Below are 85,110 nucleotides of genomic sequence, written 5' to 3'. Positions count from 1 at the left end.
CGCTTACCGCTCATGGGCACCTCTCTTTAAGCCATCTTAAATGACTCTGAGGTGTCTGTTAAACCCGTGGCGATTCAGATATCAACAATGAGCCCTGATGCGTTGGCAGATACCATTATAAAAAACTGGTCAAGGAATATTGAAAGTATCAAATTGGCTTTCGATAACACAGTTGCTAGAAAAAAGAAAGTCAAAGGATAAAAGCCCGTATTATTAATAGTTGAATTATCAGCACCCATTATGGGTGCTGATAAAGGATTCATCCTACAAGACGTATTCCCCTAACCCCACTATTCACGATGCTGCCGCTATCTGCTGCTTTAACAAAATCAGCCCACCACTGCATCATCGGTCGTCGTTGCTCAAGATAGTCACTTCGATTGTAAGCGCGACGAACCTCATTCTTATCCACATGAGCAAGTGCAGCCTCAATAACATCAGGCGGAAATCCTTCCTCATTGAGTGCCGTACTGGCGATAGAACGTAAACCGTGTGATACGAGTACGCCTCCTAAGCCAGCACGCTTGAGTGCTGCATTCACTGTTTGGCTGTTCATTGGCTGGGTTGGTTTGATGCGACTGGGAAAGATAAATTCTCGACCACCGCTAAAAGACTTTATCATTTCTAGAATAGCGAGAGCCCCATCAGATAATGGAACCGTATGATCCCGGTTCATCTTCATTCGAGCCGCAGGAATTCTCCATTCGTTGGCATCAAAATCGATCTCATCCCATCGAGCTTCAGCGGCTTCGGCAGGGCGAGTGATGGTGAGAAGCTGCCACATAAACAGGCATCGCGTGGGCAAACTTATACTTGCTGTACGCATCGTTTGCATTAATTGTGGTAGCTGATCCGGGCGGATACTTGGCATGTTTTTCTTCTGCGGTTTCTCGAATGCTTTCCCTATGTTCACGCTGGGTACCGCATCAATCAGGCCAGTGTTCTGCGCATAAATCATGACTTCGTTAATACGCTGACAAAGGCGTCGGACAGTCTCTAATGCACCTCTGGCCTGAACCGGTTGAACTGCTTTGACCAGAGTATGAGCCTTAATCTCAGTGACACTGATATCACCGATTGCTGGGAAAACATCCCTCTCAAGCGAGCGCCAGATATCGTCGGCATAGTCTTCTGTTACGCTGGCTTTCTTCACATTCCACCAACGCTCGGCAACTAACCGGAAAGTGTTGGTTTTGGCCTCTTGAGAATTTCTCATCTGTTCTTTCTGATGTTCCTGAGGATCAATGTCTTTTGCCAATAAAACTTTAGATTCGGCTCTGAGTTTACGTGCATCAGAAAGTGAGACGGTAGGGTAGGCACCGAAGCTCTGTTTGGTTCGCTGCTTGGTTAGAGGCCGATAGTAACGAAATTGCCAGAGCTTACTGCCGCTGGACTTGATTAGCAGAGTAAGCCCATCACCATCATACAGCTGGTAATCGGCATCTTTAGGTTTGGCGGCTTTGATTTCCGTATCGGTTAACGGCTTGGTTTTTCTTGCCATGGGAGTCTCCATGCGTTTAGGCCCAACGAAAACAATAGAGCTTTTCGTTGGGCCTATCAATGGGCCTAAAAGGTTCGGATTTAATTAGTTCTCTTCGGACTTCGCGGGACAAATTGAGGGCACAAAAAAGCCCGCAGGGCTTGCGCCGTGCGGGCTCTTAGGACTTCATCGGATGACTCTGGTAATCACCGATGGAGAATTTTGGTGGAGCTGGCGGGAGTTGAACCCGCGTCCGAAATTCCTACATCCTCAGTACTACATGCTTAGTCAGTCTTTACATTCGCCTGGCAGCTGCGGACAGACACGCCACTGACAGACTATCCTGATTAGATTTAACGCTTCAACCCCAGGCAAGGCATCCACGCGATCTCTTTTGGGTTTGACCTCTCTTGATCCCCGTCCTAAGAGCGGAGGCTAGGGAGAGAGGGCTCTAAGCAGGTTATTAAGCTGCTAGTGCGTAGTTTTCGTCGTTTGCGACTATTTTTTTGCGGTTTTTTAGCGAGGCCTACCGCACCTCGGCATGCACCTTGGGTTTCGCAAATCCCGTCGAATCCAGAATCAGCCCCAGGAACCAACTACTCTAGCAAAAAACTTTAAAACTATCCAGCGATTAGCGGTTGCGATTTTTCATGATGCGCGCTTTATCGAGCTTCCACTCGCGCTCTTTGATGTCGTCGCGTTTGTCATGCTCTTTCTTACCGCGCGCCACGCCAATCTTCAGCTTGCACCAGGCGTTTTTCCAGTAAAGCGACAGCGCAACAACGGTATAGCCTTCGCGGTTAACGCGGCCATAAAGCGAGTCGAGTTCGCGCTGGTTCAGCAGCAGCTTACGGTTGCGCGTCGGATCGCAGACGACATGTGTCGAGGCGACCGCCAGCGGCTGGAAGGTGGAGCCGAACAGATAAGCTTCGCCATCGCGCAGCAGGATATAGCTGTCGCTGATGTTGGCTTTACCCGCACGGAGCGATTTGACTTCCCATCCTTGTAGCGACAATCCCGCTTCGAACTCTTCTTCAATGAAGTATTCATGACGGGCGCGTTTGTTAAGGGCAATAGTGGCAGAACCGGGTTTATGTACTTTTTTCTTTGTCATAGTGCGGCGTATTTTACATCACTTAAGCGGCCATCGCACCCCTTGTCCAGCGGGGCACCGGGAAACGGGATATTCTAGCACACCTCTGAAAGCGGGGAATTTTTGTTTGATCGCTGGAAATGCTACAATTCAGCGGTTTTGTGATGAACAGGAACCATTATGGCTCAGATTAGTCGTTCGGCGCTGGTGCCCTTCAGCGCTGAGCAAATGTACCAGCTGGTCAACGATGTGGATGCCTATCCACAGTTTTTGCCAGGATGCACTGGCAGTCGCGTGCTGGAATCGTCTGAAAATCAGATGACGGCCTCCGTAGACGTCTCAAAAGCGGGCATCAGTAAGACATTTACTACGCGTAACACCCTAACCGACAATCAACGTATCCAGATGCAACTGGTGGACGGCCCGTTCCGCAAGCTTACCGGCGGATGGCACTTTATCTCGCTGGGCGATGACGCCTGCAAGGTAGAACTCAGCCTGGATTTTGAGTTCACCAATATGCTGGTAGAGATGGCGTTCGGTCGCATCTTCAAAGAGCTGGCAAACAGCATGGTGCAGGCTTTTACCCAGCGCGCCAAAGAGGTCTACAGTGCCTGAGATCTCCGTTGAGGTGGTTTACGCGCTGCCGGAAAAACAGTATCAGCGCGTGGTCACGCTGGAAGAGGGAAGCACTGTCGAGCAGGCAATCGTCGCATCAGGCCTGCTTGAGCTGCGCCGCGATATCGATCTCAGTCGCAATAAGGTTGGCGTCTTTAGCCGGCCGGTTAAGCTGGGCGACACGCTACAGGAAGGCGACAGGGTAGAAATCTATCGCCCGCTGATTGCCGACCCCAAAGAGCTGCGTCGTCAGCGCGCAGAACGCTCAGCCAGCGGCAAAAAATAGCGGCAGTCAGAACAGACAGGCCAGAAATGCAAAAGGCGCCAGCGGCGCCTTTTTTGTTGCGTGTTCGATCAGTCACTCGACGTTGCTAAATTCGGTTTATTGTCGATATTGGTCAGCACGCCGTTGCTGTCGAAGGTGAGCGTCAGCGTCTGCTGCTTCACGCTTTCATGGCCTGGTTCCTGACGGAACACGTAATACCAGACGTTGCTGCCAAACGGGTCACGCATCATCGGCGTACCGAGCGTATAGGCGACCTGCTGCTGCGTCATGCCGTTGTGGATTTTCGCCACATCGTTGGCAACCAGGTAGTTGCCCTGGTTGATATCTGGGCGGTAAACCACGCGCTCAAGGGTGGAGCATCCGGCGGTCATCATCAACATTACCACTGCCGCGGCAGTCAGCGTTTTACAGCGCATCTCTACATTCCTTTTCTGGGGCCAAACGCCTTTTCTCAGGCTGTTTTTTTGCCATCAAATTCTGAACTCTGCCTGCGGCAGGCTTTATTATTCAGGCGACATAAGTTGCCGATGATAATAAACCTTTTCGCTATTGGAAACCTCTACATCGACAGAGCAAGCATATGACCACGCAGCGGGAAGAAAGTGCGACCCTCACGCCGCTAAAAGTTCTTTCGCGTTCGCGAGGGTATTGCGCGTGACTTCGCTGCCGCCCAGCAGACGCGCCAGCTCCTGTAAGCGCGCACGCTTGTCCAGCGCCTGCATATGAGTTTCGGTCATGGCACCATCGGTCTCTTTGCTGACAAAGAAGTGCTGATGACCACAGCCAGCTACCTGCGGTAGGTGGGTAACGCACATTACCTGGGTCGATTCGCCCAGCTGGCGCAGCAGACGGCCTACCACGGCGGCGGTCGGGCCGCTGATACCGACGTCCACTTCGTCGAAGATCATCGCCGGGGTTTCCATTTTCTTCGCGGTAATCACCTGGATCGCCAGCGCAATACGCGACAGCTCACCGCCGGAGGCCACTTTACCCAGCGGCTGCAAGGGCTGGCCTGGGTTAGTGGTAACCTGGAAGTCGATACGCGTCGCGCCGTCGGCGGTCAGATGATCGGGATTGAACGCGAGCGCAATGGTGAAACGGCCATGCGGCATAGAGAGCTGATGCATGCTCTGAGTAATCAACTGCTCCAGCTCGGCGCCATACTGCTGGCGCTGCTGGTGCAGACGTTCAGCGCTATGCAGCGCAGCCTGATAGTGCTCGCTAACTAACGCCTGCAGACTCTCCTGGTCACTCTCCTGCTGCGAAAGCAGCTCCGCTTCCGCCAGCAGCTGCTGATGCAGCTCCGCCAGGCCTTCCGGCGCAACGTGGTGCTTACGCGCCAGCGCGATATAGCGGGAGATACGCTGTTCCAACTCATACAGACGATTGGGGTCGAGGTCGAGACGATCAACGTAGTGGCGCAGCTCATCGCTCGCTTCGCTGAGCTGAATCGCCGCTTCTTCCAGCATATTTAGCACGCCGCTCAGCTTGTCATCGAGCGTCACCACTTCCGTCACCATCTGGCGCGCGGTGTAAAGCAGGCTGTTGAGGTTGCTGTCGTCGCCGTCGGCGAGCAGCTGCAGCGCCTGCTGGCTGGTGGAGAGCAACTGTCCGCTGTTGGCGAGACGTTTGTACTCTTCATCAATCTGCTCATACTCGTTCGCCTGTGGGGCGAAGTCGTTGAGTTCTTTCAGCTGATACTGCAGCAGTTCGCGGCGCGCCTCGCGCTCCTGCGACAGCTGCTGATGCTGCGCCAGGTTGCGGCAGCTCTGATGCCAGGCCTGATAATCGTTGCGCATCTGCAGCAGCAAATCGTCATGACCAGCGTAGGCGTCAAGCAGGTGTTTCTGATGGTCAGCCTTCAGCAGAAGCTGATGGGCGTGCTGGCCGTGGATCTGAATCAGCAACTGACCCAGATCGCGCAGCTGCGACAGCGGCACCGCGGTGCCGTTGATAAAGCCGCGTGAGCGGCCGTCAGCGCTGATAACGCGGCGCAGCAGACACTCATTGCCGTCATCCAGCTGATTCTCCTCCAGCCAGCGCTGCGCGGAAGGCGAGGACTTGAGGTTGAAGCGGGCGCAGAGGTCGGCGCGCGCGGCACCCTGACGCACCATGTCCGCTTCAGCGCGGCCGCCAAGGCACAGGCCGAGCGCGTCAATAGCAATAGACTTACCCGCGCCGGTCTCACCGGTAATCGCTGTCATACCGCGTTGGAAATCAATGTCGAGCTCACGAACGATAGCGAAATTACTGATGGTCAGCTGTGCCAGCATAGAATCACCTGTATGGAAAAACAGATATGGTTTTTCGTACAGTATAAACTGGTTTTTTATCCAGTAAAGAGGGCGCGCTGAAATTAAAACAATTTTTTCGACCAGCCCAGCTTTGAACTCAGGGTATTGAAATAGCTATAGTTTTTAGGGTGGATAAGATTCAGATGGTTCTCGCTGCGGCGGATCAGAACATCTTCTCCTTCCTGAATCGGCAGGGCGATCTGGCTGTCGCAGCTGATCTCTAAATCGCTGCGGCGCGAGGAAAAACGCAGCCGGATGGTGCTGCTGCTGTTGATTACCAGCGGGCGCGCCGACAGGGTATGGGGGAACATCGGCACCAGCGCGATAGCGTCGAGCGACGGGGTTAAAATCGGTCCGCCCGCCGACAGCGAGTAAGCGGTCGAGCCGGTCGGCGTAGAGATAATCAGGCCATCGGAGCGCTGCGAAAAGGCGAACACCTCGTCGATATAGACTTCGAACTCGATCATGTGCGCCACTTTGCCGGGATGCAGCACCACTTCATTGATCGCCAGGCCCAGACGCGGCGAGCAGTCGTCTTTGCATACGCGCGCTTCCAGCAGAAAGCGGCTTTCAACGAAATAGTTCCCCTGCAGCACCTCATCCAGCTGCTGCTGTGCATTGTCGGGATCAAGGTCGGTAAGAAAACCCAGATTGCCGCGGTTAATGCCGATTACCTTGATGTCGTAGCGCGCCAGCACGCGCGCCGCGCCCAGCATATTGCCGTCGCCGCCGACCACTACCGCCAGGTCCGCCTGCTGTCCAATCTCCGCCAGCGTGCCGGTCTGCGCATCCTGCAGATTGAGTTCCTGCGCGATCTGCTGCTCAATAATCACTTGATAACCTCTGGACGTCAGCCAGCGCCACAGCATCTCATGTGTCGTGAGAGCGGTAGGGTGACGCGGATGGCCTACAATACCAATGCAGTTAAAGTGTTTGTTCATTTGGTGGGTCTTTCCTCATAAGCCAAAACGGCAAGGCAATGTGATGGGTTCCCTTGAAACCGTCAAACCGATCCCCATAATAAGCGGACTGGCGAGATGAATGTGCAAAACGCGGAGAAATTCATGAGTAGTAAAGAACAGAACACCCCAAACGAGCAAGTCTCAGACGAAATTCAACAGGATCAGCAGCAACCTCAGGAAGCGGAGACGGCAGTAGAGGTGGATCCGCGTGATGAGCGTATTGCTCAGCTGGAAGCTGAACTGGCGCAGTCTCAGTCCGGCGTACGCGACGCCCAGCTGCGCGCGCAGGCGGAAATCGAAAACATCCGTCGCCGCACCGAAATCGACGTTGAGAAAGCGCACAAATTCGCGCTGGAAAAATTCGCTAACGAGTTGCTGCCGGTTATCGACAGCCTGGAGCGCGCGCTGGAAGTAGCGGACAAAGAGAATCCTGAGCTGGCTTCGATGATTGAAGGTATCGAGCTGACCCTGAAATCGCTGCTTGGCGCGGTGCGCAAGTTCGGCGTTGAAGTTGTCGGCGACACCAACGTGCCGTTTAACCCGGAAATTCATCAGGCAATGTCGATGATGGAATCGGACGACGTAGCGCCTAACCATGTGATGATGGTGATGCAGCGCGGCTATACCCTGAACGGTCGCCTGCTGCGTCCGGCGATGGTTGCGGTCGCGAAAGCCAAAAGCTAAGCACGAAAGCAAAGAGAATCAGACGGCCGCGCAGTGACGCGGCCGTTTTTATTTGCGGCTCAGCTGGCAGGCAGCTGCGGCATCCAGTCGATGGGCGTTTCGCCCGCCTGCTTCAGCAGCGCATTCGCCTGCGCGAAATGTCCGCAGCCAAAAAAGCCGCGATGCGCGGAAAGCGGCGAGGGATGTGGCGCCTGTAACACATGATGGCGCTGCCGATCGATAATGCTGCCTTTCTTCTGCGCGTGCGATCCCCAGAGCAGGAACACTACGCCTTCGCGATGCTCGTTTATGGCGGCGATCACGTTGTCGGTAAAGGTTTCCCAGCCGAAGCGCGCATGGGAATGCGCCTTGCCCGCCTCGACGGTCAGCACCGTATTCAGCAGCATCACGCCCTGTTTCGCCCAGCTTTCCAGAAAGCCGTGCTGCGGACGTTTAAAGTCAGGAAACTCCTGCTCCAGCTCTTTATACATGTTCTGTAAAGAGGGCGGCACCGGCACGCCGGGCAGGACGGAGAAGGCCAGGCCATGCGCCTGATTCGGGCCGTGGTAGGGATCCTGGCCCAGAATGACGACCTTCACGTCGCCCAGCTCGGTCAGGCGAAACGCATTGAAGACATCTTTCTGCGGCGGATAAACCGTCACGCCAGCCGCCCGTTCGTTAGCCACCAGTTTTAGCGTTTCATTAAAGTAGGGCTTCTCTTTCTCTTCGGCCAGCACGTCGTGCCAGGTCAGTTTATCCGTCATGATTTGCTCCCTTAAAGATCGGTCTCTTAAGCTTAACGTTTCACCGCGTCAGGTTGAAGGTAAAAAATATTTGAAATTTACAAAATATTTTTTAAACAAAAAGATTATCTGAATCAATTAATTGAAATTAGCAGTGAAAATCGCGGCTGTGGAAATTGACTGAGGTCAAAGCCTCTTCAGAGGACGGGTGTTATATCAGGCTATTAAGGTGATTTACCCATTTTTTACTTACCGCGCTGAGCAGAATAGCGCCTTGTTCTGGAGAACTGATTATGATCACAGGCATTCAAATTACCCAAACCAATAATCCCGATTTAATGAACTCCTTCTGGCTGATCGACGACGAAAAAGCGGAAGCGCGCTGCCTGTGCGCTAAAGCGGGCTACGAAGAAGATCAGGTAGTGGCAATCAGCGAACTGGGCGAATTCGCTTACCGCGAAGTGCCAATGGAGATGAAACCGCAGGTGCGTATTGAAGGCGGTCAGCACCTGAACGTTAACGTGCTGCGTCGCGAAACGCTGGAAGATGCGGTTAAGCACCCGGAGAAATATCCGCAGCTGACGATCCGCGTTTCAGGCTACGCGGTGCGTTTTAATGCGCTGACGCCGGAACAGCAGCGTGACGTGATTACCCGTACTTTTACAGAAAGCCTGTAACGGTAGAACTTTAGGCGGATGCAGAAAAAGCACCCACGTCGTTGTTAAATATATGTTGCTGATAAAAAACAAAATCTGCTTTTATTAACGTTAACAGCGTTGCCAGAACTGCATCCTGTAGCTCAGAGCCTTTGGCTAAAGGGGATAACGGCTGTTTTGCCCGCTTAACTAAAAAAAATCGCCTCAGTTGAGGCGATTTTTTTATAGCGGTGCTGATTTATTCCGCATCGCCGCTGGCTGGCGTGGCAGCGCTCGGCTTGCGGCGTTTGCCCACGTTTTTGGCATCGCGGTGACGCTTCTTCACGCGCGGTTTTTCCGCTTCGCTCTCTTTTTTCTCTTTCCGTTTCGCAAGCGCTTTTTTCGACGGTTTTCCGGTGGTTTTGGCGCTCGGCGCACGCGTAACCGGGCGCAGCTCATCAACGACGCGCGGCTTTAGCGGTTCGTTCAGGTAGCGGCTGATTTTACCCAGCAGCAGATGATCGTGCGCTTCTACCAGCGACAGCGCGGTGCCTTTACGACCGGCGCGCGCGGTGCGGCCGATACGGTGCAGATAGGTATCGGCGGTGCGCGGCATATCAAAGTTAAAGACGTGGCTGACATCTTCGATATCAATACCGCGCGCGGCGACGTCGGTCGCCACCAGCACGTTGACGCGGCCGTCGGTGATGCGTTTGATCGCTTCGGTGCGCTTGGCCTGCACCATCTCACCTTCCAGATAACAGCTGCGGATCCCCGCATCGTGCAGCCACTTCACCAGCTCATGCAGACGTTCACGCTTGCGCACAAAGACGATCGAACGTGTCACGTCCGGCTGCTTCAGCAGGTGGATCAGCAGTTTGGTTTTATGTTCCAGATCGTCAGCGCGGTAGTACCACTGCTGGATCTTTTTGCGTTCACGACGGCTCGGATCGGCTTCAACTTCCACCGGATCGTTAAGCAGACGCTCAGCGAAATCTTTGATCGCATTGCCTTCCAGCGTGGCGGAGAAGAGCATGGTCTGCTTACGCCAGCGGGTTTCGCCTGCGATGGTTTCGATATCCTGCGCGAAGCCCAAATCCAGCATGCGGTCGGCCTCGTCAAGAATTAAGGTCTCAACGGCGCGGCAATCGAAGTTCTCTTCTTTGATGTACTGAAGCAGACGACCGGTAGTCGCTACCACCACATCCTGGTTCTCGCTGAACACTTCCGCATGGTTCATATACGCCACGCCGCCGGTGATAGTCGCGATATCCAGGTGAGTATGTTTCGCCAGTTCACGTGCATGGTCGGCGACCTGCATCGCCAGCTCGCGCGTGGGGGTCAGGATCAGGATGCGCGGCGGGCCTGACTTTTTACGCGGAAAGTCGAGCAGATGCTGCAGTACCGGCAGGAGATAAGCGGCGGTTTTCCCGGTTCCGGTAGGCGCCGAACCCAGAACGTCGCGGCCCTCCAGCGCGGGCGGGATCGCCTCGGCCTGAATTGCTGTCGGGCGCGTGAAGCCTTTTTCCTGCAGGGCTTCCAGCAGGCTTTCGTCGAGTTCGAGTTCGGAAAATGTGGTTACGGTCATGGTCTACCTCAGTTTGGGGCGCTGATTATAGACAGATCAAACGCAATCTTCATCTGTTAATCCGCGGCGGCCAGCCCACTACGTGTATTCCTGAGGCTGTCACGTTACACTGAAGCGCTGCCGCACGGCAGGAAAAAAGGTAATGGTTGCAGAGTATGACGCAGGAAAAGCCGCATGTGCGGCCATTGTTAAAAAGAAACGGTTTTACCTTCAAACAATTTTTTGTGGCGCACGACCGCTGCGCCATGAAAGTGGGCACCGACGCTATTTTGCTGGGCGCATGGGCGCCGGTAGCAAACGTGCGCCGCGTGCTGGATATCGGCTGCGGCAGCGGGCTAATCGCCCTGATGCTGGCGCAGCGTACGCCGGATGCCGTGATCATCGACGCGGTAGAGCTGGATGTTGATGCCGCGCAGCAGGCGCAGGAAAATGTCGCACAGTCGCCGTGGCCAGCGCGCGTGCACGTCCATCAGCAGGATATTGCCGCCTTTGCCGACAACTGCGGCCAACGCTATTCGTTAATTGTCAGCAATCCGCCCTATTATCCGCCCGATGTCGCCTGTGCGACGCCGGAGCGCGACGCGGCCCGCTCGACGGCGACGCTGGATCACGCAAGCCTGCTGCGCTGTGCCGCGCGTCTGATCGAGGAGGAGGGGTTTTTCTGCGTCGTGCTGCCGGAAGCGGTAGGGCAAACGATGATCGCGCTGGCGCAGAAAGAGGGCTGGCATCTTCGTTTCCGCATCGACGTGGCGGAATATGCGCATCGGCCGCCGCATCGCGTGCTGCTCGGCTTCTCTCCCAGCGCGGGCGAAACCCTGCTGGAAAGAATGGCGATCCGCAATCAGGATACGCACTATTCAGAAGTCTGGTGCAGCCTGACGCGCGACTTTTATCTCTTTATGTAAGAGGGCGTTAAAATCGTCGGCTTTGCTTCAGGCAGCATATCAGGATAGTCGCGGGTAAAATGGAGCCCGCGGCTCTCTTTACGCGCCATCGCGCAGCGCACCATCAGTTCGGCGACCTGCGTCAGGTTGCGCAGCTCCAGCAGGTCGCTGGAGAGCCGGAAATGCGCGTAATACTCGTCGATCTCCTGCTGTAACAGGCTAATGCGGCGCAGCGCGCGCTCCAGCCGACGCGTGGTGCGCACTATCCCGACGTAATCCCACATAAACAGCCGCAGCTCGTGCCAGTTGTGCTGGATGACGACGCGCTCGTCCGCATCGTCTACGCGACTTTCATCCCAGGACGGCAGTGCGTAAAGCGTTTCCCTTTGCGGCAGCGTCTGAAGCAGATCCTCCGCTGCCGACCAGCCGTACACCAGACACTCCAGCAGCGAGTTGGACGCCATGCGGTTGGCGCCGTGCAGCCCGGTGCAGCTTACTTCGCCGATGGCGTAAAGCGCGTCGACATCGGTGCGTCCGCGCGCGTCCACCATGACGCCGCCGCAGGTGTAGTGCGCGGCGGGCACGATGGGGATGCGATCCCGCGTCAGGTCGAGGCCAAAGCCCAGCAGCTTTTCATAAATGGTCGGGAAATGAGCGCGCACGAATTCCGGCGGCTGGTGGCTGATATCGAGATAAAGGCAGTCGACGCCGAGCCGCTTCATTTCATGGTCAATCGCGCGCGCCACGATATCGCGCGGCGCCAGCTCGGCGCGCTCATCGAAGTCTGGCATAAATCGCGTGCCGTCGGGCCGCAGCAGCCAGGCCCCTTCGCCGCGCAGTGCTTCGGTCAGCAGAAAGCTGTGCGCGTCAGGATGAAACAGCGACGTAGGATGGAACTGGTTAAATTCGAGATTGCCGACGCGGCAGCCGGCGCGCCACGCCATCGCGATACCGTCGCCAGAGGCGACATCGGGATTCGTGGTGTACTGGTAGACTTTTGCCGCGCCGCCGGTTGCCAGCACTACTGCACGCGCGCTGCAGGTTTCGACCTGTTCGCGATTACGGTTCCAGAGCCAGGCGCCGACCACGCGGCGTGAACCCGCAAGGCCCAGCTTGTCTGAAAGGATCAGGTCTACCGCATTGGTGCGCTCGAGAATGCGGATACGGGGATGACTCAACGCCTGGCTCACCAGCGTCGTCTCGACGGCGCGCCCGGTCGCGTCGGCGCTGTGCAGAATACGCCGGTGGCTGTGACCGCCTTCGCGCGTCAGATGATAGGGCATATCGCCCGCCGCCTGCGGATCGCGATCAAAGGCGACGCCGTTGTCAATCAGCCACTGTACGCAGTGACGCGCATTACTGGCGACAAAAGAGACCGCTTCGCGATCGCATAAGCCTGCGCCGGCGATCAGCGTATCTTCCACATGCGACTCGATGCTGTCGGTCTCATCGAACACCGCGGCGATGCCGCCTTGTGCATAAAACGTGGAGCCTTCGCTGACCTGCGCTTTGCTCAGCACCAGCACGTCGTAGTGCGCCGCCAGCCGCAGCGCCAGCGATAAACCCGCCGCGCCGCTGCCGATAATCAAAACATCGCACTGGTAATCCGCAGAGTCTGTATGTGCCATAGTGTTTAATTTACTAAACAAGGGTGGTTCGAGAATAAGCGTTTCCCTTACCCTTGTGAAGTATTTTAAACCAGAAGGGCGCAGCACCAGATTAATTAACAGACAGTTATACGTAAAATCAACAGATTACAAAAACGCGTATTTAAAGCTTGTTTTTTATATAAAACGTAGCGGCCTTTAAGGATTTAAAGATGAAAAAGCCTGCATCATAAGGTACTCTGCCTGCGATTCTGCGTTGATAGCCGCAGTCTGGATTACACTGTCTAGAGAATGAAAAACAAATGACAGCGTATCTGGAATAGTCATCATTAGCGCGTTAAGCGAACTTTTTGCCGCACCACGACTCTAAGCGCATGCTTGCTCAGAACCATGAAGATGTGCTGGCAGTTCCTTTTACGCATTTAAAAGAATTTGGGGAGACATTACCTCGGATGAGCGAGCAGTTAACGGATCAGGTACTCGTAGAGCGGGTGCAGAAGGGAGATCAGAAGTCATTTAACCTACTGGTCATTCGTTACCAGCATAAAGTGGCGAGCCTGGTTTCCCGCTATGTTCCGTCGGGAGACGTGCCTGATGTCGTGCAGGAGTCCTTTATTAAAGCGTATCGCGCGCTGGAATCCTTCCGCGGCGACAGCGCGTTTTATACCTGGCTTTATCGTATTGCGGTCAATACCGCAAAAAATTACCTGGTTGCTCAGGGGCGTCGTCCGCCATCCAGCGATGTGGATGCGATCGATGCAGAAAATTTCGAAAGTGCTGGCGCGCTAAAAGAAATTTCGAACCCTGAGAACTTAATGTTGTCAGATGAACTGAAACAAATCGTCTTTCGTACCATTGAGGCACTCCCTGAAGATTTGCGTATGGCAATCACGCTCAGGGAGCTGGACGGACTGAGCTACGAAGAGATCGCCGCCATTATGGATTGCCCGGTCGGTACAGTGCGTTCACGTATCTTCCGTGCGCGAGAGGCCATTGATAATAAAGTTCAACCGCTTATCCAACGTCAGTGATAACGGCTACTGGAAGGGTACTTAGGCATGCAGAAAGAACAACTTTCCGCTTTGATGGATGGCGAGGCGCTCGATAACGCGCTGCTGTCAGCACTATCTCAGGATGCAGAGCTGCAACAGCGCTGGACAAGCTATCATCTGATCCGCGACACCATGCGCGGCGATGTAGGCGAAGTGCTGCACTTCGATATCTCCGCGCGCGTCGCGGCGGCCCTCGAGCAGGAGCCCGCCCGCAAGGTTACGCCGCTGATTGTCGAATCACAGCCTGAACCGGCCAGCGTTGCGAAGATGCCTTTCTGGCGCAAAATGCGTCCCTGGGCGGCGCAGCTGACGCAGGTCGGCGTAGCGGCGTGTGTATCGCTGGCGGTTATCGTGGGCGTGCAGCACTACAACCAGCCGAGCGGCACCACCGCAGAGCCGTCTGATTCGCCGGTGTTCAATACGCTGCCGATGATGGGCAAAGCTTCGCCGGTTAGCCTGGGTGTGCCGTCTGACGCCTTCGACACCAGCGGCGCCACTCAGCAGGTTCAGGAGCAGCGCCGTCGTGTCAACGCCATGCTGCAGGACTACGAACTGCAGCGTCGTCTGCATTCTGATCGTCTGCAGTTCGAAACCAATGCGCCGCAGCAGGCGCAGGCGAACGTTCCTGGCAACCAGTCTTTAGGTACGCAACAGCAGTAATGAAGCAGCTTTGGTGCGCCGTTAGCCTGCTGGCAGGCAGCCTGCTTTGTTCATCTCCCGCCCCGGCGCAGACCTCTGCGTCCGGGGCGTTGTTACAGCAGATGGAGCAGGCAAGCCAGACCCTCAATTACGAATTCGCTTATATCAACGTCTCGCGTATAGGGATTGAATCGCTGCGTTATCGTCATGCAGTGATCGATAACCGCGTCTATGCGCAGCTGTTGCAGATGGACGGCCCGCGCCGGGAAGTGATTCAGCGTGGGAATGATATTAGCTACTTCGAACCCGGCCTCGATCCTTTCTCTCTGCCTGGTCAACATATCATCGACGCCTTGCCGTCGCTGATCTTCGCCGATTTCTCTCAGCTCGCCAGCGCCTGGGATTTTATTCCGGTAGGTCGCTCGCGTATCGCCGATCAGCTGTGTGAGGTGATTCGCATCGTCTCGCGCGACGGCACGCGCTACAGCTATGTGGTATGGCTGGATGTGGATACCAAACTGCCGCTGCGTATCGACCTGCTGGATCGCGATGGCGAAACGCTGGAGCAGTTCCGCGTGATCAGCTTTGCGGTTGATGAAGGCGTGCGCAATCTTATGCAGGGGCTGCAAAAAGCTAATCTGCCGCCGTCGCTTTCGGTGCCGGAAGGGGAGAAGGTCAAACTTAACTGGCAGCCAGGCTGGGTGCCGGCGGGTATGAAGCTTATTTCGCAGAGCCGCCGCGACATTCCGGCAATGAACAAAACTGTAGAGTCGCAGCTTTACAGCGACGGCCTGTTCAGTTTCGCCATCAATATTACCCCGGCCGATAAAAGCAGCGTTACGCAGACATTGCGCACAGGACGTCGAACGGTACAGACCGAAGTGCGCAATAATAGCGAAATCACCGTGGTGGGCGAACTGCCGCCCGCGACGGCAAAACGCATAGCGGACAGTATTGATTTGGGGTCGCAACGATGATGAGAGAGTGGGCCACGGTAGTGGCATGGCGTGACGGCATCGCCACGCTGCATACAGAGGCGAAAACTTCCTGCAACAGCTGTTCAGCGCGTAAAGGCTGCGGCAGCCATATGCTCAATAAGCTGGGGCCGAAAGACGCTCACGTGATGGAAATCGTCAGCGCGACGCCGTTACAACCCGGTCAGCGCATTGAGCTGGGCATTAAAGAGAGCAGTCTGCTCGGTTCGGCGCTGCTGGTATATATGACGCCGCTGTTTGGACTGTTTCTGCTGGCGGGTCTGTTCCAGGCGCTGTTCCATAGCGATCTGGCGGCAGCCTGCGGCGCGCTGCTCGGCGGCATCGGCGGTTTTATCGTCGCGAAAGGCGTCTCGCTAAAAGTAGGTGATCGCGCCGCTTTCCAGCCCATCATCCTGAACGTAGCGCTTCCGCCCGACGCCCTGCGGGTGGAAAGCGAAGCGTGATCCTCTGCCAGGCCGCGTATATCGCGGCCTTTTAGCGCCTGTTTCTCGCCAAAAAGTGTTGTGATTCCGCAACGTTCCATTCTTTTATGCGCGGCCTTAACAGTGTAATATGCGTCGTCATTAATGAGGCTGACAGGATTGTAGGTAAAGAGCGATCTTCCTGAATGTGTCTGTGCTCAGGTTCTCAACTGTTTTTCTACGTGAAGATATTCATATAAATGAAGCACATAAGAAACTTCTCCATCATCGCGCACATCGACCACGGTAAATCGACGCTCTCTGACCGCCTGATTCAAATCTGTGGCGGCTTAACCGATCGCGAGATGGCGGCACAGGTACTTGACTCTATGGACCTGGAGCGCGAACGCGGCATTACCATCAAAGCGCAGAGCGTAACGCTCGATTACAAAGCGCTGAACGGCGAAACTTACCAGCTCAATTTCATCGATACCCCAGGGCACGTTGACTTCTCCTATGAAGTATCACGCTCGCTGGCGGCCTGCGAAGGCGCGCTGCTGGTGGTGGATGCAGGACAGGGCGTAGAAGCGCAGACCCTGGCGAACTGCTATACCGCGATCGAGATGGATCTGGAAGTTGTGCCGGTACTGAACAAAATCGATCTGCCTGCCGCCGATCCGGAACGCGCGGCGCAGGAAATTGAAGATATCGTCGGCATCGACGCGACCGATGCGGTGCGCTGCTCGGCGAAAACCGGCGTCGGCGTGCCTGAAGTGCTGGAGCGTCTGGTGCGTGATATTCCGCCGCCGGAAGGCGATCCGGAAGGCCCGCTGCAGGCGCTGATTATCGACTCCTGGTTTGATAACTACCTGGGCGTCGTCTCGCTGATCCGCGTGAAAAACGGCACACTGCGCAAAGGCGACAAAGTTAAAGTGATGAGCACCGGTCAGGTGTACAACGCCGACCGCCTCGGCATCTTTACGCCGAAGCAGGTTGACCGTACGCAGCTGAACTGCGGCGAGGTAGGCTGGCTGGTTTGCGCTATCAAAGATATCCTTGGCGCGCCGGTGGGCGATACCCTGACCCTGTCGCGTAACCCGGCGGATAAAGCGCTGCCTGGCTTTAAGAAAGTGAAGCCGCAGGTTTATGCGGGCTTGTTCCCGGTAAGCTCTGACGATTATGAAGCTTTCCGCGACGCGCTCGGCAAGCTGAGCCTGAACGACGCCTCGCTGTTTTATGAGCCGGAAAGCTCTACTGCGCTCGGCTTTGGCTTCCGCTGCGGCTTCCTCGGTCTGCTGCATATGGAGATCATTCAGGAGCGCCTGGAGCGCGAATACGATCTCGATCTGATCACCACGGCGCCGACCGTTGTGTATGAAGTGGAAACCACCGACGGCGAAGTTATCTACGTCGACAGCCCGTCTAAGCTGCCGCCGCTGAATAATATCGAAGAGCTGCGCGAACCGATCGCCGAGTGTCACATGCTGCTGCCGCAGGAGTACCTCGGCAACGTCATCACGCTCTGCGTCGAGAAGCGCGGCGTGCAGACCAACATGGTTTACCACGGCAACCAGGTCGCGCTGACCTATGAAATCCCGATGGCGGAAGTGGTTCTTGACTTCTTCGACCGTCTGAAATCGACCTCGCGCGGCTACGCCTCGCTGGACTACAACTTTAAACGTTTCCAGGCCTCTGACATGGTGCGCGTCGACGTGCTGATCAACGCCGAGCGCGTCGATGCGCTGGCGCTGATTACCCACCGCGACAACTCGCAATATCGCGGCCGCGAGCTGGTGGAGAAGATGAAAGATCTGATCCCGCGTCAGCAGTTCGACATTGCGATTCAGGCGGCGATCGGCAACCACATTATTGCTCGCTCAACCGTGAAGCAGCTGCGTAAAAACGTACTCGCTAAGTGCTATGGCGGCGACGTCAGCCGTAAGAAGAAACTGTTGCAGAAGCAGAAAGAAGGCAAGAAACGCATGAAGCAGGTCGGTAACGTTGAGCTGCCGCAGGAAGCCTTCCTCGCCATTCTGCATGTCGGTAAGGACAGCAAATAAGGATCCCCAATGGCTAATATGTTCGCCCTGGTTCTGGCGATAGCGACGCTGGTTACCGGCGTTATCTGGTGTATCGATCGCGTTAAGTGGGCGCCAGCGCGCCGGGCCAAACGAGCGGAAGCGCAGGCTGCGGCAGGCAACACCCTCGATGACAAAACGCTGGCGAAAGTCAGCGGGCAACCCGGCTGGATTGAGACCGCCGCGTCGGTCTTCCCGGTGCTGCTGGTGGTATTTGTGGTGCGCTCGTTTATTTATGAGCCGTTCCAGATCCCGTCCGGCTCCATGATGCCCACGCTGCTGATCGGCGATTTTATTCTGGTCGAGAAATTTGCCTACGGCATTAAAGATCCTATTACCCAGACGACGCTGATCCCGACCGGTCATCCGCAGCGCGGCGACATCGCGGTATTTAAATACCCGAAAGATCCGAGCCTGGACTATATTAAGCGCGTTATCGGCCTGCCGGGCGACAAAGTGGTCTTTGACCCCTACAGCAAAACGCTGACCGTCAGCCCGAACTGCGCCGCTGGCCAGCGTTGCACCAGCGCGCTGCCGATTACCTATACCAACGTCGAGCCGAGCAACTTTATTCAGACCTTCAGCGGGTTTGACGGCAACGAAACCGGCAACGGTTTCTATCAGGTGCCGCAGGGCGAAACCATGCGCGGCGGGCTGCGTCTCGGCACGCGCAAAGAGACGCTGGGCAACGTAACGCACGATATTCTGCTGGTAAACGAAGCGCAGAGTCAGGCAAGCATGTATTATCAGCAGCCGGGCCAGCCGCAGGCGACCTGGATCGTGCCGCAGGGGCAATATTTCATGATGGGCGATAACCGCGACAACAGCGCCGACAGCCGCTACTGGGGCTTTGTCCCGGAACGTAATCTGGTCGGTAAAGCGGTCGCCATCTGGATGAGCTTCGATAAGCAGGAAGGTCAATGGCCGACAGGCGTTCGCCTGAGCCGTATTGGCGGCATTCATTGATAAATCTGGCCCCGATTAATGGGCAAAACGGTCGGCCTCCTTCGGGGGGCCACTGCACACTAAACAGATTGCGTTGGAAAGCCAGCCCTGTTTCGTATGCAGAGTCACAGACGCACAAAAGAACTGGAATCGCATGAACCCCATCCTCATTAATAAGCTTCAGCGCAAACTGGGCTACACTTTTACTCATCCGGAACTCTTGCAACAGGCGTTAACGCACCGCAGCGCCAGCAGTAAGCACAACGAGCGTCTTGAATTTCTCGGTGATTCCATTCTCAGCTATGTGATCGCCAATGCGCTCTATCATCGCTTTCCTCGCGTCGACGAGGGCGATATGAGCCGCATGCGCGCGACGCTGGTGCGTGGCAACACGCTGGCAGAGATGGCGCGAGAATTTGACCTCGGCGAATGCCTGCGTCTGGGACCGGGCGAACTGAAAAGCGGCGGATTCCGCCGTGAATCGATCCTGGCGGATACGGTGGAAGCGCTGATTGGCGGTATCTTTCTCGACAGTAATATCCAGACGGTGGAGAAGCTGATCCTTGACTGGTATCAGACGCGCCTCGAGCAGATTAGCCCGGGCGACAAGCAAAAAGATCCGAAAACCCGCCTGCAGGAGTATCTGCAGGGGCGTCACCTGCCGCTGCCGTCCTATCTGGTGGTGCAGGTGCGTGGCGAAGCCCACGATCAGGAATTCACCATTCACTGTCAGGTGAGTGGCATGGCTGAACCGGTGGTGGGCGTAGGCTCAAGCCGCCGTAAAGCAGAACAGGCTGCTGCCGAACAGGCGTTAATCAAGCTTGGTCTCGAATAGCAACATCCCGGCGCCTGAACAGGCGCTGAATAAGTCAGGACTCGAATGAGCGAACAGAACACCTATTGCGGCTTTGTCGCGATTGTCGGCCGACCCAACGTCGGCAAATCCACCTTACTGAACCAGCTACTGGGGCAGAAGGTGTCGATCACCTCGCGTAAGCCGCAAACCACGCGTCACCGCATTATGGGCATCCACACCGAAGGCGAATATCAGGCGATCTACGTGGATACGCCCGGGCTGCATATGGAAGAGAAGCGCGCCATCAACCGCCTGATGAACCGCGCGGCCAGCAGTTCTATCGGCGATGTCGAGCTGGTGATCTTCGTGGTCGAAGGCACGCGCTGGACGCCGGACGATGAGATGGTGCTCAACAAGCTGCGCGACAATAAAGTGCCGGTCGTGCTGGCTATCAACAAAGTGGACAATATTCAGGATAAAAGCATCCTGCTGCCGCACCTGCAGTTCCTCAGCCAGCAGATGGACTTCCTCGATATCGTGCCGATTTCCGCAGAGAGCGGGAAAAACGTCGATACCATCGCCGCGATCGTGCGCAAGCGTCTGCCGCAGGCGGAGCACCACTTCCCGGAAGATTACATCACCGATCGCTCGCAGCGCTTTATGGCGTCAGAGATTATCCGTGAGAAGCTGATGCGTTTCCTCGGCGCCGAACTGCCTTACTCGGTAACGGTCGAAATCGAGCAGTTCGTCTCTAACGAGCGCGGCGGCTACGATATCAACGGCCTGATCCTGGTTGAGCGCGAAGGGCAGAAGAAGATGGTGATTGGCAACAAAGGCGCCAAAATCAAGACTATCGGTATCGAAGCGCGCAAAGATATGGAAGAGATGTTTGAAGCGAAAGTGCATCTCGAACTGTGGGTCAAAGTTAAATCGGGCTGGGCCGACGACGAACGTGCGCTGCGCAGCCTGGGCTATGTAGACGACCTCTGATCCTATGGAAGGCTGGCAACGCGCCTTTGTGCTGCATAGTCGCCCCTACAGCGAAACCAGCCTGCTGCTCGATCTCTTCAGCGAAAGCCATGGGCGGGTCAGGGTGCTGGCGAAAGGGGCGCGCGCGCGTCGCTCGCAGCTGAAAGGCACGCTGCAGCCCTTTACGCCGCTGCTGGTGCGCTGGACCGGACGCGGCGAAGTCAAAACCCTGACCAAAGCCGAAGCGGTCTCGCTGGCGCTGCCGCTCAGCGGCATCACGCTCTACTGCGGCCTCTACGTTAACGAACTGCTGTCGCGCGTGCTGGAGCAGGAATTTCCCTTCTCAGAACTCTTTTTCGACTATCTGAACTGCCTGCAGACGCTGGCGTCGGGTGAAAGCTCGCCTGAACCGGCGCTGCGCCGTTTTGAGCTGGCGCTGCTCGGCCATCTCGGTTACGGCGTCGACTTTTTGCACTGCGCCGGCAGCGGCGAACCTGTCGCCGACGCGATGACCTACAGCTACCGCGAAGAGAAAGGCTTTATCGCCAGCCTGGTCGCGAACCAGCGCAGCTTTACCGGCCGCCAGCTACGCGCGCTATGGGAACGCGATTTCCCTGACGCTGACACGCTGCGCGCTGCCAAGCGTTTCACCCGTATCGCGCTGAAGCCCTATCTGGGCGGCAAACCCTTAAAGAGCACCGAACTGTTTCGTCAGTTCGTGCCGAAAAAGCGGCCGGATGCGGCAAGCCCGTAGCGCTGTGCCTGCGCCGCGCGCCGCGGTACACTCTGATTTTACGACATAGTTAAGCTGAGGATTGTCATGGCTGAGTTGCTGTTAGGGGTCAACATCGATCATATCGCCACGGTACGTAACGCCCGCGGCACCCACTATCCCGATCCGGTGCAGGCGGCTTTTGTCGCCGAACAGGCAGGCGCGGAAGGCATTACCGTGCACCTGCGTGAGGATCGCCGCCACATTACCGATCGCGACGTGCGTATTCTGCGCGACACCATCCAGACGCGCATGAACCTGGAGATGGCGGTCACCGATGAGATGGTCGGTATCGCCTGCGATATTAAGCCGCATTTCGTCTGCCTGGTGCCGGAAAAGCGCGAAGAGGTAACGACCGAAGGCGGCCTCGACGTGGCGGGCCAGCAGGACAAAATCAATGCGGCGGTTAAACAGCTGAGCGAGGCGGGCATTCAGGTTTCGCTGTTTATCGACCCCGATCATCGCCAGATTGAGGCGGCGGTCGCCAGCGGCGCGCCCTATATCGAAATTCACACCGGCGCCTACGCCGAGGCGGCGGAAGGTCTGCCGCGCGAGGCCGAGCTGGCGCGCATCCGTCACGCCGCCACCTTTGCCGCCAGCCTGGGACTGCGGGTTAATGCCGGTCATGGGCTGACCTACCACAACGTACAGCCCATCGCCGCGCTGCCGGAGATGCACGAGCTGAATATCGGCCACGCCATTATCGGCCGCGCGCTGTTCAGCGGTCTGGCCGATGCGGTAAAAGAGATGAAGCTGCTGATGCGGGAAGCGCGTCGCTAATGGCTATTCTCGGACTGGGCACCGACATCGTCGAAATCGAGCGCATCGCCGGCGTGATTGAACGTTCCGGCGATCGCCTGGCGCGACGCGTGCTGAGCGAAGCCGAGTGGCAGCAATATCAGCAGCATCAGCAGCCGGTGCGCTTTCTGGCTAAGCGCTTCGCCGTCAAGGAAGCCGCGGCTAAAGCCTTTGGCACCGGCATTCGCGGCGGGCTGGCTTTTAATCAGTTTGAAGTTTACAACGATGCGCTGGGCAAGCCCGGACTGCGCTTTTTCAACCACGCCAGCGAAGTGGCGGAAAAGCTGGGCGTCAGACAGGTACACGTCACGCTGGCGGATGAGCGCCACTACGCCTGCGCAACGGTGATTATCGAAAACTAGTGGTGCAGCACCACGAACTTCTCCCACAGCGCATCGCGCGATTCGATGTGCTGTGGATCGATAATAATGGTGTTGTCGATAGGGCAGACGCTCTGACAGGTCGGCACGTCGTAATGTCCGACGCACTCGGTACAGCGGCTGGCGTCAATCTCATAGATCTCCGCGCCGAGGCTGATCGCCTGGTTGGGACATTCGGGTTCGCACATATCGCAATTTATACAACGCTCGGTAATTAGTAATGCCATATCAGTGGTTTGCTGTTTTAAGTGTTTAAAGTCATGCACTTACAATCTGTCAGTAAAACGAACATTGCAAACTGAAGTGTATATTTATACAGTGTTAATCCTGTTGGGAAACGATGTGTTGTAACACAAAACAACAACACAAGCCGGAAATGGCTCGCCATTTTGTCGCATGTGTGAGCATGACGATTAAGGCGCGAAAACACAGGAATCTCGAATGGCCCGAACAGTAACACAAAGCAACCCCACCAAAAATGATTCAGCGTATATAACTGCTTCTCAGCAGTGGGATGAATGCAAGCCACCTTACACAGTCTCACACATGCGCTCTTGTGTTGCGGCTGCCAAAATCATCCTTCCTCACCTTGGCTTACCCCGGCGGTCGAAGTATGAAAAAGAGAGCTACCTGCGCATAGATTTCAGCAAGGCAGGGAAGGTAACTATCTACGCTGAATTCCCAAAAAAGATGAACATCAAGGGGCAGAAGTTAGGTGAGTGGCCGGAGCTGGCGATCCCCATAGCCAGAGAGAAAGCTGCTGAGCTTGCCGCTGGCGGCTTAAAAGCTGAATCAGTGTTGCAGGTGATCGAAGCCTACGAGGCAGATTTGCAGGCCAAGGTTGACCGCAATAAACTGGGTGCCAGCAGCTATAACACGTACCTATGCCGCACCAATAATGTCCGACTGGCCTTCTCCGATCGCGAGGTATTCAGTGGCATAACCTACAATCGCCTGGTTGAGATTCTGGATGAATGGGTTGCTACCAAGACCAACAATCACGCCCTCGAGCTTTTCGCTGAGCTAAGGCGCATATGGAAGTACGCCTCACCACTATTCAGCAATGGGAGGAATGTGGCCGCCAGCCTGCCGGATGATTACGTGTCTTCTCGTGTCCAGCGCCCAGCGCCAACCCGGTTATTCACCGATATCGAGTCGATTGCCACGTTGTGGATGAATATGGCGGGCGCCACATCCATTCATCAGAAGAACGCGATGCGCTACATGATCCTGACGGGTGTCAGGCCGATTAACGTGTCCAATCTGGAATGGGCTTTTGTTTCAGATGACCTTTCGGTGATCACCTATCCGGCTGGTGTTATTGGCACCCGCGGCGCGATGAAGACACAAAAGGAATTTGCCATCCCGGTTACGCAGGAAATGAAGTCCATTCTTGAGGAGCAAAAGCAGTGGCGCGATTCAGTGCCAGGTTGCAATAAGCAGTTCGTTTTCCTGCAACCACGTAACCCTCTGGAAGCCTTCTCAAAACGCTCTCTTGATAAGCTGATAAAGGATTACAGCCCGGAAAATGCTGTAAAAGGGGTTCGCCATGATGGTACTGTCAAAGGCCGCTCTGGTGCCTTTAACACGATGTGCCGGAAGTTTCTAAAGAGTAACGTCATTGCCCAGATGAGGGCGAGGGGATTCTCTCGCTCAGACACAAGGGAAATCAGCATGCTCTGTATGCATCACTCTGACAGAGACAACGATCCAATGGCAGAGCACTATGATTTTTCAGACGAAATTCTGAAGGAAGAAATGACCCTAAAGCGCCAAGCATTTACTGCCCATGAAGAAAGCATAATGGCTCAGGTAGCTTTATTAAAACGGAAGTTAAAATAATGACTAGACTGGAAATGATTAAATCTTACATGGATGCGTACGTCTTACCCTTCCTGATTTATACCTCTGCCATATTATTCCCGCTTAGTCTACTTCTAACAAAGTCGATAGATGGGGCGAGTTATGTAGCCCTGAATGCCCTGATTTTATTTGGGTATGGTGTTTACAAATTTCATCCGAGAATCGTCGAGTTTTCCGTTGGTGGTAGCTCCATAAAACTTAAAGAGACATTACACGAAGCTGAGAAAATAACGGAAGAGTTAAAAGAATTACGCAGAGTCTCAATGCTGCAGTTCTTCAGCTCAATGTATGCGACGACAGGTAACAACCATGAGGTGATGAAGCGATTTTACGATTTTCTATGTGTCTATAATGTTTCCGCAGAAAGCCCTGCGTTGATTTTAGAATTTAAAACTGAGTTCATTAATAGCTTAAGCTGCCTGCAAAAAAGCATGGTAAGTTTTTTGAAGCCATTTTTTGACTATTACGACGACCCTTCATTGAGTTTTGATGCCAAGGTAAAAGCTATTCTTCAGAAGTTTGGCGGTGAAACAGAAGAACACTACACCAACTTTCCCGGGCACAGAATGGCAAGGGATTTTTCTACTAATTTGATTTTGATAGAAGAAATATATCAAGGCGTGTTCAACAACGACCCTAAGCCAGTAAAAATACCAGAATTCGTAGGGTCGTATAAGGTTGCTGTTTACAGAGGGTGATGCTTAGTAAGTTGCCCCGCACAGCCGGATGAACTCTTTCACATTGCCGTAGCGGTACCGAACGATGCGGTAAGTGATACGGATCGGCGCAAGTGCCTTTTTATGTCGGTGGTGGTTATTCCAGTCTCGCAAAGTCTTTGGAGTAACCCCGCCGATAATCCCGCAAACTTCCTGCGGCGTCAGGAGGTCTTCATCATCATACTGTTTTTTGTTCATTCCCTCACCTCCCGCTCATTATTCACCATCAAATACACTATCATTGCCGCCCTCAGCGGGTTCTTGTGTCGGGCCTTAGCTCCGCTTTCGTGGCTGGCCTCCCATGTCGTTTTCGATGCCGGCGCAATGGCGATCCGGTTACGCACTGCAATCTGAAAGCCATCCGCAGCCTTGCTGACCGGGAAGAAACCAAAGTCATGGCATACCTTTCCGAAGCAGCGTTTGAACTGCGCCCCTTTAGGGTTGTGCGGGTGAACCTGCGCCTCGTATTTTGGATTTTCCAACCTGCAGACCAGCACGCTAATTTCACCATCGGTCAATTTTCCGTAATTCATTTGCCCACCTCCGGCGCTGCTGCCAGCATGGCCTGATAAATCCGGCGAAATTTGCCTCTGTCGGTGCCGCCCAAGGCGAAGTGTCCCTGAGACATCATCTGACGGGTAGGCTCAACCGGTACCAGCCTCCAGCCATTAGGGGCCGAATTAACTGTTGCCTCGCTGATAGCCTTCTCAACCAGATTTCGATAAGCCATTTGCGCCCGCACAGCTTCTGGCGAACGCCATTTCTCAACATCAGGCAGCTCGAAGGGCTTCTGCATCGCTGGCGCTTCATTTATTTTTTCCATCACACTGCTCCTATTGCCTGCTGAACCACACGATATCCACGCTTGGGTGGCTTTTTCTTCGGCTCAATCCTCACTGGCGCTACCTGTGGCGCTGGTGGCCGCGCCGGGCTAATGCCGTTGCGCATATAGCGCTTCTGGTTCATCTGCCACACGATGCGCTGAGAGTGGTCACAGCCATCATCGATTTTGACGCTGGCCTGAACCAGCGCGTCGTTAAGATCTGCCATCAAGTGATTAGCCATTGTTAACCGCCTCTTCCAAAGTTTCCTGCAGCCGCTGTTCTGCTTTTGCCTGGGCCATAATTCGCAGCACCTGCAGGTCTGCTTTGCTGACCTCCGCGCTCAGAAGTTTAAGCAGTTCCTCACTCTCAAACCGGGAGCGCATTCTGTTCAGCTCTTTCTCTTCACGACGCAATACAGCGAGGTTTTCTGTAATCCGGCGCTGGGATTTCCTCCATGCCCTGAGTGCATCATGCGTTCTGCGATAGGGGCCAATATCTGACTCATCAATTCCAGCTAGGCGCGTTTTGATGCTGTCGATATTCTTGTTGGCGATTGCCAGCGCCTTGAGATGGTCAGCAATGCCGCTCAGCCCTTCGTGATTAATGCGACCGTTTTCCAGTTGAATGTTGCTCATTTCGCTGCCTCCCTTGTGGCCGCACGGTATGCACGAAGCCCTCGATTAACCGGTCCGCTGATAACTGTTTTGCGGATGAAGATTCCAGTCGTACTGGCGATCACATCAGCTGAGAGAAGGGCGGCATCTACCGCCCGGTTGTGCCGGCGAAACTCCAGCAGGCTGCTGGTGATGGTCAGCGTTGCTACCGCGCCTTTATCGACAAAATTAAACTTCATGCTCGTGCCCCTCTGATCATCTCTTCAACCTTGTCCTGTCCGCCCAATTCCTCAACCATTTCGGCATACCGGCTAAAGCAGGCGTTCAGCCAGCGAATACCTCGGGGCTTGAGCACCGGCACCGTTCCCCAGTCCACGAAATCTGAGTTTGTGCGATTGGCAAAAGCATCAATATCCAGAAGAGTGATATACCGGGCGCGGCGCTCTTTGAGTCCCATGCCTTTTTCTTCAAGGTGGGTATCGATGAATCCCTGAACTGCATGCTGGCTCAGTGAGATGTTCCCAAGCTGATGACGGAACACAGGGCGGCGGTGCATGCTGACCAGATAAAACAGGTAAGCATCTGCAAGCCACTGGAGCGCCTGCTGGTGGCTCTGCTGCAGAATAGCAATGTCGTCACTCTCTACGGGCTGTGAAATCGAAGAGGGCGCAACAGAAATCAGCTCGTGGTTGGTAGACTGAATCCTGTCATCTTCAAGAGCATCTTCTGCAATGCCGATCGCTGCGGTTGCATTCGTCGCGGTGGTTACAACCTTAACCGGGTGGCGCAGTCCGTCAGGGTGATCGCCCATGAAAACAACTTCGAACTTGGTCAAATTCATCACTTTTTACTCCCGAAAATTGATTTCAGATCGATACCGTAAACGGCCAGCCACGCACCGGCAGGCCATGACTTAACGCTACCCCAGCGCTCGTCCGCCACGTTCCGTGCCTGCTGACCGTGCTCTTTGCACCAGCGACGGAGCGCGACGAAGCTGAATGCACCCTTACGCCCGGTTTCGTTTTCCACTTTGGTGATAGTCGCGTCTTTGGTTGATTCACCCAGGCGCTCTTCCAGCTCGCGGCATCGGCGGGTTGCGGCGCTGAGCTTACCCAGCGCTGACGCTTCACGTTTGCGGCTGATTTGTGACTTGGTGCGGACGGCGTGATCGGCCCGCTGCTTTTCGGCGATGCGACCCTGCTCTGAATCCAGAGCCATCTGAAGAATCTCCAGGCGGCTGAGGTCAGGAAGAGCAGGCGCTGCTTCGCGTCGGGTGAAGTAGAACTCGACCAGATCGTCGTGATAGCCCCATGCCTGTTCTGTTTCGAGCATCTTGGCGTGGTTGGCAGCGCCGCGTTCCGTCCAAAGCATTAAAGCCCGGGTTTTACTTGAGATTTGCAGGTAACTAAAAGTCACTCGCAAATTGTTAAGTTCTTCCCCGGTGACCTTGAAGTAATGTTTGGCTTCAATGAACCGATCCGCATTACGTGAAAAGTTCGCCTTAATGTTTGCGCTGTCTGTGCCATAGCCAGCGGCCAATTGCTCGGTGGTAACGACGCGCTGCCCGCGATATTCGATCACCTGCAGTTCCTGCGGTGCAATCACTGCCAAATCAGTTTTTACCGTCATGTTTTTCCCCTCAGTGCATAACCGGCATGTCGGGCATGCCCTTGGTATTCAGTTGTTCGATAAAGCTGTCGTGTAGCATTTCGAAGGCTTGCTGCCCGAACGCCGAAAGTCTGAATCCCTCTCCCTGTTCTGCGGTGAGCATGTCCTTGTACATGCGCAGGGCCAGCTTTAACCCCTCGTCAGATCCGTATTTTTCAATCGCAATACTCTCGACGTGATTTGCCAAGGCAAAGCGTTCCGGTCCCGGATAAATGCCCATGCCACCATTAGCGCCACGGTAGATCACCGCACGGTCAATCCCGCCCTCATCATTCGGAACGTCAGCGGTACCGTTTTTGTCTTTCTCCTGTGTGATAAAGACAGTCACGACGAGCCATCTCCAGATGATGATTTCTCTGGAAACGCTCAGGCGGTACCAGCCGTTCTCCACTGCTTCCCAGACGCAGGCCAGAAGGCGAAGCCCGTTAACCGTGTTAGCGTCATGTTCGCCATCGTTCAGGGCGCGGATGATGACGGAATAACCGGTCACCTTGCCACCATCTAAAACGCCGTCTGGCGTTGCCTGTGCGTTTTCTGAATAATCCATCTCATGCACCTCAGTAAGGTTTCTGGCTAAGTAGCTGTGCGATGTTGCTGGCTGCTGCTTCGTAGCTTTTCTGCCACTTCTCAATCGCACGGCGGCGGGCCATCAGTTTCTGGATCCGGCGATAGGTGCGGTGGTGCGCATTGAAGTAGCGCTCTGTGAGCGAACCACGGCGCTCAGCTTTAACGCCATTCACAATGGCGGGTGTCGATGGCTCATGCGTCGGAATTCCAGCTTTATCGAAAGTGCCGGTCACCATGAAATGCACCAGGTTATTAAGCGCAGCGCTGCGACTCAGGAAACGGCGGCGGCGTCCGTGACGTGTCACGACATATACCGGTGACTGGAGGGTGCGAAACGAGTCGTCGATTGCGTCTTCGCGGCTAACAGTGAGCTTCTTCATTTTTTGCCGTCCTTACATTTGGAATAGGTTTCGTGTGTCATTAACTGCCAGTCTTTGCCGCAGTTCTGCGAGAGCAGACGCCAGCGCGGGTTAACCTTCAGGCTCAGATAGCCGGTGCCGTGGATGCGGCAGGGAAATATGCGGCGCTTGCGATACTGCGCCAGCTTCCGTGTTGCCTGTCCGATCACCCACTCAGGGGCGCGGAGGGTGGTCAGCGTCATTGCCCACCCCGCTGCTGGAAAGCCTGCTCGACCAGATTGGAAACAAGCGCCTCCATGAAACCTTCACCGATGTGCGACAGCTTGCCGGATTTAATCTTCACACAGTCGCCATACGTCTCTGCTATCTCCCGGTCCGCTGCAGCTGCTGGCGTGACTTTCCGCACCGCAGCCTCGAATAATTTAATCAGCGCCTTATTCAGGATTTCAGCATCAAGCTGCACGGTAGTGATCGAGCCATCCGGTAATTTTGCGGTGGTATGAAAGCTGCCCGTCTTTGCATTTAGTGAGAGCAGGTAGCAGTTGACCAGCCTGTTACGGGATATCTCTAAAGGTGTTTTCATTGAATAAATTCTCCGGCAAGGGTATTTAGCTGACGCTGTTCATACTTACGGGCAGATTTAGAAATAAAGTCCATCAGGTTTCGGCCAATCCAATCAGCCATTTGTGGATTGCTTTCCCGAATGTCATTAATTATTTCGTTAGACTGAAGCTGCATTAGCTTTAACAGGGCAACTTCAGCCAGGGCTGAACCAGTAGTAACTTTATCGGTAACCTTTTTTCCACGATGGAAGCTTGGGAGAATCATTACCAGAATCGAGTTTGCGCACTGGACGAATGTACCCTCTCGGGAAGGTGCTAAATCGTCACACACAAACTGGATGTTATTAGCCAAATAAGCAGCAGCGATGGCAACTTTTTCTTTATTGCTTGCTAATTGCGCTTTCATTATTTAACTCCATAAGCTGCTTTGAGGAAAAGAATAGCCAGATGCCATTGCCCGTTGTCGCGCATCAGTAAAGCCTGACGATACTTTTCTTTATTAATTGAAGGAGACATCAGCGGCCTGCCTCTACGTTTGCCGCAGTGCGTTCAACCATAAATGCCAGCTCATGAATCAGGGAATAGAAGCGTCCAGCCACCTTCACATCGGCCTGCGCCATAGGCTTGTAGAGCACTTCCATGAACTCGCGCTGAAGCTGGTCAGCATAGTTCAGAGCGGCTTTTGAAGTATCATTAGCGCTTGAAATGCAAATGCCTGCTTTTGATTCTGGTGCAGAGACTTTGCTCTTTGGTGACGCTATTAAATTATTCATATTCAGCCTTTAATCACTTTAAAGATGTGTTTAGCCCCAGCGCAGGCGCTGTAAATTAAAAACGATTTGGTTAATTCAGGAGGTAATGCAGCTTTGGATTGCTTTTGATAATCTGCATAGCTTGCTCATTGATTTCATCTTTGTCAGCCCAGCAACAAACTAAATAAGCAAGATTCTCTTTGCGCACGTAAAGTGCGTAGATGAATTCATTTATGCAATTGCACTGGACTTGAAATCTGAAATTCTCTTCTGTTTTAAAAAAGTTAGGGAATAGATCTTTGTTATCCACAATGGGGAACTCAAAATATATTCCGGGGGCAATACGTACTGATGCTGATTCGCAGGTAATGATTTCGTCTGAAGAAGTATTCATCTCAAAGGCTCCGTTGTCTGCCGATGAGTTAACAATACGCAATGTATTATATTGCGTCAATACAAAATGAATTATTTTATTTTCCTTAGTTCAATATGTATGAATTTCAAGGGTATTTAATACAAAAAAACCCGCCTAGGCGGGTTGGGGTGTGATGGTCCTTGCTTAGAGGAGCCGAAGTTTCGTTTCGATAGCAACGCCAAGAATTTTACAGTTGCCGTTGATGGGCATCATCGGCCATTGGGGATTTAAAGCTTTGAGAAACTTTTGATTTCCATCAATAATCAGCTTCTTGAAGGTAGCCTCGTTGTCATCTGTGAGCTTGGCTATGACAAGGTTGCCATTCATGGGCTCACGGCCCGTATCAAACAGCACATAAGTACCATCAGGGATACTAAGACCGGCTGGGGCGGTCATCGATTCGCCTTCGACTTCAAGCCAGAACGCATCCCCATGTGTATGCGCATCTGATTCTAACCAGAGATCTATGTCCTTCATTGAGTATGGTTCGCATGCTTCAGCCCATGCGCCAGCCTGCACTTTACTAAGCACTGGATATTTCCTCCCTGGAGAATGCGGCTGAACAAAGGTCACATTTGCCTCGCTCTTCGGATCCGCGACACTGCCATCAGATGACAGTCGGATTTCGTTCATACCTAAAATCTTCATGATTGCGGCTATGTCCTCAATGCTCGGCTCACGCCTTCCGTTGAGCCAATGGCCAATGGCACCCTGAGTTTTTCCTAGCAGCTCTGCCAGGCGCTCTTGAGTGATACCAATTTCTTTCATTCTGGCCTTGGCCAGGTCGTTCCATTTTAGTTTCATGCTCTGGATGATTACATAATGTATTTTTTCAACAAGATTCATTTTGTATTATTTTGAGCCTGCTGTATAGTACATTATGTATTATTAATTGCAGGACTGAGATATGAACAAGATGAAGCACTTCCGTAGGGAGGTAAACCTTTCTCAAGCGGAGCTTGCGGCAATCGTTAAAAGCACGCAAAGCGCTATCAGTCACTATGAGACTGGTCGTCGTCGTCCAAGCCTTGACCTGTGCCGGAATATTGTGAAAGCGCTAGTGGTATCCGGTGCAAAGGTTTGTGTGGATGACGTTTTCCCGCACCCAACAGGCCCAGACCATGCAGCAGAATAACCCGCGCACATTGAGCCTTCCTGCTGGCATGAGGGTTCAGCCGCTCTATATCAAATGTCCGAGCTGCGGATGCGATTTACAGGAGTTTTATCAATCCGAAAACAATCAGACCGATGCCGATCACGTCAATCAAGATGCCAATGAGCCTGGCTTTTCTAAGATGTCCGCTGACCTTCCCATAGGGCCGGTTGAAATTATCAAGCATGAGGGCTTCTTGGTAGGGATGGTTAATCCACTCTCCAATTCCCCAAAAGAAAAAACCGGCAGAGATGAGAGCCGTTGGTTTCGTCGGGTAGGCAGAGAGCAGGCCGGTCCCATTAACGAGAAAAACGAATGCACCAGCTGCGATAAAGACTTTGTACCACGCATCAAGGGCAAGTTTAGACAGCGGATTTTCCATTTCCTGTTCCGTTTGCTGGGAGGCCGTTATGAGTGATCAGCAGGTTACCACACTAGACAGAACATACCGCGATCCGCGCGGTGTGCTGGTGCATGTCACTGGCTACGACCGTGTAAACGAGCAGGTCATCTTCACCCGCTCCGGCTATGAGCATGAGTGCATGCGTCCGGTGTGGCAGTTTCAGCAGTTTTTCAGGAGGGTTTCAGAATGAGTCAGTTCCTGCATTTACTCGACAGGCCTGTTGCTTTCCAGCGCTCATTCGTTCGCCTTGGTGCCGGTGTGACCGGAGCACTCCTTTTGTCTCAGCTTGTGTACTGGCAGAACCGTATGGATGGAAAGTGGTTCTATAAAACCCAGGTTGAGCTTGAGGAAGAAACCGGACTTAGCCGCTATGAGCAGGAAGGGGCCAGAAAGAAGCTGGTTTCTGTCGGTGTACTTGAGGAGCAGAAAAAGGGCATCCCGGCAAAACTGTATTTCCGGGTGAACGAAATCGCTCTCTCTGAATTTTTACTGCCTAAAAACCAGCAGGCAGGCATGGGGAATTCCTGCAACCAAGGATGCGGAAATTCCGCAAACAGTGATGCGGAAAACCAGCAGGCAGGCATGGGGAATTTTCCCGACCCGGTATGTGGAAATTCCGCATCCATTCATACAGTAGATTACACAGAGACTACTACAGAGATTACTTCAGAGACTACATCTGATGGCACACCGGCTAAAGCCGCTGAGCCGTCACGCAATGCTAAGCAGGATTATTCACCTGAGTTTGAAGAAGCTTGGCAGGCATACCCAAAGCGTTCTGGCGGCAATCCGAAGCCTTCAGCCTGGAAAGCATGGTCTGCCCGTATTCGTGAAGGCGTTAAGCCCTCTGACATGCTGGCTGGCGTACAGCGCTATGCGTCATACGTCACTGCCACTGGCAAGGCCAACAGCGAATACGTGAAACAGGCATCAACGTTCTTCGGTCCGGATCACCACTTTGCAGAGAGCTGGACGGCACCAGCCAGCCAGCAGCGCAGTACTCCGGCACAGAGCCGTCACAGCGGTTTCTCTGAAAGGGATTACGGCACCACCACCACACCATATTGGGCAAAAGGAGCATCAGAATGAGAAATAACCCGACTCAGCGCGGCGCAGATATTCAGTCACTGAAAATCAAAATCTCCGCACTGCAGGAAGAAATGCGGTTTGCTGGTGGAAAGCCCTCCGATCTGGATCGTTGCTTTGACCGACATGAAATAGTGACCGGCACCTGTGAGAAGCATGGCGAATTCACCCAGCAGCGCATCTGGATGGAATACAGCGGGCGCGTGGCAGAGAAGCTTTCCCGCTGCCCGCAATGCATTACCGCAGAATTGGAAGACGCACAGAACAGCCTGAGCGCCATCCAGACTGAAATACTGACTGAGCGTGCGAATATCCCTGAGCGCTTCGCGGGTTGTAGCTTCGATAGCTATCAGGCCGTCAACGCGTCCGCACAGAAGAATCTGGCGATGCTTAAAGCGTATGCGAAGGCATGGCCGCAGATGCTGGACGCCGGAACCAGCCTCATCATGACGGGCAGGCCGGGAACGGGTAAAAATCATCTGGCCGTGGCGCTGGCGAAGAGCATCATCGAAGAGCACCAGGCATCAGTGTTGCTGACCTCTGTCATGCGTATCATTCGCGCAGTCCGCAGCACATGGGATAAGGGCAGTGACCGTACCGAAGAAGATGTGATCGCGCTGTATACCGGCATGGATATGCTGATTATCGATGAGGTAGGCATCCAGTATGGATCTGAGTCAGAGATGATCATCCTGTTCGACATCATGAACACCCGTTATGAACGTATGCTTCCAACCGTGCTCATCAGCAATCTGGCGCTGCCTCAGATTTCACAGGTTATCGGTGACCGCCTGACCGACCGCATGGTTGAGGGCGGCGGAGCAACACTGGTATTCGACTGGCCCAGCTATCGCAGCCAGAAGGGAGCACCAGCAGTATGAGTGATGCACTGTGGCGTGATGAGGACATGGAAGCGGCTGTGCTGGGGGCGATGTTCCTGCGCGGCGCAGAGGCTGAGGTGATGGAAGTCATCGCCTCACTGCCTGACACGGCGTTTAACTTCCCGCAGTATCGGGATATCTACCGGGCTATCACCGCACAGGCCCGCGGCAAAGGCGTAATCGACCCGATCCTGATTGGTGAACAGCTTCCGCAGCACCAGGCTCTTATCGACGCTACAGGCCGGATTGCGTGGGCGAGGTCTTCGCTAAAGTCCTACTCACAGCAGCTGGTTCGGCAGGCGGCGATTCGTGATGCTTTTCATGCCCTGAATGGCGCTCTCAGGAGCCTCACAGAAGCACCTAACAGCGATGCGGGGATTCGTATTCTGGAACAGGTGAAAGCGACCGTGGAGGCGATACAGACAGAATCTGACGCCATCCGCCCGGTTTCTATCGACGAGCTGCTTCCCACCATCATCAATCGCATTGATGAACGCATGGCCTCAGACAGTGCCGGCCGTTCGGTAATGACCGGGATCGAAGAGCTGGATGAGGTGACAGGCGGTTTTGACCAGACAGACCTTATCTTGTTGGCCGCACGGCCTTCAATGGGTAAAACGGAGATGATTCTGGACATTACCGAAAACCTGACCGCCAGCGGTGCAGGGGTGCTGTTCTTCAGTATGGAGATGAGCGACATCCAGATCGCAGAGCGTCACGTTGCAGCGGCGGGCGGTATCTCAGCCTCACGCCTCAAGTCTCCGGACAAGCTGAAAGACGAAGACTGGGCGCGAATCAGCAACGGGATCGGGCAGATGACCGGGCGCAATATCTGGATTGTCGATGCCAACAACCTGACCGTTGACCAGATCCAGCACATCGCGACCCGCCACATTCAGCAGCATCCGGAGACAGCACTGGTTGCTATCGACTACCTGCGCCTGATTAAGCTCCAGAGCGCCAGCCGTCATGATCTGGCCGTGGGTGATGTATCAAAGGGCCTGAAGTCGCTGGCTAAGGCTAACCGGGTGCCGGTAGTGGCACTGAGCCAGCTTTCACGCAGCGTGGAGAGCCGCCCGAATAAGCGCCCGGTGAACGCTGATCTCAAGGACTCAGGCGAGATTGAAGCCGATGCGGACATCATCATGATGCTCTACCGGGATGAGGTGTATAACCCGGAGTCGCCAGCGGCAGGCATCGCAGAAATCAACATCACCAAGAACCGTAACGGGCCGCTGGGTACCGTGTATCGCCGGTTCTGGAACGGGCACTTCCACTATATCGACCAGGCAGAGGCCCGCGCCCGCAGCACGGAACGGGAAGAGGCATATACCAGCAACAAACGTTATTCTAAGGGGAGAGCAGCATAATGCGCGATATTCAACTGGTACTGGAACGCTGGGGTACGTGGGCAGCGTGTGAAGGATCTCAGGTAAGCTGGTCACCAACCAGCCCCATGTTCAGGAGTCTGCTTCCACATGAGGGAAAATCGTCCCGACAGTCCTGCAGCGATAATGATGGAATTATTATCGATAGTGCTGTTGGCATGCTGAAAAAGACAGACCGCCATGACGAACTGGAACTGGTGATGCTGCACTACATGTATGACGTGTCTAAATCTACCATTGCCCGGTGGAGAAGGTGCTCTGAAGGAAAGGTAAGGCAGCAGCTGATGATTGCGGAAACATTTATCGACGCTTGCATCATAATGACCGGCTCGCGGCTTGAAATGGATGAGTGGACCCGCAAAACTATTTTCAAGAAATCTGCATAATCTGCTTTTCGTTACGAATTTTAGGCGCTATTGTGCTAAGAGTCGTAACAACGCAGTGCTACTTATTTATCGCAACCTCGCCAATTGGCGGGGTTTTCTTATATTGAAATCAGCATTATGATTACGGACCACTCAGCCTGTTCCAGGACGTCCAAATGTCAAATGAAGAAGAGTTAGACTGTGTAGTCATTTTTACACCCGAGGAAATGGAATCTTTCAATCAAGACCTTGAGCTTGAATTAAGCAAAGATGAGCATGAGGCGCGTATGGGTATGGAATTGCCCAGCGTACAGGCTTTGTACGAGATTGTTAATGATCCTCCTCCGGGAATACCAGCAGAGCATTATCATGATTATGCAGTTTATGCGGACATAAAAAACCCCATAGCCTTAATCATTGATGGAGAACAAGAAGATAAATATTTCAGGATCCGCCGGCCAAAAGATTACTCAGCCATAGAGGATGTCCTGCAAGGAATTCTAGACGATAGGTTGGAAGCAAAGCGCTTACAGGATGACTGGGCTGAAGAAGACTACAGAAATAGTTTACGAAACTGATTCGTAATTCCAAGGCCGCCTATTGCGGCCTTTTTTACAACAGATAAGCGCATTTCATGACGCCGGAGCCAGCGGATGACATTTACCCCGGTAGGCATGGGATATAGGGGAGTGCGCTTTTCGTTGTGGTGAATGCGCAGGCTGATGCGCGGAAAGAAATGCCCCATTGGTACACGAGGCGAGATCACCAGACGGGTAAAGCCGCTTGCCGCCGGGACCGATAAGCCGGAGATCAGCGCCGGCCATCACACATATTTCATGGGTGAGAAGCACTGCGGTTGTGCGTTTGGCCTTAAACCGATTTTCAATACATTAATCCTGCCTTGTCCGAAAAAAACAAGCCTAAAATTGTATGATAATTGAGATGAAAAGTAGGGCGGTACCATCTCAATGATCCCGCCCAGTTCGTAAAACGCTTGATTGAGCGTTAACCCGAACCTTATCGGCTGGGAGGTCGAGTATTTTTTCGCTTTGGCAATGGATATTTTAGTTTTACAGGCTTGGTTTCAAGTTCGCGTGGCCCTTTTGTCGGGTCATAAAAGTACCAAATGTTGAACTTCCTCTCATAGTTCATTGTATCGTAAAGAAAACCGTCCCAACCTATGTAAGAAGCGATATTTTTTGCCACCTCTAATTTAAGTGGGTTTGATGCCTTATCCTGGAAAGCACTCATAACTGCTCCTAATAGGAAGTCAGCGATTTGAATTTGGTGAGAATGCTTTGAGTCTTTCGTCTTTACATACTTGATAGCTTCTTTTTTACCCGTTGAATTCAGCACGACGTTATTGGCTATTTTGAGCAGTGCTTCATCAGCCTTCTGATAGCTGGAAGGAATGGGATCAACGTCAATTCGAAATTCACACTCCCTATTAGGATGTGTTTTAATTACCTTAGTAATTTTTGACGTAAGAAGTTTTGTAAAATGTTTTCGCATGGCAAGATCGTAATTGCCATTGTGATACTTCTTATCGACATGTGATTTCTGAACAATTATGCAATGAAATGCCAGCCAGGGATGCCTGAAAAACATATCTATGACATCCGCATAAAATTCTTGATTACGTTATGAATGTGCTTTCTGCCATTTCAGTTCATCGTAGCAGTTATGCTTTTCGCGAAGTTGTCGCATAATCTGAGAAAACTGCCCCCGGCGCTGGTAGCGCATCCAAACGCTGCCATATCCATAAAATCGTGCACCACCAGTACCAGACTCATCGCATGAGACATGCCATATAAGTTTGCCCGGGTTATCCAGATCTACATCTTCCTCAAAATCGTCAAGTTCATCCATTGTTTAGCCGGTTAAGATTTATCTGAGATGGTTGACTATTAAACATCAACATATCTGATTGATAAAGATCATTTTGCGCCATTAGCTCAATAGGAAAGAGCAGCGGATTTCTAATCCGCCGGTTGTCTGTTCGAATCAGGCATGGTGCTCCAAAATTTCAAACTGGCTGAGACGGATTGGCGCTTGCTTTAAGAGCTTGAGAGGGTGAATCATTACCACCAGTTTGCGCCAGATTAATCCTGATGCCGACGGGCAATGCAGTTACCGCTGTATAGCGTTAGGAACAATAAAGAAGGCCGCTATGCGCGGCCTGAGACGAAGGAAGATAGGGCTAGCGGTGAGACAGTTCTTTACGTGCTGCCTCTGCAATAAAGTGGCTGCGGCTGGTGTATCGGGAATCCTGACCGACAGCCCTGTCGATCTTTTCGATCAGCAGGTGCGGCATGGTGATGTTGATACGCTCGGACTTGCCGAGATACTTGGTGATATCGATATCAACGCAGATCATCATCACTTTAAGCCCGCTTTCACCGTAATCACCTGAATCGATATCAGGCATATCGTTCTCTCCGGGAATAGTCAGACCCTTTTCAGCCATCAACTCGAAGTGAGCATTCAGGGCCGATTCAGCATCCTGCATTGCTTCCCGCATATTATCGCCTGCGAAAATGCAGCCGGTAATACCAGGAAAGTAACCGCTGGCTGTTTTGTCGTGGTCAATCTCTACGACGCCGTAATACAACATGAATTCACCTCACGCATAAAGAGCGCCCTTACGGGCGGCTCCTGATTATTTAAGTTTCGCATCCTTCATGATTTGGTGAACTGTACCAGTCTTCAAATCTTTCTTAGGGTGCGGAACCGTTACTATGTTAGCGAAATCCGGGTGGCTGAACTGGTGATGACTTCCTTTCACTCTGTCTAGTTGCCAGCCATTTTTCTCCAACAGCTTTATCAGTTCCGAACTTTTCAATCTTCCTCCGTCTCGTTAACTGATGAGATGAGTATACACACCATACACATCCATATCAATGCAATAATGTGTATCGTGTGTATTTATTTGGTGAGCTTTTAACACCCTGGCTTTTTAGTTTCAGCCATGGGGAGGTTTGCCGCATTCTTCTGACTACCGACAGCACCTGCCAATTAACGGAGGTGAGGATGAAACGCATGCCGGACAAAGACGTTGGGTTCTGGGCAAGCCTGATCGCCTGGCTTTACGCCCACAAAAACGAAACCGGCTATGCGGGTCTGGCCGGAGTCATGGCGATCCTGAGGGCCACTTACGTTGGGAAAGATGCATGGTCGCGCCGCCTGCTTGATGCGGCGATGTGCAGCGTCTTCGCATTCTTCCTGCAGCCCAGCCTTCAGGTAATTGGGTCAGTGTTTAACTGGCACTTCAGTGAAGACATTACGCGGGTTGCTGCGGTATTCCTTGGCTTCCTCGGTGTGGACTACGTGTCCACGAAGATACGCCGCCAGATAGATAAGCGACTGGGAGACAGTAATGCTGACAGCCAGTAGTTTTCAGCTCGCGACCGGCGTGAGTAATGCGCTGCGCGATGCCTGGTTTCCTCATATTGCGGCAAGCCTCTCAGCCTTCCAGATAAGCACGCCATTACGGCAGGCCCACTTTCTGGCGCAGACAGGGCATGAGTCTGCCGGGTTCCTGAAGGTGGAAGAGGGGTTGAACTACAGCGAGAACGCGCTGACTGCCATGTTTGGCAAGCGCATTACCGCTGAGCAGGCCCGCGCCTATGGTCGTAATGCGATGCATGCGGCTAACCAGAAGATGATCGCCAGCATCATTTACGCAACCCGTAACGGAAATGGTGATGTTGCTTCAGGTGATGGTTACCGCTATCGCGGTCGGGGTCTGATTCAGATCACTGGCAAGGCCAACTATGCAGCCCTTGTGAAACAGCTTGGCGCTGATGTGGTGGCTAATCCTGATTTATTGCTGGGCTATCGCTTTGCTGCGATGTCTGCGGCGGCATGGTGGAAGAATAACGGCCTGAACGAACTGGCTGACTCTGATGATGTTATCCGCATCACCAGAATCATTAACGGTGGCACCAATGGTCTGGACGACCGGAAATCCCGCTTATCAAAATCTAAGGGGATTCTATGTTCAACGTAATCGGCTTTATCCGAAACAATTCAGGCCTGGTCATCATCGGCCTTATCTGCGTGGCGCTGTGGGGGCTGAACGCCAGTAACTCACAGCTTAAGGCAACGAACGACAGGCTTGAGAAGCTGGCAAACAGCAAAGACGAGCAGATTAACGATCTGCGTTCTAAGAATGATGGCCTGGCATCAAGCGTCACTGAGCTGGTGACAGCCGTTAAGCAGCAAAACGAAGTGATGAGTCAGGTTACAGAGCAACGTGCCGTGACAGCCCAGCAGAACCGGAAACTACAGAATGAAATTAAACGATACTTGGCGGCGGACAAGTGTGCTGTTGCTCCTGTTCCCCCTGATGCTGCTGACCGGCTGCGGGACGCAGCAAAAGCCGCTGGTGGAGTACCGGACAGTAAAGCAGCCTCAGCTAAACCTTCCGGCTGAGCTTACCAGTCAGATTGACGTTCCCGCGCCATCACAGGATATGACGTTCGGTGACAGCGTGAGCCTCAACGCAGAGTTATATAGCTTATTGGGCCAGTGTAATACAGACAGAAATGCCATCCTCAAAATTCAAGGGAAATAAGGAATTCATAATCAATTTAATGATTTAGGCTCCTTAGAAAAATGGCATAACCGTACATAGTTATGCCATTCATATTATTATTAGATTCCTGCAGGGCAAGTGTGTGGTTCGCAGGTCACTCTGCATTGCTTACCTTCCATATCAGTCCAAACGCTACATGTACTTGATTTTGATATATTATCGTTGCACTTGTAATATTCAATGTAAGTCTTAGTTGGCGTGCAACCACCAGAAACATTCATTCCAGTTTTGACAACTTTTACACCCTCACTATTAAAAACCAAAATATCTGTTCTCGGGGATAATAATGGGTCGGCGCTGCTATAACCTGAAGTTGAAGCAGCAAGTAAAATGGAAGCCAATAGAATTATTGCCTTCATGATTATGCTCCTAAGATAGTTAACGAATGGACAGCCCGCGCAACACTTAGTTGCGCTGAGTTATAGTTTACATCAGAAATTAAATATCGCTGTTTTAATTGGGTTTAGTCATGTCAGAACTACGCATTTATAACAGTAGGTGGGACAAAGCCAGGCTGTCTTTCCTAAAGTCACATCCTCTCTGCTTCATGTGTCACCGTCAGGGCAGGGCAGTTGCAGCAGCTGTGGTTGACCACATCAAGCCGCACAGGCTGAAGGAAGCGATCAATGGTGGCAAGCAGGACGAGATAGCGAAGGCTCAGAAGCTCTTCTGGGACAAAGCCAACTGGCAACCTCTTTGCAAGCAGCATCACGACTCGACCAAGCAGCGCGAAGAAAAGCGCGGTCACGTTATAGGGTGCGATGAGAATGGCCTGCCCCTCGATCCGTCATCCCATTGGCACAAATGAGAATGAATATCACTCCCCATCATGAATGAGAGGGGTCTCGACCAGATGAGAGCGATTATCATCATCACCGGGGAGGGCGGGTGCAGAGTTCAGGGGATAGCGACCTCCTGACCGCCCGCCCCCCTTTTTATGCACAACCGCGAAATGAAAAGTTTTTTTCTGGGAGGTTTTTATGGCCGGTAGACGACCAAAACCGACCCACCTTAAGGTCGTTACCGGCAATCCGGGCAAGCGAAAACTCAACGACAAAGAACCTTCACCCGCAAGAGAAATCCCGAGCCCGCCGGCACACCTCACTGACTGGGGAAAGGTAGCGTGGGGAAAGCTGACTGTCCTGCTCGACGGGATGGGCGTGCTGACCGTTGCCGATGTGCTGGCGCTGGAAAGGCTCTGCGATATTTACGCTGACATTCTTCAGCTGCGGATCACAATTGCGGATGAGGGCAGAACCTACACGGTCCAGACCGAAGGTGGATTTCTGATAAAAGCCAACCCGGCTGTTTCAATGCTGGCTGATGCAGACCGGCGATTCAAAAGCTACCTGGTAGAGTTCGGCCTGACACCGGCTGCCCGGTCAAAGGTGAACGTGAATGATGGAGAAAAAGAAGAAGACCCGCTCAACCAGTTCTTCGGTTGATCCGGCGACTCAGTACGCAATGGACGTTACCAGTGGTGCGGTTATTGCCGGTCCGGACATTCGAGCCGCCTGTGCCCGTCACCTTCGCGATCTGGAAGAGGGTCCGAAGCGCGGCCTGTTCTGGGATGTTGAAGCGGTAACGCGCGTCGTTAACTTCTTTGCTCAGGTTCTGAAGCTGAATGGCGGTGAACATGAGGGGAAACCTTTCATCCTGCTGCCGTGGCAGTGTTTCATTGTTGGCTCCCTGTTCGGCTGGAAAGCGGAAGACGGCACGCGCCGCTTTCGCATGAGCTATATCGAGTCCGGTAAGGGCTCGGGTAAATCGCCACTGGCGGGCGGAGTTGGTCTTTATCTGCTGATGGCAGACAAAGAGCCCCGCGCCGAAGTTTACGCGGCGGCCACGAAAAAAGACCAGGCGATGATCCTGTTCCGCGATGCGGTGACGATGGTCGATCAGTCGCCCGCGCTGGCGCAGCGCATTACTAAATCCGGCACCGGTCTGAACGTGTGGAACCTCGCGTTCCTGCAGACGGGTTCTTTCTTCAAGCCGATCAGTTCAGATGATGGTCAGTCAGGGCCGCGCCCGCATGGCGCACTGATTGACGAAGTGCACGAGCACAAAACAAACGCCGTTGTAGAGATGATGCGTGCCGGTACTAAAGGCCGCCGTCAGGCCCTGATGTTTCTGATCACCAACAGCGGCCACGATAAAACCAGCGTCTGCTATGAGTACCATGAGTACGGGCGGAAGGTTGCCGCCGGAGACCTGGAGGATGACAGCTTTTTCAGCTTCATCTGTTCGCTGGATGAAGGCGACGACCCGTTTAAGGACGAATCCTGCTGGGGGAAGGCTAACCCTTCGCTGGGCCAGACCTTCACTGACAAATATCTTCGGGAGCAGGTGACACAGGCGCGTGGCATGCCGTCAAAAGAGAGCATCGTCCGCCGCCTGAACTTCTGCCAGTGGGTGGAGGCGTCCGACCCGTGGATTGACAGCGACACCTGGATGAACTGCGAACAGGACTTTGACCCCGAAGATTTGGCAGGCGAAGAGTGCTATGGCGGTCTGGACCTGTCCGGCTCCCGTGACCTGACGGCGCTGGCGCTTTACTTCCCGAAATCCAAAAAACTGCTGGTTGAGTTCTGGACGCCAAAAGATTCTCTGCTTGAGCGCGCCAAAACGGACCACGTTCCCTATGACGCCTGGCTGCGTAACGGCTTTATTCACGCGCCGCCAGGCAAGGCGGTCAATTATGGCTTCGTGGCGGTGCGCATCGGTGAGCTGGCGGCCAGATACGATATTAAGTGCATCGCGTTTGACCAGTACCGCATTAAGTATCTGGAGCCCGAGCTGGAAAGCGAGTCTGTGAGCGTTGACCTTGTTCCTCACGGTCAGGGCTTTTACAAGGCTCAGGAGTCCGGGCTATGGATGCCGCGCTCTATCGAGCTGTTTGAGGAGCATCTCAATAACCGGGTGCTGACTATCAGGCCCAATCCCTGCCTGCGCTGGAATGCCGCCTGTGCGGTGCTTGAGGCTGATCAGAAGGACAACCGCATATTTGCCAAAAAGAAAAGCACCGGCCGCATCGATGGCGTGGTGGCTTCGGCTATGGCAATCGGCGCAGCGGAGGATGCGGTGCTGGTGGACAGCGGCGATCCTGATGATTTTTTTGATGACCCGATCATGGTAGGTATCTGATGAAGGAAAAAAAACAGCCGGGTCGCATCAAGAGCGCGATTGTGAACTGGCTCGGTGAGTCGATTGGGCTTAATGACGCTGCGTTCTGGCAGGAGTGGTACGGCACAAGCAGCAGCGGTAAGGTTGTGACAGCCGAGAAAGCGCTGGCGCTGGCCTCTGTCTGGGCCTGCGTGCGCCTGCTGAGCGAGTCAGTTTCAACCCTGCCGATGAAGATTTACGAACGTGCTGCTGACGGCTCGCGCAAGCTGGCGCTCAATCATCCGGCCTATCAGCTGCTGTGCCGCCGCCCGAACAGCGAAATGACGCCATCGCGCTTCATGCTGATGGTCGTTGCCAGTATCTGTCTGCGGGGTAATGCCTACGTTGAGAAAAAGATGATCGGCACCAGGCTGGTCTCACTGGTTCCGCTGCTTCCCCAGAGCATGAAGGTGGAGCGGCTGGACAGCGGCGAACTGCAGTACACATACACAGAGAAGGGCGTACCGCGCATCATCCCGGTTAAAAATATGATGCACATCCGGGGTTTTGGACTGGATGGTGTATGCGGAATGATGCCGATGCGCACCGGGCGAGACGTGTTTGGCGCAGCGATGGCGGTCGAAGAATCAGCCGCAAAAATTTTTGAAAATGGTATTCAGACGTCAGGTTTCTTTCTGTCAAAGAACCTGCTGACCAAAGAGCAGCGCCAGAAAAACCGCGAAAACCTCAACCGGTTCGTTGGTTCAAAAAACGCGGGCAAGGTGATGGTCCTTGAGGGTGACATGTCCTATCAGGGCATTACCCTTAACCCTGAAGATGCTCAGATGCTGGAGTCACGATCATTCAGCATTGAGGAAATCTGCCGCTGGTTCCGCGTGCCGCCGTTTATGGTGGGTCACGTTGATAAGCAGAGCAGCTGGGCGTCGAGCGTTGAAGGCATGAACCTGCTGTTCCTGACGAATACGCTGCGCCCGATGCTGGTGAACATTGAGCAGGAGATTTCACGCTGCCTGCTGAACGGTGATGAAGACCTGTTTGCTGAGTTCTCCGTTGAAGGCCTGCTTCGTGCCGACAGCGCCGGACGCTCCGCTTATTACACCACTGCGCTGCAGAACGGCTGGATGTCCCGTAATGACGTGCGCCGTCTGGAGAATCTGCCGCCGATTGAGGGTGGTGATATCTACACCGTGCAGCTGAATCTGACACCGCTTGAAGACTTACGCAAAAACAGCACCACCGCAAGGGCCACACTATTGCGTGAAGTTCACAACGCCGTTTTCCCGGACATTCCTTTCGAACAATCACCGCTTAAACAGGCGGCTTAGGAGCAACCCCAATGACAGTTAAAAGTCTTCCGGCAGCGCCGGAGGGGCGGCCTTTTGCGCGCGAAAATCGCGACCTGCCGTCCTCTGCAATGGAGCGCTGGAACGGCGGTATCAAAGCCGCAAAGAGTGATGAAAACAGCATTTCCGTGTTCGACGTAATTGGCGCTGACTGGTACGGCGACGGCGTTACCGCCAGCCGCATCGCGGCGGCGCTCCGCTCAATCGGCGGTGCTGACGTGACGGTGAATATCAATTCGCCCGGCGGCGACATGTTTGAAGGCCTGGCGATTTACAACCTGCTGCGTGAATACGAAGGGAAAGTCACCGTTAAAGTGCTGGGCCTCGCCGCTTCTGCTGCGTCGATTATCGCGATGGCCGGTGATGAGGTCCAGATTGGTCGGGGTGCTTTCCTGATGATCCATAACTGCTGGGTGTATGCGATGGGCAATCGTCACGACCTGCAGCAGATTGCGGCCGACATGGTGCCTTTTGATAAGGCAATGAACGATATCTATGGCGCGCGTACCGGTCTGGATGCCGCCACCATCGACGCGATGATGAATGCTGAAACCTATATCGGCGGCAGCGATGCGGTTGAAAAAGGTTTTGCGGATCGCCTGCTGGCGGCAGATGAGATTTCTGACGGCGACGATAGTCCGGCGGCTGCGCTGCGCAAGCTGGACGCGATGCTGGCAAAAACCGATGCGCCGCGCTCCGAGCGTCGAAAACTTCTTAAAGCATTAACCGGCGGCAAGCCTGGCGCTGCTGCCACCCCTGAAGGTATGCCGGGCGCTACCGACGAAATCAACCCCGAAAACATTGCTCAACTTCAAAACGCGCTGGCCGCGTTCGGCAAATAAGGAATTACCATGTCAGATGTAAATGAGTTACTGAAAAAAGTATCTGCAAAGCTGGAAGAGGTCTCCGGCACCTTCAGTCAGAAAGCTGAAGATGCGCTTAAAGAAGCAAAAAACTCCGGCCAGCTGTCTGCCCAGACCAAGGAAGCTGTAGACAAAATCGCCACTGAGTTTAACGCGCTGACGGAGGCTAACAAGGCCTTGAAAGCTTCGCTGGGCGATCTGGAACAGCACGTTGCGCAGATGCCACTGGCTAACGCAAAAAAGGTCATCGAAACCGTCGGTCAGACCGTGATCAGCAGCGAAGCGCTCAAGTCTTTCGCCGCCAGCATTGAGGGAAACCGCCGCCTGAGCATTCCGGTTAATGCTGCACTGCTTTCAGCGGACGTTGCCGATGGTGTTGTTGAGCCACAGCGCCTGCCGGGTATTGATACGCAGCCAAAACAGCGCCTGTTTATCCGCGATCTGATTGCCCCCGGTCGCACCTCGTCTCCAGCTATTTTCTGGGTGCAGCAGACAGGCTTTACCAATGCCGCAAAAGTGGTGCCTGAGGGCACGACCAAGCCGTACAGCGGCATCAAGTTTGCCACCAAAATCACGCCGGTAGTCACTATCGCTCACATGTTCAAAGCCGCGAAGCAAATCCTTGACGACATGCCGCAGCTTCAGTCAACCATCGATGCAGAAATGCGCTTCGGCCTGAAGTATGTCGAAGAGCAGGAGATTCTTTTTGGCGACGGCACCGAAGGCGCACATCTGCACGGCATTGTACCTCAGGCCACCGCGTTTGAGGCCGCGTTCGAAGTCGCAAATCAGAGCGGTATTGATGACCTGCGTCTGGCGATGCTTCAGGCACAGTTGGCGCGTTTCCCTGCGTCGGGCCACATTCTGCACTTTATCGACTGGGCCAAAATCGAGCTGACCAAAGACACGCTGGGCCGCTATATCCTGGCAAATCCGGCTGCGCTGACCGGCCCGACACTCTGGGGGCTGCCAGTTGTGGCCACCGAAACTGCCGCATTCCAAGGGAAATTCCTTACCGGTGCGTTCAATGCTGCCGCACAGCTCTTTGATCGTGAAGAGGCCAACGTGGTCATCTCAACTGAGAACGCCGACGACTTTGAGAAAAACATGATCTCAATTCGCTGCGAAGAGCGTCTGGCGCTGGCGGTTAAGCGCCCTGAAGCCTTCATTTATGGCTCGTTCACCGCTCCTGCTCCGGCTGGCGCGTAACCCATCACGGCGGCCTGCGGGCCGCTTCACGGAGAAAGCACGATGAAACTGACTCTTGTCCGGCCCAACTATCACGAAGGTGTTGTCGTTCCTGAAGGCGGCACGATTGAAACCACGGAGCAGCATGGCCGCGAGCTGGTGAAAAAAGGTTACGCGCGGGTAGTGGCTGACGATGACGCCAAAGCGAAAGCGGCAGCTGAAGCGAAGGAAAAAGCTGAAGCTGAAGCCAGAGCAAAAGCCGAAGCCGATGCTAAGGCTCAGGCAGAGGCAGAAGCCAGAGAAAAAGCGGACGCGGAAGCCAAAGCGAAAGCGGCAGCTGAGGCGAAAGAAAAAACTAAAAAATAAGGCGTTACCATGCTGCTGACACTTGAAGAAATCAAACAGCAGTGCCGACTGGAGAGCGACTTCACGGAAGAAGATCGGCTGCTTGAGCTTTTTGCTCTGGCCGCCGAGGCAAAGGCGGTGACCTATCTCAACCGTAATCTGTATAAAACGGTGGCTGATATTGCACCGCTGGATACCGATGGCATGATTATTACTGAAGATATCCGGCTTGCATTGCTGATGCTGGTCAGCCACTGGTATGAGCATCGTAGTTCAGTTTCAGAGCTGGAGATGACGGAGACGCCCCAGGCGTTTGAGTTCCTGCTCTATTCGCGACGTCTGCCGGTATCGGGGTATTAGCATGCAGCGACGCTCATCAAACACCAGTGCCATATTCACGCTGCCCGACCCCGGTGAACTTAATAAGCGCATTCACCTGCGCCAGCGCATCGACCTGGCGGCAGCGGATTACGGCACAGAACCGGTCTATCAGAATGAAAAGGATGTGTGGGCGAAGGTCCGGCAGGTGGGGGCCACCACCTATCATGAATCCGTTCAGGCTGATGAAACCATTACCCACTACATGACCATCCGTTATCGCCGGGGCATCACTTCCGATTTTGAGGTGGTTTACAGCGGGTGCGTGTATCGCGTTAAGCGCCTGCGCGACCTCAACTCTGCGGGTCGCTATCTGCTGCTGGAGTGCGAGGAGCTGGGCGCTGTGGGGCGTGAAGGAGAGATGTATGGCTAAGCCGCTTCTGCACGTCGATTTTCAGCAGCCTAAAGACCTCATTTTTAACCGGGCTAAAATGCGCCGCGCGTTCATTCATATTGGTCAGGTTCACATGCGTGATGCACGGCGTCTGGTCATGCGGCGTGGCCGTTCTGCTCCGGGCGAGTATCCGGGATTCAGAACCGGCAGGCTGGCGCGGTCTATCGGCTATTACGTTCCCCGCGCATCAAAAAGCCGTCCGGGCCTGATGGTACGTATCGCGCCAAACCAGAAGCGGGGCGAAGGCAACCGCCTCATTGAGGGTGACTTCTACCCGGCGTTTCTGTTCTACGGCGTCAAGCGTGGCGCTAAACGCAAAAAGAGTCACCACAAAGGAAAATCCGGCGGTAATGGCTGGCGCGTTGCTCCGCGTAAAAACTACATGACCGAGGTACTGGAGGCGCGCAAAACGTGGACGCGCTACGTCCTTAGTCGTGCGCTGCGAACCTCCCTGCGGCCTGAAAGGAAAAAGAAATGAAACTATCACTGGTGATCGCTGCACTCCGGGCGCGATGTCCGATGTTCGCGGGCAACGTCGCCGGGGCGGCTGAATTTAAAGCCATCCCTGAAACAGGAAAGATGCGTCTGCCGGCGGCGTATGTGGTGCCGACCGAAGACGTCACCGCTGAGCAGAAGTCCCTGACTGACTACTGGCAGAACGTGACTGAAGGTTTTGCGGTAGTCGTGGTGCTGGACAATACGCGCGACGAGCGCGGTCAGGCAGCCGGGTATGACGCCGTGCACGATGTCCGGCAGCAAATCTGGAAGGCGCTTCTAGGCTGGGAGCCTGATTCCGACGCAGGCCCGGTGGCGTATTCCGGCGGTCAGCTGCTGGATATGGACCGGGGCCGCCTTTATTACCAGTTCGAATTCATGCTGACGCGGGAAATCACCGAAGAAGACACGCGCCAGCAGGATGATCTTAACGCTCTGGACGAGCTGAAAACGGTGGAAATCGACGTTGATTACATCGAACCGGGCAACGGTCCTGACGGCATCATTGAGCACCACACCAAAATCAACCTCAGCGAGTAAATCATGCAAATCAGACCCAAGCGCGGGCGGTCAGTTCCTGACCCTGTCCGGGGCGATCTGCTGCCTTCAGAAGGCCGGAACGTCGAAGAAAGCAGCTACTGGCACCGCCGCATTGCGGATGGTGATGTCGAAGAAGTCAGCGCGGAAAAAGAAAAGCCTGCTGCTGACCCCAAGAAAAAGGGCGGTGAATAATGTCAGTCTCGTTCCCCACTATTCCGTCAGACCTCCGCGTACCGCTGTTCTGGGCGGAGATGGACAACAGCGAAGCGAACACCACACAGAGCAGCGGCCCGTCGCTGCTGATTGGCTTCGCCTCAGCCGACAGCACCATCACAAAAAATAAACTCACCATCATGCCGTCTGCCGCGCTGGCGGGCAGGGTTGCAGGCCGTGGCAGCCAGCTGGCCCGTATGGTGGCACGCTATCGCGCTGTCGATCCGTTTGGTGAGCTATGGGTTATCGCAGTGACCGAGCCGGAAGGCGAAGCCGCCACAGGCACCGTGACGCTGACCGGCAATGCTCAGGCTTCAGGTTCGCTCAGCCTGTATATCGGCGCGGTACGGGTCCAGGCCCCCGTGGTGACCGGCGACGCTCCGGCAGCCGTGGCCGCGACGCTGGCCGCTGCCATTAACGCTAATGCTGACCTGCCGGTGACCGCCGCCGCAGCAGCTGGCGTTGTCACGCTCACAGCCCGTCACAAAGGCATTACCGGCAACAGCATTCCGCTGGCGCTGAACTACTACGGCACTGCGGGAAGTGAAACCACCCCTGACGGCGTTAACGTTGCAATTGCCGCGATGTCTGGCGGTACGGGCTCACCGTCACTGGCTGCAACAGTGGCCGCGATGGGTGACGAGCCGTTTGACTTCATTGGCACGCCGTTCAGTGATTCCGCCTCGCTGGCGACGCTGGCACTGGAAATGAACGACTCTTCCGGACGCTGGGGCTATGCACGTCAGCTTTACGGCCACGTCTACACGGCAAAAATCGGCACGCTGTCTGACCTGGTGGCCTTCGGCGACACCATGAACAACCAACACATTACCGTAGCCGGTTATGAGCCTGCTGTTCAGACGGCAGCGGATGAGCTGGTTGCACTGCGCACCGCCCGTAACGCCGTGTTTATCCGCGTTGATCCGGCACGCCCGACGCAGACCGGTGAATTGTCAGGCGCATTACCGGCACCGGCAGGCAGCCGCTTTACCCTGACTGAGCAGCAGTCCCTGCTGAAGCATGGTATCGCCACAGCGTACGCCGAGAGCGGCGTGCTGCGCATTCAGCGCGACATTACCACCTATCAGCGCAACGCCTACGGCGTGGCAGACAACAGCTATCTGGACAGTGAAACACTGCATACCAGCGCCTACGTTATCCGGCAGCTGAAAAGCATCATCACCAGTAAGTACCCGCGCCATAAGCTGGCAAATGACGGAACGCGCTTCGGGCCGGGTCAGGCTATCGTAACGCCTGCCGTGCTGAAAGGTGAAATGTGCGCCAGCTATCGCTCCATGGAGCGGGCAGGCATTGTGGAGAACTTCGATCTCTTCAGGCAGCATCTGGTGGTTGAACGCAACGTAAGCGACCCGACCCGCGTGGATGTCCTGTTCCCTCCGGATTACGTTAACCAGTTGCGCGTCTTTGCGCTGCTTAATCAGTTCCGTCTGCAATACAGCGAGGAGAGCGCGTAATGTCAAAGATTGCGGGTACAGCATACGTCAAGGTGGACGGCCAGCAGCTGTCGCTGACCGGCGGCATTGAGGTGCCGATGAACACCAGGGTGCGTGATGACGTGATCGGCCTGGCCGGTGACGTGGATTACAAAGAGACGCACCGCGCACCTTACGTCAAAGGCACTTTTAAGGTGCCGAAAGCGTTTCCGGTCACCAAGCTGATGGACTCAGACCAGATGACCATCACCGCCGAACTGGCTAACGGCATGGTTTACGTGCTGTCTGAAGCTTTCCAGTTCGGTGAAGCCAACCACAATGCGGAAGAGGGTACGGTTGACCTCGAATTCCACGGCTCAGAAGGATTCTATCAGTGAGTGAACTTCAGCTTTCAAAACCCATTACGGCGCATGGTGAGACTATTCATGTGCTGGAACTGCGTGAGCCATCGTTTGACGAGATCGAACAAATCGGCTTTCCGTTCACCATTGGCAGTGAAGGAAATATCAAAATCGACAGTTCAGTATCACTGCGCTATATCCCGGTGCTGGCCGGGGTCCCTCGATCGTCTGCCAGCCAGATGGCGAAGATTGATATTTTCAAAGCCTCAATGACGATTCTGGGTTTTTTTACCGGCTCGGGAGCGGGAGAAATCTCCGGCAGCGATGTTACAACGTCGCTCACTTCTGGCGAATAAACCCTCTTGAACTGAAGCGGTCAGCTCTTTCCGATTTTCTGGAGCTTGAGGAAGAGGCATTACGCATAAGCGAGGAAATAAAGAATGGCTGACAGCTTTCAGTTAAAGGCTATCATCACGGCCGTAGACCAGCTCACCGGCCCGATGAAAGGGATGCAGCGCCAGTTAAAAGGGTTTCAGAAGGAATTCTCATCGCTTGCTGTCGGGGCAACAGCTATTGGCGCATCCATTCTGGGTGCGCTGGCTATCCCCGTAAATCAGGCCATTAAGTTTGAATCAACGATGGCTGATATCCGCAAGGTCGTTGACGGCCTTGATAACGCTGACGCTTTCAGGAAGATGAGCCAGGACGTTATTGACCTGTCAACGAAGCTACCGATCACAGCCGACGGCATCGGTCAGATTGTTGCTGCAGCTGGGCAGGCAGGTATTGCCCGAAATGAGCTTGTCGGGTTTGCGGAAGATGCGGCCAAGATGGGTATTGCGTTTGACCAGACTGCGGAAGAGTCCGGGCAGATGATGGCCACCTGGCGAACCGCTTTCAAAATGACGCAGAAAGATGTTGTCGGCCTGGCGGACAAGGTGAACTACCTTGGTAATACCGGGCCTGCCAGCGCAGCTAAAATTTCTGAAATAGTCACCAGCGTGGGCTCTCTTGCGGCGGTGAACCACGTTTCTACGGGCAATCTTGCCGCGCTGGGTGCCACCATCGCAGGGATGGGTGTTCAGTCTGAAGTAGCCAGCACTGGTATCCAGAACTTCATGCTTTCACTGTCTAATGCGAGCAGTGGCAATGCAAAAAAAGTTCTGAAGCAAATCGGGTTTACGTCTAAGTCGCTTGCCAGCGGGATGGTGAAGGATTCAAGAGCAACCATGCTGAAGGTGCTTGAGGGGCTCAATAAGCTACCTGAAGCCAGTAAGTCAAAAGCACTTGAGTGGTTGTTTGGGCGGGAATCAGCTAAATCAATTGCACCACTGCTTACTAATCTCGACCTGTTACGCAAAAACTTCGATAAGGTTGCGGATGCCCAGCAGTATGCTGGATCAATGCAGAAGGAGTATGACTCCCGCGCAGACACTACCGAAAACAAACTCACACTGATGCAGAACGGCATAACTGCTGTAAGCCTGGCGCTGGGTGATGCCCTTACGCCGCATCTTAAGCAGGGTGTTATTGCACTCATGCCCTACATAAAACAGACGGAAAAGTTTGTCAGAGACAACCCCGAGCTGGTCAGATCGGTTGCGAAATTTGCCATCTCTTTGATTGCAGTGGGTGCGGCTGTCGGGGCTGTCTCGCAGTCTTTTAAAGTGCTTAATATGGTAATGAACCTGTCCCCTGCCAAACTGGCTATCGCTGCTCTTGCTGCCGGTGCATTGCTGATAATTAACAACTGGGATCAGGTTGGCCCGGTCGTTAAGCAGGTCTGGACTGAGATAGACAATGTTGCTCAGGAGATGGGGGGGTGGCAGACCGTTATTGAGGGAATCGGTGCGGTAATGGCCGGTTCTTTCGCCATTAAAACTATCGGTTCTCTGCAGCAGGCGGTAAATCTGGCAGGTTCACTGTCTGGCCTGCTGGGTAAAATCAGCCGCCTCGGCGCAATGACCATTACGATTGGCATAGCAATCTCACTCCTGAAGCAGCTGCAGGATTTGGACAAGCAGGCAAATGCCCAAGGCGTAAGTAAGGGTGAGTTTCTGGTTAACCGGATGCAGTCACAAGAACGGGAGCGGGGTTATAACGGCTTCTTCCCGAGGCTCCGTGAAATACTCGGGATGGATAATCCTATTCCTGAAGGTCGGTACGATCCTAAAGTGGGTCTTGATCGCCCATCCTCTGCTGGCCGACCGCAAGCAGGAGAGTTGAAGGTCAATTTTGAGAATGCGCCGCCGGGAATGCGTGTTGCTGCTCCAGCTGGTAGCGCAACTCCCTGGCTTAGTTATGATGTTGGATACAGCCGATTCTCGAACCAATAACCCGCTCCGGCGGGTTTTTTTATGTCCGGAGTAAGTCATGGCCTGGAAAGATAATCTGCAGGATGCCTCACTGCGTGGCATCGCATTTAAGGTGGACAGCGATGAGGCAACATTTGGCCGTCGCGTGCAGGTGCATGAGTATCCGAACCGCGATAAGCCGTGGGCGGAGGATTTAGGCCGGGCAACTCGCCGCTTCAGCGTTCAGGCCTACCTGATTGGCGATGATTTCTTTGAGCAACGCAACCGGCTGATTGAGGCTATTGAAAAGCCGGGATCATGTACGCTGGTTCATCCCTATTACGGCGAAATGACCGTAGTTGTAGATGATGCCGTGCGGGTCAGTCACTCGCAGAGCGAAGGGCGCATGTGCCGCGTCAGCTTCAGCTTTGTAGAGTCCGGCGAACTGTCTTTCCCGACCGCGGGGCTGGCAACCGGCCAGAAATTATCCTCTTCCGTTTCGTTTCTTGATGATGCCATATCATCAGCATTCGGTGCCTTTGGTATGGACGGCATGCCGGACTTCCTGCAGGACGGCGTGCTGGATGATGCAGCGGGAATGTTCAGTACTGTGACCAGTGCCTTTCAGTATGTTGACTCTGGCATCAGCGCTGCATCCCGACTGATGCAGGGGGATTTATCGGTGCTGCTTAAACCGCCATCCAGTGGCATGAGCTTTGTTAACCGCCTGCAGACCATGTGGCGCGCCGGAACGCGGCTGACCGGCAATGCCTCTGACCTCATGTCGATGATTAAGGGCCTGACCGGTGTCACGGTTGATTCCGGTCTTGCACCGCGTGGAGTGTGGAAAACGGACAGCAAAACTGCTCAGGCGCAGACCACACAGCGAAATTACGTGGCGCAGGCGTTACGCACCACGGCTATCAGCGAGGCAGCTGCCACCGTCATAAGCCTTCCGCAGCCAGCAATCCGCACCGTCACGCGCCAGCAGGACCCCCAGCAGCCGGTTTTGGTATCACATCCAGCCGTCAGCAATATTCGGCCCGACTCTGGTAATGCCGCTTCAGATACTGATACGTCAGCGACCGCGACGGTTTCCGCATCATCTGGCGTGACGACCTCTCTGGATAACAGCTCAATTATTTCATGGGATGACCTTGCGCAGGTGCGTGACAGTCTCAATGAGGCCATTGACCTTGAAATGGAGCGCGTTTCAGATGATGGGCTTTATCAGGCACTGGTGACGGTAAGAACAGACGTTAACCGCGATATATCAGCCCGCCTGGAGCAGGTCGAGCGCATGACGGAGCGCACACCTTCGCAGGTCATGCCCGCGCTGGTGCTGGCCGCAGACTGGTTCGACTCCGCATCGCGAGCAGGTGACATCACGGCGCGTAACGGCATCCGCCATCCCGGTTTCGTGCCGGTTCAGTTACTGAGGGTGCCGGTACGATGAATAACACAGTTATTTTAAGGGTAAACGGTCAGGAGTGGGGCGGCTGGACTTCGGTCAGGATCGCCGCAGGTATTGAACGTATCGCCCGCGACTTTACCGTTGAGATTACCCGCAGCTGGCCCGGCGATACCGACCAGGCGGTGCGCAGTACCCGCATCAAAAACGGTGACCTCGTTGAAGTCCTGATAGGCACCGACAAGGTGCTGACCGGTTATATCGAGGCGACACCTGTCCGGTATGACGCACGCAGCATCAACGTGGGGATATCAGGGCGCAGCAAAACGGCTGACCTCATCGACTGCTCAGCCACGCCGTCGCAGTATGCCGGTCGTTCGCTGGCGCAGGTGGCCGCCGAGCTGGCAAAGCCATTCAGCATAAAGGTGTTGGATGCGGGAGGTGCGTCCGGTGCGCTTCAGGGCATTCAGGCCGACCAGGGCGAAACGGTCATGGACGTGCTGAATAAAATGCTCGGGCTGCAGCAGGCGCTGGCATATGACAACGCGCTGGGGAATCTTGTTATCGGCGGCATTGGCAGTCAGCAGGCACACACTGCACTGGTGCTGGGTGAAAATATTCTTTCGTGCGACACCGAGAAAAGCATCCGGGACCGGTTCAGCGACTATCAGGTGTCCGGTCAGCGCAAGGGGAACGACGACGACTTTGGCGAGGCCACAACTACGGCCATCCGCTCAAAGACTATAGATGGCGGCCTGAAGCGCTACCGCCCGATGATTATTCGCCAGACCGGCAACGCTACTACGGCAACCTGCAGCGCCCGTGCAGAATTTGAGATGCGCCAGCGTGCTGCACGCACCGATGAGGTGACCTACACCGTGCAGGGCTGGCGGCAGGGTGACGGCTCACTCTGGCTGCCAAACCTGCAGGTGATCGTCTTTGACCCCGTTCTGGGTTTTAACAATCGCCAGATGGTGATCGCCGAGGTGACCTACCAGCAGGATGAAAACGGCACCATAACCGAAATCCGCGTAGGACCTCCGGATGCTTATCTCCCTGAGCCAGAGAAACCCGGCAAGCGCAAGAAAAAGAAAGAAGAGGATGATTTCTGATGGCTAACCCGATTTCAGGCATTGGCCGTGCGCTGTCAAACCTGCTGGCGCGTGCGGTGGTTCGCGGACTGAGCACGGCCACAAAGTGTCAGATGCTTCAGGTTGAAATGGCCGGGGGCGAGGGAAAAAGCGACATTGAGCACATGGAGCCATACGGGTTCACCGCCGCGCCGCTCACTGGCGCTGAAGCCGTTGCCGCTTACTTTGATGGTGACAGATCACACGGCGTTGTGCTGGTTGTCTCTGACCGTCGATTCCGTATCAAAGGTCTGACGTCTGGCGAAGTAGCGGTATATGACGATCAGGGGCAGTCGGTGACGCTGACCCGCTCAGGAATTGTCGTCAATGGCGCAGGCAAGCCGATCACCTTTACCAACGCGCCAAAGGCCCGGTTTGAAATGGACATCGAATCTACCGGCGAAATCAAAGACAGGTGCGATTCTTCCGGGCTGACCATGTCAGCCATGCGCATAGCCTATAACGGTCACACGCACAAAGAGAACGGCTACGGTGGCGGCACTACCGACGCGCCCACGCAGAAAATGGAGGCGTCATGATAGTTATGATTAATGGCGTCCAGCGTGATGTGAAGTGGACACCTGATCCTCTGACACGCGCTGTCATTATCTCATTGTTCTCCTGGCGAAAGGCTGAGCCTGACGATAACCCGGAGCAGGATAACGGCTGGTGGGGCGACAGCTTCCCTACCGTGCAGAATGACCGCATCGGTTCCCGCCTTTATCTTCTCTGCCGACAGAAACTCACCAATAAAACGCCGCTCAAAGCGCGTGAATATATCAGTCAGGCGCTTCAGTGGCTGGTGGATGACGGCGTAGCGATAAGGGTGGACGTGAAGGCTGAGCGCACCGGCATTAACACACTCAGTGCCTCAGTAGTTATCAGCCAGAAAGACGGCAACCGCACGGCATTTTCCTTTGACGATTTATGGAGTGAACTTAATGGCTGACAGTGGATTTACCCGCCCGACACTCCCTCAGTTAATCACCACCGTCCGCAACGATATTCTTACCCGACTGGCAGCTGATTCGACGCTGGCGGCATTGCGCCGCAACGACGCTGAAGTTTATGGGCGCGTTCAGGCAGCGGCGGTACACACCGTTTATGGCTATATCGATTATCTGGCACGTAACCTTTTGCCTGACCTGGCAGATGAGGAATGGCTGACGCGGCATGCCAACATGAAGCGATGCCCGCGCAAAGCGGCTACAGCGGCTGCAGGATACGTGCGCTGGGACGTTACTGCAAAAGATATAACCGTTCCGGCCGGTATGACTATCCAGCGTGATGATCTGACCTCCTACACCACAACAGCAGCGGCCACGTCAGCAGGGGGCTTGCTGCGCGTACCGGTTATCTGTGATGCGGCTGGAAAGTCCGGCAATACTGATGATGGTCTGGCGATGCGACTGGTGAGCCCTATCACCGGCCTGACGTCTGCGGGAGTGGCCGACAGCATTCAGGGGGGCGCGGATGCTGAAGACCTCGAAGTCTGGCGGGCACGCATCATCGAGCGATGGTACTGGACCCCGCAGGGCGGCGCTGACGGTGATTATGAGATATGGGCTAAAGAGGTGCCGGGCATCACACGCGCCTGGACTTACCGGCACTGGAGCGGACGGGGAACGGTGGGCGTCATGGTGGCAAAAAGCGACCTGATAAACCCTATCCCCGACGCCGCCACGGTGGCTGCTGTCAAAGCGTACATTGAACCGCTGGCCCCGGTGGCCGGTGCAGATATCTACGTCTTTGCTCCAGCGGCTCACACGGTTAATTTCCAGATTCGGCTGAACCCGGACACCACGGCGGTGCGGTATGCCGTTGAGGCTGAACTGCGTTCGATGATGCTGCGCGATGGCGGGCCGGACAGCGTGCTGAAGCCATCACGCATCAGTGAGGCTATCAGCATCGCAACGGGTGAATACAGCCACACGCTGGTCAGCCCGGCAGCTGATGTCACCATCGCGAAAGGTGAGGTGGGCGTGGTGGGGACAATATCATGGACTTAACGGCGCAGTACCGGCAGATGCTGGGTGCGCTGCTGCCTCGCGGCCCTGCGTGGGACAGTGATGACCTGATGCTAACCGGATTTGCTCCCTCACTGGCAGCGGTGCATGGGCGCGCAGATGCCCTGATGCTGGAAACCGACCCGCGCTCAGTGACTGAGCTGATTGACCGTTATGAAAATATCAGCGGACTGCCTGACAGCTGCGCACCGCCGGGCGTGCAGACCCTGCAGCAGCGGCGTCAACGTCTTGATGCAAAGCTCAATCTGGCAGGTGGCATCAACGAAGCTTTTTATCTGGCTCAGCTTGAGGCTCTGGGTTACACCGGCGTCACAATCACCCGCTACAACAAAAGCCAGTTTACCTGCCTGTCTGACTGCACTGATTCACTCTTTAGCGACGACTGGCGTTACTACTGGCAGGTTAACATGCCAGCCGCTACGCAGATCACTGATATGACGGCTATCAGCAACAGCACCGACAGTCTGCGCATGTGGGGCGACACCATTGCCGAATGCGTACTGACGAAGCTGGCTCCGTCGCACACTTATGTAATTTTCAAATACCTGGAGTAATTATGCATCGTATTGACACACCTACAGCCCAGAAAGATAAGTTTGGTGCCGGTAAGAACGGATTTACGGGCGGGAACCCGCAGACAGGAGAGCTTCCCACTGCCCTTGATGCTCCTTTTTTTGATTCAGTTCAGGAGGAGATTAGTAGTGTGATTGAGGCTGCTGGAATCATTCTTGATCGAAATAAAAATGATCAGCTTTTAGCAGCCGTTAGAGCAATACTAGCACTCAAATCAGGCTCTTCAACTCAGGCTTTTAGGGTCGCAAGTGCGCCGGACGATAACAATGCTGCAGTTCCTGTATCTCTTCTTAATTCTGGGTTGAAGCTGAAGGCTGGTCTGAACGGTGATGCCAGCCAGTCATTTCAGATGGCGAATAATGGCACGGGTTCATATGGCGTTAACAATGACCGCCTGAATTTTGTTTTACAGGGCTATGCCGCTCTTGCTGGGAATCAGTTCACTCAATTTTCTGTTGGTGGTGCGACCTCAGCGGCGCATGCTGTTAGGCTAGATCAGTTTCAGTCAGGGACTAATGGAAATGGGGCATGGACAAAAATGCCCGGTGGTGGGCAGTGGTGCAGACAGAACCTGACACTTGCGGCAAATACTACAACTACATGGACATTCCCAGCTGGATTTTCAGCAGCGCCTGCAGTGTTCGTCACCGCAATTAATGGCGCTTTCCAGTGCTGGCTGAATGGCATTGGGGCTAATAACTGCGGTATCTTCAACAATGGCGCGGCTTTAAACGTTAACCTTTTGGCTGTGTGGTAATTAAAAAATGACTGATGAAATCAACGAAGTTCAGGCAACTGAAGAGATTGTGCCGCTCCCTATTCGATATTTTGTTCAGACTGATGACGACGGCTACGTTACCGGAATGATGGTCGCGGTAAACGAACTGGAAGCGGAAGGATATATATTAGCTCAGCTTCAGGAAGTTAACGATGACGTTTTCGAGTCTATTGGGCAAGACTCAAAATACGTTGATGGAAAGGTAATACAGGGGGAGCCAAAACCTGCTCTCCTTACAGTTGATGACGCGAAGGCTATAAAGTCTGCGTTATTGGCTGAAGCAAATACCAACACTCAGCCGTGGCAGACGCAGCTAATATTGGGGATCATTACTGATTCAGATAAGGCCTTGCTGACAACATGGATGAAGTATTATCAACAAGTTCAAGCTATAGATATCAGTAAAGCGCCGGAAATTATTTGGCCGGAACATCCTTAGATGGTAATTTAGCGCAGGGGAACTGCGCTAAAGCATTAAAAATCTGTTGTGGATTTTAACATGGCAGAGCCCGTGCTTATTATTACGCAGTTATCCACACACTGACTCGGGTTGTTAATTGTTGGTTTGTAAGGTATTTCAAATGAAAAGCCTTTTTTATTCTTTAAATATAAAGCCATGCCCCACGGAGCCCATTCATTGGCTAACGAAATATTTCCGAATTCATCCGTTCGCTGCACGTTAGAAAAAGAATTATAAGTAGGATTTGTAATGTCTATCATTACTTTTCCTGAGTAATCTTTGCTCACTTTATTTGATAATTCAGCAGCAAGCGACTGAAGCTCTGAGCGTTGAGGAATAACGAACCCACGGACAATATTGTAAGAACAACTGGCAGCTATCACTGCGGCTAAAACGCATGCGAGCGTAGAACCAAAGTTTGGGAGTCGGTCACAGACTGAAAGCAGTCCGACTATAAATAATGAGGTGAAAATAATTGTTAGCCCAGGCATGGTTCTCCATGTCGCCCAAGATTCACTAACAATCAAGCTAAGACTAAAGCTTCCTATGCCAAACATTGCGACAAGCAGCAGTTTCCATACTCCATCACTTAAGCGGAAGACAAAGAATAAACCAACGATCGTCACTATGATACTAATAACTAAATACCACAGGGAAAGGGTTATGTCATAGTTCGAAAGAGCTATTCTCATTGGTTCCGAAACAAACCACTTCATCTTCCCAATAAGATCGTGAGTTAATGCCGCGCGCTGGAACGTCTCGCCATACATCATCAGTGGAATGATTTTAGTCATGACAGCACTGCTTACAACCCCACAAGCAGTTAACGCAAACGAGAGAATGCATTTTTTAACGTCAACCTTTTTTTCTGAAAGGCAAACCTCGATAAATGCGAAAGCAAGAAGTGCCATCCCTGCAGGCTGATAAATGGCGAACGCAGCAGATACTAACAAAAAAGAAGTTATAAGCCGACCCGCGTAACGAGACTTGATTCCAGAAAGGCAGTCGTATGACATCAGTGACAACCAAGTAGCCATCACATAAACGCAGCATGTTGCCCATGATGTATACACCTGAAAGGTTGGTAGTAAGCCAAGAGATAATGCCAGAAAAGCCCTTTTGAAATTTGATTCCAGAATCGATTTTCTTTTTAAGAACATATAAAGATGAACGGAGAAGCCTGCCGCGCACATAGCAGAAAAATAGCGAAGATAAGCAAGGTCCATCAAGTCAATGTTTACTTTGTAAGCCATTAAGCGTAGATAAGCAAACAATGGCCTTCCAGACATTATATCCCACTTAAACGTATCGCAGAAACCGGCTAAAACCTGACCAAGCAACGCGTAATCATCATTAAATGCATAGCTGAATAAATATGCCGGGCAAAAAGCAAGCAGGACAACAATGAAAATAATCCCCTCAGGTTTTATTGACTTCCATATTTCTTTATTCATTTTCACTTCCTGTTTTAATTATGTATCTTGGTCTTTTCTTTGTCTCAATATATATCCTTCCGATATACTCTCCAAGAACACCGATGCCAATTAGCTGCACTCCGCCAAGAAAAAGAATTGACACTAGTATCGAAGGATAACCAGCAACGGGATTGCCCCAGAAAATTTTGTCGATTATCATCCACACCCCATAAACGAAAGAAAGGCCTGCGACACAAAACCCAATGTAGGTCCACATTCGAAGCGGGAAGGTGGAAAATGACGTTATCCCCTCAAGCGCAAGGTTCCATAATTTCCATCCATTAAACTTAGATATGCCAGCAACTCGTTCTGCGCGAGAATACTCGACTACGTCAACATTACCGCCTACCCAAGATAATATGCCTTTCATAAATAGGTTTCGCTCCGGAAGTAGCTTTATGTTTTCAACTACTTCGCGAGACATCAACCTAAAATCACCAACATTTTCCTCAATTTCTGGAGAGCTGATTTTATTATGAAGGCGATAAAACCATTCAGCAGTTTTACGCTTTAAATGACCGTCTTTGCTGCGATCTATGCGCTTAGCCAAAACAACATCAGCGCCATTTATCCACTTTTCTATGAGTTGTGGGATGACAGTTATCGGGTCCTGAAGGTCTACGTCAATTGGGATTGCAGCGTCACCAGATGCATGCTCAAGTCCTGCAAATAGGGCAGGTTCTTTACCGAAGTTTCTGGTGAATGAAATAGCTTTTACAAGCGGATCAGAGATGCTCAGGGCATTGATGATGCTCTCTGTTGAATCTTTACTTCCATCATTAATGAAGACGATTTCAACCTCATATCCAGTCAAGTCACGACGAACCGCTTGGTAAAAAATTGGCACTGCTTCTTCTTCATTGAAAACGGGAACGACTAATGAAATCTTCATTTTCCTTCTCTGAAAACTATGTATTTAGAGTAAGCAAACCCGCAGACCAGACTGGTTGCTGAAAATACAACGAGCGTTATAACAGGACTCAATTGTAACTTATCGGCGTACGCTCCAACCGCGGCTGCCATGCCACCCATGAAGGAAAGGTAAAGCAGGTACCGTATAGTTGTCGCTTCAGAGTTGAACGTCCACTTTGCGTTAGCAAAAAATGAAAACGTAACAGCACAGCAAAAGGCCGCAAAGTTGGACTTAGATTGCGACAGGCCTTCGAAATAAAGTGCTGCAAAAACAGCCCAATGTATCAAGGTGTTAACCACTCCAACCGATACGTAACGAACGAAAAAGTTAAACATCAGGATTTTCCTAAAATGCTAAGGCGCGGATCTTGTCATTACATTTGTGTTATAGCAATAATCTGTAAGTGAAAATTATGAAAAAAAGCTCCGGCGAGGGCGGCATAGGGATGACGCGCCTCTCTGGGCAGGCTGCGGGGTGGGTGTATTAAGTTGAGTCAGGCAAAACGTCATCCGGGCTAATCGATAAATTTCAGGCTGGGATTACTAGCTCCCTCGTCTATTGCATCCGCACACTTCAACAATTCCGCAGCCAATTTCCTAGCCATGTCCGAGCGAATGCTGATCGACATGTCGGGAAATGGGTGTGGATCATCAATATGTCCTGTCAGTGAATCCTTCATCACAAAATCCACCACTAACAATTTCCCCATCGCACTATAGATCATGCCAAATTCAGTAAGCTCTGACATACGCCCAACGTTCGACAACCTTGAATCCCCCATAAAGAACACCTTTTAACTGTGATTTTATACAGTATATATCACAGTGAAATTGTCCTTGTGAACTCGAAATCACCACTGAACAGAACACGATGAGCAGTTAAGGGGATGATTCTTGTGTTGCGGTAAATGCATATAGATGAAGGAGCACAGTGGAAACGTACAACGCAATGGACAACACAAATTGTCAATTTGCTGTTATATATGATAAAAATGAGCTGTGTTACACATATCGCAATTAATGCATCTGGCGGTAATCAGCAGCGCCATCATTTCACCTGATCAGCTAAAAACGGCGCCATTATACTCGCGTTCGCCGCTTAGTTCAGCTTTTTCACCAGCGCTTCGCTATGGCGGATATGGCTGGCAGCGCGTTCCGGATCGTTCTGCACCAGCGCCATAAACAGCAAATCGGTCAACGCCAGCTGCGCCGTGGTCGAGGAGATAGCGGCGCTGCGCGTGCTCTGCTCCTCCGCCACGGTATAGAGACAGTGGGTCGCGGTCTGCTGCAGGCTGTTGGGCGTAAAGCCGGTAAACGCCAGCACGTAGGCGCCGATCTGTGCGGCTTCCTGCGCCGCCAGATTGATCTCTTTCCGCTCGCCGGTGTAGGAGATCGCCAGCAGCACGTCGCCGGGACGCATCGCCTGCACGCTTGCCAGCAGCGCGTGCATATCCTGCTCCGCCACCGCATTGATGCCGATCTTCATCAGCTTCCAGGAAAAATCTTTCGCCACCAGTCCGGAGGCGCCAATGCCCACCAGCACGATGCGCTGGGCGTTTTTCAGCAGGTGCAGCGTCTCGGTCAGTTTCTCTTCGCTGTTGATATCGAGCGTGGCGCGAATAGCGGAAAGCTTTTCGGTTAGCAGCTTCTCGCCCACTGTTTTTAGCGAATCATCGCTAAGAATATGGTTATGCACGGTAATGGCGTCGCGATCCGCCAGCGATTCGCTCAGCGCCAGCTTAAGCGCGGGAAACCCCTTATAGCCCAGCTTTTGCGCGAATTTCACCACGCTCGACTGGCTCACTCCCGACTCTTCAGCCAGTTTCTGCGAGCTGAGATGGCGCGCCCGATCCGGCTGTGACAACAGAAAGTCCGCCAGCCGGCGCTCGTTTAGCGCCAGACGCGGATAGAGCTGACGAATGCGCAGCAATGAGCTCATGCCTGGTCCTCGTTTAAGTATCCTGCCGCAAGATGCGTATATCCGCTGAAGAATAAACTATTCATCTGGCATTGTAGTAGCTGGAATTAAAAATAGCCGCCGTCGCCGCTGCGGCGGTTGATGGCTACAATAAGGAGCAGGGTGGAGAACAAAACTAGAAGGAGCGTTTTTTGACCAAAGGTACACAACGTCGCGTCGTGTTTTTCGATCTGGACGGCACACTACATCAGCAGGATATGTTTGGCACTTTTATGCGCTACCTGCTGTGGCGCCAGCCGCTTAACTTACTGCTGGTGGTGCCGCTGTTGCCGGTGGTGGGGCTTGGCTTGCTGATTAAAGGGCGCGCGGCGCGCTGGCCGATGAGTCTGTTGCTCTGGTCGATCACTTTTGGCCGTTCAGAGCGTACTCTGCTGCGGCGCGAAGCGGAGTTTGCGCAGTGGTTCCGTCAGCGCGTGACCGCCTTTCCGGTGGTGCAGCAGCGTCTGACTGACTATCTGAGCAGCGACGATGCCGACGTCTGGCTGATTACCGGCTCGCCGCAGTCGCTGGTGGAGCAGGTCTACTACGATTCGGCGTTCCTGCCGCGCGTGAAGCTGATCGCCAGCCAGATGCAGCGTGGACTGGGCGGCCGCGTGCTCGCTATGCGCTGTCTCGGCCATGAGAAGGTGGTTCAGCTTGAGGAGCAGATCGGCACGCCGCTGCAGCTCTACAGCGGCTACAGCGACAGTAAGCAGGATAATCCGCTGCTCTTTTTCTGCCAGCATCGCTGGCGCGTAACGCCGCGCGGCGAACTTCAGCAGCTGGAGTAGGGTTTCATCTTCGAATCTGCGCGCGGGATCGCTATAATGCGCCGCTTTGCTGCTGCCGGGAGTGGGCCTGCGTGAATCAATCTCAAGACGAATACTGGATGCGCCATGCGCTGCGGCTGGCGCGCATGGCCTGGGAGCAGGGCGAGGTGCCGGTCGGCGCGGTGCTGGTGCAGGGCGATCGCGTTATCGGCGAAGGCTGGAACCGGCCCATCGGCCAGCACGATCCTACCGCGCATGCCGAAATTATGGCGCTGCGCCAGGGCGGCAAGGTGCTGGAAAATTATCGCCTGCTTGATACCACGCTCTACGTGACGCTGGAGCCCTGCGTGATGTGCGCCGGCGCGATGGTGCACAGCCGCATCGGGCGGCTGGTTTACGGCGCCAGCGATGAGAAGACCGGCGCGGCTGGCTCGCTTATGGATGTGCTCGGCCATCCCGGCATGAATCATCAGATCACGCTGCAGAGTGGCGTACTGGCGGATGAATGCGCGGCAATGCTGAGCGACTTTTTCCGCATGCGGCGCGAGCAGAAAAAAGCGCTGCGTCAGGCGCAGCGCGGAACGGAATGATGGTGCGCGACGCGTCTGAGCGAATACCCCAGTCTCAGTTCATCGCAATTTCCGGCTCGACCGCCGGATAACCGCTGCCCAGCTCCGCTTCCTGCGCGGAGCGCTGGGCAAGGCGTTTCTCCTGCTCCTGCAGATACCCCACCAGGCTCAGCTGATACTTACGGATATTTTCCACGTAGTTGTAGGCTTCCTGACCGCGCGCGTAGCCGTAAGTGGTCTGCGCGTAATAGCGCTTCTGGCTCAGCATCGGCAGCCGCAGCTTTACGTCCGCCCAGCTGTCGGCATTGCCGCCCTGTTTCGCGGTAAGTTTGCGCGCGTCCAGCATATGAGCATAACCCATGTTATACGCCGCCAGCGCGAACCAGATGCGCTCCTCCTCGGGAATGGTGTCGGGCACTTTTTCCATCATGCGTTGCAGATAGAGGCTGCCGCCGCGAATGCTCTGTTCGATATCGGTGCGATCCTCAACGTTCACGCTATCGGCGGTGTTGCGCGTCAGCATCATCATGCCGCGTACGCCAGTAGGGGAGGTCGCCAGCGGATTCCAGTGCGACTCCTGATAGGAGATTGCCGCCAGCAGTCGCCAGTCGATGCTGGCCGCATACTTCTCAAACAGCGGCTTGATCTCCGGCAGCGTCACGTCAATAGCGCGTAAAAAGGTGCGGGTATCAACGTAGTCGAAGGTGCCGACGTGGCCAAGATACTTCTCCTCCAGGCGCGCCATCGCCCCTTCTTCGCCCATAGAGTTGAAGAAGTCGAGCATGGCGGCATCCAGGCTGCTGTCGTCACTGTGTGGCACATACCAGGTGACCGGCTCCTCATCGGTGACGTCGAACGCCACCGCCAGCTGCGGATGGATGCGCTGCAGCAGGGCGATGGTAACGGAGTCGCCGATGGTGTAGTCGAGCTTGCCGTCGGCTACCGCTTCCAGCAGGGCTTTAGGCGCCTGGTCGGTGGAGATAACCCAGTTAAGATCGGGATACTGTTTATCGCGCGCCGCTTTCAGCGACGAAAGGTAGGCTGAGCCGGAAGCGACTCTGAGCTCGCCTTTCAAATCGCCGAGAATCTTCGGGCGCGGCTTATCGACGCGATAGACCAGCTGCTGGGACACGGAGTAGTAGCTCGGCCCGGTTTTGTAGCGCGTCAGCCTCTCATCGTTGTAAATCAGACCCGCCGCCAGCAAGTCCGCCTTGCCGTCGTCAAGATCGTCAAACAGATCGCTGAGGTTTGGACGCACCGTAACCTTGAGCTTAACGCCCAGGTAGTCGGCAAAACGTTTCGCCAGTTCATAATCCATACCGGCCGGAGCTTTATTAACGGTGTAGTAAGTCAACGGGGAATTGATGGTACTGATACGCAGCACTCCCCGTGATTTTATCTGGGAAATCGCATCCTGTCCGTTGCCGTACCACGGGACAGATGGCCACAAAGCCATCGCCAGCAGCAAGGTGACAAGACCGATAAACAGATAGTTTAATTTTAGGCGTTTCAAATAGTTGTCTCTCGCTGGCTCTAAGGCCTCTGTCTTTTAAAGGCAGTATTGATCTTTTTTAAACTCTCAGAGCGAGGGGCATTTTGCGCAACTCAGCAGCGCAGAGCAACTTATAAAGCAGGTTTTGCGCAAATTTCAGGCAATTCCGTGGTCAGAGAAATTATGCGCAAACGGTTTCGTCGGGCGGGGTGTTTCTCTATAATACCGCCCGTTTTCTGCTGTTGTGCCCCTTGAAGCGTCGCACGGCGCTCTGACGAGAGATTAAATGATGGAAATTCTGCGTGGTTCGCCCGCCCTGTCGGCATTTCGTGTAAACAAACTGCTGACCCGCTTTCAGGACGCTCACCTGCCGGTGAGTGACATTTACGCCGAGTACGTCCATTTTGCCGATGTCAGCGCACCGCTGAACGCTGATGAAAAAGCGCGCCTGCAGCGCCTGCTGAAATACGGTCCTTCTCTCGCCGAACATGCGCCACAAGGCCGTCTGCTGCTGGTCACGCCGCGTCCCGGCACTATTTCGCCCTGGTCTTCCAAAGCGACAGATATCGCGCACAACTGCGATCTGCCGCAGGTGCGACGCCTTGAGCGCGGTCTGGCTTTCTATGTGCAGGCGCCGCAGCTGACGGAAACGCAGTGGCAGGCGCTTCAGTCGCTGCTGCACGACCGCATGATGGAGACCGTCTACAGCGATTTTTCGCAGGCGGAGGCGCTGTTCGCCCATCATGAGCCGCAGCCGCTTAAGAGCGTAGACGTGCTGAATAACGGCCGCCAGGCGCTGGAAGAAGCTAACCGTACGCTGGGGCTGGCGCTGGCGGACGATGAAATCGACTACCTGCTGGAGGCTTTCCAGCGCCTCGGACGCAACCCGAACGACATCGAACTCTATATGTTCGCGCAGGCCAACTCTGAGCACTGCCGTCATAAAATCTTTAACGCCGACTGGATTATCGACGGCGAAAAACAGCCGAAGTCGCTGTTTAAAATGATTAAAAACACCTTTGAGACCACGCCGGATCATGTGCTGTCAGCCTATAAAGACAACGCAGCGGTTATGGAAGGCTCAGAGGTAGGGCGCTTCTTCGCCGACGCGCGCAAAGGCGAATATGAATACCATCAGGAAGCGGCGCATATCCTGATGAAGGTAGAAACCCATAACCACCCGACGGCGATCTCGCCGTGGCCAGGTGCAGCGACCGGCTCCGGCGGCGAAATCCGCGACGAAGGCGCCACCGGGCGCGGCGCGAAGCCGAAAGCCGGTCTGGTCGGTTTCTCCGTGTCGAACCTGCGTATTCCAGGCTTTGAGCAGCCTTGGGAAGAGGATTTCGGCAAGCCAGACCGCATCGTCAGCGCGCTGGACATCATGACCGAAGGCCCGCTGGGCGGCGCAGCGTTCAATAACGAATTTGGGCGTCCGGCGCTGAACGGCTATTTCCGCACCTATGAAGAGCAGGTCAACAGCCATAACGGCGTTGAGCTGCGCGGCTATCACAAGCCGATTATGCTGGCGGGCGGCATCGGCAATATCCGCGCCGACCACGTGCAGAAAGGTGAAATTACCGTCGGCGCGAAGCTGATCGTACTGGGCGGCCCGGCGATGAATATCGGTCTGGGCGGCGGCGCGGCCTCATCTATGGCCTCCGGTCAGTCAGACGCCGATCTCGATTTCGCCTCGGTGCAGCGCGACAACCCGGAAATGGAGCGCCGCTGTCAGGAGGTGATTGACCGCTGCTGGCAGATGGGCGAAGAGAACCCGATTCTCTTTATCCATGACGTAGGCGCGGGCGGTCTCTCCAACGCCATGCCGGAGCTGGTGAGCGACGGCGGACGCGGCGGTCGTTTTAACCTGCGCGATATCCTTAACGATGAGCCGGGCATGAGCCCGCTGGAAGTGTGGTGTAACGAGTCGCAGGAGCGCTACGTGCTGGCGGTGGCACCGGAGAAACTGGCAGAATTCGACGCGCTGTGTCAGCGCGAGCGCGCCCCTTACGCCGTTATCGGCGAAGCGACCGAAGAGCAGCACCTGAGCCTGAGCGACAGTCATTTCGACAACACGCCGATCGACATGCCGCTTGACGTACTGCTGGGCAAAACGCCGAAAATGATGCGCGACGTAGTGACGCAGCAGGCAAAAGGCGAGCCGCTGCTGCGCGACGGCATTACCCTCAGCGATGCGGTAAACCGCGTGCTGCATCTGCCAGCCGTGGCGGAGAAAACCTTTCTCGTTACTATCGGCGACCGTACCGTGACCGGTATGGTGGCGCGCGACCAGATGGTCGGTCCGTGGCAGATCCCTGTCGCGAACTGCGCGGTCACTACCGCCAGCCTCGACAGCTATCACGGCGAAGCCTTTGCGTTGGGCGAACGCGCCCCGGTCGCGCTGCTCGATTTCGCCGCTTCGGGCCGTCTGGCGGTGGGCGAAGCGCTGACCAACCTTGCGGCGACGCAGATTGGCGATCTCAAGCGCGTGAAACTCTCCGCTAACTGGATGGCCGCTGCAGGTCATCCGGGCGAAGACGCAGGCCTCTACGAAGCGGTCAAGGCAGTAGGCGAGGAGCTTTGTCCTGCGCTCGGCATCACTATCCCGGTGGGCAAAGACTCTATGTCGATGAAAACCCGCTGGCAGGAAGGCGTCGAGCAGCGCGAAATGACTGCGCCGCTGTCGCTGGTGATCACCGCCTTCGCCCGCGTGGAAGATGTGCGCCGCACCGTGACGCCGCAGCTGCAGGCGGAGGGTGAAAACCTGCTGCTGCTGATCGATCTCGGCAACGGCGCGAATACGCTGGGCGCGACCGCGCTGTCGCAGGTCTATCGTCAGCTGGGCGACAAACCGGCCGACGTGCGCGATGCGCAGCAGCTGGCGGGCTTCTTCAATGCGATGCAGACGCTGGTAGCGCAGCAGAAACTGCTGGCTTACCACGACCGTGCAGACGGCGGTCTGCTGGTGACGCTGGCGGAAATGGCCTTTACCGGCCACTGCGGTATCGATGTCGATATCGCCGCGCTGGGCAGCGACGCGCTGGCGGCGCTCTTTACCGAAGAGCTGGGCGCGGTTATTCAGATTAAAGCGGAAGATCGCGATGCGGTTGAGAAGGTGCTGGCGGAGCAGGGACTGGCAGGATGCAGTCACGTTCTGGGCAGCGCACAGCGCGGCGATCGTTTTGTTATTCGTTTCGGCGACAGCGCGATCTACAGCGAAAGCCGCACCACGCTGCGTACCTGGTGGGGCGAAACCAGCTGGCAGATGCAGCGTCTGCGCGATAACCCTCTCTGCGCCGACCAGGAGCACGAGGCGCGTAAAGACGATAACGATCCCGGCCTGAACGTTCACCTGACCTTTAAACCGGAAGAGGATATCGCCGCGCCGATGATCGCCACCGGCGCGCGTCCGCGCGTCGCGGTGCTGCGTGAGCAGGGGGTTAACTCCCATGTTGAAATGGCGGCTGCCTTCCACCGCGCTGGCTTCACGGCGGTTGACGTGCATATGAGCGATCTGCTTGCGGGGCGTCGGGGACTGGAGGAGTTCCAGGCGCTGGTGGCCTGCGGCGGTTTCTCTTATGGCGACGTACTGGGCGCTGGCGAAGGCTGGGCAAAATCCATTCTGTTCAATAACCGCGTGCGCGATGAGTTCGAGAACTTTTTCCATCGTCCGCAGACGCTGGCGCTTGGCGTGTGCAACGGCTGCCAGATGATGTCGAATCTGCGCGAGCTGATCCCGGGCAGTGACCTCTGGCCGCGCTTTGTGCGCAACCAGTCCGAGCGTTTTGAAGCGCGTTTCAGCCTGGTTGAAGTGGCCGTCAGCCCGTCTCTGCTGCTGGACGGCATGGCAGGCTCGCATATGCCGATTGCGGTCTCTCACGGCGAGGGCTTTGTTGAAGTGCGCGACGGCGCACATCTGGCCGCGCTGGAGTCGAAAGGTCTGGTCGCGCTGCGCTTTATCGATAACTACGGTAAAGTCACCGAAGCCTACCCGGCTAACCCGAATGGCTCGCCTCACGGCATTACGGCGGTAACGAACGAAAGCGGACGCGTCACGATTATGATGCCGCACCCGGAGCGCGTATTCCGTACGGTGAGCAACTCCTGGCATCCGGCTGAGTGGGGCGAGGATAGCCCGTGGATGCGCATTTTCCGTAATGCGCGTAAGCAGCTAGGATAAATCTGGTAAGCGAGCAAAAAGGAGACAGCGATGTCTCCTTTTTTTATGAGTGTTGGGAAATAGCGACATTCCCCTTGTTAGTTGTCTCTAAAAGGCGACATATATCTTACTGATAGATAAGACATAAGCGCGTGATGGGCAGATGTGTTGGGATTTGGCGACAGATAGGCGCTTCGCGTTTCGCGCTTCACGGCAGGAATAGCCGCTAATGCTGGCAACCGTCTGAAAAAGAATACTATTTATTTTCTGGCGCGAAGTTTGCTAATATCACTACGTGGCTCATTCTCCTGTTTATGATTGCCCCGCACTGCGGCAGAGCTCATAAAAACTGAATGACGCACCAAACGGAGCCTGCCGTCCACCAGCCGATAATCGCTTGCTTTGCAACGTTATCAAGCATCGGGCGAAACGTTGAGTTAGGCTCCACCTCTTTTTCGGCGATGCTGCGGCGTCGCTCTCACGGCAGGCCAGAAGGCCTGCCGTTTTCATTTCCGCTCTATCTTCCACCGGCGGACTTCGCTAGCATCCTTACAGCGTTTATTAAAGGAAGCGACCGCGTGAGAAGATGGCGTTTATTTCCCCGATCGTTGCGCCAGCTGGTGCTGATGGCGTTTTTACTGGTGCTGTTGCCGCTGCTGGTGCTGGCATGGCAAGCCTGGGAAAGCCTGTCGGCCTTAAGCGATCAGGCTGTCGACACCAATCGCAATACCTTTACCGACGTGCGGCGCAGTGAGGCGATGGCGCGTACCGCGCTGGAGCTGGAGCGCAGCTATCGCCAGTATTGCGTGCTGGGCGACGCCACCCTGTCGCGCCTCTATCAAACCCAGCGCGCGCGATACAGCCAGATACTCGATTCCCACGCTTCCAGCCTGCCCGCGCTGGCGGCGTTCCAGACGCTGCGTGCAACGCTGCCGCAGTTAACCGAGTTACAGTGCGATAACGGCAATCCGGTCGCTGCCGCCTCGCAGGCGCTGGAGCGTTTCTCCGCCGCTAATGCGCAGCTGGTGCAGGAGACGCGTGAAGTAGTGTTCGCGCGCGGGCTGCAGCTGCAGCGCGAAATCGCCGATCGCGGCCAGTTTTTCGGCTGGCAGGCGCTTATTCTGTTTATCGTCAGCCTGGCGCTGGTGCTGCTTTTCACCCGTATGATTATCGGACCGGTCAAAAGCGTCGAGCGCATGATCAACCGGCTCGGCGAAGGGCGCGAACTGGGCGCGAGCGTGGCCTTTCGCGGACCGCGCGAACTGCGCTCGCTTGGTCAGCGCATCGTCTGGCTTAGCGAGCGGCTGGCGTGGCTGGAGACGCAGCGCCATGAGTTTTTGCGCCATCTCTCCCATGAGCTGAAAACGCCGCTCGCCAGCCTGCGCGAAGGCACCGAGCTGCTGGCGGACGAAGTGGTCGGCGCGCTGAACAGCGACCAGAAAGAGGTGGTGGCGATCCTGGACACCAGCAGCCGTCATCTGCAGCGCCTGATTGAACAACTGCTCGACTACAACCGTAAACAGTCAGAAGGTCCTACGACGCTGGAAGCGGTGGATATTGTCGACCTGGTGGATATGGTGGTGAGCGCCCATGCGCTGCCGGCGCGCGCTAAACTGATGCATGTGCATTGCGATCTACAGGCGAAGCGCTGCCTCGCCGAACCTGTGCTGCTGATGCGCGTGATCGATAACTTATACTCTAACGCCGTGAACTATGGCGGCGAATCCGGTAGCATCTGGCTGCGCAGCCAGCTGCACGGCGATAAAGTATGGATAGAGGTGGCTAACAGCGGCACGCCGATCCCCGCGAAAGAACGGGAAATGATATTCGAACCCTTTTTTCAGGGCAGTCTGCAGCGTAAAGGGCCGGTTAAAGGCAGCGGGCTGGGACTGAGCATCGCTAAAGATTGTCTGCGTCGCATGCAGGGGGATCTGCAGCTGGTTGACAGCCAGGACGCCGACGTTTGTTTTCGTATCGTACTGAATCACACAGCCGGGAATCTCTGACAGATGAATATCGTCTTCGCCTCACTTTTTACAGCGCTGCTGAGCTTCTCTCTCAGCGGCTGTAACGCCTCCCCGGCCGCTTCGTCTGCGCATCGCGACGCCATCGTCGCCGAGCCGGAGGTCAGGCTCCCCGATTATCTGGCAACAGACTGCGCCAGCGTCTGGCGCAACGAAAGCGCGGCAGCCACGGGCAATCCGCTCTACTGGATGCGCGCCATCGACTGCGCCGAGCGCCTGTCGCCCGCAGAGGCGCGCGCCGAAGCGCATCGCTGGCCAGTTGAAGGCTGGGCGCGCGCGTTTAAAAACGGCATTCTGATGGCTAACGGCAACGTCACGCCGCTGGAGCGACGCGATTATGTCGAGGCGCTGGACGAATACAGCAGCCGTTTCCCTGGCGCGGTGCGTCCGCTGATCCAGCTGTGGCGCAGCAACCAGGTCGCTCAGCTCGATCTCAGCGAAACGCGTTCGCGCTTCGCGCATTTACAGCAGAGCAGCGATGCGCAGCTTGATGCGCTACGTCAGCAAGATGCGCAGATGCGTAAAACCCTTAATGACACGCAGCATAAGCTGGAGCGCCTGACCGATATTGAGCGCCAGCTCTCTTCACGCAAAGCGCCGGACGTTACAGAGGGCGGCCATGCGCCGGAAGCCTCGCAACATGAGGAGCCTTAATGGCCAGACAATCCGCACGTTTGTTGCTGGTAGATGACGATCCCAGCCTGCTGAAGCTGCTGGGCATGCGTCTTACTAGCGAAGGCTATCAGGTGACCACCGCCGCCAGCGGGCCGGAAGCGCTGCGCCTGCTGCAGAAAGATCAGATCGATCTGGTGATCAGCGATTTGCGTATGGATGAGATGGACGGTCTGGCGCTGTTCGGCGAAATTCAGAAGCGCAACCCCAGCCTGCCGGTGATTATTCTCACGGCGCACGGCTCGATTCCGGATGCCGTCTCCGCCACGCAGCAGGGCGTATTCAGTTTTCTTACCAAGCCGGTGGACCGCGATGCGCTCTATAAAGCGATCGACGATGCACTGGCGCAGCGCGCGCCAGCCAGCGACGACCGCTGGCGCGAGGCGATCGTCACCCGCAGCCCGACAATGCTGCGGCTGCTGGAGCAGGCGCATATGGTGGCGCAGTCTGACGTCAGCGTATTGATTAACGGCCAGAGCGGCAGCGGCAAAGAGGTGCTGGCGCAGGCGATCCACGCCGCCAGCCCGCGCGCGGACAAACCTTTTATCGCCATTAACTGCGGCGCGCTGCCGGAACAGCTGCTGGAGTCTGAGCTGTTCGGGCACGCCAGAGGCGCCTTTACCGGCGCGGTAAGCGCGCGCGAAGGGTTGTTTCAGGCGGCGGAAGGGGGCACGCTGTTCCTGGATGAGATTGGCGATATGCCGCCGTCGCTGCAGGTGAAACTGCTGCGCGTACTGCAGGAGCGCAAAATCCGTCCGCTCGGCAGCAATCATGATATCGATATTAACGTGCGCATCATCTCCGCGACGCATCGCGATTTGCCAAAAGCGATGGAGAAAAAAGAGTTTCGCGAGGATCTCTTTTACCGGCTTAACGTGGTCAATCTTAAACTGCCCGCGCTGCATGAGCGCACGGAGGATATTCCGCTGCTTGCCAGCCATCTGCTGCGTCAGGCGGCGGATCGACATAAACCTTTTGTGCGCAGCTTCTCAGTGGATGCGATGAAGCGGCTGATGACGGCGAGCTGGCCGGGCAACGTGCGTCAGCTGGTGAACGTTATCGAGCAGTGCGTGGCGCTCACCTCATCGCCGGTGATCAGCGATGCGCTGGTCGAGCAGGCGCTGAGCGGGGAGAACAGCGTTCTGCCAACCTTTGTCGAGGCGCGAAACCAGTTTGAGCTTAACTACCTGCGTAAGCTGCTGCAGATGACTAAAGGCAATGTCACCAATGCCGCCCGGCTGGCCGGGCGTAATCGCACCGAGTTTTATAAGCTGCTGTCCCGACATGAACTGGACGCCAGCGATTTTAAAGAGTAGCTTTCTGGCGCGATGAAGCGTTTGAAAGCGTTGATAAATACCCCTTCGGGCGGGATGCGTTGCGGGCGACGCCCCTGTAGCCTGACGCTGCGGGTATACACTTACAGCACCCCATCCGGCCACGGAGGGAGTGAGAAAAGGGTCTGACATGAAAAAGATTGATGCGATTATCAAACCATTCAAACTCGATGATGTGCGCGAAGCCTTAGCCGAGGTCGGCATCACCGGGATGACGGTTTCTGAAGTTAAAGGCTTTGGCCGCCAGAAAGGGCATACCGAGCTTTATCGCGGCGCAGAGTATATGGTCGACTTTCTGCCGAAAGTGAAGATTGAAATGGTGGTGGGCGACGATATCGTCGACACCTGCGTGGAAACCATTATGAAAACTGCGCAGACCGGTAAAATCGGCGACGGTAAGATTTTTGTCTTTGACGTCTCGCGCGTGGTGCGTATCCGTACCGGCGAAGAGGATGAAGAGGCGATCTAATTTCGCCTGTGAAAGATAAAAGCCTGCTTGCGGGCTTTGTCTGTTGGCTGGGTGTCAGCGCGGGTGATATGCCCCGATCGCAAAGACGCAAAACGGCATCCCTGCAGCTCGGCCCGCGCCATCCCTGGCGCGGGACGCTTTGCTCCTCGGTCCATATCACCCGCGTGCAGGCTCAGATATCGTCTGTAGCCTGTTCCTGCTGTGGCCTTACAGCCCTTTATGCGGGCCGAACACTTCATAGTGAATGCGAGAGGCATCAACGCCCGCATCGCGTAGCTGACCGGCGATAAACTGCATAAAGCCTACCGGTCCGCACAGCCAGAACTGCGTGCGCGGATCCTGCAGGCGCGCGGCTTCGCTGGCCAGATCCATCATACCTTCAGCATCAAACCGGCCCGCATCGGCGGCGTCCGGCACGCGATACCAGACGCGCTTCTCAAAATCTTGCAGGCGAGCGCCCGTCTCGGCCACTTCATCCGCAAAGGCGTGCTGCGCACCGTTTTCCGTCGCGTGCAGCCAGGTCACCGGCGCGGCATGCTGCTGTTCGGCCAGCGCATGCAGCATCGCCAGCGTCGGGGTTACGCCGACGCCCGCTGAAATTAGCGCCACCGGCGTGTCGGTCGTCACGTCCATAAATACGTCGCCGTGCGGCGCGGTCAGCTCCAGCACATCGCCTGGCTGTGCGTTTTCATGCAGCCAGCCGGAAACGGTGCCCTGTGCGTCGCGTTTCACCGCAATGCGGTAGGTTTTGCCATTGCTGGTATGCGTAAGCGAGTACTGGCGATTCTGCTGAAACTCAAAACTGGCGGGGTGCAGACGGACAGTAATATACTGGCCCGGCTTAAAGGCTGCGACTGCGCCGCCATCGACCGGCGTCAGAGTAAAGCTTTTAATGACCGAACTTTGCTCCTCAATAGCGCTAATGCGGAACGCGCGCGTACCGCGCCAGCCGCCTTCCTGCTGCTCGGTTTCCTGGTAAATCGCCTCTTCACGCTTAATAAATACATCCGCCAGCACGCCATAAGCGCGACCCCATGCCGCCAGCACTTCATCGCCTGGATTCAGCAGTTCTTTAATCGTCGCCAGCAGGTTCTCCCCGACGATAGCGTACTGTTCCGGCTTGATCGTCAGGCTGGCATGCTTCTGCGCGATTTTTTCTACCGCCGGCAGCAGCGCCGCCAGGTTATCCAGATTCGCGCCGTAGGCACAGATGGCGTTAAATAACGCCTCGCGCTGATCGCCGTTGCGCTGGTTGTTCATATTGAACACGTTTTTCAGTTCGGGATGCTGCGACAGCATGCGGTCGTAAAAGTGAGCGGTGAGCTTTGGCCCAACGGCGGCGACAGCAGGAAGGGTAGATTTCACGGTAGCAATGGTTTGTGCGTCAAGCATGGTGGTTCCTCAGGCTGCTTTAAAGTTGCATTTTAAATGCATGTTATGATCCTGGTTCGGTAGTTGTAAATAACCCGGTAAAAAATCAGGCTATAAAGGTGGCAAGCTTTAAGTACAAATTGCAAAAACCTGCGTCACAACCTGAGGAAAAATCGCGGTGCCACCGTAGCACAGGAAAGCGTAAAAATCCTTTGCCAGCGCCAAGCCAATCGTTTGCGTACAATCAGGAATTGGCGCTACCGTCACCTGGCAAAACGGTTTACACTGTTGGCCTTTGCTCCCTAAGGGAGCCTAAACCGCCGTTAAAAGTTAGCTGAGTCAGGAGATGCGGATGTTAAAGCGTGAAATGAACATTGCCGATTATGATGCCGAATTGTGGCAGGCGATGGAGCAAGAGAAAGTGCGTCAGGAAGAGCACATTGAACTGATTGCTTCTGAAAACTACACCAGCCCACGTGTAATGCAGGCGCAAGGTTCGCAGCTCACCAACAAGTACGCGGAAGGGTATCCGGGGAAACGCTACTACGGCGGTTGTGAATATGTCGACATCGTTGAACAACTGGCCATCGATCGCGCTAAAGCGCTGTTCGGCGCCGATTACGCTAACGTGCAGCCGCACTCTGGCTCTCAGGCTAACTTTGCTGTTTATACCGCACTGCTGAAGCCGGGCGATACCATTCTGGGCATGAACCTGGCGCATGGCGGTCACCTGACTCACGGTTCGCCGGTAAACCTCTCTGGCAAACTCTATAACGTCGTGCCTTACGGCATCGATGAGAGCGGCAAAATCGACTACGACGAGCTGGCAGAGCTGGCAAAAACCCATCAGCCGAAAATGATCGTTGGCGGCTTTTCTGCCTACTCCGGCGTCTGCGACTGGGCGAAAATGCGTGAAATCGCTGACAGCGTCGGTGCTTACCTGTTCGTCGATATGGCGCACGTGGCCGGTCTGATCGCTGCTGACGTCTATCCGAACCCGGTTCCGCACGCGCATATCGTCACCTCTACCACCCATAAAACCCTGGCGGGTCCGCGCGGCGGCCTGATCCTGGCGAAAGGCGGCGACGAAGAGCTCTACAAGAAACTCAACTCTGCCGTCTTCCCGGGCGGGCAGGGCGGTCCGCTGATGCACGTTATCGCCGGTAAAGCGGTGGCGTTTAAAGAGGCGATGGAGCCGGAGTTTAAAGCGTATCAGCAGCAGGTTGCTAAAAACGCCAAAGCGATGGTGGAAGTGCTGATCGAGCGCGGCTATAACATCGTTTCAGGCGGCACCCATAACCACCTGTTCCTGATCGATCTGGTCAGCAAAAACCTGACCGGTAAAGAGGCGGACGCCGCGCTGGGCCGCGCCAACATCACCGTTAACAAAAACAGCGTGCCAAACGATCCGAAAAGCCCGTTCGTTACCTCTGGCGTGCGTATCGGTACCCCTGCTGTGACTCGCCGCGGCTTTAAAGAAGCGGAAGTTCGCGAGCTGGCGGGCTGGATTGCCGACGTGCTCGACAACATCAACGATGAAGCGACTATCGAACGCACCAAACAGAAAGTGCTGGAAGTCTGCGCTCGTCTGCCGGTTTACGCATAAGCCTGAGCTTGTGTGACCGCGATTAAGGATGGCTTCGGCCATCCTTTTTTATTGCCGTTTTTAGGCTAGAGTAACGCGCAATCATTTTCTATGGACCCTTCACTGCGGGAGGCAGAATGGCGATCGGCTCGTCAAAATGGCTCGGTCTCGGCTATTTCACTTACTTTTTTTGCTACGGTATCTATCTGCCTTTTTGGGGCGTCTGGCTAAAGGGCACCGGCCTCGATGCGGAGAAGATCGGCCTGCTGCTCGGTTGCGGCATGGTGGCGCGCTTTGTGGGCAGCCTGCTGATCGCTTCGCAGGTGAAGCATCCAGCGCAGCTGATCACCGCGCTGCGGTTGCTGGCGCTGCTGACCTGTTTGTTCGCCGCCGGATACTGGATAGGGCAGCAGTGGCTGTGGCTACTCTTCGTTATAGTGGGCTTTAATCTCTTCTTTTCGCCGCTGGTGCCGCTCAGCGATGCGCTGGCCGCCACCTGGACCCAGCAGATCGGACTGAAATATGGCCCGGTGCGGCTGTGGGGATCGCTGGCGTTCGTTATCAGTTCGGCGCTTACCGGACTGCTGGTCAACCACTGGTCATCGCAGGCGATTCTGGCGCTGCTCTCCGTCGGCGTGCTGGCGATGCTGGGCGGCATGTTGCTGCCGCCGCTTACCCGACCGCAGGGCGAGGAGCGACACAGCGCGACAGGCGGCGGCTGGCAGGCGTGGCGCGATCTGCTGCGTGAGAACAGCGTGTGGCGCTTTATGCTGTGCGTTACGCTGATGCAGGGGGCGCACGCCGCCTATTACGGATTCAGCGCGATATGGTGGCAGCAGAGCGGCTACTCCGCGTCGGTGGTAGGCTATCTGTGGTCGCTTGGCGTGGTAGCGGAGATTGTCGTTTTCGCTCTGAGCAATCGCCTGTTTCGACGCTGGCGCGCGCGCGATTTGCTGCTGCTCTCCGGCATCTGCGCGCTGGTGCGCTGGACATTGCTGGGTGCGACCGTTGAACTACCCTGGCTTATCGTAGGGCAGATCCTGCACTGCGGCAGCTTTACCGTCTGCCATCTGGCGGCGATGCGCTTTATCGCCGCGCGCAGCGGTTCAGACGTTATCCGCCTGCAGTCGATCTACTCGGCGCTGGCGATGGGCGGCGGCATCGCGGTAATGACCATGATCTGCGGCGTGCTGTTTACCCCGCTGCAGGGCCATCTCTTCTGGGTGATGGCGCTGGTCGCGCTGCCCGCACTCTTTTTGCGGCCGCGCGCGGCTTAAGCCTCCAGCAGCGCCCGTATACGCTGCTGCTGATGTTCGCTCAGCGGCAGCTCGGCGTGGATCAGCGGCGGCGAATAGAGCGGTAGCGACGTCGCGTAAGGGGAGATCACCAGCGCGATTTCACGCGGCGCGCCGTCGCGCTGGAAGTCGCTCATATCCTGATATTTGATATTGATCGGCAGCAGCGAAATTTCGCGGATCTGCTGCTCAAGCTGCTGTTCAAGCCGGGCGTTGTCGCCGGTCAGCAGCAGAACCTGCTTCTCCTGCAGCGCGTTTTCCTGCATCAGCCAGGCGCCGAATATCACCGCAATCAGGCTAACCTCCTCCTGGCTGAAGCGCAGATCGTAGGTGGTTTCGAACCCGTCCAGCGCCTGCTGCGTGGTGCGCAGCAGGCGCGGATAGAGCTTCGTGACGTCCAGCGCTACGCTGTTATCAATGCCGATGCCGAAGTGGGAGCGATCCAGCGCCTGCGCCAGATGCGTATAGAGCTGCTCCGTCAGTTCCTGAGGTTCGCCGAAGCGCAGCTCGGCCAGTTGTTCGAAGGTGGCGATAAGCTGTCTGGTTTCCCGCATCAGCTGCTGGCTGCCGGGATGATGCAACGTATCAGGGCCAGGCGCATGGATCAGGCTGAACAGCAGCGTCCAGAAGTCCGCTTCGCTGATATGCGGCGCCAGATGACAGCGCTTTTGCCAGTGAAGAATGACGTCCAACGCCGCCTCGCGCTCATACTTCTGCTGAAGCCAGGCGCGCTGCCGCTCGTTGAACAGGGCAGGCTGGCGCTGCATTAGCCCATACTTCATGAAGATTTGCAGAAACAAGCGGTCGCGCGCGCTGAAGTCGCGGGAGAGCTTCAGGCTGCAGTGCTGGATCAGCGCCTGCAAATTTATCTCGTCATAGAGCGCTTTTTCTATTTTCATCGCTTTCAGCCGCTGGCGCAGCGGCGCGGCAAAATGGTCGCGCACGAAGTTTTCTGACAAGCGCAGCCCGCGCCGCAGCCAGTGCAGCAGGCAAAGTCGCCGATCCAGCTCGGTGCCGTGTATGCGAAAGCTGCCGTCCACCATTTGATGCAGTTCCAACTGGTGATAACGCTGTATCTCATCCCCGACATCTTCGATATCCTGTCGGGCGACGACAGCGTCAACGCCGTTTAACTGACAGAGTTTTTCGAGCGTTAGCGCGGGAGTGGGCAGATACAACAGCAACAGCAGATGACAACGACGCTGTGATCGGGTGAAGAGTGGTGCCGAAGAGGGAGCAGAACTCATCAGTCTAGATTCCAGCGGTCCGGTATTGCGCTAAGAATAGCCAATGGCGAAAAGGGCCGCGGCCTGCTGCTGATTTTTTCTGCAATGCTTCAGCGTGGGTCACAATTTTTTGTTACTTATATGCGCTTTTAACCGGGAATGTAACTTTATAACATTATGAGAGGCATCTTTTTTACTTTACTGTTACTGATGAGCGGGGCCAGTTATGCCCATCCACACAGCTTTATCGATATGAAAACCGAACTGCTCGCCGACGGCGATACCTTCACCGGACTGAAGATGAACTGGACGATGGATGAGATCACCTCCGCCGATCTGCTTTACGATGCGGGCGATGCGAAGCCCGGCAGCGAAGTATGGAAAAAACTGGCGGCGGAAGTCATGGCGAATGTGCTGGGCCAGCACTACTTCTCTGAGGTGTGGCACAACGGCCAGCGCGTGAAATTTCTCAACCTGCCGAAAGAGTACGCACTGTCGCGAAGCGGCAACAAAGCGGTGCTGGAATTTATTTTGCCGCTGGCGGAGCCGCCAGCGCTAACCGGGCAACGTTTCGATATCCTGACTTTCGACCCGACATACTTCGTTGATATGACCTACAGCGACGCCCACGCCCTTAGCCTGCCTGCGGCGTTAACGTCGCGCTGCGAGCTGGCGCTGCATACGCCGAAACCGGACGACAGCCTGAAGCAGTACGCTCTGTCGCTGGATAAAGCCAATGCGCCGCCTGAGGAGATGGATTTGGGTCGCCAGTTTGCGCAAAAGGTCACGCTGACATGTCACTGATGTTTTCTCGTGCTCCTGCGCGTCGCGTCTGGCCGCTGTGGCTGCTGGCGTTCGCGCTGGCGGCGACGGCGTTCGCGCTGTGGCAATACTGGCCGCAGATTCTGCTGCAAAGCGTGAGCTGGCAGAAAGAGCTTCATCAACAGATGACTCAGCTGCTGCAGCAGGTCAAAACCGCGCCCGAACAGGCTGGCGGCATGCTGGTGCTCTTCAGTCTGGCTTATGGCGTTCTGCATGCGCTGGGACCCGGCCACGGCAAAGTGGTGATCACCACCTTTCTCGCGACGCATCCGGCACGTCTCAAGACGACGCTCAGGCTGACGCTGCTGGCCTCGCTGCTGCAGGGCAGCGTGGCGATTGTTCTGGTTACGCTTATGCTGGTGGTGCTGCAAACCTCTTCGCGCCAGCTGCATCTCAGCAGCTACTGGCTGGAGAAGGGGAGCTATCTGTTGGTGATCGGGCTGGGGGTATGGATTGGCGTGCGCGCGTTAAAGGCGCTGCGGCGTCAGCTGCGGCCGCGCTCGCCGATGAAAATCCATGCTCTGCGTGCCGATCATCAGCACGACGCGCATTGCGGCTGCGGTCATGCGCATCTGCCAGACGCGCAGCAGGTCGCCGGGGCGGTCAGCCTTAAAACCCAGCTGCTGCTGGTGGCGTCTATGGGATTGCGTCCCTGTTCGGGCGCGATAATGATGCTGCTGTTTTCCCGCGTTATCGGCGTCTATCTCTGGGGCGTCCTGTCGGCGGCGGTTATGGCGCTGGGCACAGCGTTAACGATTTCCGCGATCGGCCTGCTGGTGCAGCGCTCACGGACGCTGGCGCTGCGGCTGGGCGGCGAAAGCCGGGCGGCCTCAACGGCGGCGCTGGCGATGCCTGTTTTGGCACTGGTCGGCAGCGCGCTGCTGATCGCAGCAGGGCTGGCACTGTGGCAAAGCGCGACGCCCGGCATCGGCGGCGGTTTGCGTCCTTTCGGCTAACAGCCGTGACAGAGGCGCCAGGAAAAGAATCTCTGGCGTCCTTGCTTTATTCCGTCTGGTTTATCTCCGCTATTTACGCTTCGTTAATTGCAATATATTGCCGCTTATTGTGGTGAAAACAGTTTTCTCGTCTACGCTAAATAAAACAACCAGATGTTATGTCCCTTTAATAATATTGATTTTTTAACGTTATCTGTTGCGAGGAGAACTACCATGCACGAAACCCGGATTAATAATGGTACAACAGAAACCATTACTGAAACGCACGCGGGATTACCCTTAAAACGTATTTCCTGGAGCGCAGTATTCGCTGGCGTAATTGGCGCGCTGATTGTGCATATTTTACTGACGCTGCTGGGGACCGCGATCGGCGCCACCTCGGTAGATCCGCAACAGGAGCAAAATCCGCTGCAGCATCTCGGCACCGGCGCCCTAATCTGGACCGGACTGAGCATGCTAATCGCAATGGCGGTTGGTAGCTATCTGGCTGGTCGTCTGGCGCAGCGAGAAGGTGCGCTGCATGGTCTGCTGATGTTCGGGCTGAGCACCTTATTTACTATCTGGCTTGCGGTATCCCTGGCCAGTAGCCTGATCGGCGGCGCGTTCAATATTATTGGCTCAGGCTTCCAGGCGGTAGGCAGCGGTATTTCCGCCGCAGCGCCGACGGTAACCGATTATGCAAAACAGAAGCTGCAGGAAAATAATATCAACCTCGATGATTTGCAAAATGAATTGCAAACCACGCTGCGCCAGACCGGCAAGCCAGAATTGCAGCCGGAGAATTTACAGAAGGATGTGAATAGCGAAGCCAATAATGCGGAGAACCAGGCGAAGAATACCGCTCAGAATCCGCAGAATGCCGATACGGATATTACCAACTGGGTTAAAGGCGTAATGGGTCGTCATTCCGATACCCTGCAGGCGGCTGACCGCGACGCGCTGAAAAATATCATTAAGGCGCGCACCGGTAAGAGCGATCAGGAAGTCGATCAGATCGTTAACCAGACCGAGCAGAGCTATCAGAAAGCGATGCAGCAGTATCAACAGCTGAAGCAACAGGCAGAACAGAAAGCGCGTGAAGCGGCTGACCAGGCTGCTGCGGCAACCGCGAAAGCGAGCTGGTACGCCTTCTTTATGCTGCTGATTGAAGCTGTGCTGGCAGCGGTGATGGGTCGTATTGGTCGTCGCACCCAACCGCGTCAGGTTCTGAGTCACGAACGACGCTAACAAGTAAGTGAAATAAAAAAGGCGGCTGAAAAGCCGCCTTTAGTTTTTGTACGGTGCGGACGCGGTGGGTAGGAATCGATCGCAAAGTCGCTTAAGTCATCCCTGACCGCTCGGCCCGCGCCGTCCATGGCGCGGGACGCTTTGCTCTTCGATTCATACCCACCACGCTTTGCGTCCGCAGCGTGGTTCTAGGTCCCTTTTCAGGGGCCTTTTTCATATCAGCGTTTCAGCGCTTCGCTCAGCTCATCACGCATGCTGGAGAGCAGCGATTTCACCACGCGCGGGTTGCCCGCCACGATGTTGCCCGAGTGCATATAACCGTGACCGCCGGTAAAGTCCGTGACCAGACCGCCCGCTTCGCGCACCAGCAGTTCGCCCGCAGCGAAATCCCACGGCTTCAGACCAATTTCAAAGTAACCGTCAACGCGGCCAGCGGCGACATAGGCCAGATCCAGCGCGGCAGAGCCGGTACGGCGGAAATCAGCGCACTGGGTAAACAGCTTCGCGACTACATTGATAAAGGCCGGCGCATGCTGCTTGGTCTTGAACGGGAAACCGG

At 54.8% G+C, this 85,110-nt stretch carries 102 protein-coding genes, 1 tRNA gene, 1 other RNA gene and 1 pseudogene (1 of these 105 cut by a window edge); 65 read left to right on the top strand and 40 right to left on the bottom strand.

Annotated elements, in window-relative coordinates; genetic code table 11:
- Positions 1–259 precede the first annotated feature (259 nt).
- From EKL29_RS10650 to smpB, 3 genes are all read right to left on the bottom strand, one after another.
- Positions 260–1,501, bottom strand: coding sequence for an integrase (locus tag EKL29_RS10650; protein WP_126689622.1), 1,242 nt, complete (start codon positions 1,499–1,501; stop codon positions 260–262).
- Positions 1,502–1,703: 202 nt separating this feature from the next.
- Positions 1,704–2,067, bottom strand: a transfer-messenger RNA (tmRNA) gene (gene ssrA / locus EKL29_RS10645).
- Between the two features lie 44 nt (positions 2,068–2,111).
- Positions 2,112–2,594, bottom strand: a complete 483-nt coding sequence (gene smpB, locus EKL29_RS10640) for an SsrA-binding protein SmpB (protein WP_033754058.1) — start codon at positions 2,592–2,594, stop codon at positions 2,112–2,114.
- Between the two features lie 159 nt (positions 2,595–2,753).
- Between smpB and EKL29_RS10635 the strand changes: the two genes are divergently transcribed.
- On the top strand, positions 2,754–3,188 hold the full coding sequence (locus tag EKL29_RS10635) for a type II toxin-antitoxin system RatA family toxin (RefSeq protein ID WP_120457458.1): 435 nt from the start codon (positions 2,754–2,756) through the stop codon (positions 3,186–3,188).
- On the top strand, positions 3,181–3,474 hold the full coding sequence (locus EKL29_RS10630; protein ID WP_120457459.1) for an RnfH family protein: 294 nt from the start codon (positions 3,181–3,183) through the stop codon (positions 3,472–3,474). The genes EKL29_RS10635 and EKL29_RS10630 overlap by 8 nt, the downstream gene beginning before the upstream one ends.
- A gap of 68 nt (positions 3,475–3,542) precedes the next feature.
- On the opposite strand, the gene bamE is transcribed toward EKL29_RS10630, so the two are convergent.
- From bamE to nadK, 3 genes are all read right to left on the bottom strand, one after another.
- Complete coding sequence (gene bamE, locus EKL29_RS10625; RefSeq protein WP_126689621.1) at positions 3,543–3,890, bottom strand: outer membrane protein assembly factor BamE; 348 nt, start codon at positions 3,888–3,890, stop codon at positions 3,543–3,545.
- 195 nt (positions 3,891–4,085) lie between these two features.
- Positions 4,086–5,747, bottom strand: coding sequence for a DNA repair protein RecN (recN, locus tag EKL29_RS10620; protein WP_120457463.1), 1,662 nt, complete (start codon positions 5,745–5,747; stop codon positions 4,086–4,088).
- An 83-nt stretch (positions 5,748–5,830) separates the two neighbouring features.
- Positions 5,831–6,709, bottom strand: a complete 879-nt coding sequence (gene nadK, locus EKL29_RS10615; RefSeq protein ID WP_120457465.1) for an NAD(+) kinase — start codon at positions 6,707–6,709, stop codon at positions 5,831–5,833.
- A 123-nt stretch (positions 6,710–6,832) separates the two neighbouring features.
- On the opposite strand from nadK, the gene grpE reads away from it, so the two are divergent.
- The gene (grpE, locus tag EKL29_RS10610; protein WP_120457655.1) at positions 6,833–7,414 is read left to right on the top strand and encodes a nucleotide exchange factor GrpE; all 582 of its coding nucleotides are present in this window, start codon (positions 6,833–6,835) and stop codon (positions 7,412–7,414) included.
- Positions 7,415–7,473: 59 nt separating this feature from the next.
- Here grpE and ung read toward each other — a convergent pair whose 3' ends face one another.
- Entirely contained in the window at positions 7,474–8,157 is a 684-nt protein-coding gene (gene ung / locus EKL29_RS10605) for a uracil-DNA glycosylase (RefSeq protein ID WP_120457467.1), read from the bottom strand.
- Positions 8,158–8,429: 272 nt separating this feature from the next.
- Here ung and grcA point away from each other — a divergent pair, with 272 nt between their 5' ends.
- Positions 8,430–8,813: an autonomous glycyl radical cofactor GrcA gene (gene grcA, locus EKL29_RS10600; RefSeq protein ID WP_120457469.1), complete on the top strand. Its 384-nt coding sequence runs from the start codon at positions 8,430–8,432 to the stop codon at positions 8,811–8,813.
- Positions 8,814–9,030: 217 nt separating this feature from the next.
- On the opposite strand, the gene srmB is transcribed toward grcA, so the two are convergent.
- Positions 9,031–10,359, bottom strand: coding sequence for an ATP-dependent RNA helicase SrmB (srmB, locus tag EKL29_RS10595; protein WP_126689620.1), 1,329 nt, complete (start codon positions 10,357–10,359; stop codon positions 9,031–9,033).
- Positions 10,360–10,514: 155 nt separating this feature from the next.
- On the opposite strand from srmB, the gene trmN reads away from it, so the two are divergent.
- Positions 10,515–11,264 carry a tRNA(1)(Val) (adenine(37)-N(6))-methyltransferase TrmN gene (gene trmN / locus EKL29_RS10590; protein ID WP_126689619.1) on the top strand — a complete coding sequence of 250 codons (750 nt, stop codon included), beginning with the start codon at positions 10,515–10,517 and terminating at the stop codon, positions 11,262–11,264.
- On the opposite strand, the gene nadB is transcribed toward trmN, so the two are convergent.
- Positions 11,249–12,871 carry an L-aspartate oxidase gene (gene nadB, locus EKL29_RS10585; protein WP_126689618.1) on the bottom strand — a complete coding sequence of 541 codons (1,623 nt, stop codon included), beginning with the start codon at positions 12,869–12,871 and terminating at the stop codon, positions 11,249–11,251. The two genes, trmN and nadB, sit on opposite strands and share 16 nt — an antisense overlap.
- 431 nt (positions 12,872–13,302) lie before the next feature.
- On the opposite strand from nadB, the gene rpoE reads away from it, so the two are divergent.
- From rpoE to acpS, 11 genes are all read left to right on the top strand, one after another.
- Positions 13,303–13,881 carry an RNA polymerase sigma factor RpoE gene (gene rpoE / locus EKL29_RS10580; protein WP_010617748.1) on the top strand — a complete coding sequence of 193 codons (579 nt, stop codon included), beginning with the start codon at positions 13,303–13,305 and terminating at the stop codon, positions 13,879–13,881.
- Positions 13,882–13,908: 27 nt separating this feature from the next.
- On the top strand, positions 13,909–14,562 hold the full coding sequence (rseA, locus tag EKL29_RS10575; protein WP_120457476.1) for an anti-sigma-E factor RseA: 654 nt from the start codon (positions 13,909–13,911) through the stop codon (positions 14,560–14,562).
- Positions 14,562–15,518 carry a sigma-E factor regulatory protein RseB gene (rseB, locus tag EKL29_RS10570; protein WP_120457478.1) on the top strand — a complete coding sequence of 319 codons (957 nt, stop codon included), beginning with the start codon at positions 14,562–14,564 and terminating at the stop codon, positions 15,516–15,518. Before rseA ends, rseB begins: the two co-directional genes overlap by 1 nt.
- Positions 15,515–15,979 (top strand): SoxR-reducing system protein RseC, encoded by a 465-nt coding sequence (gene rseC / locus EKL29_RS10565; RefSeq protein ID WP_126689617.1) that lies wholly within the window; start codon positions 15,515–15,517, stop codon positions 15,977–15,979. The genes rseB and rseC overlap by 4 nt, the downstream gene beginning before the upstream one ends.
- Before the next feature lie 218 nt (positions 15,980–16,197).
- A complete protein-coding gene (gene lepA / locus EKL29_RS10560; RefSeq protein WP_126689616.1) occupies positions 16,198–17,997 on the top strand; it encodes a translation elongation factor 4 in 1,800 nt (599 codons plus the stop codon).
- A gap of 9 nt (positions 17,998–18,006) precedes the next feature.
- A complete protein-coding gene (lepB, locus tag EKL29_RS10555; protein WP_120457484.1) occupies positions 18,007–18,981 on the top strand; it encodes a signal peptidase I in 975 nt (324 codons plus the stop codon).
- 133 nt (positions 18,982–19,114) lie between these two features.
- Positions 19,115–19,795, top strand: a complete 681-nt coding sequence (gene rnc, locus EKL29_RS10550) for a ribonuclease III (RefSeq protein WP_081142359.1) — start codon at positions 19,115–19,117, stop codon at positions 19,793–19,795.
- 45 nt (positions 19,796–19,840) lie between these two features.
- Entirely contained in the window at positions 19,841–20,746 is a 906-nt protein-coding gene (era, locus tag EKL29_RS10545; protein WP_120457486.1) for a GTPase Era, read from the top strand.
- A gap of 4 nt (positions 20,747–20,750) precedes the next feature.
- Positions 20,751–21,479: a DNA repair protein RecO gene (gene recO, locus EKL29_RS10540; RefSeq protein WP_120457488.1), complete on the top strand. Its 729-nt coding sequence runs from the start codon at positions 20,751–20,753 to the stop codon at positions 21,477–21,479.
- Positions 21,480–21,545: 66 nt separating this feature from the next.
- Positions 21,546–22,277 (top strand): pyridoxine 5'-phosphate synthase, encoded by a 732-nt coding sequence (gene pdxJ / locus EKL29_RS10535; RefSeq protein ID WP_120457490.1) that lies wholly within the window; start codon positions 21,546–21,548, stop codon positions 22,275–22,277.
- Positions 22,277–22,657, top strand: coding sequence for a holo-ACP synthase (gene acpS / locus EKL29_RS10530; protein WP_120457492.1), 381 nt, complete (start codon positions 22,277–22,279; stop codon positions 22,655–22,657). Before pdxJ ends, acpS begins: the two co-directional genes overlap by 1 nt.
- Here the strand turns inward: acpS and EKL29_RS10525 are convergent.
- Positions 22,654–22,902 (bottom strand): YfhL family 4Fe-4S dicluster ferredoxin, encoded by a 249-nt coding sequence (locus EKL29_RS10525; protein ID WP_126689615.1) that lies wholly within the window; start codon positions 22,900–22,902, stop codon positions 22,654–22,656. The two genes, acpS and EKL29_RS10525, sit on opposite strands and share 4 nt — an antisense overlap.
- Before the next feature lie 214 nt (positions 22,903–23,116).
- Between EKL29_RS10525 and EKL29_RS10520 the strand changes: the two genes are divergently transcribed.
- Both EKL29_RS10520 and EKL29_RS10515 read left to right on the top strand, forming a co-directional pair.
- Positions 23,117–24,517, top strand: a complete 1,401-nt coding sequence (locus EKL29_RS10520; RefSeq protein ID WP_126689614.1) for a recombinase — start codon at positions 23,117–23,119, stop codon at positions 24,515–24,517.
- Positions 24,517–25,236, top strand: a complete 720-nt coding sequence (locus tag EKL29_RS10515; RefSeq protein WP_126689613.1) for a hypothetical protein — start codon at positions 24,517–24,519, stop codon at positions 25,234–25,236. The genes EKL29_RS10520 and EKL29_RS10515 overlap by 1 nt, the downstream gene beginning before the upstream one ends.
- Positions 25,237–25,239: 3 nt before the next feature.
- Here EKL29_RS10515 and EKL29_RS10510 read toward each other — a convergent pair whose 3' ends face one another.
- From EKL29_RS10510 to EKL29_RS10435, 16 genes are all read right to left on the bottom strand, one after another.
- Positions 25,240–25,452 (bottom strand): hypothetical protein, encoded by a 213-nt coding sequence (locus tag EKL29_RS10510; RefSeq protein WP_126689612.1) that lies wholly within the window; start codon positions 25,450–25,452, stop codon positions 25,240–25,242.
- Positions 25,449–25,787: a phage protein NinX family protein gene (locus tag EKL29_RS10505; protein ID WP_126689611.1), complete on the bottom strand. Its 339-nt coding sequence runs from the start codon at positions 25,785–25,787 to the stop codon at positions 25,449–25,451. Before EKL29_RS10505 ends, EKL29_RS10510 begins: the two co-directional genes overlap by 4 nt.
- Positions 25,784–26,077, bottom strand: a complete 294-nt coding sequence (locus EKL29_RS10500; RefSeq protein ID WP_126689610.1) for a hypothetical protein — start codon at positions 26,075–26,077, stop codon at positions 25,784–25,786. Before EKL29_RS10500 ends, EKL29_RS10505 begins: the two co-directional genes overlap by 4 nt.
- Positions 26,077–26,319, bottom strand: coding sequence for a hypothetical protein (locus tag EKL29_RS10495; protein ID WP_126689609.1), 243 nt, complete (start codon positions 26,317–26,319; stop codon positions 26,077–26,079). The genes EKL29_RS10500 and EKL29_RS10495 overlap by 1 nt, the downstream gene beginning before the upstream one ends.
- Positions 26,312–26,713, bottom strand: coding sequence for a hypothetical protein (locus EKL29_RS10490; protein WP_126689608.1), 402 nt, complete (start codon positions 26,711–26,713; stop codon positions 26,312–26,314). Before EKL29_RS10490 ends, EKL29_RS10495 begins: the two co-directional genes overlap by 8 nt.
- Positions 26,710–26,931, bottom strand: coding sequence for a hypothetical protein (locus EKL29_RS10485; RefSeq protein WP_126689607.1), 222 nt, complete (start codon positions 26,929–26,931; stop codon positions 26,710–26,712). Before EKL29_RS10485 ends, EKL29_RS10490 begins: the two co-directional genes overlap by 4 nt.
- Positions 26,928–27,536 (bottom strand): hypothetical protein, encoded by a 609-nt coding sequence (locus EKL29_RS10480; protein ID WP_311779005.1) that lies wholly within the window; start codon positions 27,534–27,536, stop codon positions 26,928–26,930. The genes EKL29_RS10485 and EKL29_RS10480 overlap by 4 nt, the downstream gene beginning before the upstream one ends.
- Positions 27,533–28,321, bottom strand: a complete 789-nt coding sequence (locus EKL29_RS10475; protein ID WP_126689606.1) for an ORF6N domain-containing protein — start codon at positions 28,319–28,321, stop codon at positions 27,533–27,535. Before EKL29_RS10475 ends, EKL29_RS10480 begins: the two co-directional genes overlap by 4 nt.
- A gap of 10 nt (positions 28,322–28,331) precedes the next feature.
- Positions 28,332–28,850: a hypothetical protein gene (locus tag EKL29_RS10470; RefSeq protein ID WP_311779007.1), complete on the bottom strand. Its 519-nt coding sequence runs from the start codon at positions 28,848–28,850 to the stop codon at positions 28,332–28,334.
- A 67-nt stretch (positions 28,851–28,917) separates the two neighbouring features.
- The gene (locus EKL29_RS10465) at positions 28,918–29,307 is read right to left on the bottom strand and encodes a hypothetical protein (RefSeq protein ID WP_126689604.1); all 390 of its coding nucleotides are present in this window, start codon (positions 29,305–29,307) and stop codon (positions 28,918–28,920) included.
- Positions 29,304–29,528, bottom strand: a complete 225-nt coding sequence (locus EKL29_RS10460) for a hypothetical protein (RefSeq protein ID WP_126689603.1) — start codon at positions 29,526–29,528, stop codon at positions 29,304–29,306. Before EKL29_RS10460 ends, EKL29_RS10465 begins: the two co-directional genes overlap by 4 nt.
- Positions 29,525–29,869 carry a hypothetical protein gene (locus tag EKL29_RS10455; RefSeq protein ID WP_126689602.1) on the bottom strand — a complete coding sequence of 115 codons (345 nt, stop codon included), beginning with the start codon at positions 29,867–29,869 and terminating at the stop codon, positions 29,525–29,527. Before EKL29_RS10455 ends, EKL29_RS10460 begins: the two co-directional genes overlap by 4 nt.
- Positions 29,866–30,255, bottom strand: coding sequence for a hypothetical protein (locus tag EKL29_RS10450; RefSeq protein WP_126689601.1), 390 nt, complete (start codon positions 30,253–30,255; stop codon positions 29,866–29,868). Before EKL29_RS10450 ends, EKL29_RS10455 begins: the two co-directional genes overlap by 4 nt.
- A 109-nt stretch (positions 30,256–30,364) precedes the next feature.
- On the bottom strand, positions 30,365–30,622 hold the full coding sequence (locus tag EKL29_RS10445; RefSeq protein WP_126689600.1) for a hypothetical protein: 258 nt from the start codon (positions 30,620–30,622) through the stop codon (positions 30,365–30,367).
- Positions 30,623–30,692: 70 nt separating this feature from the next.
- Positions 30,693–30,995, bottom strand: coding sequence for a hypothetical protein (locus EKL29_RS10440; protein ID WP_126689599.1), 303 nt, complete (start codon positions 30,993–30,995; stop codon positions 30,693–30,695).
- 165 nt (positions 30,996–31,160) lie between these two features.
- A complete protein-coding gene (locus tag EKL29_RS10435; protein ID WP_126689630.1) occupies positions 31,161–31,820 on the bottom strand; it encodes a LexA family transcriptional regulator in 660 nt (219 codons plus the stop codon).
- Between the two features lie 103 nt (positions 31,821–31,923).
- On the opposite strand from EKL29_RS10435, the gene EKL29_RS10430 reads away from it, so the two are divergent.
- On the top strand, positions 31,924–32,151 hold the full coding sequence (locus EKL29_RS10430) for a helix-turn-helix transcriptional regulator (RefSeq protein WP_126689598.1): 228 nt from the start codon (positions 31,924–31,926) through the stop codon (positions 32,149–32,151).
- A 76-nt stretch (positions 32,152–32,227) separates the two neighbouring features.
- On the opposite strand, the gene EKL29_RS10425 is transcribed toward EKL29_RS10430, so the two are convergent.
- The gene (locus EKL29_RS10425) at positions 32,228–32,551 is read right to left on the bottom strand and encodes a hypothetical protein (RefSeq protein ID WP_126689597.1); all 324 of its coding nucleotides are present in this window, start codon (positions 32,549–32,551) and stop codon (positions 32,228–32,230) included.
- Between the two features lie 28 nt (positions 32,552–32,579).
- Here EKL29_RS10425 and EKL29_RS10420 point away from each other — a divergent pair, with 28 nt between their 5' ends.
- From EKL29_RS10420 to EKL29_RS10395, 6 genes are all read left to right on the top strand, one after another.
- Positions 32,580–32,762 (top strand): DUF4222 domain-containing protein, encoded by a 183-nt coding sequence (locus EKL29_RS10420; protein WP_126689596.1) that lies wholly within the window; start codon positions 32,580–32,582, stop codon positions 32,760–32,762.
- Complete coding sequence (locus EKL29_RS10415; RefSeq protein ID WP_126689595.1) at positions 32,759–33,661, top strand: hypothetical protein; 903 nt, start codon at positions 32,759–32,761, stop codon at positions 33,659–33,661. Before EKL29_RS10420 ends, EKL29_RS10415 begins: the two co-directional genes overlap by 4 nt.
- The gene (locus EKL29_RS10410) at positions 33,658–34,539 is read left to right on the top strand and encodes an ATP-binding protein (protein ID WP_126689594.1); all 882 of its coding nucleotides are present in this window, start codon (positions 33,658–33,660) and stop codon (positions 34,537–34,539) included. Before EKL29_RS10415 ends, EKL29_RS10410 begins: the two co-directional genes overlap by 4 nt.
- Positions 34,536–35,909, top strand: a complete 1,374-nt coding sequence (locus EKL29_RS10405; RefSeq protein ID WP_126689593.1) for a replicative DNA helicase — start codon at positions 34,536–34,538, stop codon at positions 35,907–35,909. Before EKL29_RS10410 ends, EKL29_RS10405 begins: the two co-directional genes overlap by 4 nt.
- Positions 35,909–36,313: an antiterminator Q family protein gene (locus tag EKL29_RS10400; protein WP_126689592.1), complete on the top strand. Its 405-nt coding sequence runs from the start codon at positions 35,909–35,911 to the stop codon at positions 36,311–36,313. The genes EKL29_RS10405 and EKL29_RS10400 overlap by 1 nt, the downstream gene beginning before the upstream one ends.
- Positions 36,314–36,468: 155 nt before the next feature.
- On the top strand, positions 36,469–36,870 hold the full coding sequence (locus EKL29_RS10395) for a hypothetical protein (protein ID WP_126689591.1): 402 nt from the start codon (positions 36,469–36,471) through the stop codon (positions 36,868–36,870).
- Between the two features lie 439 nt (positions 36,871–37,309).
- Here EKL29_RS10395 and EKL29_RS10390 read toward each other — a convergent pair.
- A pseudogene (locus EKL29_RS10390) lies at positions 37,310–38,161 on the bottom strand (DUF3800 domain-containing protein).
- A gap of 75 nt (positions 38,162–38,236) precedes the next feature.
- Between EKL29_RS10390 and EKL29_RS10385 the strand changes: the two are divergent.
- Positions 38,237–38,313 (top strand) — tRNA-Arg (locus EKL29_RS10385).
- A 179-nt stretch (positions 38,314–38,492) separates the two neighbouring features.
- Here EKL29_RS10385 and EKL29_RS10380 read toward each other — a convergent pair.
- Both EKL29_RS10380 and EKL29_RS10375 read right to left on the bottom strand, forming a co-directional pair.
- Positions 38,493–38,906, bottom strand: a complete 414-nt coding sequence (locus EKL29_RS10380; protein WP_126689590.1) for a type II toxin-antitoxin system HicB family antitoxin — start codon at positions 38,904–38,906, stop codon at positions 38,493–38,495.
- Positions 38,907–38,951: 45 nt separating this feature from the next.
- Positions 38,952–39,134, bottom strand: a complete 183-nt coding sequence (locus EKL29_RS10375) for a type II toxin-antitoxin system HicA family toxin (RefSeq protein WP_126689589.1) — start codon at positions 39,132–39,134, stop codon at positions 38,952–38,954.
- Between the two features lie 188 nt (positions 39,135–39,322).
- Between EKL29_RS10375 and EKL29_RS10370 the strand changes: the two genes are divergently transcribed.
- From EKL29_RS10370 to EKL29_RS10360, 3 genes are read left to right on the top strand one after another with little or no spacing between them, the layout of a single operon-like run.
- On the top strand, positions 39,323–39,685 hold the full coding sequence (locus EKL29_RS10370; RefSeq protein ID WP_082668175.1) for a phage holin, lambda family: 363 nt from the start codon (positions 39,323–39,325) through the stop codon (positions 39,683–39,685).
- The gene (locus EKL29_RS10365; protein ID WP_126689588.1) at positions 39,669–40,301 is read left to right on the top strand and encodes a glycoside hydrolase family 19 protein; all 633 of its coding nucleotides are present in this window, start codon (positions 39,669–39,671) and stop codon (positions 40,299–40,301) included. Before EKL29_RS10370 ends, EKL29_RS10365 begins: the two co-directional genes overlap by 17 nt.
- Complete coding sequence (locus EKL29_RS10360) at positions 40,289–40,726, top strand: Rz lytic protein (RefSeq protein WP_126689587.1); 438 nt, start codon at positions 40,289–40,291, stop codon at positions 40,724–40,726. Before EKL29_RS10365 ends, EKL29_RS10360 begins: the two co-directional genes overlap by 13 nt.
- A 222-nt stretch (positions 40,727–40,948) precedes the next feature.
- On the opposite strand, the gene EKL29_RS23100 is transcribed toward EKL29_RS10360, so the two are convergent.
- Positions 40,949–41,248, bottom strand: coding sequence for a hypothetical protein (locus EKL29_RS23100; RefSeq protein WP_126689586.1), 300 nt, complete (start codon positions 41,246–41,248; stop codon positions 40,949–40,951).
- Positions 41,249–41,358: 110 nt separating this feature from the next.
- On the opposite strand from EKL29_RS23100, the gene EKL29_RS10350 reads away from it, so the two are divergent.
- The 24 genes from EKL29_RS10350 (at position 41,359) to EKL29_RS10235 (ending at position 60,218) form a co-directional block, all read left to right on the top strand.
- A complete protein-coding gene (locus EKL29_RS10350; protein WP_126689585.1) occupies positions 41,359–41,697 on the top strand; it encodes an HNH endonuclease in 339 nt (112 codons plus the stop codon).
- 172 nt (positions 41,698–41,869) lie between these two features.
- Positions 41,870–42,334 (top strand): phage terminase small subunit P27 family, encoded by a 465-nt coding sequence (locus EKL29_RS10345; protein WP_126689584.1) that lies wholly within the window; start codon positions 41,870–41,872, stop codon positions 42,332–42,334.
- The gene (locus EKL29_RS10340) at positions 42,288–44,033 is read left to right on the top strand and encodes a terminase large subunit (RefSeq protein WP_126689583.1); all 1,746 of its coding nucleotides are present in this window, start codon (positions 42,288–42,290) and stop codon (positions 44,031–44,033) included. Before EKL29_RS10345 ends, EKL29_RS10340 begins: the two co-directional genes overlap by 47 nt.
- Complete coding sequence (locus EKL29_RS10335) at positions 44,033–45,337, top strand: phage portal protein (protein WP_126689582.1); 1,305 nt, start codon at positions 44,033–44,035, stop codon at positions 45,335–45,337. Before EKL29_RS10340 ends, EKL29_RS10335 begins: the two co-directional genes overlap by 1 nt.
- Before the next feature lie 11 nt (positions 45,338–45,348).
- The gene (locus EKL29_RS10330) at positions 45,349–46,197 is read left to right on the top strand and encodes a head maturation protease, ClpP-related (RefSeq protein WP_033755925.1); all 849 of its coding nucleotides are present in this window, start codon (positions 45,349–45,351) and stop codon (positions 46,195–46,197) included.
- 9 nt (positions 46,198–46,206) lie between these two features.
- The gene (locus EKL29_RS10325; protein ID WP_126689581.1) at positions 46,207–47,427 is read left to right on the top strand and encodes a phage major capsid protein; all 1,221 of its coding nucleotides are present in this window, start codon (positions 46,207–46,209) and stop codon (positions 47,425–47,427) included.
- A gap of 42 nt (positions 47,428–47,469) precedes the next feature.
- Positions 47,470–47,772 carry a hypothetical protein gene (locus EKL29_RS10320; RefSeq protein WP_311779004.1) on the top strand — a complete coding sequence of 101 codons (303 nt, stop codon included), beginning with the start codon at positions 47,470–47,472 and terminating at the stop codon, positions 47,770–47,772.
- Positions 47,773–47,781: 9 nt separating this feature from the next.
- Positions 47,782–48,111, top strand: coding sequence for a head-tail connector protein (locus tag EKL29_RS10315; protein WP_126689580.1), 330 nt, complete (start codon positions 47,782–47,784; stop codon positions 48,109–48,111).
- A gap of 1 nt (position 48,112) precedes the next feature.
- Entirely contained in the window at positions 48,113–48,502 is a 390-nt protein-coding gene (locus EKL29_RS10310) for a phage head closure protein (RefSeq protein WP_126689579.1), read from the top strand.
- Positions 48,495–49,001: a hypothetical protein gene (locus EKL29_RS10305; RefSeq protein ID WP_126689578.1), complete on the top strand. Its 507-nt coding sequence runs from the start codon at positions 48,495–48,497 to the stop codon at positions 48,999–49,001. The genes EKL29_RS10310 and EKL29_RS10305 overlap by 8 nt, the downstream gene beginning before the upstream one ends.
- Positions 48,998–49,558 carry a hypothetical protein gene (locus EKL29_RS10300; RefSeq protein ID WP_126689577.1) on the top strand — a complete coding sequence of 187 codons (561 nt, stop codon included), beginning with the start codon at positions 48,998–49,000 and terminating at the stop codon, positions 49,556–49,558. The genes EKL29_RS10305 and EKL29_RS10300 overlap by 4 nt, the downstream gene beginning before the upstream one ends.
- Positions 49,559–49,561: 3 nt before the next feature.
- Positions 49,562–49,750: a DUF2635 domain-containing protein gene (locus EKL29_RS10295; protein WP_126689576.1), complete on the top strand. Its 189-nt coding sequence runs from the start codon at positions 49,562–49,564 to the stop codon at positions 49,748–49,750.
- Positions 49,750–51,246, top strand: coding sequence for a phage tail sheath subtilisin-like domain-containing protein (locus EKL29_RS10290; protein ID WP_126689575.1), 1,497 nt, complete (start codon positions 49,750–49,752; stop codon positions 51,244–51,246). Before EKL29_RS10295 ends, EKL29_RS10290 begins: the two co-directional genes overlap by 1 nt.
- A complete protein-coding gene (locus tag EKL29_RS10285) occupies positions 51,246–51,602 on the top strand; it encodes a phage tail tube protein (protein ID WP_126689574.1) in 357 nt (118 codons plus the stop codon). The genes EKL29_RS10290 and EKL29_RS10285 overlap by 1 nt, the downstream gene beginning before the upstream one ends.
- Positions 51,599–51,922, top strand: coding sequence for a phage tail assembly protein (locus EKL29_RS10280; protein WP_126689573.1), 324 nt, complete (start codon positions 51,599–51,601; stop codon positions 51,920–51,922). Before EKL29_RS10285 ends, EKL29_RS10280 begins: the two co-directional genes overlap by 4 nt.
- Positions 51,923–52,006: 84 nt before the next feature.
- Entirely contained in the window at positions 52,007–53,902 is a 1,896-nt protein-coding gene (locus EKL29_RS10275; RefSeq protein WP_126689572.1) for a phage tail tape measure protein, read from the top strand.
- A gap of 37 nt (positions 53,903–53,939) precedes the next feature.
- A complete protein-coding gene (locus EKL29_RS10270; protein ID WP_126689571.1) occupies positions 53,940–55,316 on the top strand; it encodes a DNA circularization protein in 1,377 nt (458 codons plus the stop codon).
- Complete coding sequence (locus EKL29_RS10265) at positions 55,313–56,383, top strand: phage baseplate assembly protein (RefSeq protein WP_126689570.1); 1,071 nt, start codon at positions 55,313–55,315, stop codon at positions 56,381–56,383. The genes EKL29_RS10270 and EKL29_RS10265 overlap by 4 nt, the downstream gene beginning before the upstream one ends.
- Positions 56,383–56,940, top strand: coding sequence for a phage baseplate assembly protein V (locus EKL29_RS10260; protein ID WP_126689569.1), 558 nt, complete (start codon positions 56,383–56,385; stop codon positions 56,938–56,940). Before EKL29_RS10265 ends, EKL29_RS10260 begins: the two co-directional genes overlap by 1 nt.
- The gene (locus EKL29_RS10255) at positions 56,937–57,350 is read left to right on the top strand and encodes a phage GP46 family protein (RefSeq protein WP_126689568.1); all 414 of its coding nucleotides are present in this window, start codon (positions 56,937–56,939) and stop codon (positions 57,348–57,350) included. Before EKL29_RS10260 ends, EKL29_RS10255 begins: the two co-directional genes overlap by 4 nt.
- Positions 57,343–58,410 carry a baseplate J/gp47 family protein gene (locus EKL29_RS10250; RefSeq protein ID WP_126689567.1) on the top strand — a complete coding sequence of 356 codons (1,068 nt, stop codon included), beginning with the start codon at positions 57,343–57,345 and terminating at the stop codon, positions 58,408–58,410. The genes EKL29_RS10255 and EKL29_RS10250 overlap by 8 nt, the downstream gene beginning before the upstream one ends.
- Complete coding sequence (locus EKL29_RS10245) at positions 58,401–58,982, top strand: YmfQ family protein (protein WP_126689566.1); 582 nt, start codon at positions 58,401–58,403, stop codon at positions 58,980–58,982. Before EKL29_RS10250 ends, EKL29_RS10245 begins: the two co-directional genes overlap by 10 nt.
- A 2-nt stretch (positions 58,983–58,984) precedes the next feature.
- On the top strand, positions 58,985–59,758 hold the full coding sequence (locus tag EKL29_RS10240) for a hypothetical protein (RefSeq protein ID WP_126689565.1): 774 nt from the start codon (positions 58,985–58,987) through the stop codon (positions 59,756–59,758).
- A gap of 7 nt (positions 59,759–59,765) precedes the next feature.
- Positions 59,766–60,218: a tail fiber assembly protein gene (locus EKL29_RS10235; protein ID WP_126689564.1), complete on the top strand. Its 453-nt coding sequence runs from the start codon at positions 59,766–59,768 to the stop codon at positions 60,216–60,218.
- Between the two features lie 35 nt (positions 60,219–60,253).
- Here EKL29_RS10235 and EKL29_RS10230 read toward each other — a convergent pair whose 3' ends face one another.
- From EKL29_RS10230 to EKL29_RS10210, 5 genes are all read right to left on the bottom strand, one after another.
- Positions 60,254–61,693: a heme biosynthesis HemY N-terminal domain-containing protein gene (locus tag EKL29_RS10230; protein ID WP_126689563.1), complete on the bottom strand. Its 1,440-nt coding sequence runs from the start codon at positions 61,691–61,693 to the stop codon at positions 60,254–60,256.
- Positions 61,686–62,606 carry a glycosyltransferase family 2 protein gene (locus EKL29_RS10225; RefSeq protein WP_126689562.1) on the bottom strand — a complete coding sequence of 307 codons (921 nt, stop codon included), beginning with the start codon at positions 62,604–62,606 and terminating at the stop codon, positions 61,686–61,688. Before EKL29_RS10225 ends, EKL29_RS10230 begins: the two co-directional genes overlap by 8 nt.
- Positions 62,603–62,962: a GtrA family protein gene (locus EKL29_RS10220; protein ID WP_311779003.1), complete on the bottom strand. Its 360-nt coding sequence runs from the start codon at positions 62,960–62,962 to the stop codon at positions 62,603–62,605. Before EKL29_RS10220 ends, EKL29_RS10225 begins: the two co-directional genes overlap by 4 nt.
- Positions 62,963–63,141: 179 nt before the next feature.
- Positions 63,142–63,375, bottom strand: a complete 234-nt coding sequence (locus EKL29_RS10215) for a hypothetical protein (RefSeq protein WP_126689560.1) — start codon at positions 63,373–63,375, stop codon at positions 63,142–63,144.
- 350 nt (positions 63,376–63,725) lie between these two features.
- Positions 63,726–64,565 carry a MurR/RpiR family transcriptional regulator gene (locus EKL29_RS10210; protein WP_120457495.1) on the bottom strand — a complete coding sequence of 280 codons (840 nt, stop codon included), beginning with the start codon at positions 64,563–64,565 and terminating at the stop codon, positions 63,726–63,728.
- A 170-nt stretch (positions 64,566–64,735) separates the two neighbouring features.
- Here EKL29_RS10210 and yfhb point away from each other — a divergent pair, with 170 nt between their 5' ends.
- Entirely contained in the window at positions 64,736–65,374 is a 639-nt protein-coding gene (gene yfhb, locus EKL29_RS10205) for a phosphatidylglycerophosphatase C (protein ID WP_120457497.1), read from the top strand.
- A gap of 71 nt (positions 65,375–65,445) precedes the next feature.
- Positions 65,446–65,943, top strand: a complete 498-nt coding sequence (tadA, locus tag EKL29_RS10200) for a tRNA adenosine(34) deaminase TadA (RefSeq protein WP_120457498.1) — start codon at positions 65,446–65,448, stop codon at positions 65,941–65,943.
- 34 nt (positions 65,944–65,977) lie between these two features.
- Here tadA and mltF read toward each other — a convergent pair whose 3' ends face one another.
- Complete coding sequence (gene mltF / locus EKL29_RS10195; protein WP_126689559.1) at positions 65,978–67,435, bottom strand: membrane-bound lytic murein transglycosylase MltF; 1,458 nt, start codon at positions 67,433–67,435, stop codon at positions 65,978–65,980.
- 265 nt (positions 67,436–67,700) lie between these two features.
- Between mltF and purL the strand changes: the two genes are divergently transcribed.
- The 5 genes from purL (at position 67,701) to glnB (ending at position 76,069) form a co-directional block, all read left to right on the top strand.
- The gene (purL, locus tag EKL29_RS10190) at positions 67,701–71,591 is read left to right on the top strand and encodes a phosphoribosylformylglycinamidine synthase (protein WP_126689558.1); all 3,891 of its coding nucleotides are present in this window, start codon (positions 67,701–67,703) and stop codon (positions 71,589–71,591) included.
- A gap of 557 nt (positions 71,592–72,148) precedes the next feature.
- Positions 72,149–73,576 carry a HAMP domain-containing sensor histidine kinase gene (locus EKL29_RS10185; protein WP_126689557.1) on the top strand — a complete coding sequence of 476 codons (1,428 nt, stop codon included), beginning with the start codon at positions 72,149–72,151 and terminating at the stop codon, positions 73,574–73,576.
- 3 nt (positions 73,577–73,579) lie between these two features.
- A complete protein-coding gene (qseG, locus tag EKL29_RS10180) occupies positions 73,580–74,248 on the top strand; it encodes a two-component system QseEF-associated lipoprotein QseG (RefSeq protein WP_126689556.1) in 669 nt (222 codons plus the stop codon).
- Positions 74,248–75,582 carry a two-component system response regulator GlrR gene (glrR, locus tag EKL29_RS10175; RefSeq protein ID WP_126689555.1) on the top strand — a complete coding sequence of 445 codons (1,335 nt, stop codon included), beginning with the start codon at positions 74,248–74,250 and terminating at the stop codon, positions 75,580–75,582. Before qseG ends, glrR begins: the two co-directional genes overlap by 1 nt.
- Positions 75,583–75,730: 148 nt before the next feature.
- Positions 75,731–76,069: a nitrogen regulatory protein P-II gene (glnB, locus tag EKL29_RS10170; RefSeq protein ID WP_033753971.1), complete on the top strand. Its 339-nt coding sequence runs from the start codon at positions 75,731–75,733 to the stop codon at positions 76,067–76,069.
- A 207-nt stretch (positions 76,070–76,276) separates the two neighbouring features.
- Here glnB and hmpA read toward each other — a convergent pair whose 3' ends face one another.
- Positions 76,277–77,461: an NO-inducible flavohemoprotein gene (hmpA, locus tag EKL29_RS10165; protein WP_126689554.1), complete on the bottom strand. Its 1,185-nt coding sequence runs from the start codon at positions 77,459–77,461 to the stop codon at positions 76,277–76,279.
- Positions 77,462–77,792: 331 nt separating this feature from the next.
- Between hmpA and glyA the strand changes: the two genes are divergently transcribed.
- Both glyA and EKL29_RS10155 read left to right on the top strand, forming a co-directional pair.
- On the top strand, positions 77,793–79,046 hold the full coding sequence (gene glyA / locus EKL29_RS10160) for a serine hydroxymethyltransferase (RefSeq protein WP_120457509.1): 1,254 nt from the start codon (positions 77,793–77,795) through the stop codon (positions 79,044–79,046).
- A 116-nt stretch (positions 79,047–79,162) separates the two neighbouring features.
- Complete coding sequence (locus EKL29_RS10155) at positions 79,163–80,302, top strand: 3-phenylpropionate MFS transporter (RefSeq protein ID WP_126689553.1); 1,140 nt, start codon at positions 79,163–79,165, stop codon at positions 80,300–80,302.
- Here the strand turns inward: EKL29_RS10155 and csiE are convergent.
- Positions 80,299–81,567, bottom strand: a complete 1,269-nt coding sequence (csiE, locus tag EKL29_RS10150) for a stationary phase inducible protein CsiE (RefSeq protein ID WP_120457513.1) — start codon at positions 81,565–81,567, stop codon at positions 80,299–80,301. The two genes, EKL29_RS10155 and csiE, sit on opposite strands and share 4 nt — an antisense overlap.
- 156 nt (positions 81,568–81,723) lie before the next feature.
- Here csiE and EKL29_RS10145 point away from each other — a divergent pair, with 156 nt between their 5' ends.
- From EKL29_RS10145 to EKL29_RS10135, 3 genes are all read left to right on the top strand, one after another.
- Entirely contained in the window at positions 81,724–82,350 is a 627-nt protein-coding gene (locus EKL29_RS10145) for a DUF1007 family protein (protein WP_126689552.1), read from the top strand.
- Positions 82,341–83,324, top strand: a complete 984-nt coding sequence (locus EKL29_RS10140; protein ID WP_126689551.1) for a nickel/cobalt transporter — start codon at positions 82,341–82,343, stop codon at positions 83,322–83,324. Before EKL29_RS10145 ends, EKL29_RS10140 begins: the two co-directional genes overlap by 10 nt.
- Positions 83,325–83,537: 213 nt before the next feature.
- Complete coding sequence (locus EKL29_RS10135; RefSeq protein WP_120457519.1) at positions 83,538–84,551, top strand: hypothetical protein; 1,014 nt, start codon at positions 83,538–83,540, stop codon at positions 84,549–84,551.
- Positions 84,552–84,769: 218 nt separating this feature from the next.
- Here the strand turns inward: EKL29_RS10135 and suhB are convergent, their stop codons facing one another.
- A protein-coding gene (suhB, locus tag EKL29_RS10130) for an inositol-1-monophosphatase (RefSeq protein WP_120457521.1) crosses the window boundary here: on the bottom strand, positions 84,770–85,110 show its end. It continues 463 nt past the right edge of the window; 341 of the gene's 804 nt are visible here — the last part of the coding sequence; the start codon falls outside the window, past its right edge; its stop codon occupies positions 84,770–84,772.

The sequence above is a fragment of the Pantoea sp. YU22 genome (assembly GCF_003970755.1).
GTDB lineage: Bacteria > Pseudomonadota > Gammaproteobacteria > Enterobacterales > Enterobacteriaceae > Pantoea > Pantoea piersonii.
Note: the sequence above shows the minus strand (reverse complement) of the source record. Positions and strands in the feature narration are given on the sequence as shown.

Bases quoted from the DNA above. Each gene is read 5' to 3' on its own strand.
- EKL29_RS10425 (WP_126689597.1), bottom strand. From the start codon at position 32,551: ATGGAAAATCCGCTGTCTAAACTTGCCCTTGATGCGTGGTACAAAGTC.
- EKL29_RS10510 (WP_126689612.1), bottom strand. From the start codon at position 25,452: ATGAACAAAAAACAGTATGATGATGAAGACCTCCTGACGCCGCAGGAA.
- EKL29_RS10395 (WP_126689591.1), top strand. From the start codon at position 36,469: ATGTCAAATGAAGAAGAGTTAGACTGTGTAGTCATTTTTACACCCGAG.
- EKL29_RS10450 (WP_126689601.1), bottom strand. From the start codon at position 30,255: ATGAAAGCGCAATTAGCAAGCAATAAAGAAAAAGTTGCCATCGCTGCT.
- EKL29_RS10225 (WP_126689562.1), bottom strand. From the start codon at position 62,606: ATGAAGATTTCATTAGTCGTTCCCGTTTTCAATGAAGAAGAAGCAGTG.
- nadB (WP_126689618.1), bottom strand. From the start codon at position 12,871: ATGGCACATACAGACTCTGCGGATTACCAGTGCGATGTTTTGATTATC.
- EKL29_RS10140 (WP_126689551.1), top strand. From the start codon at position 82,341: ATGTCACTGATGTTTTCTCGTGCTCCTGCGCGTCGCGTCTGGCCGCTG.
- EKL29_RS10410 (WP_126689594.1), top strand. From the start codon at position 33,658: ATGAGAAATAACCCGACTCAGCGCGGCGCAGATATTCAGTCACTGAAA.
- EKL29_RS10360 (WP_126689587.1), top strand. From the start codon at position 40,289: ATGTTCAACGTAATCGGCTTTATCCGAAACAATTCAGGCCTGGTCATC.
- glnB (WP_033753971.1), top strand. From the start codon at position 75,731: ATGAAAAAGATTGATGCGATTATCAAACCATTCAAACTCGATGATGTG.
- EKL29_RS10335 (WP_126689582.1), top strand. From the start codon at position 44,033: ATGAAGGAAAAAAAACAGCCGGGTCGCATCAAGAGCGCGATTGTGAAC.
- EKL29_RS10485 (WP_126689607.1), bottom strand. From the start codon at position 26,931: ATGAAGTTTAATTTTGTCGATAAAGGCGCGGTAGCAACGCTGACCATC.
- EKL29_RS10245 (WP_126689566.1), top strand. From the start codon at position 58,401: ATGGACTTAACGGCGCAGTACCGGCAGATGCTGGGTGCGCTGCTGCCT.
- pdxJ (WP_120457490.1), top strand. From the start codon at position 21,546: ATGGCTGAGTTGCTGTTAGGGGTCAACATCGATCATATCGCCACGGTA.
- srmB (WP_126689620.1), bottom strand. From the start codon at position 10,359: ATGACCGTAACCACATTTTCCGAACTCGAACTCGACGAAAGCCTGCTG.
- smpB (WP_033754058.1), bottom strand. From the start codon at position 2,594: ATGACAAAGAAAAAAGTACATAAACCCGGTTCTGCCACTATTGCCCTT.
- hmpA (WP_126689554.1), bottom strand. From the start codon at position 77,461: ATGCTTGACGCACAAACCATTGCTACCGTGAAATCTACCCTTCCTGCT.
- EKL29_RS10380 (WP_126689590.1), bottom strand. From the start codon at position 38,906: ATGTTGTATTACGGCGTCGTAGAGATTGACCACGACAAAACAGCCAGC.
- glyA (WP_120457509.1), top strand. From the start codon at position 77,793: ATGTTAAAGCGTGAAATGAACATTGCCGATTATGATGCCGAATTGTGG.
- EKL29_RS10430 (WP_126689598.1), top strand. From the start codon at position 31,924: ATGAACAAGATGAAGCACTTCCGTAGGGAGGTAAACCTTTCTCAAGCG.
- EKL29_RS10350 (WP_126689585.1), top strand. From the start codon at position 41,359: ATGTCAGAACTACGCATTTATAACAGTAGGTGGGACAAAGCCAGGCTG.
- rseB (WP_120457478.1), top strand. From the start codon at position 14,562: ATGAAGCAGCTTTGGTGCGCCGTTAGCCTGCTGGCAGGCAGCCTGCTT.
- EKL29_RS10235 (WP_126689564.1), top strand. From the start codon at position 59,766: ATGACTGATGAAATCAACGAAGTTCAGGCAACTGAAGAGATTGTGCCG.
- trmN (WP_126689619.1), top strand. From the start codon at position 10,515: ATGACGCAGGAAAAGCCGCATGTGCGGCCATTGTTAAAAAGAAACGGT.
- EKL29_RS10400 (WP_126689592.1), top strand. From the start codon at position 35,909: ATGCGCGATATTCAACTGGTACTGGAACGCTGGGGTACGTGGGCAGCG.
- EKL29_RS10520 (WP_126689614.1), top strand. From the start codon at position 23,117: ATGGCCCGAACAGTAACACAAAGCAACCCCACCAAAAATGATTCAGCG.
- EKL29_RS10415 (WP_126689595.1), top strand. From the start codon at position 32,759: ATGAGTCAGTTCCTGCATTTACTCGACAGGCCTGTTGCTTTCCAGCGC.
- EKL29_RS10230 (WP_126689563.1), bottom strand. From the start codon at position 61,693: ATGAATAAAGAAATATGGAAGTCAATAAAACCTGAGGGGATTATTTTC.
- purL (WP_126689558.1), top strand. From the start codon at position 67,701: ATGATGGAAATTCTGCGTGGTTCGCCCGCCCTGTCGGCATTTCGTGTA.
- EKL29_RS10300 (WP_126689577.1), top strand. From the start codon at position 48,998: ATGAAACTATCACTGGTGATCGCTGCACTCCGGGCGCGATGTCCGATG.
- EKL29_RS10270 (WP_126689571.1), top strand. From the start codon at position 53,940: ATGGCCTGGAAAGATAATCTGCAGGATGCCTCACTGCGTGGCATCGCA.
- EKL29_RS10255 (WP_126689568.1), top strand. From the start codon at position 56,937: ATGATAGTTATGATTAATGGCGTCCAGCGTGATGTGAAGTGGACACCT.
- EKL29_RS10460 (WP_126689603.1), bottom strand. From the start codon at position 29,528: ATGACGCTGACCACCCTCCGCGCCCCTGAGTGGGTGATCGGACAGGCA.
- EKL29_RS10265 (WP_126689570.1), top strand. From the start codon at position 55,313: ATGAATAACACAGTTATTTTAAGGGTAAACGGTCAGGAGTGGGGCGGC.
- EKL29_RS10495 (WP_126689609.1), bottom strand. From the start codon at position 26,319: ATGGCTAATCACTTGATGGCAGATCTTAACGACGCGCTGGTTCAGGCC.
- EKL29_RS10365 (WP_126689588.1), top strand. From the start codon at position 39,669: ATGCTGACAGCCAGTAGTTTTCAGCTCGCGACCGGCGTGAGTAATGCG.
- EKL29_RS10405 (WP_126689593.1), top strand. From the start codon at position 34,536: ATGAGTGATGCACTGTGGCGTGATGAGGACATGGAAGCGGCTGTGCTG.
- EKL29_RS10490 (WP_126689608.1), bottom strand. From the start codon at position 26,713: ATGAGCAACATTCAACTGGAAAACGGTCGCATTAATCACGAAGGGCTG.
- EKL29_RS10250 (WP_126689567.1), top strand. From the start codon at position 57,343: ATGGCTGACAGTGGATTTACCCGCCCGACACTCCCTCAGTTAATCACC.
- recO (WP_120457488.1), top strand. From the start codon at position 20,751: ATGGAAGGCTGGCAACGCGCCTTTGTGCTGCATAGTCGCCCCTACAGC.
- EKL29_RS10445 (WP_126689600.1), bottom strand. From the start codon at position 30,622: ATGAATAATTTAATAGCGTCACCAAAGAGCAAAGTCTCTGCACCAGAA.
- EKL29_RS10135 (WP_120457519.1), top strand. From the start codon at position 83,538: ATGCACGAAACCCGGATTAATAATGGTACAACAGAAACCATTACTGAA.
- EKL29_RS10500 (WP_126689610.1), bottom strand. From the start codon at position 26,077: ATGGAAAAAATAAATGAAGCGCCAGCGATGCAGAAGCCCTTCGAGCTG.
- EKL29_RS10635 (WP_120457458.1), top strand. From the start codon at position 2,754: ATGGCTCAGATTAGTCGTTCGGCGCTGGTGCCCTTCAGCGCTGAGCAA.
- EKL29_RS10320 (WP_311779004.1), top strand. From the start codon at position 47,470: ATGAAACTGACTCTTGTCCGGCCCAACTATCACGAAGGTGTTGTCGTT.
- nadK (WP_120457465.1), bottom strand. From the start codon at position 6,709: ATGAACAAACACTTTAACTGCATTGGTATTGTAGGCCATCCGCGTCAC.
- EKL29_RS10290 (WP_126689575.1), top strand. From the start codon at position 49,750: ATGTCAGTCTCGTTCCCCACTATTCCGTCAGACCTCCGCGTACCGCTG.
- EKL29_RS10215 (WP_126689560.1), bottom strand. From the start codon at position 63,375: ATGTCAGAGCTTACTGAATTTGGCATGATCTATAGTGCGATGGGGAAA.
- EKL29_RS10525 (WP_126689615.1), bottom strand. From the start codon at position 22,902: ATGGCATTACTAATTACCGAGCGTTGTATAAATTGCGATATGTGCGAA.
- EKL29_RS10505 (WP_126689611.1), bottom strand. From the start codon at position 25,787: ATGAATTACGGAAAATTGACCGATGGTGAAATTAGCGTGCTGGTCTGC.
- EKL29_RS10370 (WP_082668175.1), top strand. From the start codon at position 39,323: ATGAAACGCATGCCGGACAAAGACGTTGGGTTCTGGGCAAGCCTGATC.
- EKL29_RS10220 (WP_311779003.1), bottom strand. From the start codon at position 62,962: ATGTTTAACTTTTTCGTTCGTTACGTATCGGTTGGAGTGGTTAACACC.
- acpS (WP_120457492.1), top strand. From the start codon at position 22,277: ATGGCTATTCTCGGACTGGGCACCGACATCGTCGAAATCGAGCGCATC.
- EKL29_RS10345 (WP_126689584.1), top strand. From the start codon at position 41,870: ATGGCCGGTAGACGACCAAAACCGACCCACCTTAAGGTCGTTACCGGC.
- grcA (WP_120457469.1), top strand. From the start codon at position 8,430: ATGATCACAGGCATTCAAATTACCCAAACCAATAATCCCGATTTAATG.
- lepA (WP_126689616.1), top strand. From the start codon at position 16,198: ATGAAGCACATAAGAAACTTCTCCATCATCGCGCACATCGACCACGGT.
- EKL29_RS10650 (WP_126689622.1), bottom strand. From the start codon at position 1,501: ATGGCAAGAAAAACCAAGCCGTTAACCGATACGGAAATCAAAGCCGCC.
- rnc (WP_081142359.1), top strand. From the start codon at position 19,115: ATGAACCCCATCCTCATTAATAAGCTTCAGCGCAAACTGGGCTACACT.
- bamE (WP_126689621.1), bottom strand. From the start codon at position 3,890: ATGCGCTGTAAAACGCTGACTGCCGCGGCAGTGGTAATGTTGATGATG.
- glrR (WP_126689555.1), top strand. From the start codon at position 74,248: ATGGCCAGACAATCCGCACGTTTGTTGCTGGTAGATGACGATCCCAGC.
- EKL29_RS10295 (WP_126689576.1), top strand. From the start codon at position 49,562: ATGCAAATCAGACCCAAGCGCGGGCGGTCAGTTCCTGACCCTGTCCGG.
- EKL29_RS10440 (WP_126689599.1), bottom strand. From the start codon at position 30,995: ATGAATACTTCTTCAGACGAAATCATTACCTGCGAATCAGCATCAGTA.
- EKL29_RS23100 (WP_126689586.1), bottom strand. From the start codon at position 41,248: ATGAAGGCAATAATTCTATTGGCTTCCATTTTACTTGCTGCTTCAACT.
- rpoE (WP_010617748.1), top strand. From the start codon at position 13,303: ATGAGCGAGCAGTTAACGGATCAGGTACTCGTAGAGCGGGTGCAGAAG.
- EKL29_RS10420 (WP_126689596.1), top strand. From the start codon at position 32,580: ATGAGTGATCAGCAGGTTACCACACTAGACAGAACATACCGCGATCCG.
- EKL29_RS10305 (WP_126689578.1), top strand. From the start codon at position 48,495: ATGGCTAAGCCGCTTCTGCACGTCGATTTTCAGCAGCCTAAAGACCTC.
- qseG (WP_126689556.1), top strand. From the start codon at position 73,580: ATGAATATCGTCTTCGCCTCACTTTTTACAGCGCTGCTGAGCTTCTCT.
- EKL29_RS10475 (WP_126689606.1), bottom strand. From the start codon at position 28,321: ATGACGGTAAAAACTGATTTGGCAGTGATTGCACCGCAGGAACTGCAG.
- EKL29_RS10210 (WP_120457495.1), bottom strand. From the start codon at position 64,565: ATGAGCTCATTGCTGCGCATTCGTCAGCTCTATCCGCGTCTGGCGCTA.
- EKL29_RS10260 (WP_126689569.1), top strand. From the start codon at position 56,383: ATGGCTAACCCGATTTCAGGCATTGGCCGTGCGCTGTCAAACCTGCTG.
- EKL29_RS10325 (WP_126689581.1), top strand. From the start codon at position 46,207: ATGTCAGATGTAAATGAGTTACTGAAAAAAGTATCTGCAAAGCTGGAA.
- EKL29_RS10145 (WP_126689552.1), top strand. From the start codon at position 81,724: ATGAGAGGCATCTTTTTTACTTTACTGTTACTGATGAGCGGGGCCAGT.
- EKL29_RS10515 (WP_126689613.1), top strand. From the start codon at position 24,517: ATGACTAGACTGGAAATGATTAAATCTTACATGGATGCGTACGTCTTA.
- EKL29_RS10455 (WP_126689602.1), bottom strand. From the start codon at position 29,869: ATGAAAACACCTTTAGAGATATCCCGTAACAGGCTGGTCAACTGCTAC.
- lepB (WP_120457484.1), top strand. From the start codon at position 18,007: ATGGCTAATATGTTCGCCCTGGTTCTGGCGATAGCGACGCTGGTTACC.
- EKL29_RS10285 (WP_126689574.1), top strand. From the start codon at position 51,246: ATGTCAAAGATTGCGGGTACAGCATACGTCAAGGTGGACGGCCAGCAG.
- rseC (WP_126689617.1), top strand. From the start codon at position 15,515: ATGATGAGAGAGTGGGCCACGGTAGTGGCATGGCGTGACGGCATCGCC.
- ung (WP_120457467.1), bottom strand. From the start codon at position 8,157: ATGACGGATAAACTGACCTGGCACGACGTGCTGGCCGAAGAGAAAGAG.
- rseA (WP_120457476.1), top strand. From the start codon at position 13,909: ATGCAGAAAGAACAACTTTCCGCTTTGATGGATGGCGAGGCGCTCGAT.
- EKL29_RS10310 (WP_126689579.1), top strand. From the start codon at position 48,113: ATGCAGCGACGCTCATCAAACACCAGTGCCATATTCACGCTGCCCGAC.
- EKL29_RS10340 (WP_126689583.1), top strand. From the start codon at position 42,288: ATGATGGAGAAAAAGAAGAAGACCCGCTCAACCAGTTCTTCGGTTGAT.
- EKL29_RS10465 (WP_126689604.1), bottom strand. From the start codon at position 29,307: ATGAAGAAGCTCACTGTTAGCCGCGAAGACGCAATCGACGACTCGTTT.
- EKL29_RS10155 (WP_126689553.1), top strand. From the start codon at position 79,163: ATGGCGATCGGCTCGTCAAAATGGCTCGGTCTCGGCTATTTCACTTAC.
- EKL29_RS10275 (WP_126689572.1), top strand. From the start codon at position 52,007: ATGGCTGACAGCTTTCAGTTAAAGGCTATCATCACGGCCGTAGACCAG.
- recN (WP_120457463.1), bottom strand. From the start codon at position 5,747: ATGCTGGCACAGCTGACCATCAGTAATTTCGCTATCGTTCGTGAGCTC.
- csiE (WP_120457513.1), bottom strand. From the start codon at position 81,567: ATGAGTTCTGCTCCCTCTTCGGCACCACTCTTCACCCGATCACAGCGT.
- EKL29_RS10315 (WP_126689580.1), top strand. From the start codon at position 47,782: ATGCTGCTGACACTTGAAGAAATCAAACAGCAGTGCCGACTGGAGAGC.
- EKL29_RS10435 (WP_126689630.1), bottom strand. From the start codon at position 31,820: ATGAAACTAAAATGGAACGACCTGGCCAAGGCCAGAATGAAAGAAATT.
- EKL29_RS10240 (WP_126689565.1), top strand. From the start codon at position 58,985: ATGCATCGTATTGACACACCTACAGCCCAGAAAGATAAGTTTGGTGCC.
- era (WP_120457486.1), top strand. From the start codon at position 19,841: ATGAGCGAACAGAACACCTATTGCGGCTTTGTCGCGATTGTCGGCCGA.
- grpE (WP_120457655.1), top strand. From the start codon at position 6,833: ATGAGTAGTAAAGAACAGAACACCCCAAACGAGCAAGTCTCAGACGAA.
- EKL29_RS10330 (WP_033755925.1), top strand. From the start codon at position 45,349: ATGACAGTTAAAAGTCTTCCGGCAGCGCCGGAGGGGCGGCCTTTTGCG.